Raw genomic sequence first — 113,270 nt, forward strand, 5'->3', positions numbered from 1 at the left:
CAGCTCGACCTGTTCAAAGCCGTCGGTGGCCAGTATCGCGATTTTCCTGCCGTTGAGTTCGTTGGACATCGTATGCTCCTAACTGGATATCAATGTTTTCCCCCGTTAAGGGGGTATGAGTGCCATTCGGGTCTGACCCCTTTTACCTCGCCCCTTTTATCTTCGCTTTCAAGACACCTCCCGCTTACAAGCACCCAGCTGAGAGCCGCGTGATCAATGGGGCGGCGCCCTCACCTGCGGCCGCCGCGGGTCGACGCACCTAGGAGGTGTCTCTGTCTGCCTCACCGGTGGATTGCTCGGTGTGCGGTGCCCGCGGGCGTGGTGTTCCGAAAGGCCGCCCGCCTTTCCAGCTGAACAACATATCCCTCAAGCTCAGCACGCGGACCTCTGGGTAGCGATGCTGTTCGGATTGCACATAGCCAACCAGCGAGAAGGCGACAACGCCGCCTATTGTGTTGCCCAGACCCACGGGGAGCAGAAATCCCCAGGCAGCGGCGCCGAGATCGATCCCGCTGCGGAAGTAGAGGAAGAACACCTCGCAGGTCGAAGAGATGATGTGGTAGAGACCCGTTGCGGTAATGGTGAAGAAGACGAAGTAGATGATCAGCACGCGCGAGATCGTGTCCCGTGCCGCGAAGCTGAGCCAGACGAGGCCGGCGACAAGCCAGCCAGCGAAAAAGGCCTTGAAGAACACCGACCACCAGCTCGTCGCCATGCTGTGCTCCAGCAAGGTCGCCGCCGCGTCGCCTCCGGCCTCAGAAACGACCTCCGCCTCGGCCAAGATGAAGGCGCCGCCTATGGCGCCGAGCATGTTGGCTACCAGCACAACCGCCCACAGCCTAAGCAACAGCGGCAGGCTCGCCAACCTCGTAAGCACCAGCTTGACGGGCGGCAGCGTGTTTTCTGTATAGAGCTCGTACCTCCCTAGAACGATATAGAGAAAGCCGATCGGATAAAGCAGCGAGCCCAAGAACGGGTTGTCCGGGAAGGCCGCCAATCCCGTGGTAAGGCCGAGAAATGTCAAGGTTATCGCGAACCCCGCGGTCAAGCCGCTGAAGAACAATATTCGGATTCTATGCGCGATTTCCTCATCGGCGCTCGCCAACAAGCGTTGATGGATTTCCTCCCAAGAGAACCGGTCACCTGTCGCCCACCCAGCGATAGGTGCGCCTGATGCCGCGCTGTCGCGCTCGCGCACTTCGATCGGCTGTTTTTCGGATCGTACCTTCGACGGGCGGTCAGAGTGTCGCGTGTCGGTCATGAGCTTACGATAATTATCCAGGCTTACAATCCGGCGACCGGCACGCGTGCCGGCCGATTTGGAAACCCCATCGCCGAGGTGCCCGCGGCGAGCCGCGGGGGATTGGTGAATTTAGCCGCCGACCGTGACAACGATCTTGCCGAATTGCTGGTTGGATTCCATATACTTGTGGGCTTCGACCATGTCCTCGAAGTCGAAAGTCTTGGACACCGTGGCCTTGAAATCGCCTTTTTCCAGGCCGTCGGTGACAAACTTCTTGCCGCGCTCGAAGCGGCCGGCGTCGCCGATGACCTCGAAAAGGGTATAGCCGCGCATGGTTAGCGCCTTGTTCATACCCGCGATCATCGGAAACGGCGTCGGCTTGCCGGCCAACGCGCCATAGATGAACACGATGCCGCCGGCGCCCATGGCGTCGACAAGCGTTTCGACCTGCGGGCCGGCCACCGGATCGAAGACCATGCGCGCGCCTTTGTTACCGGTGATACGCATAACTTCGGCAACAATGTCCTGTTCCTCGGTCGCCACGACATGGGCGGCGCCGGCTTTTTTCAGGTCGTCGGCTTTGCTCGAAGTGCGGGTTGCCGCGATCGACACCGCGCCGACGCTATTGGCGATCTGAATGGCGGCCAAACCAACACTGCTGGAAGCCGCCGGGATGATGACGGCGTCACCTTTGGTGAGCTGGCCCAATTCGATGAGTGCGCCGTAGGCGGTCAAAAACGGCATCCACACAGCCGATGCCTGGACGGCGTCGAGACCTTTCGGCCGTGATGTGACTGCGTGTGCCGGCACAATCGCCTGTTCGGCGTAGAAGCTGTAGTCGTTCATCGAAAACGCCGGGATCACCGACACCGCGTCGCCTTCGGCCAGGCCTTCGACGCCGTCGCCGACCACCTCGACGGTGCCGGCGCCTTCGTAGCCGACGCCGGCGGGCAGCTTCGGGTCTTCCAGATAGGCGCCTTGGCGAAACATCGCCTCGGCGCGGTTCAAGCCGATGGCCTCGACGTTGATACAAACTTCGCCGCGGCCGGGCGCGCCGATTTCGATGTCTTCGTATTGCAGAACGTCCGGGCCGCCGGTCTCGTGGAAACGAATAGCTCGGGTCATACGTGACTCCTTGTTGGGGCCTTTGGTGCTTTGCACGGTGCTGTGTTCAACCGTTGAGAAAAGCCAATAGGTCTTTAATTGAGTTGCTCGGCGTGGGTGACGATCAGCCCGTGCGGCGCGCCGTTCGTACTCCTTGAGCTCGGCGTTGCTGCCGATCGCCTTGGCGGCGGCGCGGCCGGTGGCGTCAATGGGCACGGTAGCATCGCCGGTGCCGTGCACCACTAGGGTGGGCACATTGAAGGCATCCATATCGGGCCTGAGATCGGTGCGGCCGAAAGCGTCCACGCAATCCAGCGTGGCCTTGGGCGATGCCTGCATGGCCATCATCCAGCTCCAGCGCATCACGCCATCGCTGACCCCGCCAGCCTCGGTATCCTGACCGTAGACGTCTTGGATGGGCGGACGCGGCTCGGGTGCGGGGGATCGCGGCGGCGGGTTGGATACAATCTTCATAGCGTGCCTCGGTACAAAGCCCGGTATTTAAAAAGCCTGGGCCGCCACCTCGGCGACGCTTTGGTCCTGGTCCCCGCTGCCGCCGCTTCCGCCAACCGCGCTCACCACGCGATCTACGCCTTGCAGCGGCACGCCGCCGGCAAAAGTCATGACGCGGCCGTGGTTGGACATCTGGATGCCGAAAAACTGCTCGCCCGGCTGCGCGTTCGCCCCCAGATCCTTGGTCGACAGATCGAAGGCGCGGCTGGTAAACGCCTTGTTGATGGCAATATCGACACTGCCGATCCAGGCGCCGTCCATCCGCGCATGGGCGACTTGGTTGCCGCCGGCGTCGACCACCGCGATATTTACCGGCTGGCCGATCTCCTGGGCTTTGTCGATACCGGCGCCGATGACGCGCTGCGCGTCTTCCAGCGAAACGCCGTTGGCTTGGTGCATGACAATTCCTCCGATTGGATAAGCGGGATAGGCAATCGCTAACCGGTGGCCGACGCGCGATGCTTGCTTTCGGCGAATTCCTCGACCATCTTGGCGATGAACGCCGGGATATCGTCGGGGCTGCGGCTGGTGACCAGGCCATGGTCGACCACCACTTCTTCGTCCACCCAGTTCGCGCCGGCGTTTTTCAGGTCGGTCTGCAGCGTGTGAAACGAGGTCATGCGCTTGCCGGACACCTGCTGCGCGTCGATCAGCGTCCAGGGCGCATGGCAGATCGCCGCGACCGGCTTGCCGGCTTCAAAGAACGCGCGGACGAACGCCAGCGCGGATTCGTCGCGGCGCAGGCTGTCCGGATTCATCACGCCGCCGGGCAGCAATAGGGCGTCATAATCGCCCGCATCGGCGCTGTCCAGCGTCACGTCGACGTCAACGCTGTCGCCCCAATCGGTGAATTTCCAGCCCTTGATGGACCCGTCCTTGGGCGCGACCACCACGGTCTCGGCGCCGGCGTCGATGAGGGCCTGGCGCGGTTCGGTCAGCTCGACCTGTTCAAAGCCGTCGGTGGCCAGTATCGCGATTTTTCTGCCGTTGAGTTCGTCGGGCATCGTATTGCGCCTGATTGAATATCGAAGTTCCCCCCCCCGCCAAGGGTTTATGCGCCTGCCTTTGTTATGGCCTGCGACAACGTATCGAAGTCGAAGTCGCCGTCGTGGCGTACGCCGTTGATGAAAAACGTCGGCGTGCCGTTGGCGCCGGCGCGCACGCCGCCCCGTAGATCGGCTTGCACACGCTTGTTATAGACCCGTTCGTCAAGTTCGCGCGCAAAGCGCTCGGTATCCAATGCCAAATCCTCGGCGTAGCCTTTCAGGTCTTCGTATTCGAGGGCGCGCTGGTGCTCGAACAGGGCAGCATGCATCGCCCAGAATTGGTCCTGCGCGCCGGCCGCTTCCGCGGCCTGGGCGGCCTGCGCGGCGTGCGGGTGCACCTTGTTTAGTGGCAGGTGGCGAAAGGCGAAGCGCAAGTCATCGCCGTAGTCTCGTCTTAGCCGCTCGACGATCGGGTAGGCCTGGCCGCAGAGGGGGCACTCAAAGTCGCCGTATTCGATCAGGGTGACCGGGGCGTCATCCGGGCCTTGGGTATGATCGGTTTCGTCGATCGGGGTGAGGGATGAAGCGTTCATCGGGTGGCCTCCTGTTCATCCAAGTCTTCGAGCGCGGCCAGGATGCCGTCGGCGCCGGGATCGACATCGATGGGCGAGACAGTGCTCCAGCGGATGACGCCGTCGCCGTCGATGACGAACAGCGCTCTTTCGGTCACGCCGTCGCTGTCGCGATAGACGCCGTAGGCCCCGGCGACCTCGCCCTTGGGCTCGAAATCGGACAGCAGATCGAATTCCAGATTCTTATCCTCGGCGAACGCCTTGTGGCACCAGACACCATCGACCGAGATGCCCAGCAAGCGCGCGTCGAAGCGTTGGAATTCTTCCAGAATCTCATTGTACAGCGCCAATTGGCCACCGCATACCGGGCTCCAGTCGGCCGGGTAGAACACCAGTACCACCGGCTGACCGCGCAAATCGCCCAGCGACAGTGAGTCGTCGGGCGAGCGCGCCAAGTTGAAGTCCGGAGCGCGCTCGCCGGGCGATAACGCCGACTCGGCGCCCGGCGTCGTTTGCGTTGACTGACGCGTACTCATGACATGGGCCTCCTGAAAACCGGCGCGCCGGCTATTTCGCCGCCAGCACGTCGACCTTGTTGATTTGCGGCTGCTCGGCAAACAGGTCCGGGGCCTGGTTCATCAGCGCCTTGGCGACCTCGCCGGCCAGGTGGGCATCGCGGCCGGACTCGTTGTCAAACGTGTCGAAGATGCCGTAGGACGCCGGCCCCAGCTTGACGGCGTACCAGGTTTTGGTGCCGGGTTCGTTTTGGACCAGTTCAAGGCCGCTGTCGAGAAAAGCCTCGACATCGGCTTCCTTGCCGGGTTGGGCTTGCAGCGCAACCCAGAGTGCTTTGCGAATCATATTGCTTGTCCTATGCCATTGTTTTACCAGGCCGGGCAGTTACGAAAACCGACCAGGCCTGGGTCTATTAGCGGACGCTCGATCAGGCTGCCGGCTTGAGCAGAATCTTCGTGTAGCCGTCCTCGTGGGCATCGAAACGGCGATAGCCCTCCGGCGCGTCGGCCAGCGGCATCTCGTGCGAGACGATGAACGAAGGCTTGGCGACGTCGCGGTGGATGAGATCGCGCAGCTGGCGGTTATAGCGCTTGACGTTGGCCTGCCCGCAGCCCATTTTCTGGCCCTTGAACCAGAACTTGCCCATATCGAACGCAATTTGACCCTGGCGATGCATTTCGCTGTCGGCGCCAGGGTCGTGCGGCAGGAAAATGCCCACGGTTCCGATCTTGCCGGTAAAGCGAACGCTAGCCACGAGGTTGTTCAAGGTTAGATTGGGCTGTTCCTGGCCGTGGTGGTTGCAGCATTGATAGCCCACGCACTCGCAGCCCTTGTCTGCACCCCGGCCGTCAGTGAGCTCGAGTATCTGGTTGACGCTGTCGCCTTTGGAGTCATCGATGGGGATCGCACCCATCTGCTTGGCAAGCTTCAGCCGATCGGGTTCGCGATCGACGAGCATGACCAGCGATGCGCTTTTCAGAATCGCCGAATAGGCGGCCATCAGCCCGACCGCGCCGCCGCCGTAAATCACTACCGATTCGCCCGGCTGTAAATCGGCCATTTCGGTGGCGTGCCACCCGGTGGGGAAGACATCGGAAACCAGCGCGTAGTCGTTTTGTTTTTCGCTCGCATCCTCGGGCAGACGCAGGCAGTTGAAGTCAGCGAACGGTACGCGTAGGTATTCGGCCTGGCCGCCGGCGAACGGCCCCATGCCCGCGAAGCCGTAGGCCGCGCCGGCCATGTCCGGGTCTGGGTTTACGGTCAGACAAAACGCGGTGTTGCCTGCCTCGCAGTTCCGGCAGAACCCGCAGCCGATGTTGAAAGGCAGTGAGACGTGATCGCCGACCCGGATGCGCTCGACGCCGCCGCCGACCTCCACGACTTCACCCATGTTCTCGTGGCCGATCACGCGGCCGGGTTCCAGGTCCGTGCGGCCTTCATACATATGCAGATCGGAGCCGCAGATATTGGTGGTGGTGATCTTGACGACGACATCGGTGGGGCGTTCGATCTTGGCGTCGGCGACTTCCTCGACGGCAACTTCCTTCGGGCCTTTATAGACGACTGCTTTCATGACGTATGCTCCTTGCTTGCATGTTCGCAACCCCATCCGAAGCGGAGTAGATGGTGTTTAGAACATGAATTGCAAAGAGCGTTCCAGACTCCCGCTAACGCGCCATGAGATTCTATAAGCCTATGTTTCGCCAACGAATAATCGGCTTACCGGCCGCTGGTTTTGGTTTGCAAATAAGACCGTAGCGCTGCCGAAATGCCGAGTATTCGGCAGCGATGCCGACTATTCGTCAGTCACGATCAACCGCGACGCATTGCGTTGATTCATCAATCCCCTGCGGCTCCGCCTCGAGCAGCTCAACGACGGGTTTTGCAAAGGCGACAGGCGTGCACTCAGTCTTTTGGACGGCCAAGCGGTTGCATACCGTGCGGTCGAAAAACATTTTTGATTATGTTTCAAGCACAGTCGGGTCATGTTGCGGTCAGCCGGTTGTTCGAAAGCTGATACAGCATTGTCTTCGATCTGGCTTGGGGTTTCGCGCTGATGCGCGAGAGACTTATATTTGCTTGCCCAAATATAAGTCTCCAACAAAAGGGCACCCTGCACTGCGTCGATGCTTCGCATCGATTCCTTGCGCTGCTCGCCAGCAAGAGAACAGCCGGAAACTCGCCGCGCTACGCGCGACTCAGACATCCGGCTGTTTGATCCCTTCCTGGCTGCGCTGCTCCGCGCAGCGCCAAGGGGGTGAATACAGGCCAATACAGACAAGGCCGCGGCCTTTGTATTGGGTCCCGTGTGGAGCGGCGAGAAGCGCAGCACCGAAGGGTGTCCGATGCACAGCATCGGTGCGGCCAGCATGTCTGAGTGCCGCCAAAGCGGCGCGAGTTCTGGCCGCATCCCTTCGATGCGAGCATCGCAGTGGACCGGCGCAGCCGGCGCGTAACGCGGGTGTCCTTTTCTTTGCTTCCTTTCGTTTGGACGAGCAAACGAAAGGGAGTCGCGCAACAGCGCGAAACCTCAGTTTCGTCTATGTCGAAATGAACACGGATCCGATCTCTATCAGGCTCTTGTTTGTTCAACCTGTAGCCGGTCGCTCTATACCCAGTTTGCGCATCCGGTATTGCAGCGTCGTGCGTTTCATGTCTAGACGCGCGGCGGCGCCTTGCGGGCCACCGACTGTCCAGTTACAGGCTTGCAACGCAGCCACGATATGGTCGTGTTCCACGTCTTTCAGAGCTCTGTTCTTGCGCCCATCTGTCGGTGATTCGGGCGGGTGTTCTGGCCTGGAAGGTAGCGGGCCGAGTTCGGTCAGCGGTGCGTTGAGCTGCGTCCCCGACGACAGGATCACGCTGCGCTCGATGAAATTCTCCAGCTCACGAATATTGCCGGGCCAGGCGTAGGCACACAGAGCGCGCATGGTCACGGCGGTAATCTGCTCGACGGGTTTGTCGAATTTGCGGGCGTAGATACGGGTGAAATGCTCGACCAGCGCCGGGATATCGTCTTTGCGCTCACGCAGCGCCGGCACCCGGATCGGGAACACATTGAGCCGATAGTACAGGTCCTCGCGAAAGGCGCGCTCAGCCACCATCCGCGCCAGATCCCGATTGGAGGCGGCCACCAGCCGGACATCCACGCGCTGGGTGCGGGTACTGCCCAGGCGCTCGAACTCGCCTTCCTGGAGCACGCGCAGCAACTTGGCCTGGAGTTCCAACGGGATATCGCCGACCTCGTCCAGAAACAGCGTGCCGCCATCGGCGAGCTCGAAGCGGCCCACCCGCTGGGCCACCGCGCCGGTGAACGCGCCTTTTTCGTGGCCGAACAGTTCGGCTTCCAGCAACCCGGTCGGGATCGCCGCGCAGTTGAGTTTGACGAAGGCCTCGTCGTCGCGGCCGCTGCCGGCATGTACCGCGCGCGCGACGAGTTCCTTGCCGGTGCCGGTCTCGCCTTCGATCAGCACACACGCGGACGTCGGCGCGACCTGCTCGACATGGGCGAGCACGCCGGCGAGCGCCGTACTCTCACCGATAATATCGCCGTGGCGCCTTTCGTCGTCGAGTTGCTCACGCAGGTAGATGTTGCGGGCGACCAGCGTATCGCGGCGGCGCTCGCTGTCCTCGGCGCGCTTTCGCGCCGCAAGCACCTCGGCGTGTTGCAGTTCGACTGCGGCCTGATTGGTCGCGACCCGCAGCAGTAGTCGCTCGGTGTCGTCGGGGAAATCCGTATTGCGCGAGGCCACGACAAGACGCGTCGCATGACCCAGCGGCAGCCGTGCCAGCGCCAGATCGCCTTCGTCCAACGGATGCGCGATAATCGCCTGGGTTTGCGTAGACTCGCCGGTCAACCAGACGTCGAGTCCTTCGGCCAGCCGCGCCGCCTGACGGCGATAACGCCTGGCCGTCGCGAGACGATAGACATCGACCGGCTTGGCCCCATCGGCCGGGGTAAGACGCGCGTAGGCCAACTCCAAAGGCATCAGGCGCATGAGCGCATCGAGCAATATGGCGAGCACGCGCTCGGGGCTTTGGTTTTGCCAAACCGAGGGCAGCGCGAGCACGCCGAGCAGGTCGCTGAGACAACTTTGCAGCCGTTGGACTTCGGTCGCGGATTCGTCGCCTCCGGATGCGGTCACCGCCTTATCGAGCCCGCAACTCGGCGAGCATCTGCTCCGGCGGCACGAAAAACGGGTTTTCCTGCAGGGTCTCGCCGATGACCATGATCGGGTGGACACGCATGACATCGATTATCACGTCGGCGCGGAACTTGGCCAGATCGTAGACGCAAACCACAGGATTGCCCGGGTTGGGCTCGAGATTGAAACGGGTCTCGTATTCGAGCAGATCCTGCGTACCCGGATAATCCTCCAACGCCCAGTCCATGCGCGAGACCAGCCGCGTACGCGCATAACCCTCGTCACGCGCTTGCGTCATATGCGCCAGCATGGTTTCGAGTACGCGCTGGTAATCGAACGTGCCATCGGCGAAATAGATCTCGTCCCAGGTGTGTAGATCGAGTTGGCCGCGCTCACGCGCCGCATCGACCGCGATATCCGCGTCGCGCAGATGCCCCAGATGATGATCGCAGCCCGCAGCACTTACGATATGAAACGCTTTCTCGCCGGCCTCGATACCCTCGCGGATGAACGGCGTCAACACACGGTAACCTTCGACATCGCTGTTAAAAAACGCGCACGCGTGCAACACGTCGCCCATCGGCGCGCCGGCGAGCGTGATCGGATTGCTGGGGGTCTGGAAGGTCATGCAAAGGCTAAAGAATTCTATGAAAATCAAGTAAACGCGAATGATCAGCGGCTGTCTAGCCGTTTTTCTCGGAGATAATCGGTTTCACCCAACGTAATGGCCTGCGTCCGATTCCGCTTCGGAACGGATGAATAGCGCGTTACAGCATACTGCGAGCGTCTTTCTTGGCGCGGATCGAAGCGAGACCGGCCGTCAACCGGGGTACGAATCGGCGTGCCAATCGATACCTTCGAGAACAAGCGCCACCCGGTTTTGCGCCGAGTCTGGGCCGGTTACGTGGCGGATCGTCTTGTCGGTCGGGTTCAAGCCGACGGCGAGGGCGCGCCGCGCAACAGCCACCAGCCGAGACCGGCTGCGAGCACGCAGGCGACCATGACGCTGACCTTGGCCAGCGCCAGCGGGCCGGAATCGGCGAACGCCGCGTCGGCGATAAAAATCGACATCGTAAAACCAATGCCGCACAGGGCGCCCGCACCCGCGACCTGGCGCCAGCTGAATTCAGTGGGTTGATCCGCCAGCCCCGCGCGCACCGCCAGCCAGGTCGCCAGCGTAATGCCCAACGGCTTGCCGATCACCAGGCCCACGATCACACCCAGGCTGACCGGCCGTAAAAAATCGAGGGTGCTCGGCGCCACCGCGATACCGGCGTTGGCGAGCGCGAACAGCGGTAGTATCAGATAGGAAGACCAGGGCCGCAGATCGCGTTCGAGCCGCTGGGCCGGTGAAAGCAGCCGCCGGACCAGGCTTTCCAGCGCGCGCACCGTGGCTTGGTAGCGGCTTTGATCGTTGCTCGCCACCGGCGGCGCTTGCAGACTATCAAACAACGCCGTGCTCTGGCTGTGCAGGCCCGGCATATTCGGCGGGCTGCGGGTGGGAATGGCCACCGCCAGCAATACCCCGGCCAGCGTGGTATGTAAGCCCGAATAATACACCGCCGACCATAGCGCGATGCCGGCCAGGGCATAGGGCAGCGGCCTATAGACCCGGGCGCGGTTGAGCGCCAGCGCCGCGGCAAAACACAGCGCCGCTAACACCAGCCCCGCCACCGCGATGTCGGTGGTATAAAACAACGCCAGCACCAGAATGGCCCCGACATCATCGGCGATTGCCAGCGCAGCGACGAACACCTTCAGCGCCAGCGGTACGCGCGAGCCCAGCATTGCCATGATACCGAGGGCGAAGGCGGTATCGGTCGCCATGGGCACGCCCCAACCCATGGCCTGTGCGCCGCCCCAGTTGAACAACGAATACAAAACGACCGGCGCGAGCATGCCGCCCGCCGCGGCCGCCAAAGGAAGCGCCGCGCGGCGCGGTTCACTCATTTGCCCGACCGTGATCTCGCGCTTGATCTCCAGCGTAACGACGAAGAAGAAAAGCACGATCAGGCCGTCGTTGATCCATTGATGCAACGACAGCGGCAGCGCGAACCGTCCCAGACGCACGGCCAGCTCGGTATTCCAGAGCGCGGTGTAGCTGGCCGCCCACGGCGAGTTGGCCCACACCAGCGCCACCACGGCGCCCAGCAGCATCAAAAAGCCTGCTGAGGCTGATAGACCAGCGAAATCCTCGGCAAACTGCCGGACCCGTCCGCCCAGCGGCCGGCGCATCGTATCCAGCACCGACTCGTCGTCCCAGGGGCCGTCATAACGACGCCCGTCGATGAAAAACGTCGGCGTGACGTGGACGCCGCTGGCCTGCGCGTGATCCAGATCGGCGCGCACCCGCGGTGCGTGGATCTGGTCGTCGAGCTCGCGCGCGAAGCGTTGCTGATCCAGTCCCAGCGTGGCGGCGGCGTCGACAAGGCTGTCGCGGTCGAGCGCGTCCTGATGCGCGAACATATAGTCGTGCATATCCCAGAACCGGCCTTGGGCGGCGGCCGCTTCGGCGGCTTCGGCGGCGCGCTGGGCGTCGGGGTGCAGCCGGGTATTGGGCAGGTGCCGAAAAACATAGCGGACCTGGCCAGGCAGATGTTGCTCGCGTATCCGCCGGATGCCTGCGTGCGCCCGCTGGCAATAGCCGCACTGGTAATCGCCGTACTCCAGCAGGGTTACGCCGGGGTCATCCGGCCCGTCCATATGGTCGCGTGCGGGATCCACCGGCGGGCTTAGCTGGCTCGGCTGTTCGGGCATATAACGAAGCGTACCGGACCCCAGCCAAAGACGCACACAAAAGCCACCGACAGACCATGGCTTTCGCATAATAATCACGCGCCCTGATGTCATGTGTCTGATCATCAAGCAATCGTGTCCTTATCCGGAACGCCGTTTTCGTAAGGTTAAAAGCGCCGCAACCGGTTGAGCTTCGTTCGGCCGACGGCGCCGTCGCGCTCTAGCCTTCGGTGCCACTGATAACCGCACACACGCAGATCAACAGCATCTTTTTCAATCGATAGCGTCGGTTTTCTCGATGCGAATCGTCGATACGGCCAGGCTCTACAACACGGTCACCGTGCTGACCCTGAGCGTCGCCGTCGTGGTTTATTACGTGTGCCTTTTGGGTTTGTTCATTCTCGCCGTATCCATCATTGTGCCCTCCAGCTTGCTGGAAGCGCGGTTGGGACATCCGATCGGGCTAAGCAATTACATCGTGCTGGCTTGGCTGGCCACTTCGGTGGCGACTATCGCGGGGGGGCGATTGGCGCGGGCCTCGAAGACGAGGATACCGTACGCAACGCCACCTACGGGTACCGGCAGAGGCAGCGTATTCAAGCGGTAAACGAACCGACCGAATCGAATTATTAGCCGCGCCAAAATCGAACTTGCGAAAGTCAAAAAGGGCTCTGTCGTCTTTGAGTGTTGATAAAGGCATAAGTGGGTGATCGCGTTATTCAAGTTCCGTTCGACAACCATTGCCACACGGGCCATCAACAGCTAACAGTGACATAGCCTTAAAAAGTCGTCTATTGCAGCAGGACTTAAATCTACGAGCCCTAAGGGGTAGATTCAACACTCGTGTCACAAGCCGTCATTTGGACGACCTTATCGGGTCTGTGACGTGAGCGGCTGGCAGCAGTTTTGCTGAAGTTGAATCGGCGGGCATGGAACCAAGCCATATACCGAATTGGGTTACACCAGGTGCTGCTGTCGGAAAACATCTGTTTGTCGACAGGCCAGCATTGGCCGCGGAAATCACCTCGTCGATGCCCTGAAAAATGTACGGAAAACTCTGTCGCCATGAGCCACTATGCAGAAACCGCCTTTTGAGGGTTTTTCGTTTATGTTGATCGGCTACATGCGCGTCTCGTCTGATTCGGATCGCCAGACCACGGACCTGCAACGCGACGCCTTGCTGACGGCCGGCGTTGATTCCCGGCATCTGTTCGAAGACCACGCGTCCGGCGCCCAGGATAATCGGCCCGGTTTGGCTCAGGCGCTGGACTACGCCTGCGCTGGCGACGTGTTCGTGGTGTGGAAGCTGGACCGGCTCGGCCGCTCGCTGTCGCACTTGCTCGCCATCGTGAATGCATTGAAAGACAAGCAGGTGGCGTTCCGCTCGCTGACCGAAGGCATGGACACCACGACGCCCTCGGGCGAATTGTTATTCCACTTCTTCGGAGCGCTCGCCCAATACGAGCGGGCTTTGATCCAGGAACGCGTTGTCGCCGGACTGGCCGCCGCCAAGCGCCGTGGGCGAATCGGCGGCCGGCCGCCGACGATCGTCGGCGAGAAACTGGACGCGATCATTGGTGCACTCAACGACTGCATGTCGAAAGCGGCCGTGTGCCGCAACTTCGGCGTGAAACGCACCACCTTGATTGACACGCTCGCGCACATCGGCTGGCCGGAATCACACCAGCCGGAAACATAACCGGATGCTGAAGGCGGGCAGCAGCACCGAAGATCTTTGGGCGCTGACATCAGCGGAATACGCGCTGATGATGACCAAGAACCGTGCTAACCGGCTAGGCTTCGCAATTTTGTTGGCGTTCTTCCGCGAGCGGGGCCGCTTCCCACGTGAAGAAGCGGAGGTGGAGCCACATGCGGTTAATGCGCTGATTCGGCGATTCGGTTTACCGTCGCCGAAGACTGCCAAGACGTTGCCCACTGGGCGCACGGCCGAACGCTTGCGTGCCGAAATCCGGACCCGGTTCGGTTTTCGCGAAGCCACGGTCGCTGACGCCGAGATGTTGACCGCTTGGCTGCGCGATCACGTCGCGGCAGAAGTGGGTAGCGAAATCGAGCCGTTGATCGAGCGTCTGGAGACACGTTGCCGCGAGTTGGCCATCGAACCGCCCACAGCCGACCGTGCAGGGCGCATTGTCCGCACCGCGCTACGCGCCCACGAAGAGCGCTTTCACGCGAGCGTGTATGAGCGGCTGTCGTCGGAGACGCGAGAACGGCTGGATGCCTTACTGCGTCCGGACAAGGCGGGTAGCGATAACGCGCGGGAGGACACGGGAGGCAGCGCGCCGGCCGTCCTGCTGAAGCTGCGCGGTAGCCCCGGCCGGCCCAGCCTGGCCAGCATGCAGGACGAACTGGCCAAGCTGGAACTCATCCGACAGGTGGCGCTACCCGCCGACCTGTTTGACCGCACGCCGCCCCGCGAGTTGGAACACTGTCGGTGGCCTGTGTCGGTCGAAGCACCGCACGAGCTCCGCCGGCATCCCGACGCGGCACGCCTGACCTGGCTGGCTGCCTTCGTGTATTTGCGCGCTCGTAGCCTGACCGACGATCTGGTGGACTTGCTAATCGAAACGATCCACCGAATCGGTGCGCGCGCTGAGCGCAAGGTTGAGCGCGAGCTGCTGGACGACCTCAAGCGGGTTACCGGCAAGCAGAACCTGCTATTTGAACTGGCCGATGCCTCGTTGGCCCAGCCCGACGGCATGGTACGCGACGTGGTGTTTCCCGTGGTGGGCGAACAGAAACTGCGTGATCTGGTCAAGGAGTGGAAAGCCACCGGTCCGACCTATCGGGTCACGTTGCGCACCGTGATTCGCAACTCGTACCGAGGACATTACCGCCGTATGGTGCCCCAACTACTGGCCGCTTTGGAGTTTCGTTCCAACAACGACCGTCACCGGCCGGTCATGCAGGCGCTTGAACTGGTGAAACGCTTCGCGGATACCAAGGTGCATACCTTTCCGCCGGACGAAGTGGTGCCACTCGATGGTGTGGTGCGCGGGCTCTGGCGTGATGCCGTGTTGGAGACCGATGCCGCCGGCCTCGAACGGGTCAACCGGATCACATACGAAATAGCCGTACTGGAGGCGTTGCGCGAACAACTGCGATGCAAGGAAATCTGGGTGGTCGGCGCGAATCGCTACCGCAGCCCTGACGAGGACTTGCCGGCCGATTTCGACCAAAATCGGGACGCCCACTACCAGGCACTCAATCTCCCGCTCGACCCGGAGCGCTTCATCACCGATCTACAGGCCGAGATGCGCGACGCGTTGCGCATTCTCGACAACGGACTGAAGAGCAACCGTTTCGTTCGCCTGAGCAGTAAGGGCGGCGGCTGGATCACCCTGACGCCGCTCGATGCGCAGCCCGAACCGGCCAGCCTGTCGGCGCTCAAGGCCGAACTTAACGCCATCTGGCCGATGACCAGCCTGCTCGATATGGTCAAGGAAGCCGATCTGCGGCTGGGGTTCACTGAGGCTCTGAAAAGCCCGACGGCCTACGAAGCAATGGATCGCGGCGTATTACAACCCCGTTTGCTGCGGTGCCTCCACGGCATCGGTACCAATGCCGGCTTGCAACGCATGGCGAGCCAAGGCTCGGGCACGACAGCCAAGGATCTGGCCTATGTTCGCCGCCGCTACATCAGCGTCGATGCGCTACGCCGCGCTGTGGCCATTGTTGCCGACCGGACGCTGCGCGCCCGCAACCCGCTCGTCTGGGGTAGCGGCACCACCGCGTGTGCCGGCGACTCCAAGCATTTCGGGGCTTGGGATCAGAACCTTACGACGCAATGGCACGCCCGCTACGGCGGACGCGGCATTATGATCTATTGGCACGTCGAGCGTAATTCGCTGTGCATCCATCCCAGCTCAAGTCGCCCTCATCGTCCGAGGTGGCATCGATGATCGAGGGCGTGATCCATCACTGCACCGAGATGGAAGTGGATCGACAATACGTCGATTCGCACGGCCAGAGCACGGTGGCCTTTGCCATGTGTCGGCTGCTCGGTTTTCAGTTGTTGCCACGACTGAAAGCAATTCATTCGCAGAAGCTGTATCGGCCGGAAACTGGTAAAGCCGAGGCCTATGCGAATCTGCAACAGATACTGACGCGCCCGATCAACTGGGCACTCGTGCGCCAGCAGTATGACTAGATGATCAAATATGCCACGGCGCTACGCTTGGGGACGGCCGAAACCGAAGCGATTATGCGCCGCTTCACCAAGAAGAACGTCCAGCACCCAACTTATAAGGCGTTCGCTGAACTCGGCAAAGCGGTCAAAACGATCTTTCTGTGCCGCTATCTGCACTCTGAATCGCTGCGTCGCGAGATTAACGAGGGGCTGAACGTGGTCGAACAATGGAACGGCGCCACGGACTTTGTGTTCTTCGCACGTCGCGGCGACATGGCCAGCAATCGCCGTGAAGATCACGAGGTCAGCATGCTCGCACTTCATCTGGTGCAAAACTGCATGGTCTATGTCAACACACTGATGATTCAGAAAGTGCTGGCCCAACCGCAGTGGCAAGGGCGGCTGACGCCGCGCGATTACGCCGCTTTAACGCCCTTGATATGGGAACACGTTAACCCCTACGGCCGGTTCGAACTCGATATGGATGACAGACTGGTGTTGCTTTGATTCAGATGGCGGCCGGTGACACGACTGTTGGGTTTACCCCACCACGTGAATGTCGAGACCGCAGATATTTGCGTTGAGCGCGTGCGTATTCGTGTCGCATTGGGCGGTCACGACGTGCCCGAAGAGAAGATTCGACAACGCTACGAGCGAAATCAGCGTTATATCGCTGACGCCGCACGCCTGTGCGACGTGGCTTTGATCTACGACAGCTCCAAAACATTCCAACCACAGCGTTGGGTTCTCACGCTTCGCGACGGTGCTGTCGATGCAGTCGGCTCGGATCTACCTTCGTGGGTTCAGCGAATCTACGAGGTTTGAGCCAGCACGATGGGGCCAACCAAAGGCGTGAGTGACAACTTGGCCAGTAAAGTCAGGCTGCGGGATACTCGGCGTTATGATGCAAACGAGCACGCTCAGGGGCGTAAATGTCGAAAGGCAGTTAGCGGCCAGAAGCGGCCGCCGTGATAATCAATTCGGGTAGTTTCCTATGACGCTGGAAACTCTAGATGGGTGCGTTGCTTGATAGCCGCGCATGGTCGAGGTGCCGCGGGGGTTGCCCCAGCTTCGAAAGCGGGCAAAGCCTGTAGTCGCAGAACCAATCGACAACTACAGGCATGTTCTTATCAGGCGGCGAGTTTCCCGCCAGGGCCGAAGAACTCGTAATGCACATCCTGTTCAGGCACGCCGCGTTCGCGCAGCAGTGCATGGACATGCTCGAGCATTGGTGTCGGGCCGCAAAAGTAATAGGCCGCTAGCTGTTCACCGACCATCTCGTCGAGTAGCGTTGCGTCGATCAGGCCCTCACTGTCGTGCAGCCCGGCGGCGCGATCGGCCTCGCGAGGCGCGTCGTAGCGCACATGAACGCTGAGGTTCGGGTGCTTGGTCTTCAGCGCCTTCAATTCGTCCGAAAAAGCTTGGACGGCGCCGTTGAGCGCACCTTGAATAAAAATGATCGGACGCGTGTTGTTCGAGTTTTCAACGGCAGCGTGCAGCATCGAGATGATGGGCGTTACCCCCACGCCGCCGGCGATGAACACCAGCGCCTTATGATCGTTATCAGGCATTTCGAGCGTGAACTCGCCACAGGGCGGGCTGAGTTCTACGCGATCACCGGCACGAATGCGATCGTGCAGATAATTCGAGAAGATGCCGTTCGGTGCCTGCGCTGCGGCCGCGGGTTCGCGCTTGACGCTGATTCGGTAGTAATCGCTGCCAGGCGGATTCGACAGGCTGTAATTGCGCATGATCGCCTGGCCATTCGAAAGAGTCGCACGAATAGTAATGTACTGCCCCGGCGCATGGGCAGCCAACGGTTGGCCGTCCAGGGGCTTGAGATAGAACGACGTGATGTTGTCGCTGCTTTTCTCGCGCCGATCAACGATGAACGACTTGAAGCCGTGCCAGCCGTATACCGTGTCCTGGGTGCTGTAGATCTGTTTCTCGCGGGCGATAAATATGTCCGCCAGTACGGCGTAAGCCGCTGCCCATGCGTCGATGATGTCGTCGGTCGCGGCTTCGCCGAGCACTTCGCGAATTGAAGCGAGAAGGTTGTCGCCGACGATCGGGTAATGCTCGGGCTGGATGCTCAGCGATGCGTGCTTCTGTGCGATCAGTTCGACGGCGTCGCCGAGCACGGCCGGGTTATCGATATGCTGCGCATACGCCAGGATCGCGCCGGCCAGAGCGCGCTGCTGGCTGCCCGAGTGCTGGTGCGCCGGGTTGAAATAGTCACGTACCTCCGGATTGACGCGAAACATCCGTTCGTAGAAATGCCGTGTCAGCGTTTCGCCGTGCGCCTGCAATACCGGTACCGTCTGTTTGACGATCGATTTTTGTTGATCCGTAAGCACCGTTGTCTCCAAATAGGTAAGTGACATGCCAATTAATAATTGGTATGTTAGTTACCGAATTAAGAAAGTCAAGCCGTCATGCAACTGACCACACATACGGACTATTCCCTGAGGCTGCTGATCTATCTGGCGGTTCGAAAAGAGGGCATGCCGGCGACGGTTCAGGCGGCGGCCGATCGCTATCGTATTTCTGCGAACCATATGGCGAAGGTGGCTCAGACCCTTGTGCTATATGGCTATATCAACAGCCAGCGAGGCCGCGGTGGTGGGCTGTCGCTCGCAAAACCGGCGAGCCAGATCAATATCGGTGCGGTGGTTCGTCGTACGGAAAATCTCAGGCTGCTCGAATGCTTTGGCCCGAACTCGACCTGTCCGATCGATCCCGCATGCCGGTTGAAGAATATTCTGGGCCGCGCGCAGACCGCATTTCTTGAGGTGCTCGATGAGTATTCGCTGGATGGTCTCGTAACCAACGAGGACGAATTACGGATGTTGCTCGGCGGCGCGTGAGCGCCACGGCGGTTTCCATTCACACCAAGCAGGAGCCAATAATGAGCCAAACACCGGGACGAAAGCGCAAGGAACTGACACCGGGTGCCGAGCAGGCGTGGCGAACGTTTAGCAAGGCGGTCTTTGCCGAGGGCGAACTCGATGCCAAGACCAAGCAGCTGATTGCCGTCGCTGTGGCACACGTTACGCAGTGTCCACACTGTATCGAGGCGCATGCACCGGCGGCCAAGCGGGCCGGCGCGACCCAGGGACAGGTCATGGAAGCGATCTGGGTGGCCGCAGAAATGCGGGCCGGGGGCGCTGTCGCGCATTCACATCTCGCGCTGGATGCCTACGACAGCGCCCCAGGTGGCGCTTAGATGTACAACGCCTTGAAAGAATTATTGGGTATCGAACATCCGATCCTGCTGGCGCCCATGGGCAACGTCTCGGGCGGCGCGTTAGCGGCGGTCGTGAGCAAGGCGGGCGGTCTAGGCTTGATCGGCGCGGGTTACGGCGATGCGGACTGGTTGGATCGCGAATTCCAGAAAGCAGGCGAAGCGAGGATCGGTGTCGGATTTATAACCTGGGCTCTAGCGCGCAATCCGTCACTGCTTGATCTGGCGCTCGCCTACGAGCCCGAGGCGGTGATGTTCTCGTTCGGCGACTGCACGCCGTTTCTACCCGCGGTGCGCGAAGCTGGCGCGAAGATCATCTGTCAGGTCCAGACGTTGGCGCAGGCGCGTGATGCCGCGGCTGCCGGCGCGGATCTGATCGTGGCCCAGGGTACGGAAGCGGGCGGGCACGGTGGGACACGGTCCACATTGACCTTGGTTCCGGCTGTCGTGGACGCCGTGGCGCCAACGCCGGTCGTCGCTGCCGGCGGTATCGCCGACGGGCGTGGACTGGCTGCCGTATGCATGCTCGGGGCTTCGGGTGCGCTGATTGGCACGCGGTTTTTTGCCAGCGAAGAGGCGCTGGGCCATGCCAACGCGAAACGCTTTATCGTCGAAAGTCGAGGCGATGCAACAGTAAGAACGCGCGTGTTCGATATTGTGCGCGGCTATCCTTGGCCGGTGCATATCACCGGTCGCGTGCCGCTCAACCGCTTCTCGGAGCAGTGGCATGGGCGTGAAGATGCCTTGTCTGCCGATCTGGCCCATCAGCAGATACGCTACCGCGAAGCCGAAGCCGCGAACGATACCGATACCACGGTTGTGTTTGCCGGCGAGGCTGTGGATTTGATCGATACCATCGAGCCGGCGGAAGCGATCGTCGCGCGGCTCGCAAGCGAGGCGTACCGGCTGATGGGCATTCCTTCTACATCCGACGCGAAAATTGGGAGCGTGCGATGAGCCAGAAATTCAAGGTTGGCGATCATGTCGCCTGGAATTCCGAGGCCGGTCAGGTCAGCGGGCGTATCACCAAGGTCCATACGCGCGATTTCGAATACAAGGGCCATATGCGGCGTGCGTCCGTCGACGAACCGCAGTATGAGATCGAAAGCGACAAGACCGACCATATCGCGGCTCATAAGGAATCCGCGTTAACGCGGATCGAGTAAAACAGCGCCGTGTCGAGTTCTGTCTTCTATACCGTCGGCCATTCGACGCGTACGCAGGAAGAGTTGATCGATCTGTTGGGCGTGGGCGGGGTCGATCATGTTGTTGACGTGCGAGCCATGCCGCGTTCGCGCACCAATCCGCAGTTCAATCACGATGTCTTCGCGATGAGACTCGCGGCCTCGGGTATCGGCTATGACCATAGCGAGGCACTGGCCGGGCTGCGCAAACGTTCGAAGACGGTCGCCGACGAGATCAACGGCTTTTGGCGCAACCGCAGCTTTCATAACTACGCGGATTACGCGCTGAGTACGCGCTATCAACAAGCGATCGAATCATTGATCGAACTGGGCCAATGCCATGTCTGTGCGCTCATGTGTGCCGAAGCCGTATGGTGGCGCTGTCATCGACGCATCATTGCTGATCACTTGCTCCATCGCGGCGAGCGCGTCTGTCATCTGATGAACAAGGATCGTATCCAGCCCGCCGAGATGACCTCGGCCGCACGTACCGGCGACAATGGCATGTTGATCTACCCCGCGGCCGAGTGAGTGCCGGGCCGCCTCGCTTATGCGCTAGCACGGCGATACCCATACGCGGGACGCCGAGCACGCACAATTTGATCGCCCGGCAGGCGTACCAAGCGTTGCGTCTGGTCGAACGCCTGCCTACCCTGTGTCGTCGAGGCCACGACCTCTCCCAGCTATGGCCCGGAAACGACCGGGACGACCCGGCACCGCAGGAGAGACGCGTGCCCTGGATCATATTGTTCGCTGCCGGCCTGTTGGAGATCGTCTGGGCGTTCTCAATGAAGCAATCGGCCGGCTTTTCCCGACTCACCCCGTCGGTCGTAACACTCGTTGCGATGGTGGCCAGTTTTGGTCTGCTGGCGATTGCGATGCGCACGCTGCCGCTTGGCACGGCCTATACGATATGGACCGGGATCGGCGCGGTGGGCGCGTTCTTCGTGGGCGTGTTGGTGCTCGGAGAATCGGCAAGCACACTACGCATTCTGGCGCTGATCCTGATCGTGGCTGGTCTTGTTCTGATGAAACTCGCGTCCGAAGGATGATCTATCGCTGAGACGCGGATGGCTGCTCCGTCTTCTCATCGGATTCGGCGAGTGATTCCAGCGTTTCGGTTAAATTCAGCCTTCGTATCGCGCTGATAGCAACTTCCAGCGCGCCTTCGCCGCATAGCCCGGAGATCGACGCGTCCTCGTAGCCGGCCAGTGCCGCTTCGATACAGGCATCGCGCACGCCCGCGGCGATTGTCAGTTCATCCGGGCTCATGGTTAATTCCTTGGCGCGAGTCGCACCTACCGGCGGCGGGCTTCGGGTTGATCGCGCACCTCGAGCACACGCAGCTTGAGCGTGTCGCCGCCCGGCACCTGCCACTGGATCATCTGGTCGACCGCAAGACCGAGCAGGGCGCTACCCACTGGCGCGAGTATCGACACCTTTCCGGGGCTGCCGTCCATATCCTTCGGATAGACGAGCGCAAGCTCGAAACGTTTACCGCTATCGACGTTTTCGAACGCGATAGTGGAATTCATCGTCACCACATCGGCCGAGATTTCGTCGGAGCCTACGACATGGGCGCGGCCGAGTTCAGCCCGCAACTCGGGTATGCCGGGCACGCTGTCGCCGGTTTTTTCGAGCAAAGCGTCGATACGTTCGTAATCGGTTTCGGTAACGATGATCGGTGGCTGATCCATGAGACTATCCGAAGCTTGTCGCGCTATCAGCGCGACTTTATGAGTGGGTCAACCCGTTATTAAAGCATAGTACAGGCGGTGCCGGAACAAGGCATCGACAGGCAGTATCGCGGGCGCCGATTGGTTCCGATCCGTCGGGTTTCGACCGCTGGGGCTGCCATGAGCAGGCTTGCCGAGCGACAACCTTCCGCTAGGTTAGCTACCGGGCAAGACGAAGCCGTCTTCATGCATCCCGCGCCGATGCGCGGCGATCACGGCGGCGCGATCGATATAGCCCACGAGTTTGCGATCGTCCTCGCGGCTGACGATCGGCAGACGGCCAATATCGTGATAGAGCATTCGGCGCACGGCTTCACGCACCGTTTCGTCGGGGTACGCACGAACGACGTCGGTTGTGCAGATCGTATGTGCGGTCAACCGGTCGGTCGCTGATTCCGACTGTGCGTGGAGTACGTCGCTGCGCGTGAGGATGCCGATCAGGGTGTTGTCGGCGTCGACAACGACCAGTGCATCGCTATGGCTTTGCGCTTCGGCTTCGAGGCCCAGGCGGGTCGCGACCGACGCCAGGGACGCGCTCGCGTCAATCGGCTCGAAATGAGTCTGCATTACCGAAGCGATATCGGCGCGCTCGAGCGGATCGACCTCGAATTCCTGGTTCACACGCAGGCCGCGGCGTGCCAGTTTCTCGGTCATGATCGTGGTGCGCATGTAGAGAATGCTTATTCCGGTTGCGATCACGCAGACCAGCATCAGGGGCAGTATCGCGTCGTAGTTGCGGGTGATCTCGAAGGCGAAAACGATAAGCGCGAACGTGGCGCGGGAAGCAGCGGCGAACAACGCCGCCATGCCAACCAACGCAAACGCCGCCGGCTCGAGCGGGGCGCCCGGCAATAGCGCGTTACCCACGATGGCGAACAGCGCGCCCAGCGCCGCGCCGGTCATGAACATGGGCGCCAGCAGCCCGCCTGACGTGCCCGAACCCAACGATACGAGCAACGCTGCGGTCTTGAATACGGCGATCGACAGCAGTGCGGCGACCGCGAACTCATTGTTGAGCACGCCCGTGATCAGGTCGTAGCCCACGCCCAGCACCTCGGGTGCGAACAGCCCGATCATGCCGAGGCCCAGACCGCCCAGGGCCGGGCGCCAGATATCGCCGATCGGCAGCGCCTCGAACGCGTCTTCGACCACGAACAGCAGCTTGCTGAAACCCACGGCAACGAAACCGATTAGGATCGCGAACAGGACATATGCCGGGGCGTTGAACGGCAAGCCGAAGCTTACGGCATCCATCGCGAACAGCGGGCCGTCGCCGATGAGAGCATGGCGCAACGCGGTCGCCACTGCCGTAGCGATAACCAGCGGTATGAACGAGCGCGGACGGAATTCGAACAGCAACAGTTCTATTGCGAGGATCACGCCCGCAAGCGGTGTGCCGAAGATCGCGGCCATCCCGCCGGCCGCACCGCAGGCCAACAGCACCTTGCGCTCCGCTGCTGTTGTAGAAACCACTTGTCCGAGCAGAGAGCCCAGCGCGCCCCCGGTCTGGATGATCGGCCCTTCGGCGCCAAAGGGGCCGCCGCTACCGATCGCGACGACCGTAGATATTGGTTTGAAGATCGCTACCCGCAGAGAGATACGGCTGTCGCTGGTCAGCACGGCTTCCATGGCTTCGGGGATGCCGTGGCCCTTGATCTTGGGCGAGCCATAGCGGGCCATCAGCCCGACAAGCAATCCACCGATGGCGGGCACGATGACGATCCACGCGCCAAGGTTATGGTCCGCGACGCTCGGCAGTTCAAACGAAACGGCTTGCATGAACGTGACGTTGAGCGCGAGCGCGATGAGGTTGAACAAGGCGTACGCGACCAGCCCCGCCAGCAAGCCGGCCACGCACGCAAGCACCGACATATGTACCGCGCGCAAACGTTCGTGGCGGCTCATGAAAGATTGATTGTTCACGGCGAGCGTAAGCAGAGGTTGAACGGATCGCAAATTCTGCCGGAGACTGATGTTGATTGCAGGTATTAATCGACGGACCGTAGCGTTGCGTTTCTTATTAAAGGTAGGATGATTGGTTAATAGGTCATATAGGAGAGATCATGAAGTTGGCCCAACTGTCGCGCGGCTCGCTCGTGGAGTTGGTGATAGACAGTCTTCGAGAAGCGATCGAAACGAAGCGGTGGCCCGTCGACGAACGCATTCCGACGGAGTCGGCCTTGTCCGAGCAGTTGGGTGTGAGTCGGAATACGGTCCGAGAGGCCGTACGCGTGCTGGCGCATGTCGGCCTGCTTCAGGTCCGCCAAGGCGATGGCACCTACGTGCGCGCGCAATGCGACCCGGGCGAAACCTTGCGCCGGATTGATCGAGCCGCGCTGCGTGATCGCATCGAAGTGAGGCTGACCCTGGAGGTCGAGGCCGCACGCTTGGCGGCCGCGCGACGCAATGATTCCGACCTGCGGGAGATGCGCTGCACGCTCGATGCCCGCCGCGACGCCGGCATGGATCTGTCTCAGCGCATCGATTACGACGAGCGATTTCATCACGCCGTAGTTGCCAGTGCGCGTAACAGTGCGCTCTCCGATCTTTACGCCTACTTCTCGCGCGCGATTCGGAACACGATCGAACGCACGGAGATCGATCTCGATCTGCCAGAGCCGACCCAGGCCGATCACGAAGCGTTACTGCAGGCGATCGAAGCAGGCGATGCAGAAGCAGCCGAGTCTGCGGCCCGACACCTCTTAACGCCGTCGCTGACGGCTCTGACATCCGAGCGTTAAACCATGCGTCGCTTTATCGATGGGTTCACCATGCTGTTGCTCGGCGCGATCGTGCTCGCCGCTTTTGTGCCCGCACGCGGCGACGCCGCGGACATGATGGGTGTGGCCGGGCAGGTCGCCGTCGCGCTGCTGTTCTTTATTCACGGTGCAGCGCTGTCGCGCGCGTCGGTGCTGACCGGCGCCGCGCACTGGCGGCTGCACCTGTTCATATTCGCGATTACCTTCGTCTGCTTTCCGCTCGTCGTACTGCCCATATCGGGGCTGGCACCAGTTTGGATACCACCCGAACTGGCACTCGGCTTTCTCTACCTTGGCGCCTTGCCGTCGGCGGTTTCTTCGTCGATAGCATTTACGGCAATGGCCGGCGGTAATGTGCCCGCGGCGGTCTGCAGTGCAGCGGCCTCGAACGTCTTCGGCATGATGATGACGCCGTTTCTGTTAATACTTCTTGCGCAGACTGCCGGCGGTGATGCATTCGCCGTGGGTGATGCCTTGCGGGATATCGTTGTGCAGCTTCTCCTGCCCTTTGCCGCGGGCCAGGCCATCAGGCCTTGGGTCGCCGACTTTATGGACCGGCATGAGGCACTTTCGTCACGCTACGATCAAGCAGTGATCCTGATGATCGTCTACGCCGCGTTTTCGAAGTCGGTGGCCAGCGGACTGTGGCACGACCTGCCGCTGGGTGCGATTGCACTCGCAATTGGTCTGTGTGCAGTTTTACTCGCGGCCATGATCGGTATCGCAATGGGCTTGTCACGGAGACTTGGCTTCAACCTCGCGGACGAGACCGCAGCAGTATTTTGCGGCTCGAAGAAGAGCCTGGCGTCGGGTCTACCCATGGCGAATGTTCTGTTTGCCAGCAATCCAGCGCTCGGTATGATCGTGCTGCCCATCATGGTCTACAACCAGATTCAGATCGTGGTCGGTGCGTTACTGGCCAAAGCTTATGCGAAACGCTTGCGACGCCAGACGGTGAAGGAGCCGGACACATAAGTCTCGTACGGTACGCTTGTGTGAAGAACTTATCCAAGAGGTATGTCCGCTTTGGGTCGCTACCTGATCACGGGTAATCGGTCGGATATTGACGGTTCCGGTCATCAAAAAGGAATCGTCATGGAGTATATCGACCAATGGAAAGGCACTTCTTCTAAAGGGTCCATCATTCCGTGGAACAAAGGCCGCCTAGTTGGTCCAAAGCCACCGCTAAAGCTCAAGGAGATCTGGGGCATTCGGGTACGGCTACAGCTTGCGACCCAGACGCGGGATCTCGCACTGTTCAACCTCGCGATCGACAGCAAGCTACGCGGGTGTGATCTGGTTAGGCTGAAGGTTCAAGACGTCGCGCACGGTGGCCGCGTACTGTCCCGCGCCGCGATTGTTCAGCAGAAAACGGGCCGACCTGTACAGTTCGAATTGACAGAGCAAACGCGTACCTCAATCGAAGCATGGATAAGCGCCGTCGCGCTGCGACCCAATGATTATTTGTTTCCGAGCCGGCGTCGGGTTCTCCACATCTATCCACGCGGCAATACGCCCGAGTCGTTAAATCGTGGGTTGAGAGCATCGGCCTTGATCCTCTCGAGTACGGCACGCACTCGATGCGTCGCACGAAAGCGACGCTGATATATAGTCGAACGCGCAATTTACGCGCCGTGCAGCTCTTGCTGGGACATACGAAGCTGGAAAGTACGGTGCGCTATCTGGGCATCGAGGTCGATGATGCGCTCGAGATGTCGGAGCAGACAGAAGTATAAAGGGCATCGCTGCCGAACGAGTTAGCTCTAGGCTCGTTCGGCGCGTACGCCTACCGGCCAAAAGCGGACTTATCGGTTACTCTTTTGTATCTAGGGAGAGCGACGGTTTGCGCTTGCATTATTCAATTTAACGGGACCGTGCCAGCTAGGGCTGCTCGAACCATTTTGTCCACTTCCAGTCTAGTTTGGCTTTGGTTCTTAAATATCGAATTGAAGGTGGTAAGCAGGATCGCCGACTAAGCACTTGAAGCGAGATGTTTTTTGTCGTCTACGTTGGCCTGGCTTGAAGTGCTTGAGCGTCAAGTGTCTGTTCGAACGCGTCGATGAAATGCGAGCGGCTGCGCTCGTTGCTGTGGATACGCCATAGCGGACGCGTTAGTTCCAGCGTGCTCAGCGGCACCGCCTGGATATCGCCGCGTGTGATGGCGGGCTGTGTTGCGAGCGAGGTTACATAGGCCAGGCCTGCGCCCGCGGCCACGGCGCGCAGCAGGCCTTCGGGCTCGTCCATGACGAATTCGGGGTGCGGCGGGGCGTGGCCTGCCATGGCTATGCCGTGCTCGAAGACCGCACGCGTGCCCGAGCCGCGCTCACGGCCGATCCACGGCCGCTGTGTGAGTTCGGCGAGTGAGACGCTGTCGAGATTCCAGTTCGCCGGGGCAATGATCTGGACGTGGTCGGTCTGCCAGTGTTCGGCATCGATATCGTCGCGTGTCGGCGGGCCTTCGATGAAGCCGACGTCGGCTTCGCCGGCGGCCACCCGGCGCTCGGCCTCCACGCTGTTGCCCGAGCGCATATGCACCCCGAGGCGCGGATGCGCGGCGCGCAGATCAGCCAGAATCGATGGCAGCAGATAGCGGGCGAGCGTGGTTGAGGCGGCAACGCGTACCTTGCCCACCAGATCGTCCGATCGCACCTGCAAGCGATCGGGCAGCGCGTCGAGCTGTGCCAACGGGTTTTCGATGAAGCCGCGTAGCCGACGCGCGTCGGCCGTGGGTTCGAGCCAGCGGCCGCGACGCTCGAACAGGGGAGTGTTCAGTCCGTCGGCGAGCTCGCGTAGCGTCTGGCTGACCGCGGCTTCACTGAGATGCACCCGCTCGGCCGTACGCCTGACCTGGCCAGTTTCCATCATGACGGCGAAGACGTGGAGCTGTCGGAGGGTGAACTTCACTTAAGTCATTCCTAAGTGTCATACAAGCAAGGTTTGATTGTAATGCATTGGGCGCCGGATCAAGGTAGAGCCTAGAAATCTAACGATCGACCGAATCACACGGTCTGTTTTCACCATGTCGACCGCGCCTCTGACGCACCTCAGCCACCCGCGTGAACTGATCCGTCATTTCACGCCGAACTGGTTCACCGCCACGATGGGCACCGGGATTCTCGCTTTGGCGCTGGCCGCGTTTCCGTGGGCGATACCGGGGCTCGCGGCGCTCGCCGAGGGCCTGTGGTTTTTCAATATCGGCCTGTTCGTGCTGTGCACGCTGCTTTACGCCGCGCGGTGGATTTTCTTTTTCGATAGCGCGGTTCGTATTCTTAACCACGGCGTGGCCTGCATGTTCTTCGGCGCCATCCCGATGGGTCTGATTACGCTGGTCAACGGGTTTCTAGTATTCGGCATCAATCACTGGGGCGATACGGCGGTGCGTATCGCGGCTGATCTGTGGTGGCTCGACGCCTTCATGGCGCTGGCCTGTGCCTGGTTCGTGCCGCTTTTGATGTTCACGCGCCAGGAACACGCGCTCGAGAATATGACGGCGGTGTGGCTGCTGCCCATTGTGGCCGCGGAGGTCACGGCCGGCTCGGGCGGGCTGGTGGCGCCGCATCTCGGCGCCACGGATGAAGCGCGCGCCATGATCTTTTTCAGCTATGCGCTGTGGGCGACGTCGGTCCTTCCGGCGATGGGTATTCTGGTCATCCTGTTTCTGCGCATGGTCCTGCACAAGCTGCCGGGCAAGGACATGGCCGTCTCGAGCTGGCTGTCGCTCGGGCCACTGGGCACCGGCACCCTCGGTCTGCTCACACTCGGCAGCGCCGCGCCCGAAGTGCTCTCGCAACCCGCCATTGCCGATGCCGCCTACGGTTTCGGCATCATCGGCGGCGTCATTCTCTGGGGCTACGGGCTGTGGTGGCTGGTCGTGGCCATGCTCACCACGCTCGTGCAGCTGCCCATGGGACTGCCGTTCAACATGGGCTGGTGGGGGTTCACCTTTCCGCTGGGCGTGTATTCGGTCGCCACGCTCAAGCTCGCCGAGCTGACCGGCATTGCGTTCTACGAGGTGTTGGGCGGGCTGTTCGTGATCCTGCTCGCCGGTTTCTGGCTGCTGGTGACCGCCCGCACCGTGCCCGGCATCTATCACGGCTATCTCTTCCAGGCGCCGTGCCTGTCAAACGAAACCGGGCTGCACGATCCGGACGCGCCTGAGGCCGCGCGGTGATGCCTGTGCGCCACGCACGTGCTGTGCCGTACACGGCGGCGCATGAGCGCGGCTATGACTTCAGTTTTCGGCCGGCGTTTCCCGGGTGCCGGCACGGCGCGGCGCCCGCGGCCCGCTCTTTTCCGCTCTCTCAATACAAGAACAATCAGGCATCGCCTGCGCGATCTGATCGTCGAGAAAGCCTATGCTGAACGAAAATTCCGATACCGAACGTCCCATGCCCCGCTGGGCCAAGGTGCTCGACCAAACCACCTGTATCGGCTGTCATGCCTGCACCACGGCCTGCAAGGCCGAGAACGAGGTGCCGCTGGGTGTCTCGCGGACCTATGTGAAGTCGGTCGACGTCGGCGAGCATCCCGATGCGCGCCGGGCCTTCCAGGTCACGCGTTGCAACCAGTGTGTGGATTCGCCCTGCACGGATGCCTGTCCGACCGGCGCCATGCACACTCGCCCCGACGGCATCGTGGATTTCAACAAGGACATCTGCATCGGCTGCAAGGCCTGTATCGCGGCCTGTCCGTATGACGCGATCTTCATCAACCCGGAAGACAACTCGGCCGAGAAGTGCAACTTCTGCTCGCACCGGATCGACTCCGGGCTGGAGCCGGCCTGTGTGTCGGTCTGCCCGACCCAGTCGATCATGGTCGGGGACTTGAACGACCCGGAATCCCGCGTCGCCCAGATGGTCAACCGGGATCCGGTATCCGTACGTAAGCCGGAAAAAGGCACCCAGCCCAAGATGTTCTACAAGGGCGCGCATCAGGCCACCCTCGACCCACTCGCCGCGGCTCGTCCCGATGGGCCGAACTATGCCTGGGCGCAGGCGCCGCAGAATTCGGGTGCGTTTAACGACGGCACGGTGCCCGCGGGTAACCCCCTCGGTGGCAATTCCTCGGCCGCGGCCAAGCTATCCTACGACCAGCCGCACAAGCGACCCTGGGACTGGCGCGTCTCGGCTTATACCTGGACCAAGAACGTCGGCAGCGGAATTTATCTGCTGGCACTGATGCTGGTAGCGACCGGGCTGATCGAGCCGAGTAACCCGCTCTGGCGCTGGGTCGCACCCATTGGCGGCGGCTTCTTCGTGGCCGTGACCTGTCTGCTGCTTGTGGCCGATCTGTCCCATCCGTTCCGGTTCTGGCTGATCTTCTGGCGCCCGCAATGGAACAGCTGGCTGGTGAAGGGCGGGGTGATTCTCGTGGCCTACAGCACGCTGCTGGCTGTCCATTTCGTGCTGAGCATCTTGGGTTTCAATACCGTAACTGCTTGGCTCGGCCTCATCGGCGCGCCGTTGGCCGTGGCCAGCTCGATCTATACCGCCTGGCTGTTCGGCCAAGCCAAGGCCCGCGATCTATGGCAGAACCCGATGCTGGCCCCGCACCTGCTCACCCAGGCGATGGCCGCCGGCTCGGCGATCGCGGTGCCGTTTGCCATGATCTTCGCCAATGAGGCGGCCGTGGATTTTGCCTGCTGGTGGACAGCCGGCGCCACACTGCTGCATCTCGCGTTCGTGGCCAGCGATTTCGCCTCGCCATCGCCCAGCGAACATGCTCGAGTGGCCCACTACGAGATGACGCGCGGGCGCTTTTCACGGTTTTTCGCTGCCGGCGTGGCGCTGTCGGTGATCGGCCTGGCCGCGCCTTGGCTGGGCGTCTGGGTCTGTGCCTTCGCATTCCTCGGTCCGCTGGCCTATGAGCATGCTTTCGTCCAGGGCGGCCAGGCCGTGCCGCTGGCCTGATTGTTCGGAGTAAAGACGATGAAACCAAGCCATCTCATCAAGACGCTCAACAAGCGTATTGCGGCCTTTCGGGCTGATACGGAGGCCCGCGGCGAGACGTTCTATCAGGGACCGAGCCGGATCAACCTGGCCGGTTTCCCGCCCAAGGAACACTGGGACGACTGGATCGCGCTCGAGCCCGTCAAGGGCACAGGCAAGCGCCGCGAGAAGCACTATATGCTCGTGCCGACCACCTGCTTCAACTGCCAGTCCTCGTGTGGCCTGCTGGCCTACGTGGATCGAGAGACGATGGAAGTCCGCAAGTTCGAGGGCAACCCCGAACATGCTGCCTCTCGTGGGCGCAACTGTGCCAAGGGGCCAGCCACGCTCAACCAGATCACCGACCCGGACCGCATCCTCTACCCCATGCAGCGCGTGGGCGAGCGCGGGGAAGGGCGCTGGAAGCGCATATCCTGGGACGAGGCACTCGACCAGCTGGCTACGCGCATCCGTGCGGCGATCGTCGAGGATCGCAAGCAGGAGGTGATGTATCACGTCGGCCGCGAGGGCGAGGATGGATTCACCGAGTCCATTTTCCAGGCCTGGGGCATGGATAGCATCAACACCCATACCAATATCTGCTCGGCGGCCGGGCGCACGGGGCATCAGTACTGGATGGGGTTTGATCGGCCGTCCAACGACTTCGCCAATGCCGAAGTCATCCTTCTGACCAGCGCGCATCTGGAATCCGGCCATTATTTCAACCCGCATGCCCAGCGCATCATCGAGGCCAAGAAGCGCGGCGCGCGGCTCATCGTGGTCGATGTGCGGATGTCCAATTCGACCACGCATGCCGATCACTGGGTCTCGCCGTATCCGGGCAGCGAGGCCGCGATCTTCCTGTCGATCGCCCGGCATCTGATCGAAACCCGAACCTACAACCGGGATTTCGTCGCCCGCTGGTGGAACTGGCGCGAGTTCATGGCGGCGCGATATCCCGATGATCCCGACACCTTTGAAGCGTTCGAGGCGCGGCTGGCGGAAACCTACGCCGAATACACCTTCGAGTATGCCGCCGCCGAGGCACGTATCGATGTCCGCCAGTTGGTGGCGGTGGCCGAGACGGTGGCCGGCGCCGGCACCAAGCTCTGTACCCAGAACTGGCGTTCGGCTGCGGCCGGCAATCTCGGCGGCTGGCAGGTGCCACGCACCTTGTTCCTGCTCAATGCGCTGATGGGTGCGGTGGCCACCGAGGGCGGCATGGCGCCGAACGCCTGGAACAAGTTCGTGCCCAAAAACCCGATGGACACCGAACATCCGGACTGGTGGAACGATCTCATCTTCCCGGGCGATTTCCCGTTATCGGTCAACGAGATGTCGTTCCTGTTGCCGCATTTCCTGAAACAGGGCCGCGGCAAGCTCGATACTTATTTCACCCGCGTTTATAACCCGGTCTGGACCAACCCGGGCGGCTTTGACTGGGTCGAGGCGCTGTCGGACGAGTCCAAGGTGGGCCTGCACGCCGCCCTCACCCCCACCTGGAACGAGACCGCCCACTTCGCCGATCTGGTGTTGCCGATGGGTCATGCCTCCGAGCGCCATGATCTGGTGTCGATGGAAACCCACGACGGCCGCTGGATCTCGTTCCGCCAGCCGGTGGCGAGAGCGGCCCGCGTGCGGCTTGGCGAGACCATCACCGACACGCGCGAGACCAATCCCGGCGAAGTCTGGGAAGAAAACGAATTCTGGTTCGATCTCACCTGGCGAATCGACCACGACGGTAGCCTGGGCATCCGCCAGCACGTCGTCTCCAAGACCGACCCCGACCGGCCGATGACCCAGGACGAATACTACGCCTGGATCTTCGAAAACTCGGTGCCGGGCCTGCCCGAGGCCGCCGAGGCCGAGGGGCTGTCGCCGTTGGCCTATATGCGTCGCTATGGCAATTTCCAGGTCGGCCTGGGCCCGGATCAGCACTATGAAGACGAAATCGTAGGCGACGCGCTGGGCGAGGCATACACCGATGGACGCGGGCGCGTCTTTACCACGGCGGCGGTCGATTATGGCGACGGCCCGACGCCGGAAGCCGACGCCAAAGGGCGTTTGCCGGTCGGCGTAGAGATCGACGGCGCGGTACGGCGCGGTTTCCCCACGCCGAGCGGGCGGCTGGAGTTCTATTCGGCCACACTGGCCGCCTGGGGCTGGCCGGAATATGCGCTGCCCGCCTATATCAAGAGTCATATCCACGCCGACAACCTGGCGTCCGACCAGATGCCGCTGGTGCCGACGTTCCGCCTGCCCACCCAGATCCATACCCGCGGGGCGAACTCGAAGTGGCTGGACGAGCTGGCCCACAACAATCCCGTCTGGATGAACCCGGACGACGGCAAGCGCTTGGACGTGGCCGACGGGGATCTCATCCGGGTGCACGCCGATTTGGGCTATTTCGTCGGCCAGGCGTGGATCACGCCCGGTATCCGCCCCGGCGTGATCGCCTGTAGTCATCACATGGGGCGCTGGCAGTTCACGCCCGGCGGCAATCGTGAACAGCGCACCATGGAAACCGATATCGCCCGCGCCGGCGACGATTGGACGCTCACACCCGTGGCCGATCACTCGCCCATGGCGCCGCAGGAAGGCCAGGATGCCGCCCGGGTCTGGTGGACGGCCGTGGGCGTACACCAGAACCTGACCTTCGGCGTGCATCCGGATCCGATCTCCGGCCAGCACTGCTGGCACCAGGGCGTGCGCGTGACGAAGGCAGAAAGCGGCGACCAGCCCGGCCAGGTCCATGTCGATCGGTCGAAATCCACCGATGTCTTCTACGAGTGGATGGGGCGTACGCGGCCGGTGGTCACGGTATCGCCGGACGGCAACCGTCGCCCGCGCTGGATGCTGCGCCCGATGAAGCCTCGCGGGGATGCCTACAAGCTGCCCGAGGGGTCGGCATGAATCCCTTGAGTGCGCCCTCGGCCGATCTCTGGCGGCTGCTGGCCCGTGCGATGGATACGCCGACCCGCGAACATATCGGGCTGTTCGACGCACTCGGCCTGGCCGCACCCGAGGCGCTCGAGGCCCTGCAGGCGGCCCACGCCGAGGCGTTTGTCACCCAGTGCGCGCCTTATGTGTCGGTCTATGTCGGCGAGACCGGCCAGATCGGCGGCGAGGCCGCTGCCCGTGTGGCCGATTTCCGGCGCCTGCTCGGAGCCGAGGTCGACGCCGATGCCTCGGATGCCATCGCCGACGTGCTGGCCGACTATGCCGATCTCGTGGCACTGGCCGCCGACGATGCCCAAGCCGCGCATGCCCGAGTGGCCCTATTTTGGGAACACATCGCCCCCTGGGCCGGCGTATTCGCCGATGCACTGATCCGCAGCGCGCCGGCGCCCTACGATGGCTGGGCCGGGCTGTTCCAGGCCGCTCTGGGCGCCGAGGCCGTGAATCTGCCTGCACCTACGGCGCTGGCGCTGCACCTGCGGGCGGCGCCCGGATGGCAACCGCCCGCAGACGACGCCACCCACGCCGATGTCGCGCGTGCGCTGCTCGTGCCCGTGACCACCGGCGTCGTACTCACCCGCGCGGATCTGGCCACGGCCGGTGCCGAGCTTGGCATCGCCTTGCCGGTCGGCGGGCGGGCGTTTTTGCTCGAGACCCTGTTCCGCGCCGATACGCCGGCCACTGAAGCCTGGCTGGCTGGCGAAGCGGCGCGTCAGGCCGACGCGCGGGCCGTCGACGTCGAAACCTTGGGCGAGACGGCGCGTTTCTGGGTCGAACGGGCCTTTGCCGCGGAAGAGCGCCTGTCCGCGGCCGGCGATCGTCGTCTCGGCCCGCGCGCCGCGCACCGAAACACGCGCGGGCACGGAAACGCCTCCAATGAAGCGTCAACGCCCGGCCATGAGGAATTGATGTCATGAGTGAATCCGAGTCCGGAAAGCGGGATACGCAAGAACACGAGCCGGATTACCGCTTCACCCTGGCCAACGAGCGCACCTTTCTGGCCTGGATTCGCACTGCGCTGGCGCTGCTGGCCGGCGCGGTCGCGGTGGTGCATCTGGTGCCCAGCTTCGCGTTCGACTGGACGCGCGAGGCCCTCGGCGGTTTGCTCGGCATCATCAGCGTGGGCGTGATCGCTGGCAGCGCACTGCGCTGGCGGGCGGCCCAGAATGCCATGCGCCGGGATGCACCGCTGCCTTCGACCCTGATGCCCTGGCTGCTGGCTGGGGCCGTGATTCTGGTCGGGCTGATCGTACTCGGGCTCATGATTGCCGTGGTGGCCACGAAACAATGAGCGCGCCGCAGCACGCCGGGGGTTCGGAGGGTTCGTCCATCGCCGACCGGGCCGGTCTGCAAGCCGAACGGACCGACCTGTCTTGGGTGCGCACGGGGCTGGCTGTCCTGGCGAATGGTGGCCTGCTGATGCTGCGCCAGGACACAACGCATCCCAGCACGCTGCAATTGATCGCCGGCGCGATCGCGCTGGTGCTCGCCCTGCTGACACTGGCGATCGGCTGGTGCCGAAAACGCGCGCTCGGTGCGCGGCCGTTGCCTAGCGCCTTGGCGGCGTCGGTCGAAGTGGCCCTGCTCGCTGCGGGCGCCGTACTCCTCGTGGGTGCCAGCCTGATCGCGCTTTTGTGTTAGTGAGAATATGGATTGGCGATGACAAGAACCGGACATCGACGCTGGTAACGCAGCGAACCGGCGTGGAACGTAGGCGGCTTCATTGGGACGCGGATGTGCCGTCGGCGCAAACAGAAGCCGGCAAGGCTACGAGCAATATAAAAGGGAGGAAAATCATGAAAGACGATCACAATACAACCGACTTGCAGCGCCGTGCGCTATTGCGTGGCGCGGGTTGGGGCGTGCTCGGCGCTGCAGCCATCGGGCTGGGACCGGGTCGCGCTTCGGCGGCCGTGTCGAGCCAGACCGGCGAAGCCATGCCGGCCTATATCGGCCCGCAGGCGAACCCGCACTGGAATTCGATCGGCCCCTACGTGGCTTATCCGCAGAAGCGCCCGCTGCTGCGGCTGACCGACCGGCCGGTGCAGATCGAGACCCCGCGTGCCTATTTCGACCGGGCGTTTACGCCCAACGACGCTATGTTCGTGCGTTATCACCTGCCGGGCGAACCCAATCATGTGGATCTCGCCAAATGGCGGCTGGAGATTTCCGGCCAGGTCGACAAGTCCATGTCGCTGTCGCTCGCGGATCTGCTCGGCCAATACGAGCCGCACGACGTGGCGGCCGTGCTGCAGTGCTCGGGCAACAGTCGCAGCTATTTCACGCCGCGCGTGGGCGGTGGCCAATGGGGCAACGGCGCCATGGCCAACGCCAAATGGACCGGTGTGCGTCTGCGCGATCTGTTGGACGCCGCCGGCATCACCGACAAAGCAGTACAGATCCAGTTCCAGGGGCTGGATTTCGGCAAGGGCCCGGCCGGCTACGGCTCGCATGCCTTTTTGAAGTCCTGGAATATCGATGATCCGGTGTTGGACAAGGCGATCGTGGCCTATGCCATGAACGACGCGCCGCTGCCCATGCTCAACGGCTTTCCGGTGCGCATGGTGTTTCCCGGCAAGTTCGCCACCTACTGGGTCAAGCACGTGACCTGGATCCGTGTGCTCGACCACGAGGACACCAATTTCTGGATGGCCAAGGCCTACAAGATTCCGGATACCGAAGATGGCGCGACCACGCCGGAGGCGGTGGCCAAGGGCGAGGTCAACATGGTGCCGATCGGCGTGGCTGAGCTGCCGGTGCGTTCGTTTATCGCCACACCCGACGGCGCCACCAAGGCCGTGGCCGGCCTGCCAGTGACCGCACGCGGCGTGGCGTTTTCCGGCACCGGGCCGGTCACCCAAGTGGAGTTTTCCACCGACGGCGGCAAGCACTGGCAGGCCGCCACACTCGGCACGGACCACGGCCCCTACAGCTTCCGCGAGTGGCATGCCGTATTCACGCCCGACAAGCCCGGCGAATACGAGCTCGCCGTGCGCGCGACCGACGCCGCCGGCCATGTGCAGCCGGATCACGGGTTGTGGAATCCCGGCGGTTATCTCTGGAACAAGATCGAAACCCAGACGCTGACCGTCGGACCGGCCGTTTAAACAAGGGGAGAAACATCATGATGACAAAACGCGATTTCTTCGCGGGCCTGGGACTGGCTGTAGCGCTGGTCGGGCTTGCCTCGGCCGCCTGGGCCTACGAATCCGATGAAGCCGGTGCCAATCTCAACGCGCCGGACTATGTCAGCGAGGGCCAGTACGAGACCGGCCGTCTTGGCGAGGTCGACCAGCCGCAGCCGCAAGGCTTCGATACCGGCTCCAGCTACGGCATCAACGGCGCCTGGCCAACCTATGTGCCGGCGCTCGCCGACGGGGCAGGCAAGCAGAAGGTCCAGGCCTACTGCTCGGTGTGCCACAACACCACCTATATCAGCATGCAGCCGCCGTTACCGAGTGAAAAATGGGCCGAAACGGTGCACAAAATGCTCAACACCTTCGGCGCCAAGCAATATATCCCGAGCGAGGCGGGGCCCGAGATCATCGATTATCTGCAGGCGCACTACACGCCGGAGACGATCGGCAACAACACCTATAGCGACGACACGCAAGGTGGTGATTCGGCCGGCGACTCCAAGCCCAATGGCGCCGACAAATCGAAGACAAATGCGGCAGATGCGGCCGTGGCCCCGGCTGACAGCGACTCGCAGGGCGCCAAGATCTACGCGCAGAACTGCGCGGCCTGCCACCAGGCCAACGGCGCCGGTATTCCGGGTGCCTTTCCGCCCCAGGCCGGACACACGCCCGCGCTGCTGGCGGCCGACGGCGGACGCGACTACCTGGCCCATGTGCTGCTGTTCGGGCTGAACGGGCGGATCACGATCGAGGGCAAGACCTACAACGGACAGATGCCGGCTTGGGGTGCTGCGCTCGACGATGCCGACATCGCGAAGGTGCTTAACTATGTGTTGACGGCCTGGGACAATAACGAGTCACTGCCGTCCGGATTCAAGGCTTATGACGCCGCCGAGATCGCCACGGCACGCAAGACAAAGCTCTCTGGAAAGGATGTACACAACGCGCGCAGCGAGCTTGGGTTGGATGGCGCCGGTAGCGCTGAATCGACAACGTCTCACAAGCAGGCGCCAAGCAAGCCTTCACAGGCGCAAGTCTCGCTTACCACGGCCGTGCCCGAGCCGGTGTACGCGACGTTGCAAAACAGCAGCGCGGTCCAGGGTTTGGGGACAGACAGGCGATGGTCGGATATAGGCAGCGCACATTACGATGCCATTGGCCCGAATGGCCGCGAGTTGCTGGTCGGCAATATAGATACCGGTGCGGTTTATCTTCTGGATACTGCGACTGGCCGTAAGCGAGTGACTTTCGACCTTGGTCAGCCGACTCAGGGCGTTAAAATTTCGCCTGACGGAACGCGTGGCCTCGCTATCGTTCCAGGCGCCGGGATCGCTGCGGTATTTGATCTCAAAGCCGGAAAGTTGATCAAAAAGATCAAGGTCGGAAAAACACCACACAATGCAAAATTCTCCGCCGATGGCTCGACGGCATACGTCACGTTACAAGGTGGCGGCGCGATTGCCACGATCGACATGGAGAGCCTGCAAAAGACCGGTGAGATACCGGTCGCCGGCATGGCTCAGCCGCATAATCTTGATTTGTCGGCCGACGGCAAGCGCCTTTGGGTACGCGACTTCATCGGGCATGTGGCGGTAGTCAACATCGCTAGTGCCGAAGTGCTGGCACGGATCGATATCGGCCCAAGCCACGGCGGTATCGATGTCGTGCCCGGTGGTCGTCTAGTGGCCACCGATGCTATCGGCGGCCGTAGCGTCGTTCTTATCAATGCCCAGACTTACGAAAAGGTTGCAACTATCGACGTCGGTCAAGGCCCACATGGCGTGCGCGCGAGCGCCGACGGACGTTGGCTTTATGTCGGCGTTACCGGCGAAAACAAGGTAGCGGTCATTGATCTTGCGAAACACAGTGTCGTGAGGGATATCGGGACCGACGGCGAGTTTCCATTTTGGCTCGCGGTTGCTGGCAATTCATGAAACGGCCAACCGATATTAGTTAATTGAGTCTGTATAGCGCGTGCGAAGGAAATGCCGGTATGTTCTTGAAGTACCGGCCTCGACGGTAGCTTAGTGGAAAACTTTGAAGTGCTCGGTGGTGGTAGCATCCTATTCACGATCGTCGATATAGAAAATTGAAGATATAGAGCAGCGTTTTTACAAAGAAGGTCAAGTGCGCTTATTGACCCTGGTAGTCGATAGTAAATGTCCGCTTTGGGTCGATTCCTGTCGTTAGCAGACTGCGACCTACCGCTGGCCGCTCTTAGCACTACTCCTAAACTCTCACCAGCGGCAATCTACTGACCGTAGGAACCCCGATATTCGAACCCCGAACTCGCGCGCATCGTGAGCGGCTCTATTTCGATGCAACGGCAATCGCATGGTTACTTTGGTCGGTCATGAAGGCGATCTCACCGATCTGCTTTGGGATCTGATTCGGCTCGATTACGACGCGATCGACGCATACGACGCGGCGATCGAGCGGCTCGAGGACACGCGGGCAAAGGAAGCCCTAGCGTCGTTCCGCAAGGATCACGAACGCCATATAAGCGATTTGACACCTCATCTGCGCGATATGGGCGGCGACGTGCCTACGGGTAGCGGCCCGAAGAGTCTGTTGACTCAAGGCAAGGTCAAGTTCGCCAACATCGGTGGCGATTCCGCGATTCTCACGGCCATGGCGACGAACGAGGTGGAAACCGAAGCTGCCTATCGCACGGCCAGTGCGCGTACCGATATCGACGATCGACTCCGCGCCAAGCTTGAGGAAGCCATGGCAGACGAGGCGCGTCACAAACAGTGGATGAAAGAGCGCGCGTAGTACCTCACGCGTCAGTTTCGCTGTGCAACTCTTCCTTTCAAATACCGAGGACTCACTATGTTCCGTCATTCTTCCAAGCTTCAGTACCCGGTCAAGGTAGACAAGCCCGACCCGCAGTTCGCCATGCTGCTCCAGCAGGCGATCGGCGGTGTCGAGGGCGAGATCCGCGTGGCCATGCAGTATTTCTTCCAGGCCATGGGCGCCCGCGGCGACGATCGGATCCGCGATCTGCTGATGTCCACGGCCACCGAAGAGCTGTCGCATATCGAGATGCTCGGCCATGCGGTCGCGCTCAATCTCGAAGGTGCGCCGCTGTCCTATCAGGAGGAATCCGCCAAGGACCCGGTCATCAACGCCATCCTCGGCGGCATGAACCCGCGGCACCTGCTCTCATCGGGCCTGTCGGCGATGCCGGTCAACGCCAACGGCGTGCCGTTCGACATGAGCCATGTCTATGCCACCGGCAATATCGGGGCCGACATGATGTGCAACGTGGCAGCCGAGGCCGGCGGCCGGGTGCTTGCCTCGCGGCTCTACAACTGGACCGACGACAAGGGCATGAAGGACTTTCTGTCGTTCCTGATCGCCCGCGATACTTACCACCAGCAGCAGTGGCTGGCGATCATCGAAGAACTGGGCGGCATGGAAGAACAGCTGCCGATTCCCAACTCCACGCCCGACGACCACGAAGCCAAGGAGCATTCCTACTACTACCTCAACACCCTGCTGGACAAGCAGGCGCCGGAAGGCCGCTGGAGCCAGGGTCCCTCGCTGGACGGGCGTAGCGAATACTCGATGAAGCAGGAGCCCGAGCCGCTGGGTCAGGAACCCTCGCTCGGCAAGGCGCGTGAAGGCGCGCGTGCCCAGAAGGAACAGATGTAGTTCCGGTACGACAGGCTGCCGCGCCGGCTACCGCCGGCGCGGCAGTTTTTTTGCTTAACTCGCCGGCGTTTGCGCCAGCGGTCAGCCTGAAGATTGCTATCCCCATGTGGCAGTGGATTAACCAGAACGCGCAAGCGCTATCCTTTTTTGCCAGCGTCGGTACGCTCGGCGTGTGGCTGTTCTATGCGCACCTGCTCTATGCCGGTTTTCGTCGCCAGCGCCAGGCTCGAATCCTGATCAATCAGGGGTGGGGGCAACAGGTCGATTCGGTGTGCCTGATCAGCAACATGAGTCAGGAGCCGATCTATATTCACAGCATCAATCTGACCATTCGAGCCAGCGATAACGAATATACCGAGTCGGTGACCGACTTCGACAATGCGAAGCCGAAAGATAGCGAGGACCGGCCGCAGGAAATTACACGGCAGGGCCCGCTACGTCCGGGCGAGCAGATCAATCTCGGCACCTTCCGCTCGTTGCTTCGACAGACGGCAGAGCGACACAAGGAATTGAGCGCCGACGAGTCGCAGCTGCTACGCGACCTCGACGTGAACAACTTCAAGATCACCGTCATCGCCAGCTATGGCCCCGAAGGCGGGATTATAGGCGCGCAACGCAAATTCCTCGTTCGAGGCGACGACAACCAGCTACTCCGACCGGTTGCGATCAACACGAAGCGGATGGCCAAACGCTCGGCGCGCCAGAAGCTCCAGAGTTGGTTAAAGCAGCAGATCTAATTGACCATGTAGATAGCGCACGACTTGTTAGTTCACTAATAGCCATACCTGTATCGCGAATGTTTCGCTAAGCTTCATTCCGGAGTGCGGCCATGCGCGGACAACCATCGGATACGGGCTATGACCAGGCGACAAAAAGAATTAACGGGTCTCGCTCTGGGCGAGGTTCTTGATGCAGCCGCCGAACGAATACACGAGATGCGCCAGTGGCTCGCCTCCGACGACCCTGCCGCAGCTGCACATTTCTTCGCGGCCATCGAAGACGCAGAGCAGGCCCTGAAGTTCGCCAGGCACACCGCGTTTGAGCCCCTTAAAGACCAGGATGGCAAACCCCGCTTCAGGAGTGGGATTGTATGCAGCGCCAGCCCTTTACCTGCCGCGCGAGACGTGGCCGGTATGCGCGTTGATAAAGCTGAAGCTACTGGTGATCCAACCTAAAGCGCGACGACGGGCGACGAAAAGCGTCGATAGCGGCGCGTTGTTCTGTTCAGGCCGCTAATCTTGAGCCGGAGGCAGTTCCAGCCACGCCGGCAGCGGATCTCGTTCTGGAGCGAACAAATGCTCGACCAGCTTCACGATCGCGACATCGCGCTCATCGCCCACGAACTCCTCGAGTAGTGCGCTAGCGGGCTGGCGGGCATTGAACTTCGTGTCGAGGCGCGACAACGCCCCCTGGTAGATCGCTCGCAGCTCCTCGTTATCCAGGCGCGGGCCTATCTCGGCTGGAACGCCCAGGTACTGCTGCAGATCATCCCTATCCCGCATGAATCGACTTCCTTGCTAGATCGACCGTGAACACGTCTATTCCGCTCGTTCTGCCTGCCTGAGTCAACGCTAGGACTGTCACGACAGATGCCCCCGTACGGTGTCCGAGGGAAGCGCACAGCAAGATCCCGTCGCCGTGCGCTCGTTCGAGCGATCATATAGCTTTATGTGAACGCATTGCGTTTGTAGCCTTTCTATGGAAGACGTCACTGCCGTTGAACGCGTCCTCGGACTCGAACACTCCGAACGCTCATCCGTGCTGCTCATGGCTGAGCGCATACAGCGCGGGTTCCCGGTGAACACGCTCATGCACCTGCAACGCGCCGTGGCACCCGAAGACAAGGGGTTCGTGCATCGCATCGTCGCGCGGCCCACGCTTCAGCGCCGGCGCAAGATGCAGCAACCCCTGAATCCTTACGACAGCGAGAGGGCGTATCGCGTCGCGCGAGCCTGGACGGCAGCGGTTCGTGTCTACCAGGACGCTGAAACCGCCAGGGCCTTCCTCGAGCGTAAACACCCCTTGCTCGACGACCAGGCACCGATGACAGTCGCGATGCAGAACAGCGCCGGTCTGGAAGCCGTTGAGGATCTGCTGGGACAGCTGGAGCATGGCAGCGCCCTGTGAGCGACCAGCGGCTCGATTAAGTGCTTGATCGTCATCCAGTGCGCGCTAGCGGGTAATGGATTATGCTAGCACTGCAAGCAATGCGCAGGAGTGCTAGCAGTGTCAGCCGTCACCATTCGCAACCTTTCCGAAGAAACGCACCGTGCGCTCAAGGTGCGAGCTGCAAAGCACGGCCGCAGCATGGAAGCTGAACTGCGCGCCATTCTCGAAAGTGCCGTGCGCCCGAAGACGCGCCTTGGCACAGCGCTCGCCGAGTTCGGCCGAGAAATGGGCGGCGTGGAGTTGCCGACGAACCGCGACGATTCACCCCTCGAGCCAGCGGCGTTCGAGTGATCATTCTCGATACCAACGTCGTCTCAGAACCCATGAAGCCCCAGGCGAACCCGCTGGTAACGCAGTGGCTGGATCGCCAAGCGCCCGAGACGCTCTACCTTACGGCCGTCAACCTGGCTGAACTGTTGGCGGGCGTGGAGCAGATGCCGGTAGGCCAACGCCAGAATGATCTGCGGCATGGCCTGAGCCGTTTGTTACGGACGTTGTTCGACGAGCGCATTTTGCCGTTCGACCAGCGGGAGGCTGAGGTGTTCGCTCAGATGAGTGCAACGGTCAGGGCCGGCGGTCGTGTATTGCCTATGGCTGATGGTCAGATCGCCGCGATTGCCGCGACGCACGGTTTCAGCGTCGCAACGCGCGACATCGAACCGTTCGCGGCTGCTGGGGTGCCCGTCATCAACCCGTGGGCCGAGTAGGGCGGCGTTCGCGTATGAAGGCCATGACCGCCACGAGCGATACCCATGTGCAGCTCAGCCCCCGCTAATCCCAGACCGGCGTGCCCGGAGTGCGAGGAACCGCTGGTGCTCGAGGATGCCTCGGCCGACCACTACCACTGGCGCTGTCGTGAGCCGTTCTGCAAGGGCGCGCGTCTGATAGCTCGGAGCGAACAGCTTACGGGCGATGCCATTGCCCGCGACATGGCGGATAAGCGATCCCGCGTCGGCATATTCGCGACCAGCGATGAACGGCGGAAGGAACAAGCCGCATTTCGCCGTGTGGCATCCACGCTGCGTGCGGATCACCCGTTGTATCGATACCTCTCCGAAAAGGAACGCGAGGCGATGGCCACGGCCGCCGGCGCGCTTCGCCGGCTGGCGCGTGCCACGGAGACAGCCAAGGACATCATGACGCGGCGTGAGTCGCACGAACGAAAAGAACGTGAGCAGCGCAAGCGCGTCGAGAACGAACAGGCGTTTCAGACGATCATCGCCCAGGAGTTCGACCCCGACACGGTTCTGCTTCGCTGTGAGGCCATGGCCGACCTTTTCGATATGCGCGACCTCTACGGTGCGGATATACGGAGCGAGGTGAATTACTTCCGACGAAAACCCGATAAGGCGAGTTGGAGCCAGCTCGTACAGCGGATCGGGGGACGTTTGACGGGTGATATGTTTGCAGGTGGGTGGACGCTCGACTTCGAAGGCTACTGGCGCCAGTGGAAAGCAAAGCGTCGCGTTCGGGATGCGATCAGTCAGGCCCAGAACAAAGGCATGAGAGAAGGTGATCCCGATGCGTGAAATCGCTGACAGCAGCCACGAGCTGGTACCCGCGCTGACAACGCCGCACGAGCACGCGCCGCCGGAGCGGCTTATCCGTGCCGAAACCGACGAACAGGCAGTCGCTGCCTGGCTGCAAGCGCGCGCCGCGAACAGCGAGTCCACCTTCGATCGCTACCAACGCGAAGCTCGGCGATTCCTCGAATACATCCAGAAGCGCGGCCGCTCGCTCAACATGGTCACGATCGAGGACGTGCGGGCCTACGAGCAGGATCTGTTGGCCGGTAAGGTCACAGGCAAGCCGCGTAGCCGCGCGGCCGTCGATGGCGTGTTCTCCGTACTGGCTTCCCTGACGGGCCTGCTTTCCGCTGCCGGCTATCTGCGAGCGAACGTTCTCGTGCTGCGCAGCAAGCGTAAGAAGAAGGAGGGCGGGGTGCGCGTCGAGCGGTTCTTGTCGAACGAGGAGCTACGTGTGCTGTTCGACGAGGCCGCGACATTGAGCGGCGCCCCGCGCGACGAACGCATTCGCTTCACGCTCGTGTGGTTTCTATCGACCGGATCGCGAATCAGCGAGACACTCAAGGCGCCGATGAACAGCGTCTATCTCGCCCAGGAGGCCGGACACTCCGAATGGGTCTGGCGTGTTGTGCGCAAGGGCGACGTGGAAATGGACGTGCCATTGCGACACGACGCCATTGACGGCCTTGTTCGGTATCGACGCTCACTGGGTCTGCCGCACTATCCGGCGCCCGATCAGGAGGAAGGGTTCCTGGTGTGGCCGCTACGCGGCAAGTCCGAAGCGCCGCTGTATCGCGGCACGATCAGTCAGGAGCTCAAGGTGTTCTTCGAGCGTGCAGCGCAGCGCCTGGATAGCGTGGGGCAACGCCGGCACATGGAACAGGCGACAACGCACTGGCTACGGCACACCGCGGCCACACAGCTGCTGGACGCGGGCACGTCTATCCGGTTCGTGTCCTGGTTGCTCGGGCACGCCAGCCAGTCGATCACCTCAAGGATCTACGATCATGCGGACCGAGCCACATGGCGGCGAGAGCTGTTACGCGGGCGAGATTACAAGGTGAGCATAAAACCTGGCCATGAAAGAGAGCCCACGTAAATATTTATCTTCGAAAGCGAACGCGACGGGTGGCAGTGGCCGATCATCAGGCCGTTATCACCGGGTCAGGCGTTGCCGCCGTTCAGTATCCGAAGTTCGAGAGCGTGAACATCTCGCTGAACAACCGAAAGAACGCCACATCGGGCTCATACGATGGGTTCAAATTCGCCAAGTACGCACCGCATTGTCTCACCGATCTCCAGTATCGCTTCAATCGACGCTACGACCTGCGGGCGATCCTAGGTCATGTGAACGGTGATACGGCACGGACAAAACCCTAGCCCGAACGCCTTCTTGGAATAGCAGAGTTTCGGGCCTAATCAAGCTCCTTTGTCTTACCGCTATTGCCTTTAAGCATTGGAGCGCCAAACAATGGCATGATTTTAGGAGTTTATCCCGAAAGTGCGCCTGCGTTCAAAACAACATTTCGCATAGTGAATCACGATGGGACACTTCTGATTAGTAACTCTATGATTAGAAATAAAGTAGTTCGCGCGACGTCTCTATGTGCCCCGTGCGCATTCCAATATCAGTAAAACTCTAGCTTTGCGGTTTATTTATTAAATGTGCTAACCGTGCTGTTCCATAACCAGAAAGGAGTTGGAAGTGCGTCAGTTAAATTTGTTGATCGTGACTTTAACCTTGTCTATGTCGGTCACAACCGTCTGCGCGTAGACTAGCGATGCCGGGCGAGTAGCAGACAGCTATACAACGGTGGAAAGCACGGGTGAAACGCTCCTACATCGCACGCTCGTGTTGCCAAGTCTTGATAATGGCGATGATGAGATCTATCAACAGACTTTGCGACAGAATGGAGACGGTTCGCTCACCACAGTTCCTACGATGGTGTCACCGAAACTAAAGAAACGACATGAAAAGATATGTGCGGCCATGGGCGGCAAAGATGCGTCTGACCAAGGAGTCACAACAATTTCCAGCGACATGGTCGATGCGTATCAGTGCGACCTCCCACCTACTAAAAGCGGGCTGGACGGAAGCCAGTCATCCGCGAATGAGGTCTCGCCTGAAGCGACCGCAGCGGGCGGCAGCACAATAACCCAGATTAGTGGTACTGGAATAACCAACGCGTCGCCGGGTCAAAATATTAACCAAACCGGAGCCTATGCGGTTTCCTGGTTTGGTGGCTCCGTTACAGTGCGGGCGAATTTGAATGCAGGATTTTGCCGTTATAACAACCAGCAATTCTACCCGGGACCTTCAGGTAGCAACAGTCGTGCATTCGGAGGGGTATGCCAAGTCGGCCGAGCAACTGAGCCAGGCACAATTCAGACTGTCGTTCAAGCCTGCCCATCAACTGGTTCGTGCCGCAGCGCGACAGGCGCAATTATTGTTCAATAATTTCGTAACTGATTACTCTGAGGGCGCAGAAGTTCGTAGACCTAGGGTAATTAGCATTGGCGCTTGTTTGGCCGATCGACGCGAGAGACGACTGTAGAAAAATTCCTTACTTAATAGGCTCGAAGCTCACCAGGTCTGTACGACTGCGGTTAGAGCGTCTGCATACGCGGTAGTACGCGCTTCACCATCTTTACATCGTTAGAAAGCTTCGGAGGCGTACTGACGGGAGTCCGATGAGTTTCGAGCCTAATCAGGTAGTAAGGTGTGCTGCGCTATGTGTGAGTCCTGCGCGCCCGCTTGGCGGGCGTTCGCTGCTGATATTCACCGATATACAGAACTGCACCATTGTCGAAGATCACTCGTAGCTTGGCGCGCTCGTCATCGGCACTCACCTCAGCCACGCGCTGTCCGATCTGAGCCACTAGCTGTGACGCGAAGCGTTGTTGCCTGCGCGGATACAACAACCCACGACGATAGAGCGAGCTGTTTGTATCGAGGCGGCGATCGCCGCTATCGAACCCTATTACGATCTGACGCTGCTTGAACTCGACCCGCTCAAGTACGGCGCCGATCTGAATGTCGTCGTGCCCGGAACAATTGGTCTGCATCGATCTATAGTCGCGCAACAACCCGGGTTGCGCCAAATTCACCAGGCTTCATAGCTGAGCATCAGATCGGTAATGATCTGGAGGCGATTGCGATCAAGGTGTGCGGCCAATTTACCAGGCTGCTCGGTTTCGCCATGTACGCGACATAGTTCGGCCGCGGATTCGCGATTGAAAGAGCTCAATAGTGCGACGATGAACTGCCTCTCGCCGGCGGAGAAAATGGCCGCACTGATCGCGGTCGTGTCAGGCCCGAGCTGGTTCTTGTCGGTGGCCGAATCGATCGATTCAGCATCGATCTTGAAAACTGTGGGCCGGCGGCGCGCACCGCCACCTTCCAGGTATCCAGAAAGATGCTGCGTGCGTCATTGGCCTAGCGCATCGCACTGGCCATGCGTTGAAGGAAATGCGGACTGTCGCCGAACGCCACCCGGCCATCCGGCAGCGCCAGTTCCCAGCTGCCATCGGGCAATTGCACAGGCTTAGACATTGGTCGTTTCTCCTGCGTTCGATTCGGACAATCCAGCGCTTAAATCTCTCAACGGCACGCGGTAGACATTCTGTTCGCTATCGACGAGATACATATGTGCACGGTTAGCGGCTACGATACGAAACGCGCCCTGCGCATCAAGTGCTAGGTGGCCGGGTATCGGGCCACGCGCTTTGTTGACCGTAGCCATAATGTCCGCTAATGCAGCTTCGCTCGGCCGTGCCAGAAACTGGCGAACCTGCTTATTCGGCGTGAGCGCGAGGTTAACGCCCTTAAATGTTACACGCGTATTCACTGGATCCGCAGGCAGGCAAAAGCGGTAGGGCGCCCGATAGCGCCACGCGTGCCAGTGCTCGACAAGTAGGGTCTCGATCGCCAGATCGTCACGCCTGGCTCGCGTACTCTCTCCGAGGATAAAGTCGCCCAGCGAGCCGATCGCCGGCATCGGCTCCGGCACGATCAGGGGCAGGGCGGTCTTTACCAGCCGCCGGCGGCCGCTGAAGTTCACAATATTCGCGACGGGATTCGGGGCGACGGGCTTACGGATGACCACCACCTCGTTCGGATCGAACCCGGCAAGCATCGCTAGCTCAGCCTCGATGTGGACGTGTCCATGGGTGCGGTTCTGTCTTTCCAGCCGCGCCATCAGCGCACCGATGCGCAGCTGCTCGATGCCATGACTATGCCCTGTCCAGCTCAGCCCTACGCGGCGTAGAGGCGACTCGAGCGCGTGCCACTCGCGATAGGCTTGCAAGCGATTGAGATGGGCCCAGTCGGGTAGATTCCCGCGCCAGGTGTACCAACCGCTGGTGCCAAAGGCCGACATCGCCGCGCGCAGTTCACGCTTGCGCGTATTCAGTTCGTTTACGACGTCCTGCACGTCGCCATCGACCACGAGCACACCCGGACAACGCACCGTGGCCATGGGGTGCTGGCATTCCGAATAGTCGAGTGCGGCCAGTGCTGCCAGCGCGGCTTGTATGCCAGCATCATTCGAACGCAACGTAACTCCGGTCGTAGGCGGCAGCGGCTCACGCTCATCCTGTACCGGGATTTCGAACACCGTGGCATCCACGGCGCAAGCGCGCAGTCGGTCTAGGGCATTGCGCGTTGCTTCTCGTACGGCCTGCGTGGCTGCGATCGCCGCCATACGCGCTTGGTTGTCGTTCGCTCCCGCCATGCCGCAACTCCAGTTCAAATCAAGCGCAATTTATACCATCCCCAAAAGCGAAGCGCTCCAACCCTGCGGGTTGGGTCCGCTCTTGCGTCATAGCGAGCTGGTGGGGACTTTACGTCTTCCTTATTGGCTCTTTTATCAATCTATTCGGGCCGACCTAGAACCGCACCAGCAAGTTGACGGGAGGTCAGTATCAACACAATAAGTCGGCGAGCAAAAGTGGTTACGCAACCGGATTGGCGGTCAGTCTCGATTTGGGGGATGGTATAAACCCGCGAGAGGGTTCGTCCTGAAAGGGGACTGAAGAGCCGGGTGTGTGGCGTCAGCAAATGCCGGCGATAAGTTGGCAAATCACGCGTTTTACGATCGTATGTTGAGCCCAGATTCCGCTAGTCTGACCGCAATCTCGTTCGTCTAGAACGATACGCCGCCTGCGTATGTAACAAGGCCTCGATAGCTGATCGAGTAATAAGCAACAGCACGACGAACCCTGTTGGGGTGGTGATGCCGCCCCAACAGGGGAGCTGCGTCTCCATCCCGACGGTACTTCACCGCGCGGGACGCCGCGATTCCGGTGATTACAACGCCGGGACGCCGGTTACGGAGGTGCGAAATGAGACTGCGGTTTCGAAGGCATGTGCGCGACAGTCTTGCCACTCAGCTCATCAGGCTTGCCTGGTGGATAGTGGGTGGCACCGGCCTCAGCACGGTCTTCTTCACGAGTCCAGCCTGGGTTATCGGTACAACCGTATGCGCCTGGATCGCCCTACAGGCGATCGCTCATGCGCTGCTGGCGCTCGACGATGACGAAGCAGACCGACAATGAATGCCTCATCTGAAAAGATGGGGCCCCTACAGGCACGGTTTTGCTATTCTCATCCTGAAAGCTCGTAGCGGAGACATGCTATGGCGACATATGTGATCGTGGCGATCCAGATCCTTGCCGTTCTTCTTGGTGTTGGTGTGCTGTATATATCAGTAATTTCCAAACGCGAAGAGCTGCAAGCACGTCAACGTCGTGACGACTCGTCCAAACACTCACGATTGGACGATTGTACGTCCCGACCTGGAAGCTGATGAAAGACCGGCCCGGGGCACTATCAAGTGCCTCGGGTTTTTTTGTCTAACGCCTCAGCTCAGTGCTGGCTCGGCGCATCCTTTAGCTGCTGCATCTTGTATCGCGCAAAGGTCCGCATTGTGTCGCCGAGTCGACTAGAGCCGATTGCATCCATGGCATCGGATACACCTGCGACGTATTGGTCGAAGCACACGCGCGCCAGTTCGGCGCTATTTTCCCCCTGTTTACCTGCGTCATGGCAGATGGCCGCCTTCTCGGAAACCAAACGCTGGCATACGCTGATGACGTCCTCCACGGACGCTCGTACCTCGGGCAAACTATTCCCCATTTTCTTACCCTTTCTTGAACCGACAATATCGGCGGTTCGTTCAGGCTGACGACCTCGATTCATTAGAGCGAGGCCACGCGAGCACTGTCGTAGGATGACAATACGCGAGTCACATACGATTTTGTTTCATCGGGGCAATGTCGATCGATCCAATCCAAAACTTCGCCGCGGGTAAGCATCTGAGGCGGCTTGGCATGCAGCATTCTCCCGATGCCCCAATTGTACGCGGCTAGTACAAGTGGGATGCGCACCTCACGCGCATAATCGCTGAAATATTGGCGCTCGAGCAGCTGGAGATACGCCGTTCCTAACCAAACGTTGATGTCCGGGCGCATCAGACTGGCTTGGGTAGGCTGCCCAGCACGGCCATAAAGGTGCGCATAGGCATCGGCCGCGCCGCCGTCAGGAACGAGTTGCATCAGGCCAATCGCATTCGCACTACTTACAACGTCGGCTCGATAATTACTCTCTCGATAGATCACCGCATCGACGAGAAAGGCATCCATGCCCAGTGCCTTCGAAACACGAGCGATCAGCGATCCATAACGTCCTGCTGGGACAGCGGCGCGCTCCTGCACCGCGATGTCGGGAAAAATCGCTCTGACCTCGCTTTCAGTTAGACCAGTCAAATCACTGGCGGAAGCGCTGTTGATAGCAGTCAACAGAAACGCCGCGTAGATTCCAGCGCGCATCATCGTGGACATATCTCAGATCCAATCGAGTTTTATAAGCACGGCCGCAGACGGCCTATAACAGCCAGCCAAGCAACGCTGCACCGATGCCGATGCCCAGCGAGTAACCCAATTCGCGTACCCCGCCAGTGCTGTAGAGACACAGCGAGTAACGTCCGCCGAACGGGTTGAGCAATGGAATGCCGCTCATTGAACCCATATCGACAAAGATATGGAGCGCGCCTGACAAGCTGAAACCGAGCCATTGGTAAGCGAATAGCAGACCCCAGCCTTGGGTCTGAGCGAGCGCAATGACGCCGCCGCATATAAATGCGATCCACAACCAGGGCGAATGAGTCACGGTTCGATGCGGCAAGAGCGATACACGACCGATAAGCCGCCCGAAAAGAGGAAATTCCATCTGGTCAGGAGCCGACGCGCCAAAAATCAGGCCACTGGCGCACGCCATGGCGAGCCCGGTAAGAGGCGGATCTGACATATCGCCCGACGCGCCGGCCGCGGCAAACCAATCCAGGGTCTCCAAGATGCCCAGTTGGGGATCGTCACCAGCAAGCAACCGGTACGCGAGGACGCTGAATCCGGCCGACGTCACGAAATGGCCAAACTTCGTCACGGTGCTGCTGCGAGTCGTACAGCATCCATCCCGCGGGGCGTAATTCGCCACTGGCCGTCGGCACTCCAGATCGCTTCACCTTTCACTGCCAGACACGACAGCAACGCGTGCACGCGACTCTCATGTCGCGTGAAGCTGACTTTCTGAACGAGCGTACTCAGAACGCTCGAATTCTGTTCGAGCAGAACAAGGATTTCGTATTCGCGTGCCCGGGGCTGCGGTGTCTTGGTTTTCATGCGGCAAAGACTAGCCGCGTCACAGCCAGGCCAGGGGTGTGAAAAACGTCAATTTCGAGCGTTTTACGAGACCAGGGAGCAAAGCCTTGCGATAGACACTAGCCGCACCCCTGAAAAATCTATTCCAAGATGCTGAATCCCGATCGCGAATCTCGCTTCATCAACTCGACTACAGTGATGGCCATCCTGGCTCTGGCCGTTCTCAGTGCGTTGCTCCTTTGTGCGGCGTTTACCGCCGGAGCGCTCACGACCCGTCTCTATCACCTCGAGTCGCAAGCGAATACGTCGGCACTAGCACCAATCGATGATGAACAGCTCGAGGCTCTGATTAAGAAACTCATCGGCGTTGCGATGGAAGCGGCTGGTACCGATGACGAAGCGCTGGACCGACGCGTGCGAGAGTCGATTCGCAAGATCGCCCAGTCGAGCGCGGAGAAGCACGGCCAACGACGGATCGTTCCGAGTGCCGGCAACACGCTGGGCACCCCGGTTTCTCGCGTACGGGCCGTCGATAGCGAACGCGACCATATTCTCGGCGACCCAAATGCACCGGTCAGTCTGATCGTTTACGACGATTTCGAATGCCCATTCTGTAAGCGGCATCAGGACACGATCAAACGTGTGCCGGATCTCTACGACGGCCGCGTCAATGTGGTGCTGCGCCACCTCCCGCTGGCCATGCACAACCCGGTCGCACAGGACGAAGCGTTGCTCAGCAAATGCGTCGCCCGCCAAGGCGGTAACAATGCCTTCTGGCAGTTTGTCGATTCAGTTTTCGAGCACAGTGGCGGCAACGGTCGCGGCCTATCACGACAGGCAGTGGATACCGCCATCACGCAACTTGATCTCGATCCTCAGGATATTCGGGATTGCGTCGACGACAATCGTGCCGAGCTGATCGCGGAGGTCGATGCTGACGTGCACGAAGCATCTGTTATCGGTGTTCAAGGCACCCCCGGCAATGTCGTCATCAACAATAGTAGCGGCCAAGCGCTCCGACTAAACGGTGCTCGGCCACTGGCGCATTTCTCCCCGCTGTTCGAACAGATGCTCGGTGGGGCCTAAATATGGCTATCCATGCAACTGGGGCATTCGTCGTAGGTTGCACAACGCTGTGCCTCTCCCTGGCAGCGACAGCAGCTGATCTGAACGGGATCGAAAATCACGGCTTCTATGGCAAGCACGCCGAAGGCTGGTTTTGGTACGAGCCGGAACCTGAACCGATCGAGCCCGACCCGATCGAAGAACCCGAGGCGGCGGTGGTCGAGGCCTCGCCGACAGCTCGGCCGGAGCCAGAGCCATCGGGCCCTGAGCCACTGTCCTCGGCCTGGTTGGCGGTCAATCTGCCTAAGTACAGACAAAAGGCCATTGACGCGCCGACCGAAACGAATATCCGAGCCTACCTTTACCTACAGCGTGTCTCGATGGACAAGGCCGAGCGTTTTGCAACGGCCACGCAGCGGGTCGTCAACGGTGACGCTCTGCTCGACGAGTACGCTCAATACCCACAAGGAACGGCCTTCATTCAGACAATGCAGCAACAGGCCACGCTGACCCAGGATGATTTGCTCCGGGAGATGTCCGGTCAGACGGGGTTGATGTTCTTTTTCGAGTCGAATTGTGGCTACTGCGCCATGCAGGTTTCCGTGCTCAAGACGCTCGAACGTCTCTATGGGACGCGGATCGTTCCCGTTTCGACCGACGGGCTGCCATTGCCGGGCAATCCGTTTCCCGATTTCGTGCCCGATCGCGGCGTAGCGAAGCAGCTCAGGATACGAACGACGCCCGCTCTCGTACTAGCCCATCCTCCGAACGGTATGCAGGTCGTAGCACACGGGCTCATGAGCGTCGAGGAACTCAAGGCCCGAATGCTGGCAGTCGCGGCACAACGCGGCTGGATCAGCCCGGCCCGCTATCAGCAGACACGTCCTTCTACTAAGCACCGGGGTGATTTTGCTGAGATCGCAGTCAGCGAAGAGGTCACAGCAAGCCCCGCACGATTGGTCGAGTCAATCGACAATGCCACCCGGTAAGCCATCCATATGTTCGTAAAGCGTCTGGTTTTTTCTTTGTCCCTCCTGCTCTTATCGTCGGTACCCGCATGGGCCGACCTAAACGATGAGATGGAAGGGATGCTCAACGATATGTCCAACTTCACCGCGCCGGGCGTGTACGAAACGCAACGGCGCGGCGTCATTTCCGGCGGCTCGTACAGCGGACGCAACAAGATCATGAACGAGAACCTGCTCTCGGTCGTACCCCCATCTGTGGGCGCAGGCTGTGGCGGCATCGATCTGTTCGGTGGCTCTTTCTCCTATATAAGCGCCGACCGGCTAGTGAATCTTTTTCGTTCTGTCGCTTCAAACGCCAAGAGCTACGCCTTTCAAATCGCACTCAAGGAGATGTGTGAGACCTGTATGGCCACCATCGAATCCCTTCAGAAAAAACTTCAGGCGCTCAATCAGATGTCGCTGAACTCTTGCGAGGCGGCGCAGGGCATCGTCACCGATTCAGCCAAGGCGATGAAGGGCACGCTTACCAAGGAAAACAGCATGATCGCCCAGACCGCCGGCAACTTCGGCGACACCTTCCAGTCAATGTTCGACAGTGACCCGTCCAAGATAGCCCAGGACACGGCACCGGAAGCAACGAGCGAACGCATCACCGGCAACTTGGTCTGGCGAGCGCTTAACAAAGGGGCAGTGCAGTCTTGGTTCACCTACGGCGACACAAGCATGCTCGAGGCCATCATGTCGATGACAGGCACGGTCATCGTTCAGAACAGCGTCGAGTCGGACGATGAGGGCGAATCTAACCCGACGATGACGGCCCCGAGCACGATCGATCTACAGGATCTCATCGAAGGCGGTCAGGTCACGGTTCTCGATTGCGTGGACTCGGACAACTCGGCTAACGGCTGCCTCGAGGTGCAGACCCGTACCGTGCAGCTCAAAGGACTTGGCAAACGAATCGAGGAAATGCTGCTTGGCACGAGCACAAACCCGGGAATCATCCACAAGATGACGCATCTCGATTCGTCACCGCTCAACCAGGAGAAGGCATTCATCATTGCGCTGCCGGGTTCCTACGGCACTTTCCTGCGAAAGCTCGCCTCGGCCAATGAGGCTGCGGCCGTGATGTTCGTCGAAGAGACCTCACGCTACATCGCTCTCGATATGGCACGCGAACTTCTGCTATCGGCGACAAAGGCCGCTCAAACAGCTGCTGCATCAGAAGAACACGCCTACGCCCAGCAAGCCAATGAACTCATCTACCAGGCTCGGGTAGCGATTCAGCGCGACGCGATGATGTTCGAAGACAAGTACGCAAAGACCGATCTGCTCACCAAGTACCAGGCCTATTTGTCTGAACAGAGCGTTCGACCATACCTGGCGACCGGCTCTCAGCAGAACGTCTCGATCAATTAATCTCGGAAGGGCCGGCAGTCATGTGGGACATCTATTCGATCGGTGACGGTGAATTTCTCGCCGGGATACTCAACGCAGTAGCAATGGTCACAGGCACAGGCGACTTCGCCACGCTTGTACGCATTGGCTTCGGGCTCGGAGTGCTTCTCATCGCACTTCAGGGCGTGCTCTCCGGCGGGCGCGGAGTGCAATGGCAGGAAGCTATGCTCGGGCTCGCGATCTATCTGGTCATGTTCGGGCCGCAGGTCCGCGTCAATGTCGAGGATATGTACTCGGGTCAGGTCTACCCGGTCGACAACATTCCGTTCGGCGTCGCGGCCGCGGGCAGTGTTCTGTCACGCGCTGGGTACAGTATTACGCAGCTGTTCGAGACGGGGTTCAGCACGCCAGCGATGACCGAGCAAAGCTACGGCATGAGTCTGAAACGGCTTCAAGCCGCACGCGAAGCAATGCTGAACCGTATCAATACAGGCGAAGCCAATAGCCCGATACCCGGATCGGATGTTGAGAAGTCCTGGTCTAACTATGTGCGTGAATGCACGCTCACCGCCGTCGACCTCCACGACCAGAACCCTAGTGTTGGTATGAGCCTTGATGAAGTGCTGAACCGCCCATTACCAGAAGCACTACATTTCGCGAACGACGACTTCTATTACACCGAGATCTATATCGGTGGCGCTCCGCAGACACTCAGCTGTGATCGCGCCTTCGTGACGCTCGAAAACTTCACTAATGCGGTCTTCCTGCCGGCAGCGAAGACAAATATCAAGGCGTACATGGCGCCTGACTCTTTCCTAAGTACAGATCAACTGCTTCAAAACGCGATGGATGGCATCGAGCAGTTCGGCGTCAATATCGACACGTACCTGAAGGCGGTCTATCTCACCCCGATCTATGGCGACTCCGTAGTGCAGAAGCACCTCGGCTCGAAACAGAATGTGATGGCAGCGATCGTCAACGAAGCCGTTCAGCGGCGAAACGCTCAATGGCAGGCACAGAAGAGTGTTTTCGAAACGAGCGTTCAGCCGTTCATGACCTTTATGGAAGCCCTGTTCTATGCGCTGACGCCAATCATGGGCCTTGTCATTGGGCTCGGCGTCATGGGTATGAAGATGATCGGCAAGTACCTGGTGCTCGCGCTGTGGATTCAGATGTGGATGCCGGTCATGGCGATCGTGAACCACTACATGCATGCCGCTACTGCGGGCAAGATCAGTTCGGTATTAGCGGCGGTGGTCTCGGAACCGATGAGCATTACGGGGATGTCTCAGTTCGACGGCATCATTCAGAATCAGCTGGCTGTCGGCGGCATGCTCGCATCGAGCGTACCGATCATCGCGCTGTTTATTGTGAGCGGAAGCTACTACGCACTTACGAACGTAGCCGGCCAGATGACAGGCCAAGATCATGTCGATGAGAACAAAGCCGCCCCGAGCACGTCGGCACCGGCTCAATTCGGCGCGATGCAGCAGTGGGACGCAGAACGCGGGCTGCACGGCACAGGTGCTGAGGGCACTATGACGTCGTTCTCATGGTCAGCGCAGGACGCTGAACATACAGCATCGACTCAGGCCGCCATGCAATCGGCGAATTCGAATTTCAGCTCGATGCTCGGCCAACGTGTTAGCTCGATGTCAGGCTCGTCCGAGAAAGGTGGACAATCGTTCAGCTTCGGATCGGGCACACGAGTAGGCAATTCACAATCTGAGAGCATGCTCCAATCGAAGGGGCAATCGCTCGCTGACCGGTGGTCCCATAGCCAGGGGATATCTTCGGATCAGATCGCATCTTTCGGTGCGTCGGCGGCGACAGGGGCCCAATCTACACCGCAGTTGTCCGCGTCCATCCAGGCTCAAACACGGCTCAATGAGACTGAAGCTGATCAACTCGCAAACGATCTCCAGCAGACGTTTAAAGAAGACGAAAGCTGGAACGCATCCTATAACCAACAAGTCGCCAAAGAATTTTCCCAGGGCTCCGAGAATATATATACCCGGGGCACTGGATTGTCGGAAGACAAGCAGCTCCAACAGGCGGCCCAGGAAAGCTATCAAGCATCTCAGTCATACAATGAGGCCGTATCGAGCGGTGTAACCCGTGGCACACGCCAAGACGTGGACGGCGTGAAAGCGGGCAAAAACCTTTCTGCGAACAGCGCCGCCAATGCTCGCCTTCAGGACGCGATCACCAACGCCGGCTATAACGGTGCTGTCGATCAGTGGATGGCCTCCACCTCGGGTGAGGATGCAATCCGACAGATGGGTGGGGACGAACAGGCGGCGCGCTCATATGCAATGTTGCTGACGGCCAACGGTCAGAATCTCTATGCCGATAAGGACCAGCTGAGCGGGGCCGAACAGGGCATGCTGCAAGATTCCGCGAATTCAGCATTGGCACAAACCTTCGGCCAGGCCGGCGCACCGGCCTTTGGCGATCGCGCTTCTGCAAATGAATCTGTTGCGGCTGGACAGCTACCTGATCAGGGTGGCGTGCGCGGCCAGGTTGAACAGGCAGTCGGAAGCATGAATGTGCCAGACGCCGGGCAGGTGCGCGGTAATGCAGCCGCAGGCCTTACAGCTGCGCAACACGCATCGCGCGGCCCGAGCGACGCAGCCTTGGGCGATGATTATGAAGCTCGAAACGATCATATTCGAGACGCATCACAGCCTGCGTATGCATCGTTCAAGGGCAAAGACGAGGCAATGACTCGAGGGATGATCGACGAGCAGAACAGTCGCGGATCCATCGCAGATACCCAGACGCAGGGCGCCCATGCGGGCAAAGATTTTCTCGGCAATGTCGGTGCTATCGGCAGCGCTGCGTGGACATCACTGATTGATAGCGATAAGAGCTTCTCTGACGTTCGTTCGGAGCAAATGGCAGCTGAGTATCAATCCCACTATGACTATGCGAAAGGGAAAGATCTAACCGACCAACTGGCTGATGTCTACGCGCGTACCGCGAGCCTTGGCGCTCTTGAAGACCGTGCTGTCGATTGGCTTGGTAACAACGTAAGCCCCGGTATTGCTGAAAGCATCGGCTGGCAGCGCGAATACACGGAAGAAACGGAAGCACTCGCCAGCAAACTCGACCCTCAGATTCGAGAAAGTATTCAGAAAGCCGCATACGAGGGCCCTGGACAGAACGGCAGCCGCCTGGACCGTGTAGCAGATCTCAACAACCCCGACCGCCATTTTCCAGATCGAGCCGGCGTCGAAACGGCCGAAACCCCCAGCGATCAGGACAGCTCCGGCATTCGCCCATACATCGAGACTGCCGACGTCGGGCCGTTTATGCCAGACCGTCAGCCTTCCAACGTCGATTTGTCCGACAGCCAGCCTGTCGACGATGGCAAACCCGGCAATGAACTGTCTTCGTTCGAAGGCAAGAACGATCAACGCCAGGCGGCTGCGCGTGCGAAGCAGGACGCTGAGGAACGAGCAATCCTCTTGGAACCGATTACGGTGCAGGGCAGCGTGCCGGCAACAGGCGTCGGGCAGAACATGGGGCGATCATAGATCGCCCCATGTTCAAATCTCACTACGCTTGGCTGGATCTTCAAGCGTAGCGAGAACCGTCGTGAGATTATCGTCGTAAAACTCATACTCGAATGCGCTGCGCTGGCTATCCGACATGATCGGATTGAATCGTGCACGAGCCGACCCACCACTCGCGTTGCCGGCGTCTTTCGACATTACCCAGCCGTATGACGACTCTCGAGTGATATCCATGGCACGCATAGCAGCAAAGAACGCCAGCACGCCACATACTGGGACGAACAGGCCGGACGGTTCTGTATCGAAAATCAGTGCGGCAAGATAGCTGAGCGGCACCACTGCGACAAAGCTGAACACCCAGACGCTGAATTTGTCCGCTCGATCCGCCCGCTTGCCATTTCCAAGACCGCATCGGGCCCGTGAGCCGCGACCCACCTGGACCAAAAGGGCGTACCAGCCGGTTACGCCTGCCGCTACTACCGCAGACAGCAGCCCGGCTCTACCCAAAGCAAGTGCCTGCACTGACCCAGACAGGCTAAGCGCATATCCAACGGCGGTCACAACCAGGCTCAAGCCCAGCCAGAGCAGCTTATATCGCCAGTGCGGCTTTTGAATCGCGCGTCGAAGATCGGCTTTCATTATTCTAATTCCTCTGGTCGATAGCTCATTTTCCCATGATTGCGCCAAACCGCCAGAAGTAAGCGAAATTGCCGTTTTCCAGACGCCACGAGGTGTATGTAGGTGCAAGACTGACAGGAATCATCCTCTTGATTGCCTCGTGCTCAAGAGTTTGCCATCCGCTGCATGCGCGCGGATTCACTCTGTCCTAACGGACCACGTTAGCTGAACGTGTCATAAGAACAGCATTCAACCGGCCCCAGGGGTGTATCACCCCAAGGGGGTGACTCCGATGGGCTCAACAACCGTCACTGGAGTTCACTATGGCATCGCTCGTCTTTTTCACCGCTTTCTTCATGCTCTACTCGATCAATGAGCTGGGGAAGCTTTCAAGACAGTCTGCTTCCCGGCCCAAATCGTTCGTATTTAAGAAGGCCGTTCAAGCTATCTCTGACGTTGTGTCGAAGCTCAAGGCGAAGCTCAAGACATCTCAGACAGAGAAACCAGCCGAACCGGAGTATCCGGAAGAACTGGTAGCCAATCCGGACTGGAGTGTCTACGACACACCATCCTTCCGCCGGATCTGATCTGGCAAACCCACCCACCGACTTGTCGGTGGGTGGTCCTTCCTTCATTCCCAGCCGTAATTCCCGATTATTTGAGTCGCATGATTGCTTCAACGGCTCTAGTAATTACGGCCTCATCAAGCGTCCGGACATTCGTGCCGAGCAGGGCAGTTTCGATCTGACGCGTCTGCAAAGGCACGATAGGCACGTGACGAATATGCTCGGCCCGCCAGTGCGTTTTTCGACTGCCGGCGACGACGAGCGTATTCACCCACACGCTGATATCTCTGGTGCCCAGGTATTGCCGCAGAGCGCGCGCCTGGCCCGTAACCTGCCGAACCGGATTGCGCATCTGTGTGTAGTAAACCGTCCCGCGGCGGCCGATCTTCTGAACTGGCCAGGATTGATCCCGCGCCCCGCCGGCGATCACCGTACCGATATTGCTCTTGATCTCGATCACAGTCACGCCAGTTGGACCAACAACGATCGCGTCGATCTCTGTCGCGCCTGTACGGGACCATGAATTCGGTACCGCGACCTGATTAAAGAGGGCGTACCCGTCTGGCAGAACGCCGCTAATCTTCCTGACTGCCGCGATCTCCCCCCGGTAACCCACCCGCCGAGCGGTCGGTACACTAATCCAGCTCAGCGTCAGGCCACCGAATACGAATAGTGCCAGGAGTTCGTCTGTACCTAATGCGAGGCATAGGCTGGGCAACACGAACACCAAGAATAGAGTCAGACGCCAACGCTGACGAACAAAGTCTCGAGGGTATGAAATCAAAGAGGGAGCCATGCCGGTTTCCAGTAATGCGATACAGAACGCATCGCATTGGGCGATAACTCATAATCGCCCGTGTTCAGGTTTCCGCAACAGCTCGCGTCTACTGATTCGTCACATAGCCAGTGCGGCTCATCAGGCCCGCGCGTATGGCAATGTTGGATAGATATTCACCCTGAATGTTCAGATTCTCGGTCGCACGCGTGACCGCCACATAAAGAAGATTAAGCTCCTCCTCCCTCGCTCTGACACCAAGGCTGTACTGATTCTCTGCGTTGAGTGTTTGATCGAAGTCGCCCATTACGACCACGTTTCGCCACTCGGCCCCCTTCGCCTTATGTGCCGTCGTCAGTACAACAGAATTGGCATCCTGTGCTTCACAGTCGTTGCGTTGCTTGAGCATGCTCAAAAGCTCGGCAAACCGCGGCGCGAAGTCCGTCAGTATTCGAACGATCTGACGAAGCTCTCGAGCGAAAGGCCCATTTCCTTTCGACGCTGCGATCAGCGATGAATAGGACTTGAACCCCCGAACTAGCGGATCACGCACAAGCCGCCGATCACCGCCCGCTAGAGCGTCGACAGACTCAAGTTGACGAGCAAGTTCGCTCATATCGCCGTTGAGCAGCACATTAAGGCCGCTGTCGCGGAGAACGAACGAGTCGGCGATGAGCTGATAGTTAGTACGATATATGCGCGTGCACGGCGTAGGTGGGGGCCTGTGCACAATACTCGTGTTCAAACGCGGATAGCCTTGCAGGGGATACCTGAGCTTGGTCTTCTTTTTTTCGCAAAGAATCGCATTAGCGAGATCGGCGATGACAGGGCCGAAGCGAAACGAATGCGTCAGCGGTAGCTCGAGCGCCGTGATTTTCTGCATCGCATCCACCGCGCCACGGAACGAATAGATCTGCTGATGCGTATCGCCCACGTAAATGACACGGCGCCCAGCCAGTGCAGCTAGAACTACGGCATTCGAGTCCTGCGCTTCATCGAGCAGAACGACGTCATAACGATCAAGCCCAGGCGTACCGATTACCTGCCAGTATTTCAGATAAAGATCGTGGGGCAGGGGTAGGCGAGATTTCTCTCCAGGCGCGGCAGCATGGAACAAATCCTGCGCGTGTTCGACAACCTGTTCTATCAAATCATCACAGCCAAGTTCTGTACGCACTCGTCCCGGTACGCACGCTGCTGTGACAATGGGATCGCCAGATTGCTCGTAGGCAGTGAGCGTTGTCACGATTGCATGAGCATATGCGTAGGCCGATAGACCAGCTATCTCGCCATCGAGCCCAAGCAGTTCCATGACGTGACGGGGGAAGATACGCCCGAGTTGTCGCTGCCGCGTATCGACTTTGATGTTGAGTTCCGCGTACGCGATTCCGTGCGCTGTATACACGTCAGCAGTCGCACCGAATTTCCGCTGCGCCTCCTGCTTGAGCGCACGGTTGTAGGCTAAATAAACGACGCGCTGCCCAGCTGCGCTCAACGCTTGAGCTACGGCGCAAAGCGTTGAGGTCTTACCGCAGCCCGCGCCGGCCGGCACGAGTAACGACTCGTGACCGGCGACGGCGTGGTCTACGACTGCAACCTGTTGCTCACAAAGCACGGAAGGAGCCTGTCGGCGGGAACGCTGACGGTGCCAACAATCAGCAATGCGAGCATGCGGGCGCGTAATGCTGGCGCGCAACTTCCAAATATCTGGCCGTACACTTGGGGCATGTCACAAGGCGCGCTTCGGCCGAACGCAAAGCTCTAGCGAGAACCCAGGTCTCGTTGAGCGTAATGCAGTGACTCGCAGGCGGATTGTCCTCGAGATAAATTCGATGAGCTGCCATGACAGCCTCGGGGTCAACACCCGACTCGTAGTTCGGCGCGAGTTCACAGTAGAAGGACATGATGCAGCTCGCGGCCATGAACTCTCGGCGTGTTCGAACGATGCTATCTGCATCACGCATCTGCCCTGAGCGCGGCGCTACGCCGTGGAGCTCTCGGTAGAGCGCGCGTGCTTTGGGTTTTGTAATACCCGTTTCAAGAACTACGATGCACGGGCGTAAGTTCTGGGTCAGCATTTTGATGGCTCGATGCTGCACGAGATGATCCATGTGTCGATTCACGACAACCCCCGTGCCAGCTGACGCAGGCGTGAATCCGGATCCTTCGCATCGTCAAATATTTTCAGGTCAACTTTCTTGACCCGGAACTGCATCAGCGAGGCGCTGGCCAGAACGTTCAAATCGCTAAGCGAGCAATCTTTGATCCGCTCAGCCGTCTGCTGCGTCACACCGTAGCGCAACGCGGCTTCTGCGACACTTTCCAGCGCGAGTTCGCGCAAGCTGTACCAATACAGCCGATTGATTTCTTGTATGTCACGTGCTCGCACGCTTACTGATTCAGTCTTCATCCCCGGTCCCTTTTCCCTTGCATGAATGTACCGCGCCAACTCCACGCGCGGCTTAATCCCTAGCGTTGTCTCCTATCAGCATCCGGCTAAAAGTCGGCGCTTGATATTGGAGAAGTCGCCCTCGCTTGAGCCATTTGGTTGTACCGCGGCCGGCTCAGGTTCCGCGTCTTGTAATAGGCTTGCACGCAGTCCGATTTCCGCAAGCAACCGCAAACGCCCAGCGCGATCGCGTGGGGCGTAGCGACCGAGCTCCGCGATGAGTTCGGTATGATGTTCAGGCACGCTGACTTTTATCTGCATCGCTAGAACTGTCAGGTGCCCAATGTCCAGAATCCACGAGCATTTGCGTTTACGGGATCGTCAATCTTCTGTACCCGCGTACCCGGGAACACAGCTCGCGCGGCATCCTCGTAGTAGCCAGCCCCGCCGCCGACAAGCAGCAGAAGGTCAAACCCGCTCATATCACCTCGAAGCGATTGCCGAAGCTCTCTCAAAGCGCTCGACGTCGTATCGGCAGCGGCATGCGCAATTACAGGGTGAAGCGCAATTTTTTTCCCGCCGATAAAAATATTCTCTCGACCCTCTCGAATCGTTTGCTCGATTCGGTGCATGCCATAACGCTGGCCGTACTGTTCGAATAACAGATCGTCCGCGGCGGCGAGGAGCATCGACATCGCTTTGACGCTTGAACCGGAAGCGGTATGCCGGATTTCGCCCCCTTGGATTGCCACCCAATCAACCGAATAGAATCCCGGATCGATGATCAGGATTCGCCCGTCTTCGGCGAGCTCAACATCGGTGGTGGAAGTGGCATAGTCCATATACCCTCCGGCCGGCTGAGGTAGTACGGATACATTCTCGATCGTGACATCAAAACCGTCGGCCACCCGGTGTACGCCTGTGAGCGAATGCGCCAATTTCTCTCGCCGATCGGTATCCAGATATTGAGTAACCGGCAGCCCCGTAATCAGGTGCGCCACCGATCGATGTCCCGCACGCAGCAAGGCAGCGTGGAATAGCGCTCGATATGTATCTGAGGACGGATAGTCGTCATGCAGATCTCGGCTCCAACCTTGCAGCCGATCTGGCTCCACACCCGCCACCCACGTGTCGCCCTGTGCCGTAGTGACCGTATAGCCGGTGTCGAGTGTTCCACGCAGCGCTTTTGGCAACAGCTTGATTGATCCAGCCCCAGCGGGCATGCAGTAAGCCTGTGGGCGACCGGGCGGGCCGCTCACCACACCGACGTTCGAATACCCAATATCCAGTCCGACGACGACGTTATTCATTACGGCGAGGTTCTCCGTTCCATTAAGAGTGCAAATCATTCCCTCGGCCCCTGCCGGGCCCCAACTGGGGCCCAACTGGGGCCCTGGATCGGCGCCCAATGTCCGGGCTGATGTCGTTGGGCCCCAACTGGGCCCCAACTGGGCCCCAATTGGGGCCGAGGCGCTGTTTTTGAAACTATAAGCGCGCCTCAATGGGCCAGACACGCGCAAAGTTACGGTTTTTGACGTTTCTCGAGCCACGTATCGAATGACTTAGGGCGCTCGCTGGTGAAAGCGAGCCAGGAGCCCCGCGTGAGCTGCGGGGCACTCAGACCGCTGAGAACACGTAAAAGACCCGGGAAGTATTCGTGGTCGCGATAACGCGCAATGGGGCCATTCGCATGGAGTCGGAAAAGTCGCTGAATCCGACGCTTTACACGCGCGCTATAGCCGGAAGCGCGTGCAAACTCCTTCATAGCGGACTAATTCAAGCAATTACCCTCGTTACTATTGGGTAACTGACCCCAAACACCCTCTTAAGCGCGCGCGAAGCGGGTATTAGGGGCCAGTTACCCCCCTTAAAGAGGCAACTGGTGCAAGTCGGCTTAAAAACGGCTGGAGACCGGTTTAGTCGGCTCCGAACAAGTCACCCTCTTTACTAGTGGGCAGTTGACCCCTAATACCCTCTTAACCGCGCGCGCGAAGGGGGAATCTGGGTCAAATACCCTATGAATAGGAAAGTGGGTGACACATGGCAATTCCAGACGAGTGATTTTCATGGACGACGACGGTGAGCGCTTCGAAAACGGGCTCGAACAAATGAACCAGGCAGCGCTCGAAAGTGCTGAGGCGCTATTCGAACGGGCACGTGATCTGGCGGATCAGTTCTGGGAGGCGCATCACAGCGCTCACCAAGAACTCCCAAAGGAAGAGCGGGGGTTTATCGGCGTTCGTGCGCGCCTTCGGAATGGCTCGATCCAGATCGAATGGTTCCGAGCCAAGTATTGGCAGCGGAGGAAAGGCGCGAGTGGCGGCGCTAGCAACAAGCCCGCGCTCGAATACCTTGGTCGAGGCAAATCGATGCGATATACACCCAAAGCGTTCCAGCGCGTTCGGGCAAAAGACTGGGAAATCGAACTTGCTATGCGCTTCGAGGATCAATTCGAAGTGATACGTCGTCAAAGCCAGATGCTTGGAAAGATCCGTCGCTATGTTGTCGAGGCAAGAAAAGCGAGTGCGCGGCCGGTCGAGCAGATTGGCACTTGACGATACGGCAGGCTGTGGAGAATCGAATGAACATTCCCCACAGAGAATCGCAGCATGGCCGACCCCGATACGAACTCAACCGCTGACTTCTGGCGAGATGTCTATGACGCGTGTCGCCTCGAGGACATACCCGAGGCGCCATGCTTCGAAACGTTCGTCGAAAACCCCTGGCATCACCTCCAGTCTGTCGGGCAGTCAGATGCGGCGCTAAGCATGGCTCGCGGCTTCCGGCCGCTGCTGCCTGCCCAAGCCGCGATCGCACTGCGTCTGCGTATCGACGAGCTGGCTGATGATCTGCGGCTCAAAGCCGGCCCGGAGGAACGCGCGTCTCAGAGCGGAGAAGACGCTGGCCGCACAGTCGTGCTCCATTAGGCCGGGTCCATGACTAAGCAACCGACACCACGCTTCACCGATAGATCGATCGACAAACGCTGCTACACCGCAGCGCTCAACGTAGGCTATTCGGGTTTGCTGGCACGCCTGCTGGCGGCACGGGGGCTCTCCGACAGGCCGCAAGGTATCGACGCTGCCGTGCAGCCGCATCTGGGCATGCTTGACCACTACAATGGCCTGCCGGACATCGAGAAGGCCGCGACACGGATCGCCTCGGCAATCCTGACCGGAGAGCACGTTGCCCTGGAAACCGATCACGACGTTGACGGGGTGGCAAGTCACGCTGTTCTACATGCCGCCCTCGTCGATCACTTCGGGCATCCATCCGAACGCTTAACCGGCTTCATCGGCCACCGACTCCGAGATGGCTACGGGTTATCAGCGACCGTGGCCGAACGAATCTTGGCTACGGAGCCGCGGCCGACGCTCGTGATCACCGCCGACAACGGTTCAGCTGACGAGCCTCGAATCGCGCTACTAGCCGAGCAGGGCATCGACGTGATCGTCACAGATCACCACGAGCTACCGCGGTCAGGACCACCGGCGAGCGCTTATGCCTGCATCTCGCCCAAGCGAGAAGACTGCGGTTATCCCGATGCAGCGATCGCAGGCTGCATGGTCGCATGGCTTCTCGCCTGCGCCGTCAGAAACGAACTCCACGGCATCGGTTATCTCGACGACAAGGCGCCGCCGATGGCACAGCTTCTCGACTACGTTGCTGTGGGTACAGTGGCTGACTGCGTATCGCTGGGCAGCCACAACAATCGCGCGATCGTTGGCTCAGGGCTGGCAAGGATCAATCGGCAGGACCGGCCATGCTGGCGTGCGATCTGTCCACGCCTACCCGGACAACCTCTGATTACCGCGACCGATCTCGCCTTCACGGTCGGCCCGCGCATCAACGCTCGAGGCCGGCTGGACGAGGCCATGGCAGGCGTCGCTTTTCTACTGTCAGACACCGACAGCGAAGCGCGTAGCTATGCCGCATTGCTAGAGCAGGAGAACGACGAGCGCAAGGCCATTGAAAGGAAGATGAAAGGCCAGGCCATAGACCTCGCCGCAGCCCAGGTGGCTGCCGGCGCCACCGCGATCGTGATCTGGCTCCCCGATGGCCACGCCGGCGTTCACGGCATCGTCGCCAGCCGTCTGGTTGAAACCTACGGTCAGCCCGTGGTCTGCCTGTCTCCCAAGTTCGGCCAGCCCGACCTGGTGACCGGATCGGCGCGCGGCATCCCCGGCTTCCATGTCGAGCAAGCCCTACAGTTCTGTGCTGACCGAGTACCCGAGATGTTCTTGGCCTTTGGCGGGCACGAAGGAGCAGGGGGTCTGACCATTGCCCGCGAGAATATCGAGTCCTTTCGCGACAGCTACGATCGAGCAGCACGAGAGCAACTCACTCCGGATCAACTCGGCCCACGCATCGACACCGACGGTGTACTCCAAGCCCACGAGATGACGCTCGACACCATCGACGCCATCAGCCGGCTGGAACCCTTCGGGCGTGGATTCGAGCAGCCCGTGTTCCAAGGCCAGTTCCTTGTCCTGGCAGTTAAGGCCATAGGAAACGGCACACACCTCAAGCTCACCCTGCGGCCTGTTGACCAGACCCGAGGCGCCGTGAACGGGGTCTGGTTCAATGCAGTGACAGATGCTGCCGACGAGCTTCCGATCGCGGCGAATGACGACGTAGATCTGGCCTACAACCTCACAGCGAACGAATACCGCGGCCGACACGTGCAGCTGCTGGTACGCGGGTGTCGCTCCGCGCGCTGACAGTCGCGCCACAGACCCGATAGAAAAAAGCACAAGGCAGTCATAGCGCGCCGCCGGCAGATCGTCCTGGTGCGATAACTCATCGATATCGCCCCGTATCCGAACGCACGAGTACAGCGTTCGCCCCCAACATTGCTCGGGCCGTAGCACACAGCTTGCGGATTCACGGCCCTGTGGAAATCTATCGTCATCACCAGCCAGCGGCACGACCGATGACCCAGACCGAGCTTCTCCTCACCGACCCTCAGCCCCGCGTGGTCGACTTCGAGGCATTCGCCGTCAAGCGCCATGCCGCCATGACCGATCTTGGCGAAGCGGCGCTACACAAGGCCCATACCCGGCAGTCGCGGCGTCAGCGCCAGCGCCAGCTCGACGCACAACGGCAGCGCGATCACGAATGGGCTACCCGTCGAGCGCAGGCGCGTAATGACTACGCCGACATGATCGCGCGCGGCGAGATCCGCAAACTCACCCGTCGAGAGCGACTGGAGCGCACCGCGCAGGGCCACCCCGACAACCCCAGCGTGCAGGCGGCACGACGCCTCCTGGCACGCATGGATGCCACCACGGCAAACGATATCGACTGACCGATGAAGTACGCATGAGACAGATCGATCTGCTGACCCAATCCAAAGCAGACTTCTCCCCCTGCGGCACTTGGCGCTACACGCTGCGCCGGCGCTGGGCAGATGCCCGACGATGTGCTGGCTCATGCTCAACCCGAGCACCGCAGACGAGATCGACAACGACCCGACAGTCGAGCGCTGTCACCGACGGGCGATCACGGCGGGCTTCGGGGCTTTGTCCGTTGCCAACATCTTCGCTCTACGCTCCACCGACCCGATGGGCCTCTATACCCACCCCGACCCGATTGGCCCGGTCAACGACGCCGCCATCATCGAGCTGACCACCGAAGCCGATCTTGTCGTCTGCGGCTGGGGCATGCACGGCGTCCTGAACCGACGCGGCGAGACCGTGCGGCAGATGCTCGACCGGGCCGGCGTCGAACCGCACTGCCTGTTGCTTACAGACAATGGCCAGCCTGGGCATCCGCTCTACGTCAGCTATGCCGCGAAGCCCATTCCCATGCCCAAGGCGTAGACCTGGCATTGGCGGGTCCGACGGGCACAGCGGGGACTTGCAGAAGCGGGCGCGCGTGCGAGCTTAGATGCCACACGCAATTACCCCGTAGGTGCGAGCATGATCAAGATGGAAGTCAACGAACTGGATGGGTCGGCACTCGACTGGGCGGTAGCCACTGCCGTAGGCGACGACCTGGACATTGAGCACGACGATCAGAGCCGCGTCTGGCTGCGGAGCACGCTCGAATCATCAGACGGTGTGCACGAGCTGTTCACGCCGAGCAGCAACCACGCTCAGGCCGGGCCGCTCATCGACGAATCCGGCATTGCCACCCGCCGGCATAGCAGCGGCACTTGGTACGCCATGCTCTCTGATGATCTGGGTGATGGGGTGCTCGTCCGTTGGGATAAGCACACCGTGCGAGGCGGCCAGAAGTACGGGCCGCATTCCTATCAGGTCCGTAAGCGCCAGCAGCGCTTCACGGGATCAACACGCCTCATAGCTTCCATGCGCACGTTGGTCGCATCTCGCATGGGGCCGGTCGTTCAGGTGCCCAGTACACTGATAGCGGCGCCCACGGCGGACAGTACCGTGTCGGCATAACCTGATCGGGCGCCTTGTACCTGTCTCGAATCGGCAGCAGGACACACCCGCCGCATGGAGCAATAACGGCGTTCTGAATAGACGGTGCGCTAGCGTGCGGCGCATGCAGGAACAGGCCGGCTCGACCCGCACCGTCTGTTGCTCACCGACAGCGGACAGACTGGGCAAACGCTCTACGTCAGCTACGCCGAGAAGCCCATTTGCATGCCGCGCCTCAACGCCTAAAGCCTGCGCTCACTTCTGCTTCCACGCCCACCCATTTCTGGCTGTTCATTCCTGCATCCAGCAGCAGACGCGAGCGGCGACGCAGGGCGGGCCAGGTCAGCGACAGGGCAAATCGCAGCAGTTGCAGGGTGCTCAGTTTTCCATGTTGTTACCTCGATGAGTTGCGTATGCACCCCATAAGGGGGGGCAGAGACAACCATTCGAGCCGATAGATAAACCCCCTTGCGGATCATCCCGGTAGGGGTACTTTGTACCCGTTATTCACCGGAGCACAGACCAATGGAGATCGCAGAACAAACCGTCAGCACCCTGAACCTCCCGATCAGCCAGATCGAGGTGCAGGCCGATTTCAACCCACGGCGCTTTTTCAACGACGACGCCCTCAACGAATTGACCGAGAGCGTACGCACGCAGGGCGTGCTGCAATCGATCCTCGTGCGCCCGACAGGCGAGGGCGCGCGCTACTACCTCGTGGCGGGCGAGCGCCGGTTCCGTGCCGCGCAGCGCGCCGGTCTGACCTCGATCCCGGCGCAGGTGCGCCAGATGACCGACGAGGCTGCACTCGCGGCGGCGACCGCCGAGAACGGTGCCCGTGAGGACATTTCCGTGGCCGAGGAAGCGCGGCTGGCCAAGCGCGCTGTAAGCCTGTCCGAAGGCGACCGTGACGAAGCCGCCAAGCTGCTCGGCTGGAAGCGCTCGCGTGTCGATGCGCGCCTGATGCTTCTGCACGCCTGCGATGAAGTGCTCGATGCGCTGGAGCGCAGCCAGATCAAGATCGGCCACGCCGAACTGCTCTCCACGCTGCCCAAGGCCACGCAACAAGGCACGCTCGAAAAGATCATCGCCGACGAGATCAGCGTTGCCGACCTCAAGGGCAAGATCGGTCAATTCACCCGCGAACTGGCACGCGCGCGCTTCGATACCAGCGCCTGTCAGGGCTGTCCGTTCAATTCCTCCACGCAGGCCAGCCTGTTCGATTTCTCGGTTGGTGCCGGACGGTGCAGCAACCATGAGTGCTGGACGCAGAAGAACATCGATCACGTCGCCAAAGTCGTTACCGAACAGCGCATCAATTTCCCGGCCGTGCATACCGATGCCGAGCGCGACGAAACCGGCCGCGTCATGCTGTTCGAGAACGGCACGACCGGCGTTGGCCCGGATCAGTTCGCCGCCTGCAAGTCCTGTGAGTTCTACGGCGCGCTCGTGTCCACCGAGCCGGGACGCGAAGGCGCAGTCACCGAAGGCGTGTGCTTCAAGACCGCCTGCAACAAGAAAAAGATCGCCGCCTTCGCCAAGGCCCAGAAGGAGGCCGCAGCCGAGGCCCAGCCCAAGGCAACCGGCACCGACAGCAGCACGAGCACGCCCTCGGCCACCGCTGCCGCGCAGACCACGCCTGCCGCGCCCTCGAAGCCCAAGCCCAAGGACACCGCAGGCACGCCCAAGGCCGTGACCGAACGGGCCGATGCGTTCGTGCGCGAGCAAGCGATCCGCGAACAGAAAGCCGACACCACGATCAGCAGTGCGCTGGCTGTGTTCGGGCTGTTCCAGATGGCCGACACCGTAAGCCAAGGCACGATCCGCGAACTGATGGTCGAGTTCACGGGCGATAAAAACACCACGACGGCCACCTCGTCCAAGCTCTATGCCGGGCTGCTCGCCGCGACCCCGCAACGCCGCGATCTGGCCCGCATGGCGCTACTGGCACACCTGCTCGGCGAGCACACCAGCGCCATGTCCCATCACGTCAACTGGCAGAACATGGCCAAGGCGACCGTCGCCCATCGCCAGCCCGACCTGACCCAGACCTTCAAGCTCGATGAAGCCTACCTGCGTGCGCACACCAAATCCGGCATGGAGGCGCTGTTGCGCGAGGCCGGATTCGATAAGTGGTACGACGCCCAGACCGGCCACAACAAGGGCGCGTTCGCCAAGCTGATGAAGGCTAAGGTCGATCAGATCGTGGCCAAGGTGCTGCCGGAGTCCGGCGGCTTCGACTTCACCGGCTTTGTCCCGGCCAGCGTCTACCAGCAAGCCGGTTTCACCCCCAACCCCGCCGCATAAGGCGGGGTTCATTCCCCAGGAGCATTCACCATGTCGATTCAGTATTTCGTTCACACCAACTGCGACTACAACGAAGCGATGACGCACCACACCACGGTGCGTGACGCCTACGACGCCATCCGTGCCGAGATGCACATCGAACTGCCCGTGACCGATCCCGGCTTCGGCGAGGCGATCAGCGATGCCTACGAATCCGGCAACTGGAAAGGGCTGATGATCTATCGCTTCGATCCCCAGAGCGGCCAGATCACCACGGTGGGCGAGAGCGAACTCCAGGCCGAGATCGCGGGCCACGCCGACAGCGCAGTCATGCCGATGACCCCCGCGCAGTACATGGACGTGGGGGCTCAGCAGTGCCCGCTCTGCCGTTCCCACGAGATCACGGGTGAGAGCATCGACGTGGACACGCTCACCGCCTGGCAGCCCGTGTCGTGTTCGGACTGTGGGGCCGAATGGAACGACCTGTACGGCATGACCGGCTACGAACTGACCTTCGATCCGACCGCCAAACCCGAGGCCGCAGCCGCCTGAAATAAGCGGCTTACGGTTCCTCTCACTAGGGGTACTTTGTACTCCTATCCAAGACAACGCCGGAGAATCCGATGCTCGACCTACTCACACGAATGACCCATGCCGGGGAATCGATGACCGTGCGCTACACGCGCAAGTCCGACGACAGCGTGGAACTGTTGATCCAGCCCGCGCTGGGCGACGATGCCGACCTCGTGACCGACGAGGACGCCATGAAGGCCCGCGCCGCCCTGTGCCGCCCGGTGCTGTTCCGTGGCAGCCATGCAGACGTGAGCGAGTGCTTCACGCGCCATGTGCAGGCCAACGTCGATGCCCGCCAGCAGTTGCGCGATTCCTACGACGACCTCACGAGCGCGACCAAGGAAGCCGCCAAGAGCGCGGCGCAGGCCGCTGCAAGCAAGAAGGCCAAGACCGCCGCCTCCGCCAAGGCCGCGAACACCGATACCACTGCGACCACCACCAAAGCGGACAGCACCACCGAGTCGCAGGCCGAGGCCACGCCCAAAGCCGACACGGCCCCGGCAAGCAACCCCTCCAGTCTGTTCTAAGCAGGAAGTCGAACCATGACCGCTATCACCCAGACCCTGACCCGCGTGTTCAAGCTCGGCGCAACTGAACTCGACGACCCGGCACCGCAGGAAACCCCCGAGATCGCCATGAGCCTCTACGAAACGGCTTTCCCGGTACTCAAGACGGCATCGCTGGCCGAACCCGTGATCGACGGCGAGCGCCTCGTCTACGAGATCGTCAAGCCGCAGGCCAAGACCAAGGGCTGATGCAATGAGCGACAAGGCGCAATCACTGTTGAAGGCATGGGCCGAGGGCAAGACCCCGGCCCGGCGCAGCCAGCCCGGTCTGGCGCTGCAAGGCAGCAACATGGCCGCGCACCTGCTCGGTAAAGCGCTCTCGCACACCCGTCACAACCGCGAGTCACGCCCCGGCGCGGGCGTGCTCCATGCCAAGGAGTTGCCGCCGGTATGACGGGACACGTCTACACCCTGAACAGCGCGACGCAGGCGCTGGCGATGCTGCCGATCCCGGCCATCGACGCCGATGCACTGTCTGTCTACGACCGTATCGCCGAGAACCTGACCACGCCCGAGAACGCGATCACCGAGGTCGCCGCAGTCGTGCGCTATGGCCATGCGCAAGGCCAGTTCAGCGATGCCCAGATCGAGGGCGTCACAGCGACCGCCCACGGCATCACGCAGGCCACGACGCTTGCCGCCGCTCTGGTGGATCGCCTGTGTCGTGAGGCCATGCAGTCTGCACTGTCGCACCTCGACCATGCAGGGCTGCGCGCGCCCGAGCGCAACGGGCTCGATCTCATTCTCAAGACCGAGAGCGCCTACGACTGTGGCGTCAGCCTGAATATCGAGCACGCCCACATGCTGCGCGTCGGCGAATGCACCGACTTCTACAGCGACGATCTGCCCGGACAACTGCGCGATCTGGCCAACGCCGCGATCACCGCGCTGGCCGATATGGCACCACTTTGCTGCCTTGCCCAAGAGTGCATGACCTATGACGACTTCTGGCTGTTGCAGTACGCCTGCGGCCATAGCAACACGCTGTCATCGCTCGCCGAGGAATGGCACTGCGAGGGTGTGCCGTCATGGCCCGATGCCGTGGCCCAGGTCAGACAAGAAGCCGTGACGATGGGCGAGGACGCAGACGAGCAGGTCGCCGAACTCAAGCTGGTATGGCCCCGCATCAATCCCGATGCCGAGATCGCGGTCACGAAGGCCGATCCCGCAACCATCGCCTGTCTCGCCGATGCAGCCGAGCAGGGCGAGCACGACCACCCGTTGATCGACTTTGCCCGTGGAATTGCCCGCTTGAGCGAGCGCCTGCGCCCGATCATCACCCACCCGGACACCCCCTTCGATCAGGCCGCAATCATGCCGCTGCTGATGATCGTGACCCGAGACGACGAACTCGCGTTCACCGAAGAACACGCGCAAATGATGATGCAGGGCGACGAAGGCCCGAGCGTGATGTTCAGCCTTTTCGACAGTACGCCGTGGCCCCTGCTGCGGGACGTGCTCGGTGCCTGCTACGCACAGGCGCTGGCATTCGAGGCGCTGCCCGATTACGGGCTGTGCCGCCACTACGACAATCAGGAGACTGACCATGCTTGAACCCATGACCCCGACGCCTGACGAGTGCGGCATGACCTCCATCGTGCCGCATACCGCGCTGATCCTGTCCCAGATCAACAACGGCGGCGACGTGTCCATGCTGGTCGCCCAGCACAAGCTCTATCAGGCCAGTGGCCAAGTGCGCATGGGATCGGGCGAGATCATCGGCCCGGAACGCATCGCCCAGATCGTGGCCATGCTCGACGAGAACGCCGCGCGCCACGCCAGCGAACACGTCTTGCCCGCCCATGTCATTGCCCACAGCGCGGATATGGTCGCGTGGCATGTGCCCGGCAAGCGTCGTCCGATGTTCTTCACAGACCCGCCCAATCCGCCGGAGTCGATGCAGGTCGCATGGCCGTCGCTGCTTTTCCTCGCCCGTGGCAATCGGCTCTGGCTGGCCGCGCTCGACAGCGACGCGCGCCCCGACGCCGACACACCGCTCTACCACGCGCCGCTGATGAATCACGACGCCCGTAACGGCCTGTGCTTCGGCAATGCAGCGCGACCGGCGCGCGCCTCACTGGAGACGATGCGCACTTTCGAGGCTGCCGTGTTCGAGTCCAACTTCTCGCACTGCAATGGCGGCAATCATCTGCGCTATCGCCATCTCAACAGCGCGAGTCAGTCCGCGTGCGACAGCACGCATCTCGGGTTCTACCGCAGCATCGCAAAGCGGCGTCTGAAACGCTTCCCCGCCCGCCATCTGCTGCCGCTGAACATGACCGTGGCCGATTTCCTCAAGACCGGGAGCAACCGATGAATACCTATGCCGAAAGCGTCCTCGACCGCGCCCTCGCGCGCGCTACCCCGGTCTATCCGGCCGCACACAGCGGGGAACTGCCTCCGCTTGCCGAAGGCGCGCACTGCTATCTGATCGCCAGTGACGGCCTGTTCGTCCTGGGGCGCGGGCGCGGCTTCTCGGCGCTGATCCGCGTGTCGCGCATTCGCAAGCTCAGTCCGTTCGGCGAATTGTCCGAAGGCGTGATCTTCGATGACGCGCGTGTGCCGCGTGCGCTGGTACGCGAAGCCGCCGACCGCGCCATCGCCGAGAACCCCAACGAGTGGGCCGGGGCCATCGTGCGCACCGAGCAAGGCTATGCGCTGCAATCGGTCGAGGTGGAGTCCGCCTCACCCGGACACGTCACCTATCGGCGCGACAGCTACAACGACGCGGCGGTAGTTGTGGATATGCACTCCCACGGCACACTGGAAGCGTACTTCTCTCGCACCGACGATGCCTCGGACGAGCAGGGCGTACACCTGTCGAGCGTGTTCGGTCACTGCACCGACCGCAAGCGCCTGCAAATGGTCGCCCGCGTGACCATCAACGGGCATTTCCTCGAAATCGAACCCGAGCACTGGCTCGCCGACTGACAACGACAAGCACAACGCCATGACCGACCAGAACAGCACAAACCGCCTCGTGTCCACGCCCACGCGTCAGACCTTCTACGCACCGGAATGGCTGATGAATCCGCACCAAGCCGTCGAGATCACGGTGCTCGGCGCGGGCGGTACCGGCGGCGAGGTGCTTGACCAGCTCTGCCGTCTGCACGCAACGCTCAATGCGCTCGGCCATCGCGGGCTGCATGTCACCCTCTATGACGGCGACACCATCTCGGCCTCGAACGTCGGGCGTCAGCGCTACTCGGCGATGGAGATCGGCGAGAACAAGGCGGCAGCGATCATCAGCCGGATCAATATGTTCTACGGCACGGCTTGGGAGGGCGTACCGCTGCACTGGGCGCCGGAAGCTGGGCTTGACCGCTGGGTCATCTCGGCAACCGACTCCGCCGCCGTGCGCCACCAGATCGCGGCCTACGGCGCGCAGCAGAGCCACAGAATCACGTTCTCGAACAACCGCTCGCTCTGGCTGGACTTCGGCAACGGCGAACACACCGGACAAGCGATCCTCGGCCATCTGCATGCCCCACAAGACTTCGCGCGCGATGCGCTGCGTCTGCCGCATGTGATCGATCTGTTCCCCGAGATGCAGGACGATCCGAACGATGGGCCGAGTTGCTCGGTCGAAGCCGCCATCCGTTCGCAGGCGTTCGGCATCAATGCCGCGCTGGTGACCAACGCCTTCGCCACGCTGGTCTGGCCACTGTTTCGTACCGGCGCCATCGACCGCCATGGGTTGTTCATCGACGTGCGCGAGGGCAGCGTCAGCCCGTTGCGTATCGATCCGCTCGAATGGTCTCTCATGGGCTACGATGCTGCGATAGAAGGGACCGCGGCCTAGCACCGCGTCACGCACCAACAGGGCGCGCCACACGCCAACCGACCCCGTACCAACGATGACATCGACGACACGCAGCGGCCTGCACAAAGGGCCAGATCAGCCTTATGCCACCTTGCAGTTCGCCAACGACGAGGAGCGCCAGGCCGATCAGCGCCGGCGCGACGCATTGAATGCCTACCGTGACTCTCTGGGTGTCACCGTGCAGGAGCTGGCTGAGCTGTTGAGCCGGCTCCGGGGCGATCGGGTGAGCTACTGGACAGTCCGATCCTGGACATCTGGCCAGACCTCCAGACGCGCACGAATCACACCGAACTGGGTCATAAAGCTGCTTGACGCGAACGTGGACTAGATCGCAGAGCTGTCTGCTCTCAACCCGAATGTCAGAAGCACCAGGCACTGCATCTCGGCTGGGTCGCCTCAACCCAATAACCGCCCCTTCGTTGCGCAGAAGCATTCGCACAAGCGGTTACTGACGACGTGTATTGTCGTGTCAAGACAGTGCACATCATAATTCGGGAAAATATCGCAATATCAATACCTAACCCTTGATCTCGCCCGATCTCGTTGTATAGAGAAACGAAGTTGCTGCCGCTCAATCGATTTAATCCAATCGGATCACGAGGAGGCACCATGGCGAGCCAACTTCAACCCAACGCGCGTTGCATCGAGCCTGAGCGAGCGTTGTCTGACATCATTGGACACCACCGATGAGTCAGCCCGTCTATCGCATCGAGTTTGATGGCAAGGTGTACTGCGAGACTCGCGGCGCGGCCATCGCGCAGACTGCCTGGCATCGTGTGTCTCGCGATCGCAGCTCCGCGACTCCGAACACCGTCGCCCGACTCCTGAAGGATGGCGAGCTGCTGGCGCAAACGCTCCCGATGGCTCGACTACCACGCGACTGGCCGGACGCCGCGATGCCAAAGGTCAACGGCCATGACGTTGTGAAACGGATACTGCGCTTGCTACGACAGCGGGGACTGGGCACACGAGAGATCGCAGATGCAATCTCATCGGCTGGTTTACCCACAAGTCGAAGCCGCATCGACGCCCTGAGAGGCAATTCACGGCCCATCGAAATCATCCCTGCCGAGCTGGCCGTCCTACTGGATGTCCTGATCGAAGGTGCGGACATCGAATGAGAGTCGAAACCCGACAGTACTACGGTCACTTCGATTACGAGCCCTGCATCGAACGCGGCACGGTCTGGCTCGATATCGCGTTCCAAATACCCGCGGTTCTGGCCGATCATCTCAGCGAGCCTCATCTACCGGACAAGTTGGGTCCAGGCCTTATCGTCGATGGACAGCCGCTATGCGATCTTGCGAGATTCGAAGTATCAGCCCGACGTACAGCGGCTGTAGCGGATCGAACACGGCGGTGGCGAATCGATGTGATCTGGCACGCCGATATCGCCGAGCGGGTCGCCGGTGACGCTCCAGCGTATGTCGTATTGGCACAGCACGTCCACGACGGGGGGGCCGATCGCAGGCAGATCAAGCGGTTGCTGACCGGCGCGCTCACGCAGATCGAAGCGACGTTAGACGACACCGGTTCGGCCGACGCGTGTCTCTAGCCGCCGAATTGACGGCTGGCTAAACCGTAACCAAACCGTAATGGCCTTCGCAGATCAATGCTCTGCTGGGCGATATGACTGAGTTTTCCACCTTCGCTGGGGATAAGTCCGCTCCATTTCGACCCGTCTATCCCGAACGCCTCAGACGAGAGCCTGGCGCGGACTTTTTGAGCTGAAAGTACGATGGCCCGGAACGGAGCATGGAAGTGGTAACGGCCGTCGTGACGCCCGGGTGCGCACTACACGCTTAATTCGCCCCGTGGGAGCGCGGAAACAAAGTACCGCTCAGCGGTATTGCTGTAATTGCCAATAGTTAGGCGTGTAGATTCGCCGCGGGCAACCATATTGGCTACTTTCGACCCATAAAAACTAGAAACGAGCCGATCGATGGCAGAAATCGTTTATTGGGTGTGGCCGCGGCCGGCGGGCTGGATGGTTCAGCGAGAGGGCAGCGAGCGCGCGGCGGCGATTCGCGATACGCGTGATGAGGCCCTGGCCGTGGCCAGTGAATTGGCGCGCTCTGCACAATCAGGACGTGTCTATGTACAGGAAGCAGACGGCGACCTTTATGAACACCAGGCGCCCGATGAATAAGGGGCCGGCGATGCGAGCGTGTAGGGCGGGGTAGCGTTCACGGCGGTTGCACAATCCAGCACCTGACCGAAACTCGGGCAGATGAGTACTGCTCGCACTGAATCAACAAAGCTGGGCCGCATCAGCACTTTCGGTCCTGTCGAACCGTGGCAAGCGGCGCTATTGCTGCCGTCACACTGGCACGACTATCGGTCGCCTCTCACGAACTACGCAGACATCACCGAGAACAGCGCTGTGGTGATTACGGGTGTGCTGGCCCAGGATGCGACGACGGGCCTCATCAACGGCACGCCACGCCTGCAAGCGAGCGTCATCGGCAACGATGGCATCAGCGTGACATTCACGCTGTTCGGGGACCATCGTGAGTTGGCCCAGCGTCTGCCGGCCGGTACCGCCGTCTCGGTACAGGGTACGGCCGTCAACATCCGCCGACAGTGGTATCTCAACAACGCCACGCTCATCGAGCAAAAATGGATCGGGCGGCTGTGCCCGGTCTACCCGGGCAAGCCTCGTGTCATCAAGGCCGAGACGGTACGCGATCGCGTACTGGAACTGCTCGATACGGTCGTCGATGAAGCCGCAACGCACCTGCTGTCTGAACTCGACGCCTACGGCGGCGCGCAACGCGCGCTCGAGCCCCTGGGCCTCAAACCGAACCAGATCGCCTATGTCATTCGCGCTGCACACCAGCCACGCGACATCAGCCAAGGCGAGAAGGCCCAGCAGGCGCTGGAACGGATCGTGGCGATGCAGGCGGTCGCACGCGCGGCCAGTGCGCGGGACCGGCACAACCAGGCACAGGTGTTTGATATCGACTGGACTCGCGTGCGTGCGCGCGTCGCGGCATTGCCGTACGGCCTGACCAAAGAACAGCGCCAGGCGGCATACGAGATCCAGCTCGATCTCGGTCATGCCCAGCCGATGCGACGCATGCTTTCGGGTGATGTCGGTACCGGTAAGACGGTCGTGTACGGACTCGCTGCCGCGGCCTGTGTCGATCACGGCGGTCATGTCGTCATCCTGGCGCCGACGGTACCGCTGGCGGCGCAGATCCACGCGGAGCTACGCCAGTGGTGGCCGGATATCGACGTCGAGCTGGTCGCCGGCGATGCGCCGGTACGATCGACTACGGCGTCCATTCGGATCGGCACGACTGCGCTTCTGCACCGCGACAGCGATACGCCTCCGAGTCTGATGATCGTGGACGAACAGCAGAAATTCAGCCGTGACCAGCGTGAGAAGATGACCGCTCACGGCTGTCATCTGCTCGAAGTCTCCGGCACTTGCATACCTCGCTCGATGGCGCTGATTCGCTACGGCGCACTCGATGTGTCGCGCCTGACGCAGCCGCATGCACCGAAGAACATCGCCTCTCGCCTGTGGGCACGCCAGGAACAGCGCGCACTGATGGCCGACATCAAGACGAGCCTCGACGCCGGCGATCAGGTGCTCGTGGTCTACCCGCTCAAAGAAGGTGAGGGGAGGGACTCAGCTGAGCGGGCTTATCAGCTGTGGCAAAACATTCGCCCGGGCCGGGTGCGACTTGTGCATGCGAACCTGAGCGACGAGGAGAAAAAGGCCGCGGTCGACGCCCTCAAGACACAACAGGCCGATGTGCTGGTGGCCACCACCGTGGTCGAGGTGGGTATCAGCATCGACGGCCTGCGCCACGTGGTCGTCATTGATCCGCAGCGTCTGGGTCTGACGCAGCTACACCAGATTCGTGGGCGTGCAGCCCGCCAGGGCGGTGCCGGTACGTTCTCGATGTATCCCCGCAGCGAGCTCAAACCCGAGGCGCAGGAGCGACTCCAGGTGCTGCTCGATACCTGTGACGGCTTCGAGATTGCCGAGCGAGATCTAGCGCTTCGCGGCTACGGCAGTCTGGCGGCGAACGCGGACAAGCAGACGGGCAGCGACGAGCTGCTCTATGGGCGCAGCGTTCGACTCGAACTGCTGGACGAGGCTGCCAAGCGGCTCAGCGCGGCGTGCTAGTGCAACCGTCTTGAATCGATTTTTCGCAGAAGGCGCTGCGTTTCGAAATGCGCCCTCAGCGCCTGTTTGCGCGTGATGTCTCGACTGTGCGCCAGGATGTTGCGGATAGGGGTCAGATGCCTGAACGCTTCTTTCACTGAAGCCTTACTCGCGAAATAAGCGCTGAAGCACTCAGCCCATAACTCGTCGTCTACGATGAGGTCGCCGAGTTGGCTGAAGTTGGAGTAATCGATAAGGCGTTTTGACGAGGAACTATCCCGGTGAATCTCTCGGTCCAGCTTTTTACGCCATTTCCTGTACAAATTCCTTAGCCGCGGCTGTTCCTCTTCGCGATCCGGTCCGTACAAGCGCGTCAACTCCGAATCGATCAGATCGCGCATGGTTCTCTCGAAGTCCCTCACGCGGACGATGGCGTTCAAGTAGTCGCCATCGGGTTCGTTCGATACGGGAAACGTGTTCGATAGGTCGGTGAACGAGTCTGTCTCACCGAAGTCGTGATCTTGGATCACCTTCGAATACAGATCACTTAGCAAGCGCTTTACCTGGTCAGCTGTAGACACCTGGGCGCGCGATTGCTGTACGGGCTGCCCAGCCATAGCATCGAGTCTGTTTACGACCGTCATCACTGGGTCCGATGACACGCATTTCCGTCCCGACGTGTTTGCGCGGCGGCGCGATCCCAGGTGCTTGATCAGTCTTCCCCTCGCTGTCGGCACAAGGTCGATCACGGCCTCTGGCCTGCGCGCATAGGCTTCGAGATCATCAAGATCTTCGAGCAGGCGAGCGGTCGCATCATCAACAATGGCGCTTTCCATGCGCGCGAGAAATCTCTCAAGAGAATTCTCCCTGTCTACAGGCTGCATCGTGCCTCCTTGATTCCAGCCGAATAGGGCTGAGCGTTCCCGACAACTTGCCACAAATTAGGGCCTGAAGCCCTGAACCCAATCGAGCTTGCGGATTCCCCGACCTGTTCTACGTTTACATCGTCCTCCCTTCGCAACAGGCGAAAAGTGACGAAACGCAGCGGTTTACGCCCCTATGCAGTATCTCCGGCGTTCTACGGTAACGATGAACCCGAACACGGCTGTACGTGCATGGAATGGCTACCTGCTGAGAAGTACTACCAAGCATCCGAGAATGGGCGTTATACGGTCTCCGCCGGACTTTGCCGTGGCGAGTGGATCTATACCGCCTGGCGCTGCAATACCTCGCCAGGCACACCGTTAGGCTACCGAAAGAAAGCCGCGGCGTGCCGAGCGATTTGCGAAGCCGACTCGAAGGCCAGCGGCGCAGCGACCATGCCCCTGACGACGGATGCGGCCGCACAGGATCTTGTCCATGAACAGCCCGCTTGAACTGACCCGTCAGGAAATCGAATTGACGGTCTGGCGCCACCTTGAGAGCGGCCACGAACCGCTTGAGGGCCATGAGCCCGACGCGTTTGCGGACCACGGCGTCTATGTCGTCGCTGACGTCCGCGGCTACACACTTCTGCACGGCACCACGCCCTTGGGCAACGAATTGAGCTTGCTCGTCAACTGGGTCTGCCATGGCGAGAAGAACTACCACCTGCCGGGCATGTCCCTATATCACCCCCCGGTACCCGATCTGGTCATGCGCCCAAGCTTGACGCTGCTCGAGTTCGCGATCGTGATCGATGTCGAAGGACGCGTGTTGAACACGTCAGAGCTGGCGCGCGTGCTGGCCACCAGCATCTGGTCATCGAAGTGGCTCAAAAAAGCCGTAGCCTGCCTACCACGCAATCCGCACATCGTGACCCGGAAGCACGCGGCCGAGCGCGTTCTGACGCAAATCGACTGAGCGAAGACGAACCGATGCGGCCGCCCGCGTCGCACGTGTCAAAACCGGCATGGGCTCCGACTGGCAGCCCTACATCTGGGAGCGTGTCATCGGAGGTGTACTGATTACTGGCTGCAAGACCCGCCCGAAGCAATCCGGGCCGAACACGGGCACGCCGATGTTTCTGATCCGCCAGGACAACTATCGCGCCCTGGTCACGCACGAGGCGATCGACCGCATGCTCGAACAGGCCAAAGTCAGCGCCTGAGCACTCGCAGCCGCGCCTGGGTCTGGCTCACAATGCGCATGGATTATTCTTGCATCCTCTCGACATGAACCACGACACACCAATGGCCGAGGTCATCGCCGGCATGGCCCGGGCCGAACATGAAGCCTGCTACGAGTTCGTGCGTCGCCAGACACGCGAAGATCAGCAGGCCCTCGAGACCGGGGCGATCGCGTTGCGGGATATCGCCACCGATCTGCGCGCTCGCGATGTCGCAAACCTAATGGCGTGGAAATTTCCCGAGTATTACGATCCCGTGCCTGAGGGGCTGCTCAAGCAGGCTCTCAACGGCGCGGCCGACAACGACATTGTGCGCATGCGCGCCGCGCTCGAGCCTATGGCGTTTGCTGATCTGTGCGCCATGGCCACCGCGGCGGAGTATCTACGTCAGGCGGCCGAGCACCTGCGCCTTTACGGTGGCCACGGGCACACGGCAAAGCCGCAGCGCGAGCTCATCTGAGAAAATTTTTAAGCATTTTTGTTCAAAAATGCGACCGCTTGAAACGCCCGCCACATAAGGCTTTGCGCCGATCGCCCATGCGAGTTCCGCGCGGGAATTTCTGCCACGGACAGACCCAATGAAACTCTCCGAGCTGCGCACAGCGATCGCGTTCTATCGCGGACAAATCCGCGCACAGGTCAACCGGGATCCGATCTACGCCGACGATTACATCATCGTGATTCGCTTTGGTAGCAACGAATGGGCGGTGGTGGAGACCGGCGCTGGCGCGTACCGGACCTTCAAGACGGTCGATGCAGCCATCCGCGTGGTTCGCCAGCTCGGCCTGTCCCATGCCGAAGTCGAAACACGCCCACGATAAGCCGCCGACTGTCCGAGCCGAACAGGACATCAGGAACGCGTCCTCACACAACCCGCATTTTCAGATGGGCAAGCCCACCACGACTGGCGACTAGTCAGATTCCAGATCTCTGATCGGTGTTCTCGCAGCGCGTGCACAAGTGCGCGTTTTACGGGGCTTGCACAATCCGCTGACCGTGGAGAATGGAACCCATCAACAGATCAACGGGCCGGCCCCAGCCAATAACCGGGGTGGGACAAGCTGGAGGGTGTCCCGGTCGTCATAGCCGAATAACCGCCAGCAGTCAGAGAGCAGGTCTGCTCCCATATAGCACCTCCACCTGCGAGATCTGACCGGTTTGCCTCGTCATCGGCACGCCCCGCTGGCGCTGGGCGGCACGACCATCACGTCGGCGCCGCTCAGCGTGCAGCCTCTAATCGAAGGAAGCGCTATGGACGATCAGACTGACAACGAATCCATCGACACACGGCTCGCTGAGATCCATGACGCGCATGCCCAGGTCGTGCGCAGCATGCCCGGCTTTCGAGAGCGCGAAGGCCAGTGTCAGATGATTGACGAGATCGCCTACACGCTACTGGGCGGCACCGCGTCGCCACTCATCGCGATCGAGGGCCAGACCGGAACTGGCAAGACGCTGGGCTATCTCCTCCCGGCGATCCCTGCCGCCCAGGCTCGCGAGAAGTCTTTAATCGTGTCCACGGCCACAACGTCGCTTCAAAGCCAGCTGATGCGCAATGAGCTGCCGGCGCTGGCGAAGCATTCTGGCCTTCAATTCACCGCGGTGCTCGCAAAAGGCCGTTCTCGCTATGCTTGTCCCTTCCGACTGGAGACAGCGCTCGCCCAGGGCGGCGGACACGCAGACATGTTCGGCCCTGACGCCGACCTGCCGGATACCACGGGCGGTTTCAGTCCCGACGAGAAACAGATCGCGCTACTGGCTGATCTTCAACTTCAGCTGACCACCGGCGAATGGAGTGGCTGCAAGGACGAGCTCGAGGATGAGATCGAGTCGCGCCTATGGGGCGCGATATCGAGCACGCCGCACAGCTGCACGGGCCCGAATCAGTGCGCCCCAATGGGCTTGTGCCCGTTTCATCGCTCTCGTGCGGCCATGCGCGACGCCGACGTGATCGTGGCCAACCACGATCTCGTACTGTCGGATGTCTTTCTCGGCGGCGGCGTAGTGCTGCCCGATCCAAAAGACACGTTCTATATCTTCGACGAGGGCCATCACCTACCTGAAAAGGCCGTAGAGCACGGTTCGGCGCGTAGTTCGATCGGTGCCATGCGTGAGCATATGCGATCGCTACAGCGGCTGCTGCCGAAACTTCCGGCCCATATCGCGCGCCCGGATATCCGCGAATCCGCCAAAGACGCCGAATCAGCGCTCAAGGCACTGACCGATGCCTATGGAGAGCTCCCATTCACCCAGGATCGTGACGAGCTGTTTCGCTATCGGGCGCCGCACGGCAAGCTGTCGGCCCCGGTTCGTGAGGCCGCAAGCGCGTTGCACGGCGAGATGGCCGTTCTCTGGGAAGTGGCCCACGACATGGCCGACGAACTCGACGATAAGGAAGGTAGCGCCGGCGCACAGCATATCGCTCGTTTGCTCGCCCCTGAAATGGGTAAGCTCGCCGGACTGCTGGAGAACGATCTGCGCTTGCTTCGTCTGCTCAAGATCGAGCAACCCGACGATGCCCCGCCGATCGCGCGCTGGGCCGAACGCGACGTCAATGAGCTGTGGCTGGAAGCCGCGCCGGTGACGGCCGCGCCGATGCTGCGCATGATGCTCTGGGACAAATGTGCGGGTGCCGTGATCACCTCAGCGACGCTGACCTCGCTTAACCGCTGGTCACGCTTCCGGGCAAAAGCAGGCCTGAGCGGCAGCGACGGTACCCGCTATCTGCGTCTGCTCTCGCCGTTCGACTATCCCCGCATTGCAGAGCTGCGGGTGCCCTGGATGAAGCACGACGGCGGCCAGGCGACAGGTCACACCGAGGAGATCAAGTCGATGATGCCGTCGCTTTTGGCGCATTGTTCGACCGGGACACTCGTACTGTTCGCCTCGTGGTATCAACTAAACGCCGTCTATAAGAGCCTGCCGGCATCAGAGAAGAAGCGTGTGCTTTGTCAGGGAAAACTCAGCCGCGACACGCTCGTAACGCGCCATCGCAGGGCGGTCGCCGCGGGCAAAGCCAGTGTCATTTTCGGCCTGGCAAGCATGGCCGAGGGTGTTGATCTGTCCGGCTCGGCCTGCGAGCACGTGATCATCGCCAAACTCCCGTTCGCCCCCCCGACGTCGCCAATCGAAGCCACGCGCGCAGAGTGGCTGGAGAAACATGGCAAGAACCCGTTCATGACCATGGCCGTGCCGGACGCCTCACTCAAGCTCATCCAGGCCTGTGGCCGTCTGATTCGGTGCGAGACCGATCAGGGACGCATCACACTGCTGGATCGACGGATCGTGACCAAACGCTACGGCAAGCAGCTGCTGGATTCGCTGCCACCGTTTCACCAGAGCATCGACCGCAAACCACCCCACGTAACTCACAACACCCGTCAAGCTGCACTCGCCTGACAGAAAGCCATAGCAGGGCCTAGGAAATGACCAAGAACATCGACCAGCTGCCGCCGAACAGTGCTGGCCCGGCCTCGGTACTCTCGAGCCATTCGACCGCACTGCAACGCGCGGCCGTGCGAGTGTCCGAATCATTCCTGCTCCTGGCGGTTTTTGCTGTCGTGGTCGGACCTGTCTATGCCATGACTCTGTGGCTTGTACCGCAGGGACTGGGCAGTCAGCTGGCGCTGTATCTGCTCGCCACCATGAGCTATGTCGCGATGGTAGTCGCGGGCATAGTGCTCATCGATGCAGAGGGACGGCGGGAATCACCCAAGGGCCGGAGTCGTCTTACGACCCGATGGTCCCTGGTTCGTGCCGAGGTCGCTAGGACGGTGCTCTTGAGCTGGGTCATTTTCGCCGGCATCGACGCTGTGACCTATATTGGCTCCAGTCTTGTAGGGATCCAGCTACAGGGAACCCCCTATAGCGATGATTTGGTGTACTACGCGACCGGCGGTGCGGCGCTGATGGCATGGGTCAGTCACATGCGCGGCAGCGTCCATCTGCCGCAGCTGATGATGATCTGCCGTGATCGGCCGGTGGCGGTACTGCGTGAAACGCTCATTACGCGCGCAAAACGACGATACGATGCACCGGTCACCTTCGGTTTGATTCTCCCGTTAGTGGTGGCGATTGCAGCCAGTCAGAGCATGCCATTGGTGTCCGTATTCGCCTGGCTGCATACCGCATGGTATCTGCACGTCACATTGACGAAGGCATGGCTTGCCAAACCAGTTTTGCCAGCCGCGTAGCATTTACCTACGGTGAGTAGAGTTCTACCGCTTCAGTGCGGATAGCAAAGACATCGAGGTGCGGCCGCTGAGCAATCGCACCGCATTCTCTCGGTCGTAGTCATCCGAAGCTCTCACGAACGCAAGATCACGCTCAAGCGCTTCGCTATGACGACGAAGCTGATGGCGTGCCAGTTGAGCCATCCATGCAACGAACATGGCAATGCAGGCCATGATCGGTGCCATGAACATGAGCAATAGCACCGCCGCAACACTCATTACGGTGACGAAGAGCAAGGTCGTTCGGCACACGTTGATCGCGCTCTTACGTTGCCTGGCGCTGAATAAGACTTCTCTCGGTCATGGCCGATCCTTAGCGAATACCAACTTGCCCTACATTGCCTCTCCTTCTTCGCATAGAGCGGGCGTAAAGCACTCAATCCGAGCGTTTTTCGGCCCCACCGGGCAATCCAGGTCGACGAGCATCTGTTGAGGATTCATCCACCATCCGTCTTATGCTCTCCCTCGTCGTGGTTGGCATCGTCGTTGTCTGCATCATCACGCGCGGCGTTCGCATCGTCTTCGCACTCGCATTGATCGGCCTGATCTATTACGGCCTCCACCACGGTATCGACCTGGACAACGTGACAGAATTTGCTCTGAGCGTAGCTTCTCAGGCTACCAGCGCGCTCTCGTCGATCGATCCGGTGACTTGGCTCCAATCACTGCTACAGACTGGAGCCGAATGAATCGAATGGTCTCGATCGCCATCCCTCTTTTTGTCTGGGCCGCGGCGTGCCTTGTTGTGTTCGGCGTGCCATTGCTTGCGCTGAATTTCCTGCACGAACTGCTGGCTAGCAATCAGGCCGCCTTGTCAGTGGTACTTGACCCAGCATGGGCGATGCTTGACGTGCTGGGTTACCACTCGGCGACCGGTCGCCTGTCGATACATGACACTGTGCTTGATGCAGCCCTGTATGGATCGATCACGGCCTGCATCGCGATCTTCGCGATCCTCCTCCTAATCCATGGGCTCACGCCGCTGAAGTGGCAGATCCAGGCCATGGGGTCAATCACCCGTATTCAGGCATCTACGGCGTTGCACGATGACTGTGCAGCGTTGGCCGCCATGGCTGGCCAACCCATGCCGTCGCTTTGGCTGTTGAACAGCCCTCGAATCAACGCCTGGGTCTACAGCGCCCCGGGCGGCCGGCGCGCCGTCTTACTTACTGACGGGCTCGTTAATCAGCTTCGCGCTGATCAACTCCGCTGGGTATTCGCTCATGAACTGGGTCATCTGGCACACGGTGATGCCGCCGGCGCCGGGCTGTGGGCGGCCGGCACTCAATGCCTGAAACTGCTTGATCGCATCCGTACGCTTATCGTCTTCTGGACCCTGCGCTCGATCGCGCGCTTGCCGGTGTTATGTCTGCTGCATCCCCCGATTGCGCTGGCCATGCGAGTCATGGTCGTACTGGCGCGAATGATCGAACGGTTTCTCTGGGCTGCCCTAGTGTGTGTCAGTCGCGTATGGAATCGACATGCTGAGTTTCGCGCTGACGTCTATGCGTCAGAGCTCATCGGCCCAGAACCGGGGGCCGAGCTGCTTCAGCAGTTAGCGCGTACCGGCAGCCCACTTCTGGCGGATCTCATCGGGTCACATCCTTCGCATTCACGTCGAATTCAGGCCCTGATAAAGCGCCATCGACGAGTCGACAGTCGCCCACCAACCCATTGATTCACGCGCCTGATCTTAATCTGGTCAACGCCGCAGCCGATGATTATATTTACGCCGCCGCAAAGGCATTACACATGGGGGAAAGTAATAGTGAGTCGTTTCGCTCTTGGATTTGCTGGTGTGCTCGCCGGCTCTTTATTGGCTGGTTGCGCTGCGATGCAACCGAAAACCGTACAGATGAACAGCCCATTCGATGCTGAAAAAGCCCAGCAAATGCTCAAACCAGGGCCCAATACGATCACTGGTAGCGCAGTGATTCGCCAGTCCGGAGGCGGGGTCGTGACCTGTGCCGGAAACCCCGTCTACCTTGTTCCGTCGACTGAGTACGCGACCCAACGGATCCGGGCGATTTATGGAAACGGATATAAGGGATACGTTCCAGCCGCGGGATACCGGAAGATCGAGTTCATTCCGGACGAGCCGGGTTATAACAAATACACACGACAAACCAGCTGCGATGCGCAGGGCAACTTTGAGTTCACCAGCGTTGCTGATGGCTATTTCTATGTCACCACGGCTATTACCTGGAGCGTCAACTATGTCGCTCAGGGTGGCGCGTTGATGCAATACGTAGATGTAAGGGGCGGTGAAACCGAGAAGGTTGTGCTATCACCGTAGACAAGAGCGTCGAAGATGTTGAAGCCCGGCCTACGCCCGGGCTTTTTTTTGCGCCATACCATGCAAAAATCGCGATATTTGACGCTTTGCGCAGTCTCTGTTGGCGTGATCGTTAGATAGAATCGACGCTGTTCTCTCGTCCATCTCGGACGACGCGCCGCCTTCGCGCAAAACGTGGCCACGGCAGCTGACCGTGTAATAAGCACAGCAATCCAGCCACCCAGCGGGGTCATCAACCCGTTGGGGCATGGTGCCTGTTGGGTTATTAATCCATTGTTTAGACAGGAGTAATCATCATGCAACGAGGCATCAACAAAGCCATTCTAGTCGGCAACCTCGGCGCCGATCCGGAAGTTCGATACACCGCCGGCGGCACTGCTGTCGCCAACGTCACCCTTGCGACCTCCGATACATGGAAAGACAAATCCACGGGCGAGTCGCAGGAGCGAACCGAATGGCATCGCGTCGTTTTGTTCAACCGTCTGGGCGAAATCGCGGGCGAGTATCTGCGTAAAGGTTCCAAGATCTACGTTGAGGGTCGTCTTCAGACCCGCAAATGGCAGAACAAGGATGGCGTCGATCAGTACACGACTGAGGTGATCGCCAACGATATGCAGATGCTCGACAGCCGATCGTCGTCACGTTCTGACGAGAATCAGCAGCAAGGTGCACCGCAAAATCGCGTACAGCGCCCGTCGCAGCAGCCTCGCCAACAAGCACCGCAGCAACAACGCCAGCCGGCGTTCGCGGGTGGTTTCGGCGAAGACGAAGAGGATGACATCCCCTTCTAGCAGTTACTAATGCTGCTTCGTTTATTCTAACCACCTGATTTTTCAGGACATTAAACCCCCGAGGGGCGCACCAGCCCCCGTGGGGCTGGTGTGCCTTCATTTAGCTATGGAGTCACACCATGACAGCCAGTAACCAGAAAGTCCTGCTCGGCTTCGACGATGAAGGCGAAGCAATTCAGTACCGCAAGCTCTCATCTCGTCTGCCTTCGTTCCTCGAGGCGTATCCGCCGAGTCAGGATTACCAGGTGCGGATCGAATATCTCGATCCGATTGAAGCAAAGCCAGGGCTCAGCGCTCTATACCAGACCGCGATCGCGGGTGGCCATAACCCGGCCGATATCGGTCTACCGCCGATCACCGGCAATACGATGATCTTTCGGGCCGAGCTTGTGAGCCCTAACGATAAGATCATCGGTTCGGCATCGGCACTTGTGCTGATTCAGGAATATAAGGACTGGGAAAAAGGCGAAACTGCGGCACGCCAGCGACTGTTGGCATCGCTGGGTTTCGGGGGCGAGGTGTTCGATAACGATGAGGGTCGAGACCAACGTGGTCAGGGATTCACACCGGCACCGGTACCAGCCGCCGCTCCCAGTGATAAATCCTCATCGGCTGCTGTCGTTCCAATCAAGGGCAAGTCGCAGCCGACACCGGCTGTAGTCGAGCCGTCCGTGGAATCCACCTCCCAGAAGCCACAGGCGGCAACGGAGAGTTCGATACCGCAGGCGCTGGTCCGCCAGATCGACCATCAATCCGCACTCAAAGGGATCGATGTGCCCGAATATTCGAACCATGCCGAAGCCAAGGCAGTACTCAAGCAGCTGATCCAGAGCTAGGCCTACCTACCCACCGCCCGTGGAGTGTTTTATGCACCTCCCGGGCGGGGGAGGTGCGTCTGCTAGGAGCAGTCATGAGCACTAGAACCTATCGACCGTCGGGTGTTCTCAAGTTCGAGGATTGCCCGCGGGCTTTTTACTATCAGTACGTGGAAGGGATCCGATCCGTCGGAGTTTCTTCAAACCTTGTGTTTGGTACCGCTGTGCATACGGCTGTCACCGGCTACCTCGATGGCAGCGTCTCAGATCCGGAAACGAAGTTTCGTGAGGAGTGGGCCGCAGGCATCGAGAAAGCCGAAGTTCACTACACATCGAGATTTGGTCCTGATGACCTGGAGGCGATCGGCGCCTCGTTATGCGATCAATTTCCTGAAGCATGGCAGGACACCGGCCTGGTGCCCTTGGTCGATGCCCAGGGCCCGGTCATCGAACGGCGATTCAAAGCCGAAGTCGCGCCTTCCGTGTACCTAAGCGGCCAGCTCGATATTGCGGCGATGAATTGTGACGGTGATGTTCAACTGGTTGACGTCAAAACGCCCGCAAGCGTCCCTGACGTGATCTGGCAATCGGACCAGTTGACTGGGTATCAATTACTCATCGAAGAGCATAAGCAGGAGCTGGGTATCGAGTCTGTTACGAAGGTTGGCTTCATGAACCTTCTCAAGCGCAAGGTTCCTACCGGCAAGAGCCGGAGCAAGGGACCGGAGATCCAGCCCATCGAGTTCCTACCCGCACGTAAGAGTGAGGATGTGCTCGAGTACAAGCAGAAAATCCGTTGGATGGATGAGGATGTTGTCAAAGGACGCTTTCCACGCCGCGGTCGTATGGCCCACAACACACCTTGTGGCATGTGCGACTTCGCCGGGTTGTGCCTGAATGGCGACTGGGAAGGACTCGAGCAACCACAGCAACAAGCCGTGGCCAATCTGGTCTGATCGATCGAACGCCCAGGACGTTCGATCAACATAAAGGGCGCCTCTGGGGCGCCCTTTTTTATTGCTGTTCGTCGTGCAGCCGGTTGAGTAAGTTTCGCCAGACCTTTCCCGCCTGGTTAAAGTCGCTCCAATCGATGCGCGAGTAGTCACCTTCAGGGTCGATGCGCGACACGAGCGTCTTGACCACCTCGCCGCTGTGAGCGCGCCCCATGTTCACATGAGACGGTGGCCGCCCCTTCTTGCGTTTCGGCGCTGGCTCAGGCTCGACATGGGTCTGCGCGGTACGTGCAGCCGAACGCCGTTGCGGCATCATGTCCTCGAAGTCTTGAGTCTCGATGCGCTGTTTGCGTTCGTGTCCGTGCAGCTTGGTCAGCTGCTCTGCAATCGTGATATTCGGTACCTGGTCACGCAACACAGCATCGCGTAGATCTGCTGGCCCTGTTATCACAGACCACCAGCGATAGGCTTGCGTTTTCGGAATGCGAACAGTCTCTTGCAGCTCGACTCCGCTGAGGATGGGCGAGCCGGCCGCTTCACGTTCGTCCAAAATGTTGAGCAAGCCCCGAAGCATCGCAGAGGCGGTCAGGTTGCGACGATGCACGTTTTCAATCAGATGGCGCGTTGCATTGCCGCTGGGCTTTTCCGGATAGACCATGACCTGCATTTCGTCGAGCCCAGCGAGCTGACAAGCCCACCAGCGCCGTTCGCCTGCCATGAGTTCGATAAGGCCCGTGCCGACGCGGTAGCCCAAGCCAGGTTGAAGCTGGCCATGGTCGCGTATGGTGAGTGCCAAATCGTTTATGTACTCAGCCTCCTCGCGCATAGCGGGGTCTTCGATGCCCTCCGGATTCGAAAGTTTCTCGAGCGTAATATCGAGCTTGCGAGCGTTTTTCGGCGAGGGCCGGATATCGTCAATCGGGACGTAGACCAGCGTTGCCTTCGCATCCCAATCCTTCGCAAGATGATCGCCCGTTTCGTTCAAGCCTGAATCCGATCGGCTAATCGTTTCAGCTTTACCCTTTAGGGGCGAGACGGATTTACCTCTAAGCATTGTCATTCTCCGGGAAGAGCCGGTTTTCCAAAGCGACGCACCAGGGTTCGATAACCCTCCGTGCCGGATTGCTCGGACGCAAAGCGAATACAGACCGTGGCAGCAAACCTCGAACGTCGCGTTCGGCATAAGCGGCGCGGTTCGGTATCAGCGTTTCATTGAGATGTGGCGCCAGACCCGGCGAATCCTTTAGCTGCTTCAGTAGACCGTTATGGAGGCTTCGCACCTTCTGGTACTTGTTGACCTGCAACCCCAAGAGCTCAAGCGGATTATCCGACGCGCGCTCACGCTGTTCTTCAACCACCATGCCGATCACCGCATCAAGACCGTCGACGCATTGCTGTTCAAGTTCAACGGGGATGAGCGTATGGGTCGACGCCTTGATCACCCCGCGCATCAGAGATGATTCCATCGGACCCGTATCGAATATAACCATGTCGTATTCGGCGCTCAGCATTTCATCGCTAAAGAATTTTGCGATCGTACCCTCGATACTTTCGCGAACGTTGACGTCCTTTGCTTCTCTTACATTTAGAAGCTCCCGGCTGTCAGCCGGCAGCAGATCTAATCGTCCGTTCGGCAACTCCTCGAGCTGGTACTGGTAGATCACCCGATCAGGATAAAAGATATCCGCGGATGACGATCGACCGTTCCAGTCGGCGAGCGCTGGGTCTGTTGGATCAAAGTCGGGATTCCGTGGAGGCCTCTTGTACCGACCAGACGAAACCCTGTTCATAGGTAGATATAGAGAACTCAGCGAACATTGGTCATCAAAATCGACGATCAGAACTCGGTGATTCCGGGAGAACCATTCGGCCAGGATGCGAACGAGCGTGGTCTTACCAACGCCCCCTTTTCGTTGCGGCAATGAGAGTCTGATCACGTCGTTCCTTCCAGAATTTTAGGGTATTTTTGAACAAAAATACCGGGTTTTAACTCATTGTTACTAAAGACGTATTTCTGATTTTCAAATAAGTCCCGCGCGGAACTCGACCGCCAAATGTTCCACGTAGAACATCGCGCAATCCTACGTTTAAGGGCTTTCAGACCTTTAGATTCGCCTCCGTCCGCAAATCGACAATAGCGACGCCCTGCTCTAGCGCGCACCGGTTCTCGTCGTCTTTTGTCGGCGCAGGTAGGACATGCGTACGAACAAATGTTCTGAAGTGCGCAGTCACCATGGGTGCGTCCTCGTTCTTGGTGTAGCGCTTCATCAGCAACGGCGTGCATTTGAGTACCTCCTCATAAAACCGGTCCCAGGTCTGTTGGTACTCGTTACTCGTTGCACTGTTCACCCACTCCTGGAAACGCCAAGCGGGAAAGATATTGTTGTTGAACTCAGCGAGCTTTTCTCGGGCAGCCTTTCGGCGCTCATCATCGTTGTTTCGCTCGTTTGTAGTTTTTTCATTGCCTGAGAGCGCGATGATCGCATCGTAATCAATGTCCTTGGGTCTGTAGTCGCCTTTCAACGCGTTGAACGTGTACCCGGGTACCCCCTTGCTACGGATCTTGCCGGCCCTAATTCGTTCTGAAACGACTAGGAGATTGTCGTAAATATACTGATCGTCGTATTCGTCCAGCATGTTGACGGCGGTATTGCGCTCCAAACCAAAGGCAAGAAGAGCCTCATATGTAGGAAGTCGATCAGCGACTATCTCATCGCTCACATCGGCTGCGAGCAACGGCGGCATCGGTGGGCCGTCGTAGTCGGTGTTTTCCAGAACGATGAACTGAATTGCTAAGACTTCGTGGCCGTGCTTCTTCAAGATCGGCTCGACAAAGATCTCCGTGGTCTCGTTGATCTCCTTGACCGAAGGCTTGACGACATCTCTGTTTAGTATTTTGAATTCTGGATATCGTCCCGACACTCCCATGAGAGCCCGGAATGTATCTAACGACCAGGCCCGTGTACGACCGAGATCGCGATAACGTGCACAGTTCTCGTATAACGCGAGGCTTTGCTTTCTGACTAGTTGGTGCTGTACCGAATAGTTAATTCGTGCAAAGACTTCAGGATCGAGAATGCTTTCGACAATCTCAACGGAATACGAATATTTGATGATGTCGTCGACCATCTCATAGCCGGCGAGCCAGCTCGAACCGCCTAGGCGTTGACGAAGGTTCTCATCGATGTAGTTCCACTCAACAGTTTTCTTCAGCAAACCGTTAAGTATTCGCCGCAGGTTATTCGTGCTTTGCCTCGAGCCGGTAACCAGCTTCGCGAACTGATTCCGGTCGATCCAGTGCTGACGAACACCGCCACCGAAATTCTCACTATCGGCGTGGAGTGACATCGCATTGGCAAGCAGCACATTGACTGCAATCCGTTCTTTGGCTGTCAGTGGTGCTGCCGAGTGAACAGCTCCAACGTGTTTCCGAAGGATCGTAGCCTTCTGCATCCCTGGTAACGTGATTTGTGTCGGCATGGTGAGAACTATTCTTTGTGTGATATCACCTCAGCGTGATGTTACACGTCTACCATAGAAGAGCAATGAGTTGTTGAACGGAAAATCTCACCTCATCCGTCTTTTTCGGCGGAGCTGTATGACAGCAAGCGATTGATTCTTTGCAGTCGATCTTCGATGAGCTTTTAAAACGGCTGCTTGCTAGCTGTATCTAACCTATCTCTTAAGCAACTTATATATAACTATAGCGTCTCAAAAACACATACAAGACAATGAGTTACGATAATTCAGGTGAGAAGAATTTCACGCGTGAGTGAGAGGAATCACACACTTTTCAAAATGGAGTGAGAACAATCCCGCGCCTGGGTGATAAGAATTGCACGTCTGGTCTTGCAGGTGAGTAAAATTCTACGCATTGGTGAGAGCAATTCCACGCGTGGGTGATACGAATCCCACGCTGCGTCTGTTCAGTCGCTAGCCGGATATAAGTAGGCGGCTTAAATTCAGGCGATATGGGATTTTTACGTTCGCGAATACGTGTAAGCTATTGAAAAATCAGCAACTTCATAACAGCGAGATAGCGTAGCGTGCATCGGACACTGTGAAGGTGATAGAAATTTCACGCTTTCGATTAGGTGAGTATTTTTCCACGCCTTGTTCGTGGTGAGAGGAATTACACACACTTGTGGTGAGAAGATTTACACAGCAACGAAGGTGAGAGGAGTTACACGCCTAACTGGAGGTGATAGAAATTCCACAGGATCCCGAAGTGAGACGAATTACACGGTCGATAGGGTGAGTAGAATATAGAGCAACTGGAAGTGAGAGCTTTTCCACACCTTATTGAGTGAGAAGCATTCCACATTCGCGAAAGTTGCATATATGAGCGCTTTGCCTGGTCACTGCTGACGATCAGTTCCGATAGAGTGTTGGCTCCTACGCGTTCTCAATGAACGCCACGCTGCTCGCGTGTAAAACCGCAGCCACGGCAGCTGACCGCGTACCAAGTACAGCAACTATTACCCCGACGGGACAGATGTTCCCGGTGGGGGGCATGTGTTTCCAAGGGCCACTAAGCCATCAGGAGTAATGCATATGTCAGAGATTTATCTTACTTTCGACAACACCAACGGTACCCAGAAATTCTGGACAGGCCGTACGGATCCTTCGACCGGCCGCGTCGTAATCGAACACGGCAAGGTAGGGGCCAGACCCCGCACGATCGAGATTCCGAAGGAACGTTTTTCGGAGCCGACGCCGGAACTTGAAATGCACGCTCGGGCGCGCAAAAAGCTCAACGAGGGCTACTATGAGGACAGCCCTCTACAGAGCACCCCGGTAACGCCTAGCCCCCAATCTTCGGCAAAGCCAGTGCCGAAGTCGGTAGACATACATGCCGCACTCAGCTCAGGTGATCAAGCGGGTGGGTGGTTCTTTTAACCCGGCAAGCCATAGCGTTCGCAACGAACGCCATATACCCAGGCATCAGTCATGGGTTCATCCCGACCGCTGTGCATACGTCCCATTGGGGCCTGTGTCCACGGTCCTACAATCGATAGGTACATAGCAATGGACAGTGTTACGCTGATCTATACCTATCCCGACGGGCGCAAGAAGTACTGGCGCGGAATGGTCGATCATCGACGAAGCGAGGTCGTTTTGGAGTACAGCGAGGCAACGCGTCGCGTACGTCAGACGGTTATCGACCAGGCGCGGCTCAAGAAGCCTACGCTCGAGCTTGAGTTGGAGTGGAGAGCCCAGAAGAAACTCCGTAAGGGTTACGTCCACCTCCAGGTCGAACAGTACGACGAGAACGATCCCGACGATTCATCAGCCTCGGAGTCCTCCATGCCCGCGTCGGCGAGTATGGCTCGGGTGCTGGCGTTGGTGAACGCAGATGATTGCGATGCGGATTGGTTCTTCTAGCCAGACCCAGCGGCTGATAGGTACGACAGGGGCAGGGCGGCGAAACTACGCTTTATCGGCGTTTATCCCGCCCCGCATTCTGCTCGCGCGCTCCTAAGCTCTAGGTTCTTCTCGTCCTTTTCGGACGACACGCTGCCCGCGTGTAAAGCCGGGTATCGGCAGCTGACCGATTCACAAGCGCAGCATCCCAAGCCTTCCCGTCGGGGACGTATTCCCCCGATGGGGGCGTGCGTCTTCTGTTCGGGTTCAATCTGTTCAGGAGACTGTTATGACTACTCAGCGTTTTTCGGTTCGCCATACCTTCGATATCGACGCCCCGGACGGGATCGAGGTCGCAGGCCTGGCACAAGCCGGCATGTTTACCCCGGCTGTGGATACCAACTACAAGTTCCGCAAGTCGGTGGTATCTGATGTTCTGGCCTGGTTGCAGTTCTCGGATGAGCCGCTCTACATCACGGGCCCCACGGGTTCCGGTAAGTCGAGTCTCGTCTGCCAGGTCGCGGCCCGTTTGAACCTCTCGGTCCAGAGGGTGACGGCGCACTCGCGTCTGGAAGCCCCCGAACTCATTGGGCATCACACCCTCGTCGATGGTGACATGATGTTTGTGGACGGGCCGTTGACCACGGCCATGCGATACGGGCACTTATTCTTGCTCGATGAGATCGATCTGCTCGACCCGGCAACGGCTGCTGGTTTGAACGGGATTCTGGAGGGAGACCCTCTGATGATTCCGGAAAACGGCGGCGAGATAGTCAAGCCGGCCGACGGGTTTCGCTTCGTGGCAACCGGCAATACGGCCGGTGGTGGCGATCGAAATGGCATGTTCCAAGGCACCATGCGCCAGAATATGGCGTTCATGGATCGCTTCTGGATGATGGAAGTGGGTTATCCCGAACAAGCTGATGAGGAGTCGATCCTCGAAACGACAGCACCGGGTTTGCCAGAGGTGGTTCGTGCACCGCTGGTGGAAACTGCTAATACGATCCGTCAGGCCTTCATGGGTGATGGCCGGGGTGATGCGCCGCCGCTCGATGTCACGATGTCCACCCGTACACTCGTACGTTGGGCACAGATGATCACGATGTTTCGTGGTCTGAGTCGTCAGGGTATCAATCCTGTCTCGCATGCACTGGATCGTGCGTTAGCGTACAAGGCTTCGCCCGAGAGCCGTGAAGCGTTGCACGAGATCGTTCAGCGTCACCTCGGTGATGGTGCGCTGTCATGAGCGTTGTGCGAATGATCCTCGAAAAGCCCGACCAGACCGTCTGGGTCTGGGAGGGCGAGGCTGATCGTGCGGGGGGCCGTGTCGTTATTCGACACGGCAACCTCGACGGCAAGCTTCAAAAGGTCGTCGTAGAACAGGGTAGTTTCACGCAGGACGATGCCGAGCTTGAGCTACAGCATCGTGTAGCCCAGAAATGGGCCGAAGGCTACGTGGAAGAAAGAGCTCTGGCCGACCATGTGAACAAGCCGGTTAAGGCTCCCGCCCGTAACGGGGAGTGGCCGGATGTCCACTTGATGCCCTCAATTTCGTTTCGCGATGCGAGCGAGCCGTCATCGACGGCGCAACCGCTCGATCTCGAGCGATCGATTGCTTCGATCGTCACGGGAGAGTTCGGACTGGATATCGCGCCGTTCTGGGGAGCCAGGCCACGAACCCTGTCGAGCGAAATGGACCTGTCCTTGCCCATGCTTATCTACGCCTGTGCGCTTGCGCAGCAAGATCTGGTGACCATGGCGGACGAGCAGGGGAACAGTCTTGACCCCGTAGCGTTCATCGATCGCTACTGGCTCGAAGACGTTGAACCGCGGATCAATACGATTCTGTCCGATCTCGGGCTGGTATCGATGCGCCGCGCCCTCGATCTCGCGTCAAGTGAGTCCGAGGAATGGTTCTTCTGACGCCTAGATAGACACGCCTGCCGTACCAGGTCAGTTCACGACACTGCCGGTACGGCGGCAGTGTCATCACGATCCCGACCGGGGAGTTCCACTCCCCGGCGCGGGGGTTCCCTGGTCAGTTTCGTGCACGGAGGTCATGCCTTGAGCACGCAACAGCTGGCTATGTTTCCCATCAATAAACGGCTCTATCACACGGCGACGCGCTTTGTTCGTCCTGCACGACGCAATGCCGATCGCCAGCGTGATATTCGGGCCTGCATGGAGTTCTTCCCCGAAGGCTCAGGTTGGCGCCAGGCCGTCGAGCTGGCCTGTCAGATCCAACACATCGAGCTCTAGGGAGGGAGCGACAAAAGCGAAGGGGCGCCGGTTAATCCGGCGCCTTTGTCCAATACTCGCGCGCGGGTATTCGACAAGGGTGTCAGTCCCTGCGGGACGAGCAGAAAGTGTCGAAAAGACACGCTTTGCGGCCCGTCACCGACAGCACCAACGCGCAGACTCGAAGGTGTTATCTCGTCCTTTTCGGACGACACGCTACCCGCGTGTAAAGCCGGGTCTCGATAGCTGATCGAGTCATAAAAGCAGCGCCAAAGCTCACCCATAGGGATGTCATCTGTCCCTATGGGACAGCTGCGTCCTCTGGGTGTTTTTCACCCAGGTTTCGCGCCCTGGGTCTTTTTTAGATCCGGGCTGCGCGAGCCCCAGGAGGTAGTAGTTGTGGAAACTCGTGTACTTGAAGAAGTGGTGGTCATTCATCCTGAAATCCACCTGTGGTCGGGCCGCAAGCGTCTGCGTCGTGAGGATCTCAAGAAGATCTCTGGCGATCAGCTGCCGCCGTCCGATCTGGCGTCTCTGGGGTCGAAGCGTATTTGCGATCCCAAGGACGTCTCCGTGTTCGAGAAGATCAAGCGTCGTGTCGAGCGTGACTGTCAGGAAGTGGGGATTCGCTTTCTGGGTGGCTACGCGATTCCCGAGCGTCGCTTCGATGAGCTGATTGGCAAGGTCAAGCAGAACGAGAGTGAGTTCAATGCCGCACGGCAGGACTTTCTCCAGCGCTATGACCAGTCGATCGAAGGCTGGGTGCGATCCCACTCCCAGTGGGCAGAGGTCATCCGGCGTGCTGTAAGCCCGTTGGGTGTCGTCGAGCGGCAACTGCGTTTCGACTTTCAGGTCTTCCGGGTGCAGCCGCTGGCGTCGTATGAAGCCGGACCCGAGGAAACAGGCATGCAGCGCAAGCTGGATAGCCTGCCGGCCAAGCTGTTCCAGGAGGTCGCCACCGAAGCGGGTGTGGCGCTGGAGCAGACGTTCAAAGGGCGTAGCGAGATCACGCGTCGGGCACTGCGCCCGATTCGTCGTATTCGCGACAAGCTCGATGGACTGTCGTTTCTTGATGCTCGGGTTGCCCCGGTCGTCGAATGGATCGACGAGACGCTGGAGAGCGTGCCGAAAACCGGCCCGATCGAAGGCAAGACCCTCAACGACATTCAGGCCACGGTCTACGTGCTGGCCGACTCCGAAAAGCTCAAAGAGCTTGGGGCGTCGCGCTTGGCGCAAACGCCGGTCGATCTGGATGACGAGGATGAGGGCGACGATACCGAGTCCGTTACCGACATGGTGACGAACACGGTTACGCAGGAGCACGACACCGATAGCCAGCCGGCTGAGGTCGAGTCTTCCGACGAGGATGTGGAACAGGTCGAGCCTGAGCCGCAGCCATCCGAACCCGACGCCAATGTGTCGGTGCCGGATACCCACCAGGCCGAAAGCACCAACGTCGTTCCGTTCGTGGAAAGGGAAGTCGAGGACTCCGTAGAGGAGACCGAAGCTGAACCCCAACCCGCAGCGGTGGCTGGCTGGTTCTTCTAAGCCTTATCTCCCGCCGCACGCGGGCTGTGTTCATGCGAATGAACACGCCCCCGTGCGGGGGGCGTGTCTTTGGAGGGTATGTAGATGAGCAATCTCACGAAGTCGCTGCCGATCGTGGCGAAGATTCTGGGTGACAAGTACGGCGTTCGTGTCGCGATTGGCGGAGGCCGGGCGTGTACCGATGGCCAGACGATCTATCTGCCGGCACTGCCGGCCGACGATGAAAAGGCCGCGGTACTGGTTCGTGGTTATATCGACCATGAAGCGGCGCATGTGCGCTTCACTGAAGGCGGTCTTGAGGGGTCACCCCTTGAGCGTTCTTTGCAGAATATCCTCGAGGATATTCGTATCGAGCGTCGTATGGGCAAGCGTTTCCCCGGCTGCGTGAGCAACCTGGATCGCTTGGCTTCGACGCTGGTGGCCGATGGCATGTTCGAACGGCTGCATGACGACGCCCATCCGGGTGCGGTCTTGCAGGGTTATCTGCTACATCGAATGCGCCATGACGTGCTCGAACAGTCTGCGTTGCGTGATCTGGCTGACCATAGCGAATCGTTGTTCCACAAAGTCTTCTCGAAGGGGAAGGCTACGCGGATTTCGGCGATCGCCTGGCAGGCTGAAAACGCGGCTTCGACGGTCGAGGTCAAGGCGCTGGTGGGTCGTATTCTCGAATCCATGCAGGAGCCCGAGGAGGAAGAAGAGCCGGAGTCCGGCGATTCGCAGGATGCCACGCAACAGGCATCGGATACCTCTGAGGGGAAGCAGGATGACAGTCAGCAGTCAGGGCAGAGCGACGACTCGCAATCCGATGACTCGGGGGCGGATCAAAGCGATGCCTCGGGTGAGGACGGCGAGGATGATCAGAGTTCGAGTTCGCAGCAATCGCCGGCCGATGTGTCGGACGACGATCAAGCGGATGAGAGCCCATCGTCGAGTCAGGACAGCCACGGGCACGGTCGCGGACACGGTGGTCAGGACGACATCGAGGAAGCGGTCGAGCGTGCGTTGTCGGCTACAGAGCAAGACCTCATGGATGACGTGGCCAAGCAGGTCGCAGAGATGCTCGAGGAGCATGCGAGCGATTGTCCTTACGAAGCCGCTGTCGAGGTGGCTGAGGAGAGGAACGACCAAATCCGTGCGTTCGGTGTGATCAACGCCAAGGAAGCCCGCAAGGCGACCAACGCGCTGCGGTCACGTCTGGATGGTCTGATTCAGGCGTCAAAGCAACAGCGAAACCCGCCTCGCCGTACTGGGCGGCGGCTGGATTCGCGCTCGCTGGCTCGTCTGAGCTGTGGTGATACGCGGGTGTTCAAGTCTTCGAGTGAGCGCAAGGCCGTCAATACGGCGGTTCATGTGCTGCTCGATCGGTCTGGCTCCATGGGCCATCAGATCGCTACGGCTTGCGCCGCGGTGTATGCCACCGCAGTCGCTTTGGAAGGTATCTCTGGCGTGAATCTGGAAACCGCTGCGTTTCCGGTGAGTCAGGACGGTGTGAAAACGCTCACGCGCTTTGGTGAGCGGATTTGCATTGACGCCTACGAGATGGGCGTCGATGGATCCACGCCGATGGCCCAGGCGCTGTGGCATGTCGCATACAGGCTGGTGGCGCAGAAGCAGCCCCGCAAGATCGCTCTCGTGATCACCGATGGTGACCCGGACGATCGCGCGGCGACTGTGGACGTGATCGCTCGCATGGAAGCCGCTGGCATCGAGACGATCGGGATCGGGATTGGAAGTAACGCCAAAGAACATCTGTTCTCGCGTCACCGCAAGATCCTCTCGGTCGATGAGCTGCCGAACGCGCTATTCGGGTTGCTTGAGCAACCGCTGATGGCGCAGTCGGCTTGAACCAAGCCCCGGAGAAATCCGGGGCTCTTTTCCGAGTGCCGGGCGCCGGCATTGGGACAAGAGGGTGAAAGTAGCCGAAAAGCGCGTCTTTCCAGTCTGGGTACGCGATCGCCGCGTGCCAGACTGACAGTGTTCTCTCATCCCTTTGTGGATGACACGTCGCCGGCGTGTAAAACCCGGTCTCGATAGCTGGTCGAGTCATCAAAAGCAGCATCAAGCCAACCCTGGTCCGGGCGGACACGTATCGCCCCGGCTGGGGTGGCGCGTGGACGCCTTCGACGGGGTTTAACCCGCCCGATTCCAGGGCCTTCCAAAGCGCCCAAATCGGGTGTTTCGGCAGGCCCTGGTTTTGGGGTTTGTACTCGGAGGTGTTCTATGAAACAGAAGCTGGATGTTCGCCACGTTGCGAGCGTTGCTGAAAACAAGTGGGCCGAGATCTTCAATGTCCTGGCCCCTGATTTGGAAGATGCGATCGCGCGTCCCGGCCGTCACGGGCCTTGCCCGTTGCACGGTGGCACGGACGGCTTTCGTTTGTTCCGGGATGTCCACAAGACCGGTGGCGGGATCTGTAATCAGTGTGGGCCGTTTGCTGACGGTTTTGCCTTGATTCAGAGCCTCAATGGATGGCGTTTTCGTGAAACGCTGGAAGCGGTAGCGGCCTGTGTCGGTATCGAACGCAGTGATTCTCGTAATATCCCGCCAGTGCGTCGTCGGCAGTTTCGTGAAATCGAGACGACCCATGACGCAGCTCAGGCTCGCCGCAAACTGCGGCAGGTCTGGGAAGCTAGCGTGTCCTTGCATGACCCGAGCGCCGCGCCTTTGCGGCGTTACCTGTTATCTCGTGGTCAGCTTCAGATGGCACTACCGAATAGCAAGGTGATCCGGTTTCATCCCGCTCTGCCTTACTACGACGAAGACCATGTGTTGCTCGGTCATTTCCCCGCGATGGTTTCGCTTGTGCGTGACCGGACCGGGGAGGCGGGATCGATCCATCGGACCTATCTGACCGAAGACGGGAAGAAAGCCGATGTTCCCAAGGCCAAGAAGCTGATGGTGCCGCACTACGGCCCCGGAACGCTTGGCGGGGGTGCGATTCCTCTCAACGAGCATCATGGGATGCTTGGACTCGCAGAGGGCATCGAAACGGCGTTGTCGGTGACACTGGCCACGGGGATTCCCACCTGGTCGTGTGTTTCGGCAACCATGCTCGAACGATTCGAACCGCCGGAGAACGTGCATACGATCATCGTATGGGCGGACAAGGATCTCTCAGGCGCCGGACAGAAGGCAGCTGCTGGACTCAAGCTCCGTATGTGGGAGCTGGGCAAGACCTGCTGCATCATGTCACCGCCGGGCGAGGTTCCCGAAGGTTCCAAATCGATCGACTGGAATGATGTGCTGCTACGCAATGGTGTCTCGGGTTTCCCGCGTCGCCGCGAGCGAGCTGCATGATCCTGACCCCTGGGCGCTTACGCGTCTGGGGGTTTTTTTATGCGTGGCGTTCCTGGGCCAGCTGCGTTGCTGTCGAAGCTGAATCGTTTCGGCTTAGTCAGTTGCAGAATTCTTTGGTGCTTTTAATTTGGTTCGAATAAGGCCGATAGCTGGCCTTGTCACATGCACCCACGCCACAGGACGATCCACGATGAGTAATTCCGAAGCCCAGCGCCCCACCTACCGCACGCTCTATGTCCCCACGCAAATGGGACAATTACACTCATCCAAGAAAGTCAGAAAGCAGGTTGGCGTTCACAAGGTCACGCGAACAGAAGGGGTGTTCAAAAAGAAGGAAGTGGAAGTCGAGGAGCCGATCTTCGAGGATCGATTGGAATATACGCCCACGGGTGAGCTATCAGATACGTTCATCGATCAGCCAGTCTTTATTGGCACGATCGAGGACGCCTGCAACTCCATGGCTGAGGCTGGATACGAAGTGATTTCGATCATGCCGATCATCCGCGGTGCTTATAGCTGGAGAGAGAGGGGTGTCTCTTCCGTCTTGGCGGGTCTGGCTGGGGGATATGGCTACGGCTATAGCTACACCGATGGCGCTGTAATCACCGCCCGGCTGCTTAAATAGGGCCTTTCTGCATTCACCGTTAGTTGCTACGCACTGTGCCTGTGATTTTTGCGACCCCAAATCAATCGATATGAACTGGCCACTGTAAAGACCGCGCCGGCACCCGCCGCCGGCGCGATGGATGTGCCGAAAACGACCATCGCTATGGTCAGGCCGCCGCCCAACATGCCGTTGAAGATCAGAGTGTGCATGCGTGGCTATTCACTTCGGATAGACGCAATCGCCGGCGATGGCATCCGGCACCCCATGTTCGAGGCCATTGTTACGAACGAACGCCCAGTCAGCCTCGGTCATGCCGACGCCGGCATCACAGTAGCGGCGCCAGGCGAGAGCGATACTCTCGTGCGGGACAGTCGTTGACGGCATCTGCGTGGTGTTGTGCTCGTTGAGCTGGGCGACAAGCCGGTCATAAGGGGGGTCACTTGCCGCCAAGTCGCCTGCTGCGAGCAGATCGTCGCTGTTTCGCCACAGCACGTCCTCGATAGCACGCACGCGATAGGCTGCGCCCCCGAGATCACCACCAATCGAGGCCGCAGTCAGACGCACGGGTTGGCGCATGGAGTTGAGCGGCGGCGGTGCCACATATCCAACAGGGGCCGGCGCCGGCTCGGGTGCAGTGGCACAGCCGACCATCAGGCCGAGGTAAGCGAGGGAGGGCAGTAGCCGGGTCATGGCAGAACGCTCTAGGTAATAGGACACGAACGAAAGATAGCTTTCGTATCGGCGCGCTCGGGGCCGCAAGACGTCGAAAATCGGCGTTTATCCCGCGCACAGCGTTTCTGCCGGTCGCCACAATCACCGCCATGTTGAAGCGCACATTTGATTGGATCATGGGCAAACCCGCGATCCCCGAAGAAGAGATCCCGCACTACCCGCCGTTCGCGAAGGGTTTGCCGGCCGTGCGTGCGTCAAAGCTGCTCGATAAGCATGGCGAATTGCTCGAACAGCTGCATGAAGCGGTCATGTTCAAAAAGAGCGTGTTCGATGAGCTGGTGATGCCTGTCATCGAGCGTTACGCCGCCTTTGTGCATCTGTTGCCGGCTTCCGAGGCCCATCATCATCGCGGTGCGGGCGGACTCCTACACCATGGCCTAGAGGTCGCCTTTCTAGCCACTCGGGCATCCGAGGATGTTTTGTTCGCCGCACGCGAAGTGCCCCAGCGGCGTCTCGAGCTGGAGCCGCGCTGGCGCCTTGCGGTCTGCATGGCCGGCCTGATCCACGACATCGGCAAGCCGGCCAGTGACGTGTCGGTAACCGACAGCACTGGCGAGCATCACTGGGATTGCTACTCGCAGTCCATCGACGCCTGGGCGACCGAGAAAAAGATCGATCGGTACTTCCTTCATTGGCAACCGAATCGTCACGGCGACCATGAAATGATGAGTACGCTCGTCTTGGATCGTGTTCTGACTACAGAGGTCAGGACGTACTTGGGCAGCATGGGTTCGGATGTTGTCAAAGCCATGATGCGGGCTGTTCTGCACATGGAAACAGACCCAGGCCATATTGGGCGACTGATTCGCCATGCGGACAGCGCATCGGTCGAGCGCGACATGCGCCGGTTTCAGAACCCGATCGACGTATCGCTGGGTGTTCCTGTTGAGCGTTATTTGGTCGACTCAATGCGTCGCCTGGTCAAGAGCGGGCGGTGGCGCATCAATGAGAAGGGCGCGCGCCTTTGGCTTCTTGATGGCGACCTTTATGTTGTCTGGCACGCAGCAGCGGAGGAAATAGGCAGCATCCTTCGTGACGATCGCATTCCGGGTGTGCCGCGCGATCCAGACTCGATGGCCGACGTACTCATCGATCGTGCCTTGGCCGTTCCGCGTGAAACCGAAAGGGTCACATATCGATTCTGGCCGATGCGGCCCGATCTGTTCGGCGACAACGATCCACATCGGCTGATGATGCTACGTCTGAGCAGTCCAGAGTTGCTCCTCGATACGCCGCCGCCCTCGATCAGTGCGCAGATCGTTCCGACGCGAGCGGACAAGAAACCCGCTGCCGCTCAAGCCGAGGCCGTAGAAGCACCCAGTGAAACCGACAAGGCTGAACGCTCGAAGAAGCCCAAAGCGGAGAAGAAACGTCATTCACAGCCCACGCTGGAGACGGTTGAGTCACCGCTAACTAATGAGAACGAAGTCCCCGTGGCGACATCGGAATCCAGCGAACCCGTCGATGAGTCGCTGGCGATGTATGACGAGTGGGCGTCACAGCAGCAGGCACTGGATAACGACGGTTCCGAAACGGTCGGCGTTGAAGATCAAACCGTGTCAGCGCGTCCGAGCGAGCCCGTAGCTGCGCCCGAGCCAACGCCTTCTAAACCCAAGCCAGTGCAATTCGATGCCGGCTATGCCGAGGGCTTGTTGCGCGCGATTTACAGGCATGGTGACTGGACCGATCATCTGTTCATGCACAACGGCCATGTCGTGATTGCCTACCCGGAGGGTGCGGCGCTGGCTGCGATACCCGCTGAGGTTCAGCGCCTGCTTGGTGACGAAGGACTCGTGGTGCCTGATCCCATGAGTTCGCTGGTCATCGTGCGAATCTTCAATGGCCGCAAGGGCATCATGCTCGACAAGCATCGGTCCCAGCTTTTCCTCGAATCGGGGCAGGCGCCGGCAAATTCCTCGCCTGAGAACCCCGTTGTCGCCGATTCCGTCACGGCGGAGCCAGAAGATGAGCCGTCTGCGGCCGATAAGGGCTCGGCGCCTGAGCGATCAACCACGACGAGCACAAGCAAACCCAGCTCCCGCCCGAATGGCAAACGACGCAAGCGCAAAAAACGCAGCAGCAACGCTGAAAATGACGCGAAAGTCGTCTCGACCCCAACCACGGGAAGTCAACCAGACGAGTCACTCTCGGACGAGCTGGTGACTTGCACCGAGGAATTCATCGCCGCAGCTCGCACGCCTGATCACCCCATCAACCGTTCAGGTCAGGAAGACGACGGCTGGATTCATGTGCCGCAGTACTGCATCGGCAGGGCTGTCTCTGAAAAATCCTACGAAGGTGTCACTACGGCCGATCTACGGAATGCCCTCATGAATCACCCGGACATACGTGTAATCGGTAGTTCGAGAATCGCTGTACGGATAGCATCGAATGGCTAAAGACCTATACGCCTACCAGGCATTTCTGCGACCCAACTTCGAGAGCTGGGCAGCGAGTGTGTGGCTGCTCAGTGGGGTTACGGGGCTTCTGTTCGCCAGCGTCACCGAGCTGCCGCCGACTCCTCTCTGGGTGATCGCCGCCATCGCATTGGTGATGGCGATATCTCGCGGGCGTGTGGCGATGCGCAATCGCCGAGTCCAGAAACGACTGGGCGGAAGCGCGATCGAGTTCGTGACGCATAAGGACATTCGTAAACAGGTGGCCAAGAACCCTGATCAGGTCTGGCTGGGCGAAGGCTTCGAATGGGGCAATGCGCATATCCAGCGCGCCCAGGAAATTCTCAATCAGGACTCGCGGCGTTATCTGCCCAAGGCGACGCTCGAGACCGGTGGCGCGCAGTGGCTACACGGCCTGGAACATGAAAAGGCCCCGGTGCGCATCAGCTTGGACACACTCAAGGGGCACACCCTGATCGCCGGCACCACGCGCGCGGGCAAGAGTGTCATGTTCCGACTGCTGATAAGCCAGTGCATCGGACGAAACGAGCCGGTCATCATCATTGATCCGAAAGGCGACCCGGACATGCTGGCCGAGACGCGACGAGCCTGCGCGTTTCACGGGCGGAGCTTCAAATATCTTCATCCGGCATTCCCCCAGGAGTCCGTGCGAATCAACCTGCTGCGCAACTTCTCGCGTGGCACCGATCTGGCCGGGCGCATTGCATCGATCATCCCGACCGAATCAGGCGCCGACCCGTTCGTTGCGTTCGGCCACATGGCGTTGAACAACGTCGTCCAGGGCCTGTTGCTCATCGACAAGCGCCCCACGCTTGTTTCCATCCGTCAGCAGCTGGAGCAAGGCCCGGACGAGCTAGTGATCCAGGCCGTCGGTTCTTGGGCAACCCAGGTCAAGCCAGAGTGGGTTTCCAAGGCAGCGCCCTTTTTGCAGAAGGCCAACACAAGCGAGAAGAAAGCGCACGCCATGGTGAAGTTCTATCGCGAACAGATCCGTGCCGATCATCCGAATCAGGATCTCGAAGGTCTGATCTCGATGCAGGAGCACAACCGCGAGCACTTCCAGAAGATGATCGCGAGCCTGTTGCCGGTACTGGCGATGCTGACTTCGAGTGAGCTTGGGCCGTTGTTCTCCCCGCGACCGGGCGAGAGCGAAGACGCGCGCTCGATCGTGAACCTGACCCAGATCATTGAAGGCCGTAGCGTGCTCTATGTCGGCCTCAATTCGATGAGTGACGCGCAAGTCGGTGGCGCGATCGGTGCGCTCATCATGGCCGACCTCGCTGCTGTCGGTTCACAACGCTACAGCTACGGCATGGGCGAGATGGTCAACATCTTCGTCGACGAGGCTTCAGAAGCGGCCAACGTGCCATTTACCCAGGTACTCAACAAAGGCGGCGGCGCGAAGCTGCGCATGTTCGTGGCCACCCAGACGATTGCTGACTTCGCATCGAAGCTCGGCAGCCAGGACAAGGCCTTGCAGCTACTCGGCAATCTCAACAACGTCATCTCGTTGCGCGTGCTCGATGAAGCCACGCGTGACTACGTGACCAATAACCTGCCCACCACGCGCTACAAGTACGTGATGCGTACACAGGCCACCAGCAATGACGGCAGCGAGCCGCTCATGTCGTCGGGCAACCAGGGCGAACGTCTCATGGAGGAAGAGACCGACCTGTTTCCCTCGCAGCTGCTGACGATGCTGCCGAATCTCGAATACCTCGCCCGGTTGGCAGACGGGCGAATCATCAAGGGGCGAATTCCCATTCTCATGGACGAACAGGACAAGTAATCATGGTGGAGACATTTTCGTGGGATGACTCGCGGCTGAGCGAGCATGACGATGAAGCCATAAAGCTCTTTCGCAAGGAGCATCAGACCAAGGTATCGCCCTATCATCAGCTCAAGCTCGACTGGCCGGACGCCGAACACTCCCTGCGGGTGCTGTTCAGCTACATCAGTGCCGGTCTGATCGATGAGGAGCAAGGTCGCCCGCTGATCTACATGGCGGCGTGCGATGCACTCGACGCACACAACAAGGCGGTGCTGGAAACCCGTACCGATCCCCTGCGCATGATCATTTTTCTGCGCGTGCTGTTGCAGACGGCGCTGCCGCGTCTGACCACGATACGTGTGGTCTCGGCCAATGGTGATGTCTGGCGTGCGAATCAGCCCGAGCCGCTGACCGAGTGGGCCACGCGACAAGGCCCGGGCTTGAAGGTCGAGGACGCGGACGCGCTGCCCTACAACGAGGTCTACGCCGCGGTTGTGGGTCACGCGATCACCGAGCGACAAGCACGGGTGATCAAGGCGTACTACGGCAACCCGGATACCGACATCGTTGCGCAGATGAAAGCGCTCGACGACCCGGAGTAGGACAGGGCGATGATTCTCAAAGCGTACTGGGTAATGATCGTGGTGCTGGTTGAGATCCTCATGCTGGTCTTGTTCGTTCCCAGCGCCTGGCTCGACAGCATGGATGCTGGCGAGACTCGGATGCTCAGTACCCTGTTCTCCCCGGCGTCCATAGAACGCGTCGAGCGACGCACGGCGGATTGGTACACCACGGCGCTCATAGACACGGGCGCGAGCGCCGCGATGCGTGACTACGTGACCCCGCGCAAAGACGCGCGCACAGTCCTGCCCGAACAGTCTTTCAACACCTACATGCAGCAGCGCGTGGACGCGATGCTCATGCTTGCCTACACGGTGATTCGGCGTGTCGTGGTCACATTGGCGTGGCTGCCGTTCATCGCGCTGATCGGGTTGCCGGCCGTGATCGATGGCTATCTGTGCTGGCGGATCAAGCGATACGGCTTCGACTACACCAGCCCTGCCATTCATCGCTACGCGTGGCGAATGAAGGGGATCATCCTGCTCGGGTTGCTGCTTGTGCTGCTACTGCCAATCCCGGTACCGCCTGTGATCCTGCCCTCTGGCCTGGCTGTCATTGCCATATCGTTGGCCATGGCGATCTCACACATGCCCAAGCGTTACTGACCAGCTGATACCGCTCGCATTAAGCCCCGTGGCCGAAAGGTCCGGGGCTTTTTTATTGCCCGTGAAAAGCGCGGCGCGAGCGGAAAAGGAGAAACGTCAAAAACAGAAACTTTGCGCGCGTTGCGCACTGAGCAGCCTCCTTACCATCTCTGCCCATGGAATATGAAATCCCTCAAGGCATCGATGACCCGCCGCAGGTTCTTCTCTGGAACTTGAATGAGCTGGCGCCGATCGTTCTCGGACTCGTGATCGGAATGATTACGGGCAATGCGATGTTGCTGACCGCAGGCGGTCTGATCATCACGCATATCTACCGCCGCGCCGGCGCCCGATCGCCTGACGGACACATTATCCACCTCATGTACTGGCTGGGTGTGCCGCTTCGTAAGACGGTCACCCTTCCTAACACGTTCGTGCGTATTTTTGTCCCTTAGAGGCATCGAAGCGTGAAGTTATCTGAACTGACTAAGACATGGCGCGGCGCAAAGGTAGAAAACACGTTTCATCGTGTGATCCTTTCGCTCTCATCTGTAGCGGTTGTCGTGCTCGCCTACGGCGCGGTGAACAAATCCACCGTCGTTACGCTTGTGTCGCCCACCCTCAAAACAGAAGCATGGGTCGGCATCGACAATGCTCAGCAGGATTACAAGACCAGCTGGGCCCTGTACCTGTCCCAGCTGCTTGGCAACGTCACGCCTGGCAACGCGCAATTCATCGTTGATGCGATCGGGCCGCTACTCGACCCCGAGATCTATCAGCAGACCGTTGCTGCGATCCATCGCCAGGCCGAGCAGATCACGCAAGACGGCGTAACGCTTCGCTTCCAGGGCCGCAAAGTCCAGTACGAGACCACCTCGAAAAAGGCGTTCGTGCAGGGCTACTCCTACGTGAGTGGCAACAGTGGCGAAGAGGAGCGCACGACGCGCACCTATGAGTTCGTGATCCAGATTCAGGATTACGCCCCCCTGATTACCGATATCGATACCTATGAAGGCCGCGCTCGCACCGAAGACGTGCTGAGCAAGATCGAAGGGCGCTCGGAGCGACGCAAATGAATTCTTCCCCGTTTCGGGCCAGCGTTGCGCTGGCACTCAGCCTGATCGCATCGACGAGTCAGGTCGCTTTCGCTGACAACGCCAACAGTTTTGGCGACACCCGGCAGGCGACATTGCCACTAGTGCCGGTCGAGCAGACGAATGTGTCGCAGGCGCCGGCGGTTACACCCAAGAAAGTGGCTGTTCCAGCCGAGGTCGATTTCGATGGGACGGCCGCGAAGTACGACCGCCGCCGGATCACGGTCGAGCCGGGCGTGAACACGATCGTTCGTGTAGCCGAGGGTCATCTGAACCGCATTGTCACACCGTTTCAGCACCCCCAGGTGCGGACCACGGCCACCAACGCGACTACGCAGGTCAGCGACTCCGTTGTCTACGTCGCCCCGGCATCGAGTGCGCCCGTCACGCTCTATCTCACGGAAAAGGGCGATGAGATGACGGCGGTATCGCTGACGCTCGTTCCTCGCCGAGTACCGCCGCGCTCATTCGAAGTCGATGTGCAGGGACACATGCCACGCGCGGTATCCGCCAAAGCAGAGAAATGGGAGCGCGCCAGCGACTATCAGCAAGCGATCACCAACGTAATGCGCACGCTCGCCCTGGGCCAAATCCCACCGGGCTATTCCATGTCGCGCGGCGCCAAGAGCGAGCCGCCGTATTGCTATCAGCCCGGACTCAAGTTCGAGTTCATGCAGTCCATCCAGGGCCATGACTTCTGGGTCGCCGTGGGCCGGATGAGCAATGTCAGCGGCTACCGGATCGAGTTCGAGGAGAACGCCTGCCTGTATGAGCGTCGTGTCGCCGGCGTGGCTGCGTGGCCCCGCATCATCTTGCAGCCGGGCCAGCAAAGCGAGG

Annotated in this window: 118 protein-coding genes and 2 pseudogenes (1 of these 120 running past the window's edge); 84 read left to right on the forward strand and 36 right to left on the reverse strand. The window is 60.0% G+C overall.

Annotation, left to right across the window (positions count from 1 at the left end; all coding sequences use genetic code 11):
* Positions 1-259 precede the first annotated feature (259 nt).
* From T31B1_RS18765 to nhaA, 11 genes are all read right to left on the reverse strand, one after another.
* A complete protein-coding gene (locus T31B1_RS18765) occupies positions 260-1,261 on the reverse strand; it encodes a formate/nitrite transporter family protein (protein ID WP_353251077.1) in 1,002 nt (333 codons plus the stop codon).
* Positions 1,262-1,372: 111 nt separating this feature from the next.
* On the reverse strand, positions 1,373-2,368 hold the full coding sequence (locus T31B1_RS18770) for a zinc-dependent alcohol dehydrogenase family protein (RefSeq protein WP_353251223.1): 996 nt from the start codon (positions 2,366-2,368) through the stop codon (positions 1,373-1,375).
* Between the two features lie 480 nt (positions 2,369-2,848).
* On the reverse strand, positions 2,849-3,259 hold the full coding sequence (locus T31B1_RS18775; RefSeq protein WP_353251078.1) for a GlcG/HbpS family heme-binding protein: 411 nt from the start codon (positions 3,257-3,259) through the stop codon (positions 2,849-2,851).
* A gap of 38 nt (positions 3,260-3,297) precedes the next feature.
* The gene (locus T31B1_RS18780) at positions 3,298-3,864 is read right to left on the reverse strand and encodes a type 1 glutamine amidotransferase domain-containing protein (RefSeq protein ID WP_353251079.1); all 567 of its coding nucleotides are present in this window, start codon (positions 3,862-3,864) and stop codon (positions 3,298-3,300) included.
* Between the two features lie 47 nt (positions 3,865-3,911).
* The gene (locus T31B1_RS18785; protein WP_353251080.1) at positions 3,912-4,439 is read right to left on the reverse strand and encodes a DsbA family protein; all 528 of its coding nucleotides are present in this window, start codon (positions 4,437-4,439) and stop codon (positions 3,912-3,914) included.
* Entirely contained in the window at positions 4,436-4,954 is a 519-nt protein-coding gene (locus T31B1_RS18790; protein WP_353251081.1) for a redoxin domain-containing protein, read from the reverse strand. The genes T31B1_RS18785 and T31B1_RS18790 overlap by 4 nt, the downstream gene beginning before the upstream one ends.
* A gap of 31 nt (positions 4,955-4,985) precedes the next feature.
* Positions 4,986-5,279 carry a putative quinol monooxygenase gene (locus T31B1_RS18795; RefSeq protein WP_353251082.1) on the reverse strand — a complete coding sequence of 98 codons (294 nt, stop codon included), beginning with the start codon at positions 5,277-5,279 and terminating at the stop codon, positions 4,986-4,988.
* Positions 5,280-5,361: 82 nt separating this feature from the next.
* Positions 5,362-6,507: a glutathione-independent formaldehyde dehydrogenase gene (locus tag T31B1_RS18800; RefSeq protein WP_353251083.1), complete on the reverse strand. Its 1,146-nt coding sequence runs from the start codon at positions 6,505-6,507 to the stop codon at positions 5,362-5,364.
* 1,015 nt (positions 6,508-7,522) lie between these two features.
* A complete protein-coding gene (locus T31B1_RS18805; protein ID WP_353251084.1) occupies positions 7,523-9,079 on the reverse strand; it encodes a sigma-54 interaction domain-containing protein in 1,557 nt (518 codons plus the stop codon).
* Between the two features lie 4 nt (positions 9,080-9,083).
* The gene (locus tag T31B1_RS18810; protein WP_353251085.1) at positions 9,084-9,707 is read right to left on the reverse strand and encodes an MEDS domain-containing protein; all 624 of its coding nucleotides are present in this window, start codon (positions 9,705-9,707) and stop codon (positions 9,084-9,086) included.
* A 302-nt stretch (positions 9,708-10,009) separates the two neighbouring features.
* Positions 10,010-11,836, reverse strand: a complete 1,827-nt coding sequence (gene nhaA, locus T31B1_RS18815) for a Na+/H+ antiporter NhaA (RefSeq protein ID WP_353251086.1) — start codon at positions 11,834-11,836, stop codon at positions 10,010-10,012.
* Positions 11,837-12,113: 277 nt separating this feature from the next.
* On the opposite strand from nhaA, the gene T31B1_RS18820 reads away from it, so the two are divergent.
* The 4 genes and pseudogenes from T31B1_RS18820 to T31B1_RS18835 all read left to right on the forward strand — a co-directional run bounded on the left by T31B1_RS18820 (position 12,114) and on the right by T31B1_RS18835 (position 16,787).
* The gene (locus T31B1_RS18820) at positions 12,114-12,422 is read left to right on the forward strand and encodes a hypothetical protein (protein WP_353251087.1); all 309 of its coding nucleotides are present in this window, start codon (positions 12,114-12,116) and stop codon (positions 12,420-12,422) included.
* Between the two features lie 501 nt (positions 12,423-12,923).
* On the forward strand, positions 12,924-13,514 hold the full coding sequence (locus tag T31B1_RS18825) for a recombinase family protein (RefSeq protein ID WP_353251224.1): 591 nt from the start codon (positions 12,924-12,926) through the stop codon (positions 13,512-13,514).
* A gap of 4 nt (positions 13,515-13,518) precedes the next feature.
* Positions 13,519-16,469, forward strand: a pseudogene (locus tag T31B1_RS18830) (Tn3 family transposase).
* A gap of 81 nt (positions 16,470-16,550) precedes the next feature.
* A complete protein-coding gene (locus T31B1_RS18835) occupies positions 16,551-16,787 on the forward strand; it encodes a hypothetical protein (protein WP_353251088.1) in 237 nt (78 codons plus the stop codon).
* A gap of 305 nt (positions 16,788-17,092) precedes the next feature.
* On the opposite strand, the gene hmpA is transcribed toward T31B1_RS18835, so the two are convergent.
* On the reverse strand, positions 17,093-18,319 hold the full coding sequence (gene hmpA, locus T31B1_RS18840) for an NO-inducible flavohemoprotein (protein ID WP_353251089.1): 1,227 nt from the start codon (positions 18,317-18,319) through the stop codon (positions 17,093-17,095).
* A 78-nt stretch (positions 18,320-18,397) separates the two neighbouring features.
* On the opposite strand from hmpA, the gene T31B1_RS18845 reads away from it, so the two are divergent.
* From T31B1_RS18845 to sugE, 6 genes are all read left to right on the forward strand, one after another.
* Positions 18,398-18,829 carry an RrF2 family transcriptional regulator gene (locus tag T31B1_RS18845; protein WP_353251090.1) on the forward strand — a complete coding sequence of 144 codons (432 nt, stop codon included), beginning with the start codon at positions 18,398-18,400 and terminating at the stop codon, positions 18,827-18,829.
* 41 nt (positions 18,830-18,870) lie between these two features.
* Positions 18,871-19,188 carry a carboxymuconolactone decarboxylase family protein gene (locus tag T31B1_RS18850; protein WP_353251091.1) on the forward strand — a complete coding sequence of 106 codons (318 nt, stop codon included), beginning with the start codon at positions 18,871-18,873 and terminating at the stop codon, positions 19,186-19,188.
* Positions 19,189-20,163: an NAD(P)H-dependent flavin oxidoreductase gene (locus T31B1_RS18855; protein ID WP_353251092.1), complete on the forward strand. Its 975-nt coding sequence runs from the start codon at positions 19,189-19,191 to the stop codon at positions 20,161-20,163.
* Positions 20,160-20,372, forward strand: coding sequence for a hypervirulence associated TUDOR domain-containing protein (locus T31B1_RS18860; RefSeq protein WP_353251093.1), 213 nt, complete (start codon positions 20,160-20,162; stop codon positions 20,370-20,372). Before T31B1_RS18855 ends, T31B1_RS18860 begins: the two co-directional genes overlap by 4 nt.
* 9 nt (positions 20,373-20,381) lie before the next feature.
* Complete coding sequence (locus T31B1_RS18865; RefSeq protein ID WP_353218978.1) at positions 20,382-20,921, forward strand: DUF488 domain-containing protein; 540 nt, start codon at positions 20,382-20,384, stop codon at positions 20,919-20,921.
* Positions 20,922-21,121: 200 nt separating this feature from the next.
* Positions 21,122-21,442, forward strand: a complete 321-nt coding sequence (gene sugE / locus T31B1_RS18870; RefSeq protein ID WP_209064257.1) for a quaternary ammonium compound efflux SMR transporter SugE — start codon at positions 21,122-21,124, stop codon at positions 21,440-21,442.
* A 1-nt stretch (position 21,443) separates the two neighbouring features.
* Here the strand turns inward: sugE and T31B1_RS18875 are convergent, their stop codons facing one another.
* From T31B1_RS18875 to T31B1_RS18885, 3 genes are all read right to left on the reverse strand, one after another.
* Positions 21,444-21,662, reverse strand: a complete 219-nt coding sequence (locus tag T31B1_RS18875; protein ID WP_353251094.1) for an acetyltransferase — start codon at positions 21,660-21,662, stop codon at positions 21,444-21,446.
* Between the two features lie 26 nt (positions 21,663-21,688).
* Positions 21,689-22,087 (reverse strand): nucleoside diphosphate kinase regulator, encoded by a 399-nt coding sequence (gene rnk / locus T31B1_RS18880; RefSeq protein ID WP_353251095.1) that lies wholly within the window; start codon positions 22,085-22,087, stop codon positions 21,689-21,691.
* A 195-nt stretch (positions 22,088-22,282) separates the two neighbouring features.
* Entirely contained in the window at positions 22,283-24,031 is a 1,749-nt protein-coding gene (locus tag T31B1_RS18885; protein ID WP_353251096.1) for a chloride channel protein, read from the reverse strand.
* 158 nt (positions 24,032-24,189) lie between these two features.
* Here T31B1_RS18885 and T31B1_RS18890 point away from each other — a divergent pair, with 158 nt between their 5' ends.
* The 3 genes and pseudogenes from T31B1_RS18890 to T31B1_RS18900 all read left to right on the forward strand — a co-directional run.
* Positions 24,190-24,867 (forward strand): FadR/GntR family transcriptional regulator, encoded by a 678-nt coding sequence (locus T31B1_RS18890; RefSeq protein WP_209064267.1) that lies wholly within the window; start codon positions 24,190-24,192, stop codon positions 24,865-24,867.
* A 3-nt stretch (positions 24,868-24,870) separates the two neighbouring features.
* Entirely contained in the window at positions 24,871-25,860 is a 990-nt protein-coding gene (locus tag T31B1_RS18895; RefSeq protein WP_209064269.1) for a bile acid:sodium symporter family protein, read from the forward strand.
* 120 nt (positions 25,861-25,980) lie between these two features.
* A pseudogene (locus T31B1_RS18900) lies at positions 25,981-26,510 on the forward strand (tyrosine-type recombinase/integrase); the annotation flags it as partial.
* A 379-nt stretch (positions 26,511-26,889) separates the two neighbouring features.
* Here the strand turns inward: T31B1_RS18900 and T31B1_RS18905 are convergent.
* On the reverse strand, positions 26,890-27,789 hold the full coding sequence (locus T31B1_RS18905) for a LysR family transcriptional regulator (RefSeq protein ID WP_209064270.1): 900 nt from the start codon (positions 27,787-27,789) through the stop codon (positions 26,890-26,892).
* A gap of 115 nt (positions 27,790-27,904) precedes the next feature.
* Here T31B1_RS18905 and T31B1_RS18910 point away from each other — a divergent pair, with 115 nt between their 5' ends.
* From T31B1_RS18910 to T31B1_RS18965, 12 genes are all read left to right on the forward strand, one after another.
* The gene (locus T31B1_RS18910) at positions 27,905-29,056 is read left to right on the forward strand and encodes a TDT family transporter (protein WP_353162712.1); all 1,152 of its coding nucleotides are present in this window, start codon (positions 27,905-27,907) and stop codon (positions 29,054-29,056) included.
* A 184-nt stretch (positions 29,057-29,240) separates the two neighbouring features.
* The gene (locus T31B1_RS18915; protein ID WP_209064274.1) at positions 29,241-30,794 is read left to right on the forward strand and encodes a 4Fe-4S dicluster domain-containing protein; all 1,554 of its coding nucleotides are present in this window, start codon (positions 29,241-29,243) and stop codon (positions 30,792-30,794) included.
* 18 nt (positions 30,795-30,812) lie between these two features.
* The gene (locus T31B1_RS18920) at positions 30,813-33,725 is read left to right on the forward strand and encodes a molybdopterin-dependent oxidoreductase (RefSeq protein ID WP_209064276.1); all 2,913 of its coding nucleotides are present in this window, start codon (positions 30,813-30,815) and stop codon (positions 33,723-33,725) included.
* Positions 33,722-34,687, forward strand: coding sequence for a molecular chaperone TorD family protein (locus T31B1_RS18925; protein WP_209064278.1), 966 nt, complete (start codon positions 33,722-33,724; stop codon positions 34,685-34,687). The genes T31B1_RS18920 and T31B1_RS18925 overlap by 4 nt, the downstream gene beginning before the upstream one ends.
* Complete coding sequence (locus T31B1_RS18930) at positions 34,684-35,061, forward strand: YidH family protein (protein WP_209064280.1); 378 nt, start codon at positions 34,684-34,686, stop codon at positions 35,059-35,061. Before T31B1_RS18925 ends, T31B1_RS18930 begins: the two co-directional genes overlap by 4 nt.
* The gene (locus tag T31B1_RS18935; RefSeq protein WP_209064282.1) at positions 35,058-35,411 is read left to right on the forward strand and encodes a DUF202 domain-containing protein; all 354 of its coding nucleotides are present in this window, start codon (positions 35,058-35,060) and stop codon (positions 35,409-35,411) included. Before T31B1_RS18930 ends, T31B1_RS18935 begins: the two co-directional genes overlap by 4 nt.
* Before the next feature lie 155 nt (positions 35,412-35,566).
* Positions 35,567-36,877, forward strand: a complete 1,311-nt coding sequence (locus T31B1_RS18940) for a molybdopterin-dependent oxidoreductase (protein WP_209064283.1) — start codon at positions 35,567-35,569, stop codon at positions 36,875-36,877.
* Between the two features lie 17 nt (positions 36,878-36,894).
* Positions 36,895-38,841: a c-type cytochrome gene (locus T31B1_RS18945; protein WP_209064285.1), complete on the forward strand. Its 1,947-nt coding sequence runs from the start codon at positions 36,895-36,897 to the stop codon at positions 38,839-38,841.
* A gap of 400 nt (positions 38,842-39,241) precedes the next feature.
* Positions 39,242-39,682 (forward strand): DUF2383 domain-containing protein, encoded by a 441-nt coding sequence (locus T31B1_RS18950; RefSeq protein WP_353111843.1) that lies wholly within the window; start codon positions 39,242-39,244, stop codon positions 39,680-39,682.
* Positions 39,683-39,739: 57 nt separating this feature from the next.
* A complete protein-coding gene (locus tag T31B1_RS18955) occupies positions 39,740-40,564 on the forward strand; it encodes a manganese catalase family protein (protein ID WP_293624180.1) in 825 nt (274 codons plus the stop codon).
* A gap of 104 nt (positions 40,565-40,668) precedes the next feature.
* Positions 40,669-41,301 carry a hypothetical protein gene (locus tag T31B1_RS18960; protein WP_353251097.1) on the forward strand — a complete coding sequence of 211 codons (633 nt, stop codon included), beginning with the start codon at positions 40,669-40,671 and terminating at the stop codon, positions 41,299-41,301.
* Between the two features lie 120 nt (positions 41,302-41,421).
* Positions 41,422-41,739, forward strand: coding sequence for a hypothetical protein (locus T31B1_RS18965; protein WP_353251098.1), 318 nt, complete (start codon positions 41,422-41,424; stop codon positions 41,737-41,739).
* A 57-nt stretch (positions 41,740-41,796) separates the two neighbouring features.
* On the opposite strand, the gene T31B1_RS18970 is transcribed toward T31B1_RS18965, so the two are convergent.
* On the reverse strand, positions 41,797-42,066 hold the full coding sequence (locus tag T31B1_RS18970; protein ID WP_353251099.1) for a hypothetical protein: 270 nt from the start codon (positions 42,064-42,066) through the stop codon (positions 41,797-41,799).
* 196 nt (positions 42,067-42,262) lie between these two features.
* Here T31B1_RS18970 and T31B1_RS18975 point away from each other — a divergent pair, with 196 nt between their 5' ends.
* The 6 genes from T31B1_RS18975 (at position 42,263) to T31B1_RS20085 (ending at position 45,639) form a co-directional block, all read left to right on the forward strand.
* Entirely contained in the window at positions 42,263-42,691 is a 429-nt protein-coding gene (locus T31B1_RS18975; protein ID WP_353251100.1) for an Xre family toxin-antitoxin system antitoxin, read from the forward strand.
* A gap of 99 nt (positions 42,692-42,790) precedes the next feature.
* Complete coding sequence (locus tag T31B1_RS18980) at positions 42,791-43,024, forward strand: FitA-like ribbon-helix-helix domain-containing protein (RefSeq protein ID WP_353251101.1); 234 nt, start codon at positions 42,791-42,793, stop codon at positions 43,022-43,024.
* Entirely contained in the window at positions 43,021-43,440 is a 420-nt protein-coding gene (locus T31B1_RS18985; protein WP_353251102.1) for a type II toxin-antitoxin system VapC family toxin, read from the forward strand. The genes T31B1_RS18980 and T31B1_RS18985 overlap by 4 nt, the downstream gene beginning before the upstream one ends.
* Positions 43,441-43,485: 45 nt before the next feature.
* Entirely contained in the window at positions 43,486-44,262 is a 777-nt protein-coding gene (locus T31B1_RS18990) for a hypothetical protein (protein WP_353251103.1), read from the forward strand.
* Entirely contained in the window at positions 44,255-45,358 is a 1,104-nt protein-coding gene (locus tag T31B1_RS18995) for a tyrosine-type recombinase/integrase (RefSeq protein WP_353251104.1), read from the forward strand. The genes T31B1_RS18990 and T31B1_RS18995 overlap by 8 nt, the downstream gene beginning before the upstream one ends.
* 35 nt (positions 45,359-45,393) lie before the next feature.
* Positions 45,394-45,639, forward strand: a complete 246-nt coding sequence (locus T31B1_RS20085) for a hypothetical protein (protein WP_502951046.1) — start codon at positions 45,394-45,396, stop codon at positions 45,637-45,639.
* A 1,350-nt stretch (positions 45,640-46,989) separates the two neighbouring features.
* On the opposite strand, the gene T31B1_RS19005 is transcribed toward T31B1_RS20085, so the two are convergent.
* From T31B1_RS19005 to T31B1_RS19030, 6 genes are all read right to left on the reverse strand, one after another.
* Entirely contained in the window at positions 46,990-47,367 is a 378-nt protein-coding gene (locus T31B1_RS19005) for a hypothetical protein (protein WP_353251105.1), read from the reverse strand.
* Between the two features lie 437 nt (positions 47,368-47,804).
* A complete protein-coding gene (locus T31B1_RS19010) occupies positions 47,805-48,992 on the reverse strand; it encodes a DNA replication terminus site-binding protein (RefSeq protein ID WP_353251106.1) in 1,188 nt (395 codons plus the stop codon).
* 1,133 nt (positions 48,993-50,125) lie between these two features.
* Positions 50,126-50,362 (reverse strand): hypothetical protein, encoded by a 237-nt coding sequence (locus T31B1_RS19015; RefSeq protein ID WP_353251107.1) that lies wholly within the window; start codon positions 50,360-50,362, stop codon positions 50,126-50,128.
* A gap of 95 nt (positions 50,363-50,457) precedes the next feature.
* A complete protein-coding gene (locus tag T31B1_RS19020; protein WP_353251108.1) occupies positions 50,458-51,099 on the reverse strand; it encodes a transglycosylase SLT domain-containing protein in 642 nt (213 codons plus the stop codon).
* Between the two features lie 43 nt (positions 51,100-51,142).
* A complete protein-coding gene (locus tag T31B1_RS19025) occupies positions 51,143-51,700 on the reverse strand; it encodes a metal-dependent hydrolase (RefSeq protein WP_353251109.1) in 558 nt (185 codons plus the stop codon).
* Positions 51,697-51,936: a hypothetical protein gene (locus T31B1_RS19030; RefSeq protein WP_353251110.1), complete on the reverse strand. Its 240-nt coding sequence runs from the start codon at positions 51,934-51,936 to the stop codon at positions 51,697-51,699. The genes T31B1_RS19025 and T31B1_RS19030 overlap by 4 nt, the downstream gene beginning before the upstream one ends.
* A gap of 129 nt (positions 51,937-52,065) precedes the next feature.
* Between T31B1_RS19030 and T31B1_RS19035 the strand changes: the two genes are divergently transcribed.
* The 4 genes from T31B1_RS19035 (at position 52,066) to T31B1_RS19050 (ending at position 58,882) form a co-directional block, all read left to right on the forward strand.
* A complete protein-coding gene (locus T31B1_RS19035; protein ID WP_353251111.1) occupies positions 52,066-53,001 on the forward strand; it encodes a DsbA family protein in 936 nt (311 codons plus the stop codon).
* Between the two features lie 2 nt (positions 53,002-53,003).
* Positions 53,004-53,969 carry a conjugal transfer protein TraF gene (traF, locus tag T31B1_RS19040; protein WP_353251112.1) on the forward strand — a complete coding sequence of 322 codons (966 nt, stop codon included), beginning with the start codon at positions 53,004-53,006 and terminating at the stop codon, positions 53,967-53,969.
* A gap of 99 nt (positions 53,970-54,068) precedes the next feature.
* Positions 54,069-55,364: a conjugal transfer protein TraH gene (locus T31B1_RS19045; RefSeq protein ID WP_353251113.1), complete on the forward strand. Its 1,296-nt coding sequence runs from the start codon at positions 54,069-54,071 to the stop codon at positions 55,362-55,364.
* 20 nt (positions 55,365-55,384) lie between these two features.
* The gene (locus T31B1_RS19050; RefSeq protein ID WP_353251114.1) at positions 55,385-58,882 is read left to right on the forward strand and encodes a conjugal transfer protein TraG N-terminal domain-containing protein; all 3,498 of its coding nucleotides are present in this window, start codon (positions 55,385-55,387) and stop codon (positions 58,880-58,882) included.
* 12 nt (positions 58,883-58,894) lie between these two features.
* Here T31B1_RS19050 and T31B1_RS19055 read toward each other — a convergent pair whose 3' ends face one another.
* On the reverse strand, positions 58,895-59,500 hold the full coding sequence (locus tag T31B1_RS19055; RefSeq protein ID WP_353251115.1) for a hypothetical protein: 606 nt from the start codon (positions 59,498-59,500) through the stop codon (positions 58,895-58,897).
* 302 nt (positions 59,501-59,802) lie between these two features.
* On the opposite strand from T31B1_RS19055, the gene T31B1_RS19060 reads away from it, so the two are divergent.
* On the forward strand, positions 59,803-60,066 hold the full coding sequence (locus T31B1_RS19060) for a hypothetical protein (RefSeq protein ID WP_353251116.1): 264 nt from the start codon (positions 59,803-59,805) through the stop codon (positions 60,064-60,066).
* Between the two features lie 67 nt (positions 60,067-60,133).
* On the opposite strand, the gene T31B1_RS19065 is transcribed toward T31B1_RS19060, so the two are convergent.
* From T31B1_RS19065 to T31B1_RS19085, 5 genes are all read right to left on the reverse strand, one after another.
* Positions 60,134-60,841, reverse strand: a complete 708-nt coding sequence (locus tag T31B1_RS19065) for a nuclease-related domain-containing protein (protein ID WP_353251117.1) — start codon at positions 60,839-60,841, stop codon at positions 60,134-60,136.
* A gap of 88 nt (positions 60,842-60,929) precedes the next feature.
* Entirely contained in the window at positions 60,930-62,435 is a 1,506-nt protein-coding gene (locus T31B1_RS19070; protein ID WP_353251118.1) for a UvrD-helicase domain-containing protein, read from the reverse strand.
* Between the two features lie 40 nt (positions 62,436-62,475).
* The gene (locus T31B1_RS19075; protein ID WP_353251119.1) at positions 62,476-62,931 is read right to left on the reverse strand and encodes a FlhC family transcriptional regulator; all 456 of its coding nucleotides are present in this window, start codon (positions 62,929-62,931) and stop codon (positions 62,476-62,478) included.
* 8 nt (positions 62,932-62,939) lie between these two features.
* Complete coding sequence (locus tag T31B1_RS19080) at positions 62,940-63,230, reverse strand: flagellar transcriptional regulator FlhD (RefSeq protein ID WP_353251120.1); 291 nt, start codon at positions 63,228-63,230, stop codon at positions 62,940-62,942.
* 311 nt (positions 63,231-63,541) lie between these two features.
* Entirely contained in the window at positions 63,542-64,519 is a 978-nt protein-coding gene (locus T31B1_RS19085) for a ParM/StbA family protein (protein WP_353251121.1), read from the reverse strand.
* A 756-nt stretch (positions 64,520-65,275) separates the two neighbouring features.
* On the opposite strand from T31B1_RS19085, the gene mobI reads away from it, so the two are divergent.
* The 20 genes from mobI to T31B1_RS19185 all read left to right on the forward strand — a co-directional run bounded on the left by mobI (position 65,276) and on the right by T31B1_RS19185 (position 80,984).
* Positions 65,276-65,764 carry a conjugative transfer protein MobI(A/C) gene (mobI, locus tag T31B1_RS19090; protein WP_353251122.1) on the forward strand — a complete coding sequence of 163 codons (489 nt, stop codon included), beginning with the start codon at positions 65,276-65,278 and terminating at the stop codon, positions 65,762-65,764.
* A gap of 54 nt (positions 65,765-65,818) precedes the next feature.
* Positions 65,819-66,136, forward strand: coding sequence for a hypothetical protein (locus T31B1_RS19095; protein WP_353251123.1), 318 nt, complete (start codon positions 65,819-65,821; stop codon positions 66,134-66,136).
* A 9-nt stretch (positions 66,137-66,145) separates the two neighbouring features.
* Positions 66,146-67,930, forward strand: coding sequence for a single-stranded-DNA-specific exonuclease RecJ (recJ, locus tag T31B1_RS19100; RefSeq protein WP_353251124.1), 1,785 nt, complete (start codon positions 66,146-66,148; stop codon positions 67,928-67,930).
* 212 nt (positions 67,931-68,142) lie between these two features.
* Positions 68,143-68,517 (forward strand): hypothetical protein, encoded by a 375-nt coding sequence (locus T31B1_RS19105; RefSeq protein WP_353251125.1) that lies wholly within the window; start codon positions 68,143-68,145, stop codon positions 68,515-68,517.
* A 124-nt stretch (positions 68,518-68,641) separates the two neighbouring features.
* Positions 68,642-69,031, forward strand: coding sequence for a DUF1643 domain-containing protein (locus tag T31B1_RS19110; protein WP_353251126.1), 390 nt, complete (start codon positions 68,642-68,644; stop codon positions 69,029-69,031).
* A gap of 99 nt (positions 69,032-69,130) precedes the next feature.
* Positions 69,131-69,616, forward strand: coding sequence for a phage protein NinX family protein (locus T31B1_RS19115; RefSeq protein ID WP_353251127.1), 486 nt, complete (start codon positions 69,131-69,133; stop codon positions 69,614-69,616).
* A gap of 504 nt (positions 69,617-70,120) precedes the next feature.
* The gene (locus tag T31B1_RS19120) at positions 70,121-71,902 is read left to right on the forward strand and encodes a PRTRC system ParB family protein (RefSeq protein ID WP_353251128.1); all 1,782 of its coding nucleotides are present in this window, start codon (positions 70,121-70,123) and stop codon (positions 71,900-71,902) included.
* A gap of 30 nt (positions 71,903-71,932) precedes the next feature.
* Positions 71,933-72,433 carry a hypothetical protein gene (locus T31B1_RS19125; RefSeq protein ID WP_353251129.1) on the forward strand — a complete coding sequence of 167 codons (501 nt, stop codon included), beginning with the start codon at positions 71,933-71,935 and terminating at the stop codon, positions 72,431-72,433.
* A 71-nt stretch (positions 72,434-72,504) separates the two neighbouring features.
* Positions 72,505-72,981, forward strand: a complete 477-nt coding sequence (locus T31B1_RS19130; protein ID WP_353251130.1) for a hypothetical protein — start codon at positions 72,505-72,507, stop codon at positions 72,979-72,981.
* Positions 72,982-72,996: 15 nt separating this feature from the next.
* Positions 72,997-73,209: a PRTRC system protein C gene (locus T31B1_RS19135; RefSeq protein WP_353251131.1), complete on the forward strand. Its 213-nt coding sequence runs from the start codon at positions 72,997-72,999 to the stop codon at positions 73,207-73,209.
* Between the two features lie 4 nt (positions 73,210-73,213).
* Positions 73,214-73,414, forward strand: coding sequence for a hypothetical protein (locus T31B1_RS19140; RefSeq protein ID WP_353251132.1), 201 nt, complete (start codon positions 73,214-73,216; stop codon positions 73,412-73,414).
* Positions 73,411-74,574, forward strand: a complete 1,164-nt coding sequence (locus T31B1_RS19145) for a hypothetical protein (protein WP_353251133.1) — start codon at positions 73,411-73,413, stop codon at positions 74,572-74,574. Before T31B1_RS19140 ends, T31B1_RS19145 begins: the two co-directional genes overlap by 4 nt.
* Positions 74,567-75,337 carry a PRTRC system protein B gene (locus T31B1_RS19150; RefSeq protein ID WP_353251134.1) on the forward strand — a complete coding sequence of 257 codons (771 nt, stop codon included), beginning with the start codon at positions 74,567-74,569 and terminating at the stop codon, positions 75,335-75,337. The genes T31B1_RS19145 and T31B1_RS19150 overlap by 8 nt, the downstream gene beginning before the upstream one ends.
* Entirely contained in the window at positions 75,334-75,951 is a 618-nt protein-coding gene (locus tag T31B1_RS19155) for a PRTRC system protein A (protein ID WP_353251135.1), read from the forward strand. Before T31B1_RS19150 ends, T31B1_RS19155 begins: the two co-directional genes overlap by 4 nt.
* 19 nt (positions 75,952-75,970) lie before the next feature.
* Positions 75,971-76,822: a PRTRC system ThiF family protein gene (locus T31B1_RS19160; protein ID WP_353251136.1), complete on the forward strand. Its 852-nt coding sequence runs from the start codon at positions 75,971-75,973 to the stop codon at positions 76,820-76,822.
* Positions 76,823-76,877: 55 nt separating this feature from the next.
* Positions 76,878-77,171, forward strand: a complete 294-nt coding sequence (locus T31B1_RS19165; protein ID WP_353251137.1) for a hypothetical protein — start codon at positions 76,878-76,880, stop codon at positions 77,169-77,171.
* 358 nt (positions 77,172-77,529) lie between these two features.
* Positions 77,530-77,964 carry a hypothetical protein gene (locus T31B1_RS19170; RefSeq protein WP_353251138.1) on the forward strand — a complete coding sequence of 145 codons (435 nt, stop codon included), beginning with the start codon at positions 77,530-77,532 and terminating at the stop codon, positions 77,962-77,964.
* 251 nt (positions 77,965-78,215) lie between these two features.
* Positions 78,216-78,398, forward strand: coding sequence for a hypothetical protein (locus T31B1_RS19175; RefSeq protein WP_353251139.1), 183 nt, complete (start codon positions 78,216-78,218; stop codon positions 78,396-78,398).
* Between the two features lie 387 nt (positions 78,399-78,785).
* Positions 78,786-78,992, forward strand: a complete 207-nt coding sequence (locus tag T31B1_RS19180) for a DUF2188 domain-containing protein (RefSeq protein WP_353251140.1) — start codon at positions 78,786-78,788, stop codon at positions 78,990-78,992.
* A 234-nt stretch (positions 78,993-79,226) separates the two neighbouring features.
* On the forward strand, positions 79,227-80,984 hold the full coding sequence (locus T31B1_RS19185; protein ID WP_353251141.1) for a helicase-related protein: 1,758 nt from the start codon (positions 79,227-79,229) through the stop codon (positions 80,982-80,984).
* On the opposite strand, the gene T31B1_RS19190 is transcribed toward T31B1_RS19185, so the two are convergent.
* Entirely contained in the window at positions 80,981-81,847 is an 867-nt protein-coding gene (locus T31B1_RS19190; protein WP_353251142.1) for a Swt1 family HEPN domain-containing protein, read from the reverse strand. The genes T31B1_RS19185 and T31B1_RS19190 overlap by 4 nt on opposite strands.
* Positions 81,848-82,322: 475 nt before the next feature.
* On the opposite strand from T31B1_RS19190, the gene T31B1_RS19195 reads away from it, so the two are divergent.
* The 6 genes from T31B1_RS19195 to T31B1_RS19220 all read left to right on the forward strand — a co-directional run bounded on the left by T31B1_RS19195 (position 82,323) and on the right by T31B1_RS19220 (position 87,263).
* A complete protein-coding gene (locus T31B1_RS19195; RefSeq protein WP_353251143.1) occupies positions 82,323-82,805 on the forward strand; it encodes a hypothetical protein in 483 nt (160 codons plus the stop codon).
* A gap of 49 nt (positions 82,806-82,854) precedes the next feature.
* Positions 82,855-83,052 (forward strand): hypothetical protein, encoded by a 198-nt coding sequence (locus T31B1_RS19200; RefSeq protein WP_353251144.1) that lies wholly within the window; start codon positions 82,855-82,857, stop codon positions 83,050-83,052.
* 49 nt (positions 83,053-83,101) lie between these two features.
* Positions 83,102-83,530 carry a hypothetical protein gene (locus T31B1_RS19205; protein ID WP_353251145.1) on the forward strand — a complete coding sequence of 143 codons (429 nt, stop codon included), beginning with the start codon at positions 83,102-83,104 and terminating at the stop codon, positions 83,528-83,530.
* Between the two features lie 118 nt (positions 83,531-83,648).
* Positions 83,649-83,891, forward strand: a complete 243-nt coding sequence (locus T31B1_RS19210; protein WP_353251146.1) for a hypothetical protein — start codon at positions 83,649-83,651, stop codon at positions 83,889-83,891.
* 430 nt (positions 83,892-84,321) lie between these two features.
* Positions 84,322-86,469, forward strand: a complete 2,148-nt coding sequence (gene dinG, locus T31B1_RS19215) for an ATP-dependent DNA helicase DinG (protein WP_353251147.1) — start codon at positions 84,322-84,324, stop codon at positions 86,467-86,469.
* A 26-nt stretch (positions 86,470-86,495) separates the two neighbouring features.
* Positions 86,496-87,263: a hypothetical protein gene (locus tag T31B1_RS19220; RefSeq protein WP_353251148.1), complete on the forward strand. Its 768-nt coding sequence runs from the start codon at positions 86,496-86,498 to the stop codon at positions 87,261-87,263.
* Between the two features lie 24 nt (positions 87,264-87,287).
* Here the strand turns inward: T31B1_RS19220 and T31B1_RS19225 are convergent, their stop codons facing one another.
* The gene (locus tag T31B1_RS19225) at positions 87,288-87,539 is read right to left on the reverse strand and encodes a hypothetical protein (RefSeq protein WP_353251149.1); all 252 of its coding nucleotides are present in this window, start codon (positions 87,537-87,539) and stop codon (positions 87,288-87,290) included.
* A gap of 218 nt (positions 87,540-87,757) precedes the next feature.
* On the opposite strand from T31B1_RS19225, the gene T31B1_RS19230 reads away from it, so the two are divergent.
* From T31B1_RS19230 to T31B1_RS19255, 6 genes are all read left to right on the forward strand, one after another.
* A complete protein-coding gene (locus T31B1_RS19230) occupies positions 87,758-87,991 on the forward strand; it encodes a hypothetical protein (RefSeq protein WP_353251150.1) in 234 nt (77 codons plus the stop codon).
* Between the two features lie 5 nt (positions 87,992-87,996).
* On the forward strand, positions 87,997-88,980 hold the full coding sequence (locus T31B1_RS19235) for a M48 family metallopeptidase (RefSeq protein ID WP_353251151.1): 984 nt from the start codon (positions 87,997-87,999) through the stop codon (positions 88,978-88,980).
* Positions 88,981-89,070: 90 nt separating this feature from the next.
* Entirely contained in the window at positions 89,071-89,598 is a 528-nt protein-coding gene (locus tag T31B1_RS19240; RefSeq protein ID WP_353251152.1) for a hypothetical protein, read from the forward strand.
* 296 nt (positions 89,599-89,894) lie between these two features.
* On the forward strand, positions 89,895-90,389 hold the full coding sequence (ssb, locus tag T31B1_RS19245; protein ID WP_502951051.1) for a single-stranded DNA-binding protein: 495 nt from the start codon (positions 89,895-89,897) through the stop codon (positions 90,387-90,389).
* Positions 90,390-90,508: 119 nt separating this feature from the next.
* Positions 90,509-91,225 (forward strand): hypothetical protein, encoded by a 717-nt coding sequence (locus tag T31B1_RS19250; RefSeq protein ID WP_353251153.1) that lies wholly within the window; start codon positions 90,509-90,511, stop codon positions 91,223-91,225.
* 74 nt (positions 91,226-91,299) lie between these two features.
* Positions 91,300-92,160 carry a RecB family exonuclease gene (locus tag T31B1_RS19255; protein ID WP_353251154.1) on the forward strand — a complete coding sequence of 287 codons (861 nt, stop codon included), beginning with the start codon at positions 91,300-91,302 and terminating at the stop codon, positions 92,158-92,160.
* Positions 92,161-92,218: 58 nt separating this feature from the next.
* On the opposite strand, the gene T31B1_RS19260 is transcribed toward T31B1_RS19255, so the two are convergent.
* From T31B1_RS19260 to T31B1_RS19270, 3 genes are all read right to left on the reverse strand, one after another.
* Positions 92,219-93,142: a ParB/RepB/Spo0J family partition protein gene (locus tag T31B1_RS19260; protein ID WP_353251155.1), complete on the reverse strand. Its 924-nt coding sequence runs from the start codon at positions 93,140-93,142 to the stop codon at positions 92,219-92,221.
* A gap of 61 nt (positions 93,143-93,203) precedes the next feature.
* Positions 93,204-94,094, reverse strand: a complete 891-nt coding sequence (locus T31B1_RS19265; RefSeq protein ID WP_353251156.1) for a ParA family protein — start codon at positions 94,092-94,094, stop codon at positions 93,204-93,206.
* 160 nt (positions 94,095-94,254) lie between these two features.
* Complete coding sequence (locus T31B1_RS19270) at positions 94,255-95,637, reverse strand: replication initiation protein (RefSeq protein WP_353251157.1); 1,383 nt, start codon at positions 95,635-95,637, stop codon at positions 94,255-94,257.
* A 1,074-nt stretch (positions 95,638-96,711) separates the two neighbouring features.
* Here T31B1_RS19270 and T31B1_RS19275 point away from each other — a divergent pair.
* The 9 genes from T31B1_RS19275 (at position 96,712) to T31B1_RS19315 (ending at position 105,232) form a co-directional block, all read left to right on the forward strand.
* Positions 96,712-97,056, forward strand: coding sequence for a hypothetical protein (locus T31B1_RS19275; protein ID WP_353251158.1), 345 nt, complete (start codon positions 96,712-96,714; stop codon positions 97,054-97,056).
* A gap of 129 nt (positions 97,057-97,185) precedes the next feature.
* Positions 97,186-97,542 carry a hypothetical protein gene (locus T31B1_RS19280; RefSeq protein WP_353251159.1) on the forward strand — a complete coding sequence of 119 codons (357 nt, stop codon included), beginning with the start codon at positions 97,186-97,188 and terminating at the stop codon, positions 97,540-97,542.
* Positions 97,543-97,810: 268 nt separating this feature from the next.
* Positions 97,811-98,767, forward strand: a complete 957-nt coding sequence (locus T31B1_RS19285) for an AAA family ATPase (protein ID WP_353251160.1) — start codon at positions 97,811-97,813, stop codon at positions 98,765-98,767.
* Positions 98,764-99,444, forward strand: coding sequence for a hypothetical protein (locus T31B1_RS19290; RefSeq protein ID WP_353251161.1), 681 nt, complete (start codon positions 98,764-98,766; stop codon positions 99,442-99,444). The genes T31B1_RS19285 and T31B1_RS19290 overlap by 4 nt, the downstream gene beginning before the upstream one ends.
* 141 nt (positions 99,445-99,585) lie before the next feature.
* On the forward strand, positions 99,586-99,780 hold the full coding sequence (locus T31B1_RS19295; protein ID WP_353251162.1) for a hypothetical protein: 195 nt from the start codon (positions 99,586-99,588) through the stop codon (positions 99,778-99,780).
* A gap of 282 nt (positions 99,781-100,062) precedes the next feature.
* Positions 100,063-101,307, forward strand: coding sequence for a DUF3150 domain-containing protein (locus T31B1_RS19300; RefSeq protein WP_353251163.1), 1,245 nt, complete (start codon positions 100,063-100,065; stop codon positions 101,305-101,307).
* Between the two features lie 84 nt (positions 101,308-101,391).
* Positions 101,392-103,155 (forward strand): cobaltochelatase CobT-related protein, encoded by a 1,764-nt coding sequence (locus T31B1_RS19305; RefSeq protein WP_353251164.1) that lies wholly within the window; start codon positions 101,392-101,394, stop codon positions 103,153-103,155.
* A gap of 375 nt (positions 103,156-103,530) precedes the next feature.
* Complete coding sequence (locus T31B1_RS19310) at positions 103,531-104,607, forward strand: DUF7146 domain-containing protein (protein WP_353251165.1); 1,077 nt, start codon at positions 103,531-103,533, stop codon at positions 104,605-104,607.
* 190 nt (positions 104,608-104,797) lie between these two features.
* A complete protein-coding gene (locus T31B1_RS19315; protein ID WP_353251166.1) occupies positions 104,798-105,232 on the forward strand; it encodes a hypothetical protein in 435 nt (144 codons plus the stop codon).
* 26 nt (positions 105,233-105,258) lie between these two features.
* Here T31B1_RS19315 and T31B1_RS19320 read toward each other — a convergent pair whose 3' ends face one another.
* Positions 105,259-105,423, reverse strand: coding sequence for a hypothetical protein (locus T31B1_RS19320; protein ID WP_353251167.1), 165 nt, complete (start codon positions 105,421-105,423; stop codon positions 105,259-105,261).
* 10 nt (positions 105,424-105,433) lie between these two features.
* Positions 105,434-105,904, reverse strand: coding sequence for a hypothetical protein (locus T31B1_RS19325; RefSeq protein ID WP_353251168.1), 471 nt, complete (start codon positions 105,902-105,904; stop codon positions 105,434-105,436).
* A 131-nt stretch (positions 105,905-106,035) separates the two neighbouring features.
* Here T31B1_RS19325 and mobH point away from each other — a divergent pair, with 131 nt between their 5' ends.
* The 7 genes from mobH to T31B1_RS19360 form a co-directional block, all read left to right on the forward strand.
* Positions 106,036-108,345 (forward strand): MobH family relaxase, encoded by a 2,310-nt coding sequence (gene mobH, locus T31B1_RS19330; RefSeq protein WP_353251169.1) that lies wholly within the window; start codon positions 106,036-106,038, stop codon positions 108,343-108,345.
* Positions 108,338-110,152, forward strand: coding sequence for a conjugative transfer system coupling protein TraD (gene traD / locus T31B1_RS19335; protein WP_353251170.1), 1,815 nt, complete (start codon positions 108,338-108,340; stop codon positions 110,150-110,152). Before mobH ends, traD begins: the two co-directional genes overlap by 8 nt.
* 2 nt (positions 110,153-110,154) lie before the next feature.
* Positions 110,155-110,736 carry a hypothetical protein gene (locus tag T31B1_RS19340; protein WP_353251171.1) on the forward strand — a complete coding sequence of 194 codons (582 nt, stop codon included), beginning with the start codon at positions 110,155-110,157 and terminating at the stop codon, positions 110,734-110,736.
* 9 nt (positions 110,737-110,745) lie between these two features.
* Positions 110,746-111,360, forward strand: a complete 615-nt coding sequence (locus T31B1_RS19345) for an IncC plasmid conjugative DNA transfer DtrJ family protein (protein WP_353251172.1) — start codon at positions 110,746-110,748, stop codon at positions 111,358-111,360.
* A 155-nt stretch (positions 111,361-111,515) separates the two neighbouring features.
* A complete protein-coding gene (gene traL, locus T31B1_RS19350; RefSeq protein WP_353251173.1) occupies positions 111,516-111,794 on the forward strand; it encodes a type IV conjugative transfer system protein TraL in 279 nt (92 codons plus the stop codon).
* A 12-nt stretch (positions 111,795-111,806) separates the two neighbouring features.
* Positions 111,807-112,415 (forward strand): TraE/TraK family type IV conjugative transfer system protein, encoded by a 609-nt coding sequence (locus T31B1_RS19355; RefSeq protein WP_353251174.1) that lies wholly within the window; start codon positions 111,807-111,809, stop codon positions 112,413-112,415.
* A gap of 122 nt (positions 112,416-112,537) precedes the next feature.
* Positions 112,538-113,270: the 5' portion of an SPOR domain-containing protein gene (locus T31B1_RS19360; RefSeq protein ID WP_353251175.1), read on the forward strand. 407 nt of this gene lie beyond the right edge of the window; 733 of the gene's 1,140 nt are visible here — the first part of the coding sequence; the start codon lies at positions 112,538-112,540; its stop codon lies beyond the right edge, outside the window.

Source organism: Salinisphaera sp. T31B1, assembly GCF_040361275.1.
GTDB lineage: Bacteria > Pseudomonadota > Gammaproteobacteria > Nevskiales > Salinisphaeraceae > Salinisphaera.

Excerpts from the sequence above, each read along its gene's own strand:
- T31B1_RS18765 (WP_353251077.1), bottom strand. The coding sequence starts at position 1,261 with ATGACCGACACGCGACACTCTGACCGCCCGTCGAAGGTACGATCCGAA.
- T31B1_RS18770 (WP_353251223.1), bottom strand. The coding sequence starts at position 2,368 with ATGACCCGAGCTATTCGTTTCCACGAGACCGGCGGCCCGGACGTTCTG.
- T31B1_RS18775 (WP_353251078.1), bottom strand. The coding sequence starts at position 3,259 with ATGCACCAAGCCAACGGCGTTTCGCTGGAAGACGCGCAGCGCGTCATC.
- T31B1_RS18780 (WP_353251079.1), bottom strand. The coding sequence starts at position 3,864 with ATGCCCGACGAACTCAACGGCAGAAAAATCGCGATACTGGCCACCGAC.
- T31B1_RS18785 (WP_353251080.1), bottom strand. The coding sequence starts at position 4,439 with ATGAACGCTTCATCCCTCACCCCGATCGACGAAACCGATCATACCCAA.
- T31B1_RS18790 (WP_353251081.1), bottom strand. The coding sequence starts at position 4,954 with ATGAGTACGCGTCAGTCAACGCAAACGACGCCGGGCGCCGAGTCGGCG.
- T31B1_RS18795 (WP_353251082.1), bottom strand. The coding sequence starts at position 5,279 with ATGATTCGCAAAGCACTCTGGGTTGCGCTGCAAGCCCAACCCGGCAAG.
- T31B1_RS18800 (WP_353251083.1), bottom strand. The coding sequence starts at position 6,507 with ATGAAAGCAGTCGTCTATAAAGGCCCGAAGGAAGTTGCCGTCGAGGAA.
- T31B1_RS18810 (WP_353251085.1), bottom strand. The coding sequence starts at position 9,707 with ATGACCTTCCAGACCCCCAGCAATCCGATCACGCTCGCCGGCGCGCCG.
- nhaA (WP_353251086.1), bottom strand. The coding sequence starts at position 11,836 with ATGCCCGAACAGCCGAGCCAGCTAAGCCCGCCGGTGGATCCCGCACGC.
- T31B1_RS18820 (WP_353251087.1), top strand. The coding sequence starts at position 12,114 with ATGCGAATCGTCGATACGGCCAGGCTCTACAACACGGTCACCGTGCTG.
- T31B1_RS18825 (WP_353251224.1), top strand. The coding sequence starts at position 12,924 with ATGTTGATCGGCTACATGCGCGTCTCGTCTGATTCGGATCGCCAGACC.
- T31B1_RS18845 (WP_353251090.1), top strand. The coding sequence starts at position 18,398 with ATGCAACTGACCACACATACGGACTATTCCCTGAGGCTGCTGATCTAT.
- T31B1_RS18850 (WP_353251091.1), top strand. The coding sequence starts at position 18,871 with ATGAGCCAAACACCGGGACGAAAGCGCAAGGAACTGACACCGGGTGCC.
- T31B1_RS18855 (WP_353251092.1), top strand. The coding sequence starts at position 19,189 with ATGTACAACGCCTTGAAAGAATTATTGGGTATCGAACATCCGATCCTG.
- T31B1_RS18860 (WP_353251093.1), top strand. The coding sequence starts at position 20,160 with ATGAGCCAGAAATTCAAGGTTGGCGATCATGTCGCCTGGAATTCCGAG.
- T31B1_RS18875 (WP_353251094.1), bottom strand. The coding sequence starts at position 21,662 with ATGAGCCCGGATGAACTGACAATCGCCGCGGGCGTGCGCGATGCCTGT.
- rnk (WP_353251095.1), bottom strand. The coding sequence starts at position 22,087 with ATGGATCAGCCACCGATCATCGTTACCGAAACCGATTACGAACGTATC.
- T31B1_RS18885 (WP_353251096.1), bottom strand. The coding sequence starts at position 24,031 with ATGAGCCGCCACGAACGTTTGCGCGCGGTACATATGTCGGTGCTTGCG.
- T31B1_RS18890 (WP_209064267.1), top strand. The coding sequence starts at position 24,190 with ATGAAGTTGGCCCAACTGTCGCGCGGCTCGCTCGTGGAGTTGGTGATA.
- T31B1_RS18895 (WP_209064269.1), top strand. The coding sequence starts at position 24,871 with ATGCGTCGCTTTATCGATGGGTTCACCATGCTGTTGCTCGGCGCGATC.
- T31B1_RS18910 (WP_353162712.1), top strand. The coding sequence starts at position 27,905 with ATGTCGACCGCGCCTCTGACGCACCTCAGCCACCCGCGTGAACTGATC.
- T31B1_RS18915 (WP_209064274.1), top strand. The coding sequence starts at position 29,241 with ATGCTGAACGAAAATTCCGATACCGAACGTCCCATGCCCCGCTGGGCC.
- T31B1_RS18920 (WP_209064276.1), top strand. The coding sequence starts at position 30,813 with ATGAAACCAAGCCATCTCATCAAGACGCTCAACAAGCGTATTGCGGCC.
- T31B1_RS18925 (WP_209064278.1), top strand. The coding sequence starts at position 33,722 with ATGAATCCCTTGAGTGCGCCCTCGGCCGATCTCTGGCGGCTGCTGGCC.
- T31B1_RS18930 (WP_209064280.1), top strand. The coding sequence starts at position 34,684 with ATGAGTGAATCCGAGTCCGGAAAGCGGGATACGCAAGAACACGAGCCG.
- T31B1_RS18935 (WP_209064282.1), top strand. The coding sequence starts at position 35,058 with ATGAGCGCGCCGCAGCACGCCGGGGGTTCGGAGGGTTCGTCCATCGCC.
- T31B1_RS18940 (WP_209064283.1), top strand. The coding sequence starts at position 35,567 with ATGAAAGACGATCACAATACAACCGACTTGCAGCGCCGTGCGCTATTG.
- T31B1_RS18945 (WP_209064285.1), top strand. The coding sequence starts at position 36,895 with ATGATGACAAAACGCGATTTCTTCGCGGGCCTGGGACTGGCTGTAGCG.
- T31B1_RS18950 (WP_353111843.1), top strand. The coding sequence starts at position 39,242 with ATGGTTACTTTGGTCGGTCATGAAGGCGATCTCACCGATCTGCTTTGG.
- T31B1_RS18955 (WP_293624180.1), top strand. The coding sequence starts at position 39,740 with ATGTTCCGTCATTCTTCCAAGCTTCAGTACCCGGTCAAGGTAGACAAG.
- T31B1_RS18960 (WP_353251097.1), top strand. The coding sequence starts at position 40,669 with ATGTGGCAGTGGATTAACCAGAACGCGCAAGCGCTATCCTTTTTTGCC.
- T31B1_RS18965 (WP_353251098.1), top strand. The coding sequence starts at position 41,422 with ATGACCAGGCGACAAAAAGAATTAACGGGTCTCGCTCTGGGCGAGGTT.
- T31B1_RS18970 (WP_353251099.1), bottom strand. The coding sequence starts at position 42,066 with ATGCGGGATAGGGATGATCTGCAGCAGTACCTGGGCGTTCCAGCCGAG.
- T31B1_RS18975 (WP_353251100.1), top strand. The coding sequence starts at position 42,263 with ATGGAAGACGTCACTGCCGTTGAACGCGTCCTCGGACTCGAACACTCC.
- T31B1_RS18990 (WP_353251103.1), top strand. The coding sequence starts at position 43,486 with ATGTGCAGCTCAGCCCCCGCTAATCCCAGACCGGCGTGCCCGGAGTGC.
- T31B1_RS18995 (WP_353251104.1), top strand. The coding sequence starts at position 44,255 with ATGCGTGAAATCGCTGACAGCAGCCACGAGCTGGTACCCGCGCTGACA.
- T31B1_RS19010 (WP_353251106.1), bottom strand. The coding sequence starts at position 48,992 with ATGGCGGGAGCGAACGACAACCAAGCGCGTATGGCGGCGATCGCAGCC.
- T31B1_RS19020 (WP_353251108.1), bottom strand. The coding sequence starts at position 51,099 with ATGTCCACGATGATGCGCGCTGGAATCTACGCGGCGTTTCTGTTGACT.
- T31B1_RS19030 (WP_353251110.1), bottom strand. The coding sequence starts at position 51,936 with ATGAAAACCAAGACACCGCAGCCCCGGGCACGCGAATACGAAATCCTT.
- T31B1_RS19035 (WP_353251111.1), top strand. The coding sequence starts at position 52,066 with ATGCTGAATCCCGATCGCGAATCTCGCTTCATCAACTCGACTACAGTG.
- traF (WP_353251112.1), top strand. The coding sequence starts at position 53,004 with ATGGCTATCCATGCAACTGGGGCATTCGTCGTAGGTTGCACAACGCTG.
- T31B1_RS19045 (WP_353251113.1), top strand. The coding sequence starts at position 54,069 with ATGCTCAACGATATGTCCAACTTCACCGCGCCGGGCGTGTACGAAACG.
- T31B1_RS19050 (WP_353251114.1), top strand. The coding sequence starts at position 55,385 with ATGTGGGACATCTATTCGATCGGTGACGGTGAATTTCTCGCCGGGATA.
- T31B1_RS19055 (WP_353251115.1), bottom strand. The coding sequence starts at position 59,500 with ATGAAAGCCGATCTTCGACGCGCGATTCAAAAGCCGCACTGGCGATAT.
- T31B1_RS19060 (WP_353251116.1), top strand. The coding sequence starts at position 59,803 with ATGGCATCGCTCGTCTTTTTCACCGCTTTCTTCATGCTCTACTCGATC.
- T31B1_RS19065 (WP_353251117.1), bottom strand. The coding sequence starts at position 60,841 with ATGGCTCCCTCTTTGATTTCATACCCTCGAGACTTTGTTCGTCAGCGT.
- T31B1_RS19075 (WP_353251119.1), bottom strand. The coding sequence starts at position 62,931 with ATGGATCATCTCGTGCAGCATCGAGCCATCAAAATGCTGACCCAGAAC.
- T31B1_RS19080 (WP_353251120.1), bottom strand. The coding sequence starts at position 63,230 with ATGAAGACTGAATCAGTAAGCGTGCGAGCACGTGACATACAAGAAATC.
- T31B1_RS19085 (WP_353251121.1), bottom strand. The coding sequence starts at position 64,519 with ATGAATAACGTCGTCGTCGGACTGGATATTGGGTATTCGAACGTCGGT.
- mobI (WP_353251122.1), top strand. The coding sequence starts at position 65,276 with ATGGACGACGACGGTGAGCGCTTCGAAAACGGGCTCGAACAAATGAAC.
- T31B1_RS19095 (WP_353251123.1), top strand. The coding sequence starts at position 65,819 with ATGGCCGACCCCGATACGAACTCAACCGCTGACTTCTGGCGAGATGTC.
- recJ (WP_353251124.1), top strand. The coding sequence starts at position 66,146 with ATGACTAAGCAACCGACACCACGCTTCACCGATAGATCGATCGACAAA.
- T31B1_RS19105 (WP_353251125.1), top strand. The coding sequence starts at position 68,143 with ATGACCCAGACCGAGCTTCTCCTCACCGACCCTCAGCCCCGCGTGGTC.
- T31B1_RS19110 (WP_353251126.1), top strand. The coding sequence starts at position 68,642 with ATGCTCAACCCGAGCACCGCAGACGAGATCGACAACGACCCGACAGTC.
- T31B1_RS19115 (WP_353251127.1), top strand. The coding sequence starts at position 69,131 with ATGATCAAGATGGAAGTCAACGAACTGGATGGGTCGGCACTCGACTGG.
- T31B1_RS19120 (WP_353251128.1), top strand. The coding sequence starts at position 70,121 with ATGGAGATCGCAGAACAAACCGTCAGCACCCTGAACCTCCCGATCAGC.
- T31B1_RS19125 (WP_353251129.1), top strand. The coding sequence starts at position 71,933 with ATGTCGATTCAGTATTTCGTTCACACCAACTGCGACTACAACGAAGCG.
- T31B1_RS19130 (WP_353251130.1), top strand. The coding sequence starts at position 72,505 with ATGCTCGACCTACTCACACGAATGACCCATGCCGGGGAATCGATGACC.
- T31B1_RS19135 (WP_353251131.1), top strand. The coding sequence starts at position 72,997 with ATGACCGCTATCACCCAGACCCTGACCCGCGTGTTCAAGCTCGGCGCA.
- T31B1_RS19140 (WP_353251132.1), top strand. The coding sequence starts at position 73,214 with ATGAGCGACAAGGCGCAATCACTGTTGAAGGCATGGGCCGAGGGCAAG.
- T31B1_RS19145 (WP_353251133.1), top strand. The coding sequence starts at position 73,411 with ATGACGGGACACGTCTACACCCTGAACAGCGCGACGCAGGCGCTGGCG.
- T31B1_RS19150 (WP_353251134.1), top strand. The coding sequence starts at position 74,567 with ATGCTTGAACCCATGACCCCGACGCCTGACGAGTGCGGCATGACCTCC.
- T31B1_RS19155 (WP_353251135.1), top strand. The coding sequence starts at position 75,334 with ATGAATACCTATGCCGAAAGCGTCCTCGACCGCGCCCTCGCGCGCGCT.
- T31B1_RS19160 (WP_353251136.1), top strand. The coding sequence starts at position 75,971 with ATGACCGACCAGAACAGCACAAACCGCCTCGTGTCCACGCCCACGCGT.
- T31B1_RS19165 (WP_353251137.1), top strand. The coding sequence starts at position 76,878 with ATGACATCGACGACACGCAGCGGCCTGCACAAAGGGCCAGATCAGCCT.
- T31B1_RS19170 (WP_353251138.1), top strand. The coding sequence starts at position 77,530 with ATGAGTCAGCCCGTCTATCGCATCGAGTTTGATGGCAAGGTGTACTGC.
- T31B1_RS19180 (WP_353251140.1), top strand. The coding sequence starts at position 78,786 with ATGGCAGAAATCGTTTATTGGGTGTGGCCGCGGCCGGCGGGCTGGATG.
- T31B1_RS19190 (WP_353251142.1), bottom strand. The coding sequence starts at position 81,847 with ATGCAGCCTGTAGACAGGGAGAATTCTCTTGAGAGATTTCTCGCGCGC.
- T31B1_RS19195 (WP_353251143.1), top strand. The coding sequence starts at position 82,323 with ATGAACAGCCCGCTTGAACTGACCCGTCAGGAAATCGAATTGACGGTC.
- T31B1_RS19200 (WP_353251144.1), top strand. The coding sequence starts at position 82,855 with ATGGGCTCCGACTGGCAGCCCTACATCTGGGAGCGTGTCATCGGAGGT.
- T31B1_RS19210 (WP_353251146.1), top strand. The coding sequence starts at position 83,649 with ATGAAACTCTCCGAGCTGCGCACAGCGATCGCGTTCTATCGCGGACAA.
- dinG (WP_353251147.1), top strand. The coding sequence starts at position 84,322 with ATGGACGATCAGACTGACAACGAATCCATCGACACACGGCTCGCTGAG.
- T31B1_RS19220 (WP_353251148.1), top strand. The coding sequence starts at position 86,496 with ATGACCAAGAACATCGACCAGCTGCCGCCGAACAGTGCTGGCCCGGCC.
- T31B1_RS19230 (WP_353251150.1), top strand. The coding sequence starts at position 87,758 with ATGCTCTCCCTCGTCGTGGTTGGCATCGTCGTTGTCTGCATCATCACG.
- T31B1_RS19235 (WP_353251151.1), top strand. The coding sequence starts at position 87,997 with ATGGTCTCGATCGCCATCCCTCTTTTTGTCTGGGCCGCGGCGTGCCTT.
- ssb (WP_502951051.1), top strand. The coding sequence starts at position 89,895 with ATGCAACGAGGCATCAACAAAGCCATTCTAGTCGGCAACCTCGGCGCC.
- T31B1_RS19250 (WP_353251153.1), top strand. The coding sequence starts at position 90,509 with ATGACAGCCAGTAACCAGAAAGTCCTGCTCGGCTTCGACGATGAAGGC.
- T31B1_RS19255 (WP_353251154.1), top strand. The coding sequence starts at position 91,300 with ATGAGCACTAGAACCTATCGACCGTCGGGTGTTCTCAAGTTCGAGGAT.
- T31B1_RS19270 (WP_353251157.1), bottom strand. The coding sequence starts at position 95,637 with ATGCCGACACAAATCACGTTACCAGGGATGCAGAAGGCTACGATCCTT.
- T31B1_RS19275 (WP_353251158.1), top strand. The coding sequence starts at position 96,712 with ATGTCAGAGATTTATCTTACTTTCGACAACACCAACGGTACCCAGAAA.
- T31B1_RS19280 (WP_353251159.1), top strand. The coding sequence starts at position 97,186 with ATGGACAGTGTTACGCTGATCTATACCTATCCCGACGGGCGCAAGAAG.
- T31B1_RS19285 (WP_353251160.1), top strand. The coding sequence starts at position 97,811 with ATGACTACTCAGCGTTTTTCGGTTCGCCATACCTTCGATATCGACGCC.
- T31B1_RS19290 (WP_353251161.1), top strand. The coding sequence starts at position 98,764 with ATGAGCGTTGTGCGAATGATCCTCGAAAAGCCCGACCAGACCGTCTGG.
- T31B1_RS19300 (WP_353251163.1), top strand. The coding sequence starts at position 100,063 with ATGGGACAGCTGCGTCCTCTGGGTGTTTTTCACCCAGGTTTCGCGCCC.
- T31B1_RS19305 (WP_353251164.1), top strand. The coding sequence starts at position 101,392 with ATGAGCAATCTCACGAAGTCGCTGCCGATCGTGGCGAAGATTCTGGGT.
- T31B1_RS19310 (WP_353251165.1), top strand. The coding sequence starts at position 103,531 with ATGAAACAGAAGCTGGATGTTCGCCACGTTGCGAGCGTTGCTGAAAAC.
- T31B1_RS19315 (WP_353251166.1), top strand. The coding sequence starts at position 104,798 with ATGAGTAATTCCGAAGCCCAGCGCCCCACCTACCGCACGCTCTATGTC.
- T31B1_RS19320 (WP_353251167.1), bottom strand. The coding sequence starts at position 105,423 with ATGCACACTCTGATCTTCAACGGCATGTTGGGCGGCGGCCTGACCATA.
- T31B1_RS19325 (WP_353251168.1), bottom strand. The coding sequence starts at position 105,904 with ATGACCCGGCTACTGCCCTCCCTCGCTTACCTCGGCCTGATGGTCGGC.
- mobH (WP_353251169.1), top strand. The coding sequence starts at position 106,036 with ATGTTGAAGCGCACATTTGATTGGATCATGGGCAAACCCGCGATCCCC.
- traD (WP_353251170.1), top strand. The coding sequence starts at position 108,338 with ATGGCTAAAGACCTATACGCCTACCAGGCATTTCTGCGACCCAACTTC.
- T31B1_RS19340 (WP_353251171.1), top strand. The coding sequence starts at position 110,155 with ATGGTGGAGACATTTTCGTGGGATGACTCGCGGCTGAGCGAGCATGAC.
- T31B1_RS19345 (WP_353251172.1), top strand. The coding sequence starts at position 110,746 with ATGATTCTCAAAGCGTACTGGGTAATGATCGTGGTGCTGGTTGAGATC.
- traL (WP_353251173.1), top strand. The coding sequence starts at position 111,516 with ATGGAATATGAAATCCCTCAAGGCATCGATGACCCGCCGCAGGTTCTT.